We start from the raw sequence: 113,292 nt of genomic DNA, 5'->3' as shown, positions 1-113,292 counted from the left end.
GCTCGCTGATCGCGGCTACTTCCATGTTGCCGGCCCGTGCCGCCGACGAGGCATCGGCAAGCGCTAGCGCAAGCGTGGCAGCTGCCAGTGCGGATGCTTCCACCGCAGCTCCGGCTGCCGCGCCTGCGGCATCGGTTGCTGCGGCGCCGGCAGCGGCCGCTCCGGCCGCCAGCGCTCCGGCTGCCGCCGCGCCTGCGGCGCCGGTGCCGAACAAGGGCGATACTGCCTGGCTGCTGGTATCGACCGCGTTCGTGATCCTGATGACTTTGCCGGGCCTGGGCCTGTTCTACGGCGGCCTGGTGCGCAGCAAGAACATGCTGTCGGTGCTGATGCAATGCTTCACGGTGTTCTCGCTGATCATCGTACTGTGGATACTTTACGGTTACAGCATTGCGTTCACCGAGGGCAATGCCTTCTTCGGCGGATTCAGCCGCCTGTTCTTGCACGGCATGACGCCGGATTCGGTTGCCGCCACTTTCAGCAAAGGCGTGGTAGTGCCTGAGTTTGCCTACGTGGTGTTCCAGGGGGCGTTTGCCGCGATCACCTGTGCGCTGATCATCGGCGCCTTCGCCGAGCGCGCAAAGTTCTCCGCGATCCTGGTGTTCACGGTCCTGTGGTTCACGTTCGCTTACCTGCCGATGGCGCACATGGTCTGGTTCTGGCCTGGTCCTGATGGCTTTACCGACGCCGCTGCTGCGGAAAAACTGACCGCTACCGGCGGCTGGCTGTTCCAGAAGGGCGCGCTCGATTTCGCCGGCGGCACCGTGGTGCATATCAATGCCGCTATCGCGGGCCTGGTTGGTTCGTACGTGATCGGCAAGCGCGTCGGCTTCGGCAAGGAAGCATTCAAGCCGCATAGCCTGACCCTGACCATGGTCGGCGCTTCGCTGCTGTGGTTCGGCTGGTTCGGTTTCAACGCCGGCTCCGCGCTGGAAGCCAACGGCAGCGCCGCACTGGCTTTCATCAATACCTTGCTGGCGACTGCCGCTGCGGTGTTGAGCTGGAGCGCCGGTGAATGGATCGGCAAGGGCAAGCCGTCGATGCTGGGCGGCGCTTCGGGTGCGGTCGCCGGCCTGGTGGCGATTACGCCTGCCGCCGGTTTCGTCGGCCCGATGGGCGCTCTGATCATGGGCTTGCTGGCTGGCTTCATCTGCCTGTGGGGTGTCACCGGCCTGAAACGCCTGCTTGGTGCGGACGATGCGCTGGACGTGTTCGGCGTGCATGGCGTCGGCGGTATCCTGGGCGCATTGCTGACCGGCGTGTTTGCGGCGCCTAGCCTGGGCGGCGTCGGCATCTATGACTATGTCACCAATGCAGTGCTGCCAGACTATTCGATCACTGGCCAGCTGTGGATCCAGTTTGAAGGCGTGCTGACGACCCTGGTCTGGTCGGGCGTGGTGTCGCTGGTCGCATTCAAGCTGGTCGACATCGTCATGGGCTTGCGCGTGACCGAAGAAGAAGAACGCGAAGGCCTGGACATCTCCAGCCATGGCGAATCTGCTTATCACGACTGAGTCCTGCCTGATTGCGCCGGATAGCTGCAGCATTGGCTATCCGGTGCGATGTTCGATGCAATCCCGGGCTCGTCCTGGGATTTTGTTTTTTTGACGTAGCCGTTTCAGGAGATTCCAGCTTGGACCCGACCATCACCCCGCAACGCCTGACCGCATGCACGGTTGAAGACGTCAAGGCGAACCAGTTCGATCAGGTGGTGGGGCCGCTCACCGATATCCTGATGGCGTGCGTGGAGCAGGGCGCCAGCATCGGATTCCTGGATACGCCGAATACCGAAGATGCTTTTTCATTCTGGTACGGCGTCAGCGGCTCGCTGGTGAGCGGCGGCCGGCGCTTGCTGGTGGCGCGCTTTGCCGGCCAGATCGTCGGCACCGTGCAGCTGGTGCTAGCGGCGCCGGCCAACGGCCGCCACCGCGCCGAGATTTCCAAGCTGCTGGTGCATCCCGACGTGCGGCGCAAAGGCGTGGCGCGCGTGCTGATGCAAAAGACAGAGACGATTGCGCGCGCCGATGGTCGCTCGCTGCTGTTCCTGGAGACACGCACCGGCGACGCGGCGGAATCCCTGTATAGCTCGCTCGGATTTGAACTGGCCGGCATCGTTCCCGCCTATGCCCGCTCGACCACCGGCAAGCTGAGCGACAGCAGCTTCATGTATAAACGGATCTGATCCTGAGGGGTTAGCGGCAATTACGCTCGAATCCGATAACAATGTGACACGATTTACAAGGCGCCTGACGGCGCTTTTTTGTTTTTCCGGGACTTTAAAAATTCGCGACCGGCCCGATGTAAACTTGGCTCATAGACGCACCTGCCGGAGCGTCGCCGTGGATGGCATCCCGGCGGTAGACCGGCGAAATAATGCATTTCCCGTTAGAATCTGCGTCTCTTGCCTGTCATGGGAGTCCTGAAAGACATTCCTGTCATGGGCAGTTGCGCAAGTTCGCTGCATAGTTCCCAAAAGAAAGTTTTATATGGTTCCGCACCTTGTCACCGCCCTGAACGGCCCTTTGCTCGATCTGGAAAAGAAAATCCTCGCAGCCACCCCGGCTATCGAGCGCTGGTTCCGGATGGAATGGCAAGAGCACACGCCGCCGTTCTATTGCTCGGTCGACCTGCGCAACTCGGGCTACAAGTTGGCCCCGGTGGATACCAACCTGTTCCCGGGCGGATTCAGCAATCTTTCGCCCGAAATGTTGCCGCTGGCGATACAGGCGGCCATGGCAGCCATCGAAAAATATTGTCCGGACGCCAAGAACCTGCTGCTGCTGCCGGAACTGAACACGCGCAATACCTTTTATCTGCAGAACGTGGCGCGGCTGATGCAGATTTTCCGCCAGACCGGCTTGCATGTACGGCTGGGTACGCTCGATGAAAGCGTGAAAGAAGCACAGACGATCGAATTGCCGGACGGCAGCACCATTACGCTGGAGCCGATGGAGCGCTCCGCCAACGGCCGCCGGCTGGGTTTGAAGAATTTCGACCCGTGCACCATTTTGCTGAATAACGACCTGTCTTCCGGTACGCCGTCGATACTGGAGAACCTGAACGAACAGAATGTGCTGCCGCCGCTGCACGCCGGCTGGACCGTGCGCCGCAAGAGCAACCATTTCATGGCCTACGACGAAGTGGTGAAGAAGTTTTCGAAGCTGGTGGATGTCGATCCGTGGATGCTGAATCCGTTCTTCGCCAAGGTCGACCAGGTCGATTTCGACGCGGCGGACGGCGACGACAAGCTGGCGGCCGCCGTCAGCTCGCTGCTGGCCAAGATCCGCAAGAAATACAAGGAATACGGCATCACGGAAAAACCGTTCGTGATCGTCAAGGCCGACGCCGGCACCGACGGCATGGGCGTGATGAGCGTGACCGACGTCAGCCAGATCAAGGAGCTGAGCCGCAAGCAGCGCGAGAAGCTGTCGCTGGGCAAGGCCGGCGGCGAAATCCACGACCTGATCATCCAGGAAGGCGTGCATACTTTCGAGCATATCAATGATGCGGTGGCGGAACCGGTGGTGTACATGATCGACCGTTACGTGGTCGGCGGCTTTTACCGCGTGCATGCCGAACGCGGCATCAATGAAAACCTGAATGCGCCGGGCGCCCATTTCGTGCCGCTGGCGTTCGCCCAGCAGCATGCGCTGCCGGACATGCTGGCCAAGCCGGGCACTACCGCGCCGAACCGCTTCTATATGTATGGCGTGGTCGCACGTCTCGGTTTGCTGGCGGCTTCGCTTGAAATGGAAAAGACCGATCCCAATCCAGAGGAATACTGATTGTGGGACAGAGCTGCCCGGGTAGGGTTTAAGAGCCACCGCAGCGTGGCGAATTACACGGTCTGTGCGACTCTGTCCCCAACTGATCAGATAAAACGATTGATGTGCAAAGAATACTAATACAGGATAGAAAATGAAAATAGCTTTCCTCGCCGATCCGCTGGATACCTTCAAGACGTACAAGGATTCGACTTACGCCATGATGGTCGAAGCCGTCAAGCGCGGCCACACCATCTATGCGTTCGAGCAAAAGGACATGGCGCTGGAAAGCGGGGTTGTCACCGCCAACGTGGTGCGCGTCAGCCTGACCGGCGACGACAAGGACTGGTACCGGGCCAGCGCGCCCGCCGCCATGTTCCTGTCGGAATTCGATGCGATCCTGTTGCGCAAGGACCCGCCTTTCGACATGGAGTACATCTACACCACCTACCTGCTGGAATTGGCGGAAACACAAGGCGCCCGGGTATTCAACAAACCGCAGGCGATCCGCGACCACAATGAAAAGCTGGCGATTGCCCAATTCTCCAAATACACCTCGCCGACCCTGGTGACGCGCGATGCGGCACGCTTGCGCGCCTTCCACGCAGAACACCAGGATGTGATCCTGAAGCCGCTCGACGGCATGGGCGGCACCGGTATTTTCCGGGTGCGGCAAGACGGCCTGAACCTGGGCTCGATCATCGAAACCCTGACCGACAACGGCCATCGCACCATCATGATCCAGCGCTTCATCCCGGAAATTGTCGCCGGCGACAAGCGCGTGCTGGTAATTGGCGGTAAAGTCGTGCCCTATTCGCTGGCGCGGATTCCGCAAGGCAGCGAGGTGCGCGGCAACCTGGCGGCCGGCGGCGTCGGCGTGGCGCAGCCGCTGACGGCGCGCGACCGTGAAATCGGCGAAGCACTTGGGCCGGTGTTATCACAGCGCGGCCTGTTACTGGTAGGATTAGATGTGATTGGCGATTATCTGACTGAAGTCAACGTCACCAGCCCGACTTGCTTCCAGGAAATCAAGCAGCAGGCCGGTTTTGATGTCGCCGAGATGTTTATCGACGCGCTGGAAGCGGCGCTGTAACTTATTTTGTTGTTCTGGTTGTTGACAGCCAAAGCTGTGGACCAGGATGGTCGTTGCTGTAAAACCGTTGTAAACCGGGACGAATCCGTAAGCCGGATTTGAAATTGAAACTATGATTGGCATTCTCCTTTTAACCCACGCCCCCCTGGGCCAGGCATTCATCGCGGCTGCCTCTCATGTGTTTCGCCAGACGCCGGAGCGGCTTGAAGCGATCGACGTGGTCGCCGACCAGAATCCCGTCGAAGTGCAAAAACTGGCCAAGCAGGCCGCTGCACGCCTGGACGATGGTTCGGGGGTGCTGGTGATTACCGACGTCATGGGCGGTACGCCATCCAATTGCACGCTGCCGTTTTGCACCGGCAACCAGACCCAGGTGATTGCCGGCATCAGCTTGCCGATGCTGCTGCGCGCCTTGACCTATCGCAACGACACGCTGGACGTGGTGACCGAAATGGCGCTGGCCGGCGGCCAGGGCGGGGCGGTCAGGGTCGATAACCGGGTGCGGGTGGCGCACTGATTTGCCAGGGCCGGGTCTTTCAATAAATCCAATATTAGATAAAAGACAAATGATTCAACAAGAAATCGAAATCATCAACAAACTCGGCTTGCACGCTCGCGCGTCAGCCAAATTTACGCAACTGGCAAGCAAATTCAAAAGTGAAGTCTGGATGACCCGCAACAAGCGCCGCGTCAACGCCAAGTCGATCATGGGCGTGATGATGCTGGCGGCCGGCAAGGGCAGCACGATATTGCTGGAAGCCGACGGCGAGGATGAGAAGACCTGCTTTGATGCCTTATACCAGCTGATTCAAGACAAGTTCGGCGAGGGGGAATGATCCTGATTTGTGAACGGACGCGCCGAGACGCGTGTCCGGGCACTGCCCAATTATTTTCTTTGCAATTTAAACGTTTTATCTAGTCAGTTGAGGACAGGGCCGCACCGGGAGCGCAATTCGCCGCAAGGTTGATCCAGGCGTCTCCCGGGTCCTGCTCCACAATGTATAAAATTGGGCGACCAGATGGCATCTTTCACCTTACACGGCATCCCGGTTTCACGCGGCATCGCGATCGGCCGCGCCCATCTGCTGGCGCCGGCGGCGATGGACGTCAAACATTACCTGATCGGCGAAACCGAGGTCGAAGCCGAAGTCCAGCGCTTGCAGAACGCCGTCACCAGGGTGCGTACCGAGCTGCAGACCATACGCGCCGACCTGCCGAAAGAATCGCCGCCCGAGCTGGGCGCCTTTGTCGACGTCCACCTGCTGATCCTGTCGGACCCGATGCTGGCCGAGATGTCGCTCGATATCATCCGCAACCGCCAATACAACGCCGAGTGGGCGCTGGTAACCCAGATCGACGAATTGTCGGCGCAGTTCGATGAAATCGAAGACACCTACCTGCGCGAGCGCAAGATGGATGTGCTGCAGGTGGGCGAACGCCTGCTGAAAGTGCTGACCGGCACCTCCACCCGGTTGCCGGAAGTCGACAGCGACGGCGCTTCGTTCGCCAATATCGTGGTGGTCGCCTATGACATTTCCCCGGCCGACATGCTGCAGTTCCGCGACCGCGCGTTCGCTGGTTTCGTCACCGACCTCGGCGGCCAGAATTCGCATACCGCGATCGTCGCGCGCAGCCTGGATATCCCGGCCGCGGTCGGCATGAACAACGCTTCGCGCCTGATCAAGCAGGACGACTGGATCATCATCGACGGCGACGCCGGTGTTGTCATTGTCGACCCGGCAACAGTGATACTCAAACAATACCGCGAACGGCAGGTGCACCTGCTGCGTTCGCGCAGGAAACTCGGCAAGATCAAGAAGACCCGCGCGGTGACCCTGGACGGCACGGAAATCAGCCTGCTGGCCAACATTGAACTGCCCAGCGATTGCGCGGCGGCGATGGATGCCGGCGCCAGCGGGGTCGGCCTGTTCCGTTCGGAATTCCTGTTCATGGGCCGCATCGGCCCCCAGCACGAGCTGCCGACCGAGGATGAGCAGTTCGAATCCTACCGGCAGGCAGTAACGGCGATGAAGGGCCGGCCGGTGACGATCCGCACGCTGGACGTCGGCGCCGACAAGCCCATCAACACCGAAGAACAGACCGCGCTCAACCCGGCATTGGGCCTGCGCGCGATCCGCTACTGCCTGGCCGAGCCGCAGCTGTTCCTGACGCAGCTGCGGGCAATCTTGCGCGCTTCGGCCTTTGGCAAGGTCAAGCTGCTGATCCCGATGCTGGCGCATGCTTTCGAGATCGACCAGACCCTGGCCATGATCGCGCAAGCCAAGCAGCAGCTGCGCGATGAAGGCGTCGCCTTCGACGAGGCGATCCAGACCGGCGCCATGATCGAAATCCCGGCAGCTGCGCTGGCCTTGCCGATGTTCATCAAGCGCATGGATTTCCTGTCGATCGGCACCAATGACCTGATCCAGTACACGCTGGCGATCGACCGCGTCGACCACGAAGTAGCGCATTTGTATAATCCGCTGCACCCGGCGGTCCTGTTCCTGCTGTCGACCGTGATCGCGCTGGGGCGCAAGGCCGGCATCCCGGTGTCGGTCTGCGGCGAAATGGCGGGCGACGTCAAGTTCACCCGATTGCTGCTGGGCATGGGTTTGCTGGAATTTTCCATGCATCCGGCGCAGCTGCTGGCGGTGAAGCAGGAAGTACTGAACAGCGACCTGGACGAACTGACGCTGCAAACCCGGAAAATCCTGCGCAACACCGAGCCGAGCGCGATTGCGGCGGCAGTCAACCAGATGCGCATGACCGCATAATAATTACCTGTTCCATGCGTTCAGGTTTGACGCCAGGCCCCGACTTGGTTATTCTTAAGCTTATCGCGCCGATTTGAATGGTTTCACCACCTCAGCTTGCGGGCGCGCGGCATCACCCGGTCCAAGGACCAGGCGATGCCAAATAAATACGGCTAAAGCGAGCTTGACGTACAAGCCCAGAATTTAGCCCGATTAGCGAAAGCTCTCGGGCTTTTTTTATTTCCATACAACTCTCATGCCTACCGTACCAGCCATGTCCCAAGGAATAGTAGCCCCGCAGTCCATGCATTTCGCGACGCCGCTGCAGTTGCAAAGCGGCGCGCTGCTGGCGGATTACACGCTGGTGTATGAAACCTACGGCAGCCTCAACGCCGACAAGTCGAATGCGGTGCTGGTCTGCCACGCCCTGAACGCCTCGCATCACGTCGCCGGCGTGTACCAGGACGATGAAAAGAATGTCGGCTGGTGGGACAACATGGTGGGGCCGGGCAAGGCGCTCGACACCAGCAAGTTCTTCGTCATCGGCGTCAACAACCTGGGTTCCTGTTTCGGTTCGACCGGTCCGATGCACATCAATGCCGCCACCGGCAAGCCATACGGCGCGGAATTCCCGGTGGTGACCGTGGAAGACTGGGTGCAAGCGCAAGCACGCCTGGCCGATGCGCTTGGCATCAGGCAGTTCGCCGCCGTCATGGGCGGTTCGCTGGGCGGCATGCAGGCGCTGGCCTGGAGCCTGGCTTATCCAACCCGCCTGCGGCATTGCGTGGTGATTGCGTCGACCCCCAAGCTGTCGGCGCAGAACATTGCTTTCAACGACGTCGCGCGCCAGGCTATCCTGACCGATCCCGGTTTCCATGGCGGCGATTATTACGCCCATGGCGTGGTGCCCAAGAACGGTTTGCGGGTGGCGCGCATGGTGGGCCACATCACCTATCTGTCGGATGACGACATGGCCGAGAAATTCGGCCGCGACCTGCGTTCCGGCGCCTACCAGTTCGGCTTCGGCATCGATTTTGAAATCGAATCCTATCTGCGCTACCAGGGCGACAAATTCTCCGAATACTTTGACGCCAACACCTATCTGCTGATCACCAAGGCCCTCGATTATTTCGATCCGGCCAAGGAATACGGCGGCGACCTGACCCTCGCCTTGAGCAAGACCCAGGCGCAGTTCCTGCTGGTCTCGTTCATGACCGACTGGCGTTTTTCGCCGGAACGCAGCCGTGAAATAGTGCAGGCCCTGGTCAACAACAAGCGCCGCGTCAGCTACGCCGAGATCGACGCTCCGCACGGCCACGATGCATTTTTGCTGGACGATCCGCGTTACATGAGCGTGGTGGGCGAATATTACAACCGGATCTGGCAGGAGCTGGAACAGCCGGCGGCGCCGAGCGCAGTGACTGAAGCAGCAGGAGCAGTACATGAATTTTGATCAATTGAGCAGCTTGCGGCCCGACCTGGCCTTTATCGCGCACTGGGTGCGCGGCGAGTCGCAGGTGCTGGACCTGGGGTGCGGCGACGGCGTCATGCTCGATTACCTGCAGTCCGACAAGCAATGCGCGGGTTATGGCGTCGAAATCGACGACGCCAAGATTCCGGTCTGCGTGGCGCGCGGCGTTTCGGTGATCCAGCAAGACATGGAAGCCGGATTGACGCTGTTCGCCGACAACGCCTTCGACACGGTGCTGTGCCTGTCGGCGCTGCAGATGATGAAAAATGTTGAAGGAGTATTACGCGACATCGCCCGCGTCGGCCGCGAAGCAATCGTCTCCTTCCCCAACTTTGCCTACTGGCCGCACCGGGTAGCGCTGTTGCGCGGGCGTATGCCGGTGTCCAAGTCCTTGCCTTACGAATGGTATGACACGCCCAACCTGCGCTGCGCCACCATCAAGGATTTTGAAGAGCTGGCCAATGAAGTCGGCCTGGAAGTGCTCGAATGCGTCGCCCTGCACGATGGCCGGCCGATCTCGGTGCTGCCAAACTGGCGTGGTAGTCTTGCGGTATTCCGATTTCGTAAGAAATAACCTAAAAAATAAAGGATATGCCGCCGGGCTGCTGCTGAAGCCGCAGCCTGGCGGTTTATCCTGAACTCCCGCCGCCGCGGGCGCATCCATGACATCAGATTCAAATCCCTGGCATCACTATCTCAACCGGCGCATGCTGATCTGCGCCTTCCTCGGCTTCAGTTCTGGCCTGCCGCTGTTCATCCTGCTCAGTTTGCTGCAAGCCTGGCTGAGTAAATCCGGCCTTGATGTGAAAGCGCTCGGCCTGTTCGCGCTGGTGATGTTTCCCTACACCTGGAAATTCCTGTGGTCGCCGCTGATGGACCGCTTTCATTTCGGCAAGCTGGGCCGCCGGCGCAGCTGGATGATGCTGACCCAGGCCAGCCTGTTCGTCGCCATCGGCAGCATGGGCATGCTTGATCCGCACGCCCAGGTGGCGGCGATTGCCTTCATGGCGTCGCTGGTGGCGTTCCTGTCGGCCAGCCAGGATATCGTGATCGACGCCTACCGGCGCGAGATCCTGCCCGACAGCGAGCAGGGCCTGGGTGCGGCGATCAACGTCAACGCCTACAAGGTAGCGGGCATGGTGCCGGGCGCCTTGTCGCTGTTCCTGGCCGACCACATGAGCTGGCAAGCGGTATTCTGGATCACGGCAGGGTTCATGCTGCCGGGCCTGGTCTGTACCCTGATGATCAAGGAACCGGCGGTATACGGCGCGCCGCCCAAGAACCTGCGGCAGGCTGTGGTATTGCCGTTCCAGGAATTCATCGCCCGCGACGGCTGGCGCAGCGCGTTGTGGGTGCTGGCTTTCATCTTCCTGTACAAGCTCGGCGACAGCATGGCGACCGCGCTTGCTACCAGGTTTTATATCGATCTCGGTTTTTCGCTGACCCAGATCGGCGTCATTTCCAAGACCACCAGCTTGTGGGCCAGCCTGGTCGGCGGCCTGGTCGGCGGCATCTGGATGGTGCAGATCGGGATTAACCGCGCCTTGTGGATCTTCGGCGTGGTGCAGGCTGTGACCATCCTCGGTTTTGCCTGGCTGGCCCAGGCCGGCCCGGATCCGCTGGTGCTGGCCATCGTGATCGGCGGCGAGGCGTTCGGCGTCGGCCTCGGCACCGCCGCTTTCGTGGCCTATATCGCGCGCACCACCGATCCGCGCTACACGGCGACCCAATACGCCCTGTTTACCAGCCTTGCTGCGGTGCCGCGCACCTTTATCAATTCCTCGGTCGGTTATATTGTTGCTGAAACCGGCTGGTTCCATTTTTTCATTTTATGTTTTGTGCTGGCGCTGCCGGGGATGTTGATTTTATTCAAGGTCGCACCGTGGAATGAAAAAACAGAAAACCCTGTTGCATCTTAGAAAAAGGTTTAGAATCAAATCGTGTAATCCTCTTCTGGGCCGCATCGAAAAACGAAGCTGGCTGACCAAGGAACTGTGCGTATCTGAAGAGGTCGAATTCGGTAGAAATAATCTTCAATTTGTTTTCGCAACATCGTTGATGCGGGGGTGATATGGATATCTACAGCAGCTTTGCGAGTCGGTTCGACAAAACCAGAGAAGAAGAATTTTCCTTAGAAGAATATCTTGCGCTTTGTAAGACTGACCCCAGCTGTTATGCAACAGCCGGGGAACGCATGCTGATGGCGATAGGCGAACCGCATCAGGTCGATACGCGGCACGACCCTTCCTTGTCGCGGATCTTTGCCAACAAGGTGCTCAAGGTCTATCCGGCGTTCAAGGAATTCTACGGCGCTGAAGAAGTGATCGAACAAGTGGTCGCTTATTTCCGGCACGCGGCGCAAGGCCTGGAAGAACGCAAGCAGATCCTCTATCTGCTCGGTCCGGTGGGCGGCGGCAAATCGTCGATCGCCGAACGCCTCAAACAATTGATGGAGCATGTGCCGTTCTATTCCCTCAAGGGATCGCCGGTCAACGAGTCGCCGCTGGGCCTGTTCGATTACGAAGAGGACGGCGCCATCCTGGAAGAACAGTACGGCATCCCGCGCCGCTATCTCAAATCGATACTGAGCCCGTGGGCGGTCAAGCGGCTGCATGAGTTCAACGGCGACATCCGCAAGTTCCGCGTGGTCAAACGCTATCCGTCGATCCTGCGGCAAGTCGCGATTTCCAAGACAGAGCCGGGCGATGAAAACAACCAGGACATTTCCACCCTGGTCGGCAAGGTCGATATCCGCAAGCTGGAGCAATATTCGCAAGACGATGCCGACGCCTACAGCTACTCCGGCGGGCTGTGCCTGTCGAACCAGGGTTTGCTGGAGTTCGTCGAAATGTTCAAGGCGCCGATCAAGGTGCTGCATCCTTTGCTGACTGCAACCCAGGAAGGCAATTTCAAGGGCACCGAAGGTTTCGGCGCGATCCCGTTCGACGGCATCATCCTGGCCCACTCCAACGAGTCGGAATGGAAGGCGTTCCGCAACAACAAGAACAACGAAGCCTTGCTGGATCGCATCTACATCGTCAAGGTGCCGTATTGCCTGCGGGTGTCGGAAGAAATCAAGATCTACGAAAAGCTGATCCGCACTTCATCGCTGGGCAAGGCGATCTGCGCGCCGGGCACGCTGAAAATGATGGCGCAGTTTTCCATCCTGACGCGGCTGGGCGAGCCGGAGAACTCCAGCATCTTCTCGAAAATGCAGGTGTATGACGGCGAGAACCTGAAGGACAGCGATCCGAAAGCCAAGTCGTTCCAGGAATACCGCGATTATGCCGGTGTCGACGAGGGCATGACCGGGGTCTCGACCCGCTTCGCTTTCAAGATACTGTCGCGCGTATTCAATTTCGATTCGACCGAAGTGGCCGCCAATCCGGTGCACCTGATGTATGTGCTGGAACAGCAGATCGAACGCGAGCAGTTCCCGCAAGAGGTCGAGCAGAAATACCTGTCGTACGTGAAAGATACGCTGGCGACGCGTTATGCCGAGTTCATCGGCAAGGAAATCCAGACCGCCTACCTGGAATCGTATTCCGAATACGGCCAGAACGTCTTCGACCGCTACGTTACCTATGCCGATTTCTGGATACAGGACCAGGAATTCCGCGACCATGACACCGGCGAAAGCTTTGACCGCGCGGCCTTGAACGGCGAGCTGGAAAAAATCGAAAAACCTGCCGGCATCAGCAATCCCAAGGATTTCCGTAACGAAATCGTTAATTTCGTGTTGCGCGCACGGGTCTCGAACGCCGGCAAGAATCCGCTCTGGACCAGTTACGAAAAACTGCGCGTGGTGATCGAGAAGAAAATGTTCTCGAATACCGAAGACTTGTTACCGGTCATTTCATTCAACGCCAAAGGTTCGAACGAAGAATTGCGCAAGCATGAAGATTTCGTCAATCGCATGGTCAGCAAGGGTTACACGCCGAAACAGGTGCGCTTGCTGTGCGAATGGTATCTGCGCGTGCGCAAATCGTCGTAAGGTGGGAATTGGGCACGCATTGGATAAATGCAGCGACTCACCCTAGGAGAGCCGACCGTGTTGCATCAGATAATCGACCGTAGACTGTCTGGCAAGAACAAAAGCATTGCCAACCGGGAGCGTTTCTTGCGGCGCTTCCGGGCGGCCATCCATCGCTCGGTGACGGAAGCCGTGCGCGACCGCGGCATCAAGGAAATCGAGAACGCCAAGAGCATCAGCATCCCGCGCAAGGGCATCAGCGAACCGGTATTCGGCCACGGCCCCGGCGGCAAGCGCGAGATGGTCCATCCCGGCAACCAGGATTACCTGCAAGGCGACCGCATTGCCCGCCCGGAAGGCGGCCAGGGCGGTGGCGGCAGCTCGGCCAGCGACCACGGCGAAGGCGAAGACGAGTTCGTGTTCCAGCTCTCGCGCGAAGAATTCATGCAGTATTTCTTTGAAGACCTGGAGTTGCCGCGCCTGATCAAGACCAACCTGCTGGCGGTGCCGAGCTGGAAAAACATGCGCGCCGGCTATTCGACAGACGGCACGCCCAACAACATCGACATCGTGCGTTCCCTGCGCAGCTCGCTGGGACGCCGGATTGCGCTTGGTTCGCCGCTGGTGGTCAAGCTGCGCGAGCTGGAATTGCTGATGGAGACGCTCAAGGCCGATCCGCAAGACCGGCGTGATGAAATCAAGCGCCTGGAGGACGATATCCATCACCTGAAGGGGCGCATCTGGCGCATTCCGTTCATCGATCCTTTCGACCTGCGCTACGTCAACCGGGTCAAGGTGCCGCAGCCGTCAAGCCGGGCCGTGATGTTTTGCGTGATGGACGTATCGGGCTCGATGGATGAGCAGCGCAAAGACTTGTCGAAGCGTTTCTTTATCCTGCTTTACCTGTTCCTGACCCGTAACTATGAACATATCGAAGTGGTTTTCATCCGCCATCACACGCGCGCCGACGAGGTCGATGAAGAAACCTTCTTTCATTCCCAGGAAAGCGGCGGCACGGTAGTATCGAGCGCGCTGGAGCTGATGAAGCAGATCATCGACGACCGTTATCCGCCGGGCGACTGGAATATCTACGGCGCGCAAGCCTCCGACGGCGATAACTGGAATGACGATTCGCCCAAATGCCGGCAGCTGCTGGAACTTGAAATACTGCCGCGCTCGCGCTATTTCGCCTACATCCAGGTTACCGTCGAAGAACAGAACCTATGGACAGAATATCAGCAGATCGCTGCGGTCAATCCCCAGTTTGCCATGAAAAAAGTGCAGGCTGCCAGCGAGATCTATCCGGTGTTCCGCGAACTGTTTGAAAAGCAGGTGCAGTCATGAACGACCGTCTGATCCGCCAGCCCTTGCCTTGTCCGTCCGACTGGACTTTCGACCTGATCGAGCTGTACAACGATGAGATTGCCCGCGTCGCGGCCAATTACAAGCTGGATATCTATCCCATCCAGCTCGAAATCATCACCGCCGAACAGATGATGGATGCCTATGCTTCCGCCGGCATGCCGGTGAATTACCGGCACTGGTCGTTCGGCAAGCATTTCCTGATGACCGAACGCGACTACAAGCGCGGACAGATGGGGCTGGCCTACGAAATCGTCATCAATTCGAATCCCTGCATCGCCTACCTGATGGAAGAAAACACCATGACCATGCAGGCGCTGGTGGTGGCGCATGCGGCGTATGGGCATAATTCTTTCTTCAAGGGCAACTACCTGTTCCAGCTGTGGACCGACGCCCACGCCATCATCGATTACCTGGTTTATGCCAAGGCCTACATTGCCGAATGCGAAGAACGCTACGGTTTTTCCAAGGTCGAGGAACTGCTCGATTCCTGCCATGCCTTGATGCATTACGGTGTCGACCGCTACAAGCGGCCGCAGAAACTGTCGCTGGAAAAAGAGCGGGCGCAACGGCGCGAGCGGGCCGAATACATGCAATCGCAGGTCAATGAATTGTGGCGCACCTTGCCGGAGAAAAAATCGGAAGCGGCCGAGCAGGTGGAAGGGCGCTTCCCGCCCGAGACGCAAGAGAACCTGCTGTATTTCGCCGAAAAGAATTCCCCGCTGCTGGAATCATGGGAACGCGAAGTGATCCGCATCGTGCGCAAGATCGCACAGTATTTCTATCCGCAGCGCCAGACCCAGGTCATGAATGAAGGCTGGGCCACGTTCTGGCATTACACCATCCTCAACACGCTGTACGACGAGGGCAAGCTGACCGACGGCTTCATGATGGAGTTCCTGCATTCGCACAGCAATGTGGTGTACCAGCCGCCGGTGACCAAATCGTATTACAGCGGCATGAATCCGTATGCGCTGGGCTTCGGCATGATGAGCGACATCCGCCGCATCTGCGAAAAGCCCACCGACGAAGACCGGCAATGGTTTCCCGAACTGGCGGGAACGCCTTGGCTGGACACCTTGCATTACGCGATGCGCAATTTCAAGGATGAGAGTTTTGTCGCCCAGTACCTGTCGCCGAAGCTGATACGCGACATGCGCCTGTTCGCGGTACTGGACGACGAGAACCGCAGCGAACTGGAAGTCTCGGCGATCCATAACGACGCCGGTTACCAGTATGTGCGGCAAGCCCTGTCACGGCAGTACGACATCAACCACCGCGAACCGAACATCCAGGTCTGGTCGGTCAACACACGCGGCGACCGCAGCCTGACGCTGCGCCATTTCCGCAGCGACGGCCGGCCGCTGGCGGACGGCACCGACGAAATCCTGCGGCATATGGCGCGCCTGTGGCAGTTTGATGTGTACCTGGAGAGCGTCGACGACAGCGGCAATGTCTTGCAACGCTATGAATGCGTCAGCGAAAACAAGTATGCGCTGCGGCCATGAAACACGATTGGCAACGACGCTGATGCAAGCAGCCAGCCCGGTCAAACCGGGCTGTTTTTTTACTGGCTGGCCGCAGTCCGGCTATGCACCAGCTTGCCGGCGGCATAGGTCGCGGCAATCGCCCGGTCGTCGCCCAGCAAGGCCAGCGCAAACAGCAGTTCTTCCAGGCTCTCGGTACGTTCGCTGCGGCGCGCCAGCAGCGGCGTGGCTTGCGGATCGAGCACGATGAAATCGGCTTCGGCGCCGGCCGCGAAATTGCCGATCGTGCCTTCCAGCTGCATGCTGCGCGCGCCGCCCAGCGTCGCCAGGTAGAACATCCGCATTGCCGGCAGGTAGGTGGTCGCCATGCGCGCCACCTTGTAGGCTTCGTTCATGGTTTGCAGCATGGAGAAACTGGTGCCGCCGCCGACGTCGGTCGCCAGCGACAACGGCACGGCCGCCGCATCGGCGCCTTTGAAATCGAACAGGCCGCTGCCGAGGAACAGGTTGGAAGTCGGACAGATCGCGATAGCCGATTGCGTCTCCGCCATGCGCTGGCGATCATGGTTATCGAGCCAGACGCAATGGCCGTACATGGAGCGCGGACGCAGCATGCCGTATTTGTCGTAAACATCCATGTAGCTGCGCGATTCGGGGAACAGCGACTTAACCCAGGCAACTTCATCGATATTTTCCGCAGCGTGGGTTTGCAGGTAGACGTCCGGATGCGCCTGCGCCAGCTCGCCAGCCAGTTGCAGCTGGGCGTTGCTGGAGGTCGGCGCAAAACGCGGCGTGATTGCATACAGCTGGCGGCCGCGCTTGTGCCATTTCTTCAGCAGCTCTTCACTGTCGCGGATGCCGCCTTCGGCGGTGTCTTGCAGGAACTCAGGACAATTCCTGTCCATCAGCACCTTGCCGGTCACCATGCGCAGGTTGCGTGCTTCGCTGGCGCTGAAGAAGGCATCCACCGAAACCGGATTGACGGTGCAGTACACCATCGCGGTGGTGGTGCCGCAGCGCAGCAACTCATCGATGAAGAAGGTGGCGACATCCTTGGCGTGGGCCGGATCGCTGAACTTGCGCTCGGTCGGGAACGTATATTTTTCCAGCCACGGCAGCAAACCCGGCGCCGGCGACGCGATCATGTCGGTTTGCGGGTAGTGCAGGTGGGTATCGATGAAGCCGGGCATGATGATCTTGCCGCGGTAGTCCTGGATCTTCAGTTCGCCTTTCAGCTCAGCCCGCAATTGCGCCGACAGCTGCTGGTAATCGCCGGCCGCCACCACCTTGCCGTCGGCCACCAGCAGCAAGCCGTCTTCATGCCATGCATAAGCGTCGGCATGGTGCGCCGGATCGGCATGGAAATGGAGAACGCCGGCGCGGTATGCCTGCAAGGAGGATTGGTCGATATTGCTGAAGCTGATGACTGCCATGAAACTATCCTTGAATGAAAGCGCGTGCAAGCGCTGCTATGAATAACTGATGCGAACTATATCGGGCTGACCAGCTGCGAGTGCAACTGCGGCGCCGCGGTCTGCTGTTGCCTGGCGATCTGTTCCCAGACCTGCAGCAGCTGCGCGGTGACCGAGGCGGCGATGACCGCCGGCTCCTTGCCGACAATGCCCGGGATGCCGATCGGACAGACCATGTCGGCCAGCCGTTCAAGAGCAATGCCGCGCTCGTGCAGACGATGTTCGAACTGCATGCGTTTGCTTTTCGAACCGATCAGGCCGAACCAGGCCACGCCGTCGCGCTGCAAGATCTGCGCCGACAAGCGCTGGTCCAGCGCATGGTTGTGCGTCATGACCAGGAAGCTGGAGCCGGCCGGGGCGCCATCCACGATGGCTTCCGGCGTATCGGTTGCTTCCACGCGGACATTGGCCGGCAATTCGTCCGGGAACATTTCTTCCCGCTCGTCGATCCAGACTACCCGGCACGGCAGGTCGCCCAGCGCCCTGACGATGGCCGCGCCGACATGGCCGGCGCCGAACAGGAACAGCAGCGGCCGGGTCGCCAGGCAGGCATCGAGCAGCCAGCGCTTGCCGTTATCGTCGCGCAAGACCAGGCAGGCGCCGAGGGCGTTGACGGATGGCGTCGACAAAGAGGGCAGGGTCGGCAACCGTCCCGGTCCGTGCAGGCGTTCGCCGTCGCCGTCGCACAAAGCCGGCGGCGCGGCGTCGTCCAGCGCCACCAGGCGCCAGCTGTCCTCTGCTTCGCGCAGGCGGCGCTGCAGGAAACTGAAATAGTCGGCCGCGGCCGGGGTCACCCGTTCAAACGCCAGGTGTACCACGCCGCCGCAGCATTGGCCCAGCGATGGCCCGAGAGAAAAACGCTGCAAGCGGCGCTCGCGGCTCAGCGACAAGCCTTCGTCCAGCATCTCGCGGGCAATCCTGACCGCCTGCAATTCGAGATGGCCGCCGCCTATGGTGTCGAACTGCCCGACTGCGGTCACCACCATCTTTGCGCCCGGCTCGCGCGGACCGGAACCTTCGACCTGGGCCACGGTGACCAGGATCGCCGTGGTGGTTTGCGCGGGTTGCGTAATCAGCGTGGTGAGTGCGTCCAGCCAGTTGCTCATGATGTGCCTCCCGGTCAGGCAGCGCGCGCCATGGCGCGCACCGCGTCGACCGACTTCAGGATCGCTTCGCTGGTCGCCGGTGCGTTCAGCGGCGGATTGAAGCGCTTGCCGCCGACGCTGGCGATCGCATCGCGGATCGCGAAAAAGACAGAGAACGGCAGCAGCAAAGGCGGTTCGCCGACGGCTTTGGAGCGATGGATGCTGTCTTCGACGTTGCGGTTCTTGAACAGCTTGACGCGGAAATCCTGGGGACAGTCGGAAACGCCCGGGATCTTGTAAGTCGACGGTGCGTGCGTCATCAGCTTGCCGTCCTTGTTCCACCACAGTTCTTCGGTGGTGAGCCAGCCCATGCCCTGGATGAAAGCGCCTTCAACCTGGCCGATGTCCAGCGCCGGATTGAGCGACTGGCCGGCATCGTACAAGGCGTCGGCGCGCAGCAGCTTCCATTCGCCGGTGAAGGTGTCGACCACCACTTCCGACACCGAGGCGCCGTAAGCGAAGTAGGAGAACGGGCGGCCGGTCATGGTTTTCGGATCCCAGTGCAAGCCTGGCGTGGCGTAGAAACCATCCGACCACAACTGGACCCGCGACAGATACGCTTTCTGCGCCAGGTCGCCGAAAGCCATGCTGTGTTCGCCGAGATGGACTGCGCCGGCGGCGAACACCACCGCCTTGGCGTCGCCGCCATGCAATTTGGCGAAGAACTCCGCCAGGCGCCGGCGAATCGTATGGGCGGCATCCTGCGCGGCCTTGCCGTTCAGGTCGGCACCGGTGGACGCCGCAGTGGCCGACGTGTTGGCGACCTTGCTGGTGTCGGTGGCGCTGACGCGCACCAGTTCCAGCGGGATCCCGAGTTCATGCGCCACGACCTGCGCCACCTTGGTATTGATGCCCTGGCCCATTTCGGTGCCGCCGTGATTGACCAGCACCGAGCCGTCGGTGTACACGTGGACCAGCGCGCCGGCCTGGTTGAAGTGGGTGACGTTGAAGGCGATGCCGAATTTGACCGGGGTCAGCGCCAAGCCTTTTTTCAGCACCGGGCTGCCGGCGTTGAAGGTTTCGATGGCGGCGCGCCGTTGCCGGTATTCGCTGCTGGCTTCGAGTTCGGCCACCAGTTCATGGATCACGTTGTCGACGATTTTCTGGCCGTACTGGGTGACGTTGCGGCCTTCTTCATCGTTGCGGCCGTAGAAATTCAGTTTGCGGATATCGAGCGGATCGCGGCCCAGGTTGCGGGCGATTTCATCGACGATGTATTCGATCGCAATCGCGCCCTGCGGGCCGCCAAAACCGCGGAAGGCGGTGTTCGACTGGGTATTGGTCTTGCCGCAGCTCGCTTTGATGTCGACATCGGACAGGTAGTAGGTATTGTCGAAATGGCAGACCGCGCGGGTAGCCACCGGCGCCGACAGGTCGGCCGAGAAGCCGGCGCGGCTCACCATGTCGACTTTTGCGGCGACAATCCGGCCGGCGTCGTCGTAACCCACTTCGTAATCGTAATAGAAGCAATGGCGCTTGCCGGTCACCATCATGTCGTCGTCGCGGTCGGCGCGCAGCTTGACCGGACGTTTCAGCTTGGCCGCGGCGATCGACGCCACTGCCGCCCACAAGGCGGATTGCGATTCCTTGCCGCCGAAACCGCCGCCCATGCGCCGGCATTCCACCACGATGTTATGCGAATGCACGCCCAGCGCATGCGCCACCACGTGTTGCATCTCGGTGGGGTGCTGGGTCGAGCACAGCACCAGCATGCCGTTCTGTTCTTTCGGGATGGCGTAGGAAATCTGGCCTTCCAGGTAAAACTGTTCCTGGCCGCCGACATACAGCTGGCCGCTGACGCGGTGCGCCGCGGTTTCGAAAGCTTGCTGCGCATTGCCGCGCGCCAGGTGCATAGGCGGCAATACATAGGATTTCGCCGCATGCGCCGCTTGCGGCGTCAGGATGGCCGGCAGCTCTTCATAATCGATGACCACCTTGCGCACCGCGCGGCGCGCATTGTCGTGGCTGTCCGCGACCACCGCGAAGATCGGCTGCCCCACGTATTCGACCAGGTCCTTGGCCAGGATCGGATCATCGTGGAGGATCGGACCGCAGTCGTTGGTGCCGGGGATGTCGGCCTCGGTGAAGACTGCCACCACGCCAGGCGCGCTGCGCACCGCGTCGAAGTTGATCGAACGGATCCGGGCATGGGCCTTTTGCGACATGCCGAGCGCGGCGTGCAAAGTGCCTTGCGCTTCCGGGATATCGTCGGTATAGGTAGCTTCGCCCAGCACATGCAATATCGCCGATTCGTGCGGATGCGACTGGCCGACTTCGGCCCAGGCCGAACTGTTGCCTTGCGGCGTTGGTTTCATAAAAACTTCAGTTTGCTTATTCATGATGTCGACTCAGGCACACACAAAAGGATTCACCTGATCGCTGCGCAACGGCGCATCGATGCGGGTTTCCAGCCAGAAGCGGCGCAACAGGTTTTGCGACGTCTTCATCCGGTATTCGCTGGAGGCGCGCATGTCGGACAACGGTTTGTAGTCGTCCGTCATCAGCGCTACCGCGTTTTCCAGCACGCTTTCGCCCCACACCTGGCCGCGCAGGGCGGCCTCGGTCAGCGTGGCGCGCTTCGGCGTTGCCGCCATGCCGCCGTAGGCAATCCGGATATCGCTGATCGTGTCGCCGGCCAGCGTGATCGAAAACGCTGCGCAGACGGCTGAGATATCCTGGTCGAAGCGTTTGGCCAGCTTGTAGGTGCGGAAGCGCTGCCCGGCATGCGGCAGCGGGATGCGCACGGCTTCGACGAATTCATCGGCCTGCATGTCTTTCTTCATGTAGTCGAGGTACAGCGCTTCCAGCGGCATCGCGCGCTGCCCGGCCGGACCGCGCAGCACCACTTGCGCACCGAGTGCGATCAGCCATGGCGGCGAGTCGCCGATAGGCGAGCCGTTGGCGACGTTGCCGCCCAGGGTGCCGGCGTTGCGGATCGGCAGCGAGGCGAAACGCTGCCACATTTCCGACAGTTCGGGATAGTGCTTGCAGATCTCGGCATAGGCGTCATTCAACGTTACGCCGGCGCCGATTTCCAGTTGTCCGTCGCGGCTGGCGACAGCGTTCAGTTCGCTCACCTGGCCGAGGTAGATGATGTCGCCCAGGTCGCGCATCTGCTTGGTCACCCACAAGCCGACGTCGGTCGATCCGGCCAGTATCCGCGCGCCGGGATTGGCGGCGCGTACCGCCACCAGCTGCACCAGGGTGCGCGGCGCGTAGAAAGCCTGGCCGTCGTGGCGGTAGACGAACATGTCGTCGCGTTGCAAGGGCTGCAGCGCCTGTTGCAGGGCCTGGCGGTCGAACCCGACTGCCGGCAATTCACCCATCCGGTGCGCAGCGTCGATGATAGGGCGGTAGCCGGTGCAGCGGCACAGGTTGCCGGACAGCGCGATGTCTATATCCTTGCGTTGCAGCGGCTGGCAGGCACTTGCGCCCGCGGCGCTGCAGGCAGGCGCCTGGCTGCCGTCGTTTTTCAGGTACAAGTCCCACAGCGACATCACAAAACCGGGCGTGCAGAAACCGCATTGCGAGCCGTGGCATTCGACCATGGCTTGCTGCACCGGATGCAAGGCGCCGTTGTCCTGTTTCAGGTCTTCGACGGTATACAAGGCTTTGCCGTCCAGCGTCGGCAAGAACTGGATGCAGGAATTGACCGATTTGAGCGTGACGCCGTCGGCAGTCTGTTCACCGATGACGACAGTGCAGGCGCCGCAATCGCCTTCGGCGCAGCCTTCCTTGCTGCCGGTGCAGTGCAGGTCTTCCCGCAGGTGCTGCAAGATGGTGCGGGTGGGCGCGGCCTGGTCTACCGCGTGGATTTCTCCACGGTAGTAGAAACGGATGACGCTATCGGCCGTGGAATGAGGGGCTGGCGTAGGCAAGGCAATCTCCAATCTGGTTTAGCTGCTGCTGCAAAAACCATGCCTTTGGACCGTATTGCCGCTATCGCCTGGGTGCGGGTTAGGTAGGACTAGGCTGGCTTTGCAACGGCCTATTAATTATGAGCCCAGATTAGCATTTGCGCCGCTGCGCCATATAGCGAAACGGCTGATGTCAGGTATCTGGAAAATGGAATAGGGAATGAATAAGTAATTCATGGAAGCAAATACTGGTGTCACAAACAGGGTATTGGCATTTTGTGGTGCATTTGATAATTTCCGGAATTTTCGAGAATGAGGAAATCGTCGGCGGCCGCAAATCCGGGGCTATCAATGCGGCGGCGGGAGCGGTTATCATCTCGCTGGAATAATTGATATTTATCCCGGAGCATACTTGTGACCCCATTCTGTAACACATTACTTTGCCGGAACCCCGCGCCAAGCGGGGCCGCGCGGCAGCCAGAAAACCAAAAACAACAATAATCAAGGAGACACACGTAATGCAATTGCTAGAAAATTTCTTCAAGCTCAAGGAAAACGGTACTGATGTCCGCACCGAGCTGATCGCCGGGTTGACCACTTTCCTGACGATGGCCTACATCATCTTCGTCAACCCCGCCATCCTGGGCGACGCCGGCATGCCGAAAGGCGCCGTTTTCGTTGCCACCTGCGTGGCCGCCGCCATCGGCACCCTGATCATGGCGCTCTATGCCAACTACCCGATTGCACTGGCGCCCGGCATGGGCCTCAACGCCTACTTTGCCTACGCCGTGGTGAAGGGCATGGGCGTGTCGTGGGAAGTGGCGCTCGGCGCGGTCTTCATTTCCGGTTGCCTGTTCATCATTGTCAGCCTGGTCGGCATCCGCGGCATGATCGTCAATGGCATCCCGCCCACGATACGGATTGCGATTACTTCCGGCATCGGCCTGTTCCTCGGTTTCATCGCGCTCAAGAGCTCGGGCCTGGTGGTTGCCAATTCGGCAACTTTCGTGCAGATCGGCGACCTGCACCAGATCCCGGTGATCCTGTCGATTGTCGGTTTCCTGCTGATCGTGGTGCTGGACCACCTGAAGGTCAAGGGCGCGATCCTGATCGGCATCCTGGCCGTGACCGTGCTGAGCTTCCTGGTGGGCGGCAATACCTTCACCGGCGTGGTTGCGATGCCGCCGTCGATCGAGCCGACCCTGTTCAAGCTCGACATCATGGGTGCCTTGTCGATGGGCATCCTCAACATCGTGCTGGTGTTTTTCCTGGTCGAGATGTTCGACGCCACCGGCACCATGATGGGCGTGGCGAACCGCGCCGGCCTGCTGGTCAACGGCAAGATGGCGCGTCTTAACAAGGCTTTGCTGGCGGACAGCACGGCAATTGTAGCCGGCACCCTGCTGGGCACCTCCAGCACCACCGCTTATGTCGAAAGCGCCGCCGGGGTCCAGGCCGGCGGCCGGACCGGCCTGACTTCGCTGGCGGTCGGCATCCTGTTCCTGGCTTGCCTGTTCATTTCGCCGCTGGCCGGCGCGGTGCCGGCCTATGCCACCGCGCCGGCATTGTTTTATGTCGCCGGCCTGATGCTGCGCGAACTGGTGCACCTGGATTGGGAAGACAGCACTGAAAGCGTGCCTGCCGTGATCACGGTGCTGATGATCCCGTTCACCTATTCGATCGCCAACGGGATTGCCTTCGGCTTCATCTCGTACGCCGCGCTGAAACTGTTCACCGGCCGCGCCAGGCAGGTGCCGGTGATGGTGTGGGTGATTGCCGCGATCTTCCTGTTCAAGTTCATCCACCTGGGCGGCGACTGACGACGGGGTTGCTTACCGGTTGAAATAATGGCCGAAAAAAAGGGAGCGTTTCAAAACGCTCCCTTTTTTATAAGTGCGATTTACAAATTCGGCGCCAGCCAGCGTTCGACATCGTCTTTGCTGACATCGCGCCGCGCCGCCATGTCGCTGACCTGGTCGTCGCCGATCTTGCCGACCACGAAATACTTCGATTCAGGATGGGCAAAATAAAAGCCCGATACCGCGGCGCCAGGGAACATGGCGAACGATTCGGTGACCTGCATGCCGATCTCGTCGCACTGCAAGAGCTGGAACATGTCGGCCTTGACCGTGTGTTCCGGGCAGGCGGGATAACCGGGAGCAGGGCGGATGCCGCTGTAGCTTTCCTTGATCAGGGCTTCGTTGGACAGGCTTTCGTCAGGCACGTAACCCCACAGGTCCTTGCGCACCCGTTCGTGCATGTATTCGGCAAAGGCTTCCGCCAGGCGGTCGGCCAGCGATTTCAGCATGATCGAGGAATAATCGTCGTGGGCATCCTCGAAGCGTTTTTCGTATTTCTCGATGCCGATGCCGCTGGTGACGGCGAACAGGCCGATATAGTCGGCAATCCCGGACGACTTCGGCGCAATGAAGTCGGACAGGCACTGGTTGGGCCGGGGCACGCCGTCGATCACCGGCTTCACGGTTTGCTGGCGCAAGCCGTAGTAAGTGAATGCGACTTTCTCTCGCGTTTCATCGGTATAGATTTCAATATCGTCGTCGTTCACCGTATTGGCCGGCATCAGCGCGATGACGCCGTTGGCGGTCAGCCAGCGGCCGTCGATCAGCTTCTTCAGCAGCGCCTGGCCTTCTTCGAACACCTTGCTGGCGGCTTCGCCCACCACTTCATCCTTGAGGATGGCCGGATACGGGCCGGCCAGGTCCCAGGTCTGGAAGAACGGGCCCCAGTCGATGTAGCGCGCCAGCGTGCCGAGATCGACGTTCTTGAATACGCGGCGGCCGATGAATTTCGGCTTGACCGGCGCAAACCGGAGCCGCGCGCGATTCTCGCGAGCCGCCGCCAGGGTCAGCAAAGGCACCGCCTTCTTGTTGGCGTGCTGTTCGCGTATGCGTTCGTAATCGACCGCGATTTCATCGATATACTGGTCGCGCTGCTCCGGCGTGAGCAGCGACTGCGCCACCGAAACCGAGCGCGATGCATCAGGCACGTAGACCACCGGTCCTTCGTAGTTCGGCGCGATCTTCACCGCGGTATGGGCGCGGCTGGTGGTGGCGCCGCCGATCAGCAGAGGCATCTTGACGCTGCGGAAATACGGATCGCGCTGCATTTCCTTGGCGACGTGCGCCATTTCTTCCAGCGACGGCGTGATCAGGCCGCTCAGGCCGATGATGTCGGCGTTCTCGGCTTTCGCCATGGCCAGGATTTCCGAACACGGCACCATCACGCCCATGTTCACCACTTCAAAGTTGTTGCATTGCAGGACCACGGACACGATGTTCTTGCCGATGTCGTGCACGTCGCCCTTGACCGTGGCGATCACGATCTTGCCCTTGGGCTTGGCGGCGATGCCGGTCAGTTCTTCATGCAGGCGTTTTTCTTCCTCGATGTAGGGAATCAGGTGAGCCACCGCCTGTTTCATCACGCGCGCCGACTTGACCACCTGCGGCAGGAACATCTTGCCCTGGCCGAACAGGTCGCCGACGATATTCATGCCGTCCATCAGCGGGCCTTCGATCACATGGATAGGCCGGCCGCCGTTGCCCAGCAATTCCTGGCGCGCTTCTTCCGTGTCTTCGACGATCCACTGCGTGATGCCTTGCACCAGCGCATGCGCCAGCCGCTGCTGCACGGTGCCGCTGCGCCATTCCAGCGTTGCTTCTTCCTTCTTGTCGCCGGCCTTCAGGGTCGAGGCGATCTCGATCATGCGCTCGGTCGCATCGTCCCGGCGGTTCAGCACCACGTCCTCGACCCGCTCGCGCAATTCGGCCGGCAGGTTGTCGTAGACGCCCATCATGCCGGCGTTGACGATGCCCATGGTCATGCCGGCCTTGATCGCGTGATACAGGAACACGGTATGGATCGCTTCGCGCGCCGGATCGTTGCCGCGGAAGCTGAAGCTGACGTTGGAGACGCCGCCGCTGATCTTGGCGTGCGGCAGGTTCTCGCGTATCCAGCGGGTGGCGTTGATGAAATCGACGGCGTAGTTGTTGTGTTCTTCGATACCGGTCGCGATGGCGAAAATGTTCGGGTCGAAAATGATGTCTTCCGGCGGGAAACCGATCTGGTCCACCAGCAATCTGTAAGCGCGCTCGCAGATTTCGATCTTGCGCTCGAAGGTGTCGGCCTGGCCTTTTTCATCGAAGGCCATGACGATCACGGCGGCGCCGTAGCGGCGGCACAGCTTGGCCTGGCGCAGGAATTCCGGCTCGCCTTCCTTCATCGAGATCGAGTTGACGATCGCCTTGCCTTGCACGCATTTCAGGCCGGCTTCGATCACCGTCCATTTGGACGAATCGATCATGATCGGCACCCGCGCGATGTCCGGCTCGGAGGCGATCAGGTTGAGGAAGCGCTGCATCGCCGCCATGGAATCGAGCATCGCCTCATCCATGTTGATATCGATGACTTGCGCGCCGTTCTCGACCTGCTGGCGCGCTACCGCCAGCGCTTCATCGTACTGTTCGTTGAGGATCAGGCGCGCGAACGCCTTGGAGCCGGTGACGTTGGTGCGTTCGCCGACGTTGACGAACAGCGAATCGTCGTCGATGGTGAACGGCTCCAGTCCTGACAAGCGCATTTCATGCGTGGTCTCCGGCACGGCGCGCGGCGGGATCTTGGCGACGGTGTCGGCAATCGCCTTGATATGCGGCGGCGTAGTGCCGCAGCAACCCCCGGCGATGTTGACGAAACCGCTTTCGGCGAAATCCTTGAGCAGCGACGAGGTGACGTCCGGGGTTTCATCGAAGCCGGTGTCGCTCATCGGGTTGGGCAAGCCGGCGTTCGGATAAATGCAGACGAAGGTATCGGCGATTTTCGACAGCTCTTCAGCGTAAGGCCGCATCAAGGCCGCGCCCAGCGCGCAGTTGAGGCCGACCGTCAGCGGCTTGGCGTGGCGGATCGAATTCCAGAACGCCGGCACGGTTTGTCCCGACAGGATGCGGCCGGAAGCGTCGGTGACGGTGCCGGAAATCATGATCGGCAGGCGCAGGCCGGATTCTTCAAAGAAGGTGTCGATGGCGAACAGCGCTGCCTTGCAGTTGAGCGTGTCGAAAATGGTTTCGACCAGCAGCACGTCGGCGCCGCCCTCGACCAGGCCGCGCGTCTGTTCCAGGTAGGCGGCGACCAGCTGGTCGAAAGTGACGTTGCGCGCGGCTGGATCGTTGACGTCGGGCGAAATCGACGCTGTCTTTGGCGTCGGCCCCAGTGCGCCGGCGACGAAGCGCGGCTTGTCCGGCGTCGAGTACTTGTCGCAGGCGGCGCGCGCCAGCTTGGCCGAAACCACGTTCATCTCATAGGCCAGCTGCGCCATATGGTAATCGTCCTGGGCCACCGTGGTGGCGCCGAAGGTGTTGGTCTCGATCAGGTCGGCGCCGGCCGCCAGGTACTGCTCATGGACTTCGCTGATGATGTGCGGCTGGGTCAGCGACAGCAGTTCGTTATTGCCTTTGACGAACAGCTCGCGGCCGGGGCCGGTAAAGTCGATGAAACGGCCCTTGGGACCGCCGCGATAATCTTCTTCCGTCAGCTTGTACTGCTGGATCATGGTGCCCATCGCGCCATCCAGGATCAGGATGCGCTGCGCAAGCAGCTGGCGCAGGCGGGTTTCGGTGGATACGGTCGAAGCTGCAGCGGTTGGTGTCATTAACGTACTCTGGTCAGTGGGGACGCAAAAAACCCGGTCGCCGATAGCGCCGGGTTTTTTGCAACGGCAATGCCAGAAATTATACGTTAAATCAAGGGCTTGCGTACGCTCCTTGGCTGCTACGCCGCTTGCTGGCTGACCTGCGGCGAGACTGTCTGCTGCGGTTCGTTGAGCTTCAGGGTGAGGCACTTCGCTGCGCCGCCGGCCTTGAGGAACTCGGTCAATGCTGTCTGATGCACAACAAAACCGTGCGCCTGCAACTGCGTCACCAGGGTGTCGGATGCCTGGTTCAGGAAGATGTGGCGGCCGGAATTGACGGTATTGCAAGCAAAATGCAAGGCGTCTTCGCTGCCGACGATGATCCGCTTGTCGGCAGGAACGCGCGCCGCAATGTGCGCTTGCGAGGCAGCGTCGAAGGCTTCCGGGAAATACATGACATAGCCGCCGGCCAACGGGCAGAAGCAGGTATCGAGGTGATAGAAGCGGGCATCGACCAGCTTCAACGGCTGCACTTCGATCTCCAGCAGCTCGGACAGCCTGGTTGCGCAGGCGACGTCGGAACGGTGGCCATGGCCGAACCACAGCAGGTTTTCGCTGCGGTCCATCAAGGCGTCGCCGGCGCCTTCGAAAGGCAGTTCCGGCGGCAGGGTCAGGACCTCGAAGCCATGGGCGGTAAACGCCGCCTCGAAATACACTTCCTCGGCTTGCCGCTCGACGTGGCGGAAACGCGACAGCACCACCTTGTTGCCCAGCACCACGCCGGCATTGGCGGTAAACACCAGGTCAGGCACACCCGGCATGGCCGGCATCATCTTGATCTTCGCTACCTGTCCGATGGCTTCCACCAGCGCCAGCCATTGCTGCATGGCGAGACTCCGGTTGCCATGCGCGATATTGCCAGCCATCCACGGATTAATGACGTAGGACACTTCAAAGTGGTCCGGAGCACACATGAGGAATGTGTCGTCCACGGTATGGTCCAGCAGGTAGTTGGTCATGCGTAGCTCCTTTCGGTCAGGTGAGCGGGGGGTGTGAGTAAAGATGAAAACGTGTGCTTGATCGCTTCCAGCGCAGCGTCGATATCGTTGGCGGTAATGATCAGCGGCGGCGCAAAGCGCACCACCGTGTCGTGCGTGTCTTTCGACAGGATCCCTTGCTGCATCAGGCGTTCGCAGAATTCGCGCGCGGAAATGAAGCCGGGGTCGAGATCCATGCCGATCAGCAAGCCTTTGCCGCGGACCTGGCGGATGGCCGGGTGCTGTATCGCCCGCAGCCCGGTGAGCAAGCGCTCACCCATGCGCTGCGCGTTGTCTGCCAGCTTTTCTTCGCGCAACAGGCGCAAGGCGGCATGGCCGACCGCGGCCGACAGCGGGTTGCCGCCGAAGGTGCTGCCATGGTCGCCGGGCGTAAATACCGCCATCAGGTCTTCCCTGGCCAGGAAGGCCGAGACCGGCAGCAAGCCGCCGCCCAGCGCCTTGCCGAGGATCAGGCCGTCCGGCTTGATGCCGTCGTGGTCGCTGGCCAGCAGGCGGCCGGTGCGGCCCAGCCCGGTCTGCACTTCGTCGCAGATCAGGAGCACATTGTGGCGGTCGCAGATTTCGCGGCACTTCGCCAGGTAGCCTTCGGGCGGCACGATGATGCCGGCTTCGCCCTGGATCGGCTCCACCAGGAAAGCGGCGGTGCGCGGTGTGATGGCGGCTTCCAGCGCCGCGGCGTCGCCGAACGGCACCGTGGCGAAGCCGCCGGAAAACGGGCCGAAGCCGTCGCGGTACTGGGCTTCCGACGAGAAACCGACGATGGTCGTGGTGCGGCCGGCGAAATTGCCGCGGCAGACGATGATTTCAGCTGTCTGGTCGGCGATGCCTTTTACCTTGTGGCCCCATTTGCGGGCTGCCTTGATCGCTGTTTCCACCGCTTCCGCGCCGCTGTTCATCGGCAGCGCCTTGGGCATGCCGGTCATTTCGCACAGCAATTGCAGGAAAGGCCCCAGCTGGTCGCTGTAAAACGCCCGCGAGACCACCGCCAGCTGGCCGGCCTGCTTGCTCAATGCCGCCACCAGGGTCGGGTGGCTGTGGCCGAAACTGACTGCGGAATAGGCCGACATCATGTCCATGTAACGCTTGCCGTCCTGGTCCCACAGCCAGATGCCTTTGCCGCTGCTGAGCACTACCGGCAGCGGTTCATAGTTGTGGGCGCAGTATCGGTCTTCGAGAGTTATTGCATGGTTCTTCATGGTCGGCTCCTGGTGAGGCCACTTCTAAAAACCTAGCGCATGGACCGGCGCAAACGCCAATCGCATCTGGTCCCGGCTGGCGGGCGCCGGCTGCGGTGCTTAGAGGTAGCTGCAAAATGCTGTTTTATAGGTGTGCTGTATCTGGTTACATGATAATCACAAGCACTGGAAATATTTGTGCATAATTGCTCATGAATTCACTGTAATGTGCACGAATCATGCATAAAAGGAGATTGGGATGGAAAAACTCGACCGCTACGACCGTATTTTGCTGCGAACCCTGCAGGTCAACGGCCGCGCATCGAATGTGGAGCTGTCGGAGCAAGTCAACCTGTCGCCGCCGCAGTGCTACCGGCGCGTGCAGCGGCTGGAGAAAGACGGCATCATCCGCGGTTATGCGGCGCAGGTGGAGCCGGCCGCGATCGGACTCGGAGTGGTGGCCTTCGTCAACCTGAACATCGCGCGCGAACAGTTCAAGCAGGTGCGCAAGCTGGAAAAGGCGATCCGGCTGTTCCCGGAAATCCTGGAGTGCTACACGATCTCGGGTGATTTCGATTATTTGCTGAAGGTGGCGGCCAGCGACCTGAAATCGCTGTCGGCGTTCCTGACCGATCGCCTGATGCAAGTGCCGGGAGTGGCGGGGGTGCGGTCCATGGTTTGCCTGGAGGAGATCAAGCCGTCCAGTCCGTTGCCGCTGGCAGATTAAGCGGAGCTAGATTCTCAGCAATCGTTTAGTCAGCAGCGATCTCATGTCCTTGCGGGTATCGCAGACGATGTGGATAAAGACGGTCTGCTGGCGGATTTCATAAATGATCCGATTCATGCCAGAGATGACCTGCCGGTATTGCGTGAGATTCAGGCTTTGAATTTCTTCGGGTACTTTCCCTTTGAGGGGAAAATCCTCAAGGCCATGCACGGTTTCTTTCAGTTTGCGGTAACTGGCCTGCCACGTTTCCTGGCCAAAATTCTTTGTGATGTAGGTTTTCAGTTCCTGCAAATCCAGCTTTGCCGAATTAAGGAAAACGACTTGAAAACTCATTGCGCGTCTTCTTTGTCCAGTTCCGCAAATACGTCAGCCACGGAATGAAGCTGCCCTTGTTCAATTTCGCGGTTGCCTAGCGCCAGAATTTTCAGCAAGGACAAGGTTTCTTCGTGTTCCTCATATGACCGCACGTCCATCACGACAAGTTTGGCTTCGCCGTTCTGGGTAATAAGCATGGGCTCGCGGCTCTCGGTGATGTCCTTGACGATCTCGGCCGCATGGCTCTTGAGGTAGCTGATTGGTTTGACTTGAGTCGAGAATTTCATTACCTGTCTCCTTCCGCTGGAAGCTGCCGTTACGACTGATGGACTGATTATAGTCTGAATTTGGTCTTATTTGTATCTAGAAGCAAAGCGGGAAATTTAAATTTTCAGGCATTTGTGCTGTTCCAGCACAAATAATGTGCCGCCAGCCTGCTGTTCTCCGCTAGGTCGCTGGCTTAACCTGTGTACTCCAGATCACCACCAGGAGTTCACATGACTGCCTCGACTGCAAAACCAAGCGGCAACCCGACCATCCGCGCCATCGTTGGCGCAGCTCCCAGCACCAGCCTGGATCCGCAATCGACGGCTTTGCTGGTGATCGATATCCAGAACGAATATTTCGCCGGAAAACTGCCGATCCCTGACGGGCTGGCGGTGGTGCGCAACGCCAATCGCCTGATTGCCTTCGCCGACAAGCATGGCATGCCGGTATTCCATATCCAGCAATGGGGTTCCGCCGAGCGGCCGCTGTTTACGCAAAACACCGTCATGGCGGAAATCCATCCGGAGGTGCAACGCGCTGCGCATCATTCAATTATTCACAAGACTTTCCCGAGCTCTTTTGCCGGCACCGACCTGCAGCAGCAATTGCAGGCGCGCGGTGTCAAGAAACTGATCATCAGCGGCCTGATGACCAACAATTGCGTGGCGGCCTCCGCTTTCGACGGCGGCGCCCACGGCTATCAAGTCATCATCGCCAGCGACGCCAGCGCCACCCGCGACATCGAAAGCTGGGACGGCAGCGTGGTCAGCCACAAGGACTTGCACAAGGCGGTGCTGACCGGGTTGTCCGATGCCGTCGCAGAAATCCGTACCACCAGCGAAATCCTCGAACTGGCCATCTGAGTTTTTTAACCAAACATGGAGCTGACATCATGCCTATCCTTACCGTACTGCTATCCACCACGCCCGACACCGTCGTTTCCGCCAAGGTCGCCAGCACGCTGTCGCGCCTGACCGCGGCAATCCTGCACAAGAAACCGGAGCTGACTTCGATCGCCATTTCGCACGTCGATCCGGCCCACTGGTTTGTCGGCGGCCCGTCCCTGGCGGCGCAGCGAAAAACCAGTTTTTTCCTCGATATCCGGATTACCGACGAGACCAATACCGCCGACGAGAAGGCGGCGTATATCGACGCCGTCTTCAAGGAAATCGGCGCATTGCTGGGCGAGCTGCATCACGAAAGTTATGTCCATGTCCACGACGTACGTGCCGCGGCTTACGGTTTTGGCGGACTGACGCAGCAGCATCGCGCCGTGGCGGCGCGTTTAGCCTGATGCCGGCAAAGCAGCGGCGCGGGGTTCTTCGATGACCAGGTCCGATTGCGCATAGGCGATGCAGGGCAGGATGTAACCGTCCTTCTTTTCATCGCTGCTCAGGCCCGGCCATTCGATCTGGTAGCGTATTTGTCCGCTCAGCAGACGGCACATGCAGGTGCGGCATGTGCCGTTCCTGCATGAACTCGGCAAATTGATGGCGGAGCGGCGCGCGGCTTCCAGCAAAGGGACGGCCTCCGGCGTGGTGAAGGTCCACCCCTTCGGTTCGATGCGGACAGTGAATTCAGTGTGGAAAATCATCGTATGATGGCGCTCATCTTGTAAAATCGACGGCCCGGCAGCAATCTCGGTTTCCGTTGTGAAGCGGGGCGTGTTTGCCATTTTCCATCATAAAAAGAATGCCTATGAATCTTCATCTGTCGCTCGTACCCGTGGTTTCCCTGCTCGCCGGCGTCCTGATCCTGGTCATGCCGAAACTCTTGAACTATATCGTCGCTTTCTACCTGATCGCCATCGGCCTGATTGGCTTGTTCGGCGGCGGCCATTTTCACCTGCATTTATAAGCAGGCCCATTACTCCCAGCGCGGGCTGCGATACCAGTCAGCGGCAAAATCGACAAACGCCCTGACCTTGGGCGACAGGTGCCGGTTTTGCGGATAGATTGCATACAGGTCGCGCGGTTTCAGCGTGTACCCGGGCAAGACCTGCAGCAGGTCGCCGCGCCGCAAGTCTTCATGCACGATGAACGAACTGGTGGCGGCAATGCCCAGGCCGGCCAAGGCTGCCGAGCGTAATGCAATGCCGGTGTTGGCTTGCAGGTTGCCGCGCACGCTGACTGCATGTTCGCTGCCGTCGGCGGCCTGGAACAGGAATTCATTCGGCTTTTGCGCCAGCGTGTAAGTCAGGCAATTGTGCTGCGCCAGGTCGGCCGGCTGCTGCGGCACGCCTTGCCGTTTCAGGTAATCCGGCGCCGCCGCCAGCAGGATTCCGCAGGTCGCCAGGCGCTTGGCGACCAAGGTCGAGTCGGGCAGGGCGCGCGTCAGGCGCAGCGCAACGTCGAACCCTTCTTCGATGACGTCGACCAGGCGGTCGTTGCAGACCAGGTCAACCTTGAGCTGCGGGTTGGCGAGGATGAACTGCGGCAGCCATTGCGCCAGTTCCAGGGTGCCGAACGCCATCGGCGCGTTGATCCGCAAGGTGCCGGCCGGGCGCGCCTGGTGCGCCGACACCGCTTGCGCGGCGTCATCCAGCTGGTCGAGTATCTGGCGGCTGCGCTCATAATATTCCTGGCCGGCCTCGGTCAGGGCGAAGCGGCGCGTGGTGCGGTTCAGCAGCTGCGCGCCCAGCTCCAGCTCCAGCTGGCGCACCTGGCGCGAGACGATAGTGTGCGACTGGTTGAGTTCTGCCGCCGCAGCAGTGAAGCTGCCGGTTTCGACTACGCGCCGGAATGCACGCATCGCTGCCAGTTGATCCATGCCGCTCCGCCCGGAATAAAACCACAACGCTATCAGAATCGGGCCATGCCTGCCAGGTCAACAGGTCCTAATCCACTTTGAGCTTGCCGCTGGCGATGGCGCTGCCGGTCTCGCGCAGCTTCAGCAGCAGCGGCCGCTGGCGCAGGATTTCGCATTCCGAATAAGCGGCGTCCAGGCCCAGCGCGGTCAGCGCCACCGCGCCTTCTTTCAGGCCGAAGTCAAAACGCGAGGCGGTCGAACCGTTCGCCAGCAGGCCCACCGCCAGGACAATCGCGGTATCGGCATGGACTTCGACATTGTCGAGCACCCGTCCCGGCGCCTGCATGCATTGGTTGACGCCGCTGCCGATCGCCTTGGCGCGCGATTGCGGCGTCAGCGCCTTGAAGATGCCGGGATTGCTGCCGGCGGCGGCGGCCCAGATGACATCGACGCCGTCGCCCAGCATGGTTTTGGTCAGCGCCTCGGCGCGCGGCGGATCGTTGAAAGGCTGCGCGCCTTCCACCCACAGCGGTTCATGCACCGAAATTGCCGGCTTGGCGGCCCGCGCACCGTTGGCGAAAGCCGCGCTGTTCTTTTGGCGCAATGCGGTATTGCTGGCGCCGATCAGCCCGATCTTGCCGCTGCTTGACGCCAGTGCCGCTTGCATGCCGGCCAGGTAGCTGGCTTCGGATTCCCGGAAAGTGATGCAAGTGATGTTGCTGGCGGCATTATCGATGCAATGTTCCAGGATCAGGAAGCGGGTTTGCGGCGCCTGGCGCGCGACCTTGTCCAGTATTTCCTTGAATTCAATGCCCATCACCACCACAATCCCGGCGCCTTGCTGGACCGCATTGTCCAGCTGCTGCTGGCGGCCGGCGCGGGTCGGCTGGCTTTCCAGGGTGCTGGCTTGCAGCCGGTACAGCTTGGCGGCGTTGTTGACGCCGCTGGTTCCTTGCTGCAGCAGCACGTCGTCATTGTTGGGCACCGGCCGCACATAGATGATCTTGGGCAGTTCGGCGGCGCCGGTGATAACGCTGACGCTGGCCAGCAGCAGCGCCAATGGCAGCAATAGCAGCCACCAGCGGGTGCGCGGGTATTCTGGCCTGGGAATAGGGAAAGGTGCGGGGGAGCGTGCGTCGGCACGCGGCGTTTGACTGATCGGCGGCATTGTCTCTTCCTCTTTGTCAGGCGCCGGATCTGGTGCCGGCGCTCATTTTCCGTACATATTGCTGGCAAAGCGGCCGCGGGCCATTTGAGGCAGGCTATACAAGGTATAGCGCCGAACTGATATCGCCACCATATTTAACTTTTGCTTACGGCTGCTGCGTGATAACGTTACCGGGCGACAGGCAGGATCTGTCATTAGCGGCTTATCTCACTTGGTTCAGGAATATGTGTCAGTTACTTGGAATGAACTGCAATGTGCCGACCGACATTGTGTTCAGTTTTACCGGGTTCGCCACCCGCGGCGGCCAGACCGGCCATCATAGCGACGGCTGGGGCATCGCCTTCTTCGAAGGCAGCGGCGTGCGCCATTTTGTCGATTACCAGGCAGCAATTGCATCGCCGGTAGCGGAGCTGATCCGGCGCTGCCCGATCAAGTCGAAAAATGTCATCGCCCATATCCGCAAAGCTACCCAGGGCCAGGTCGCCTTGCAAAACTGCCATCCGTTTGTGCGCGAGCTATGGGGCCGCTACTGGGTGTTTGCCCACAACGGCGATCTCAAGGAATTTGCGCCGCAGCTGGACGGGCCATACCGGCCGGTCGGCAATACCGACAGCGAACTGGCTTTCTGCTACCTGCTGCAGCAGCTGCGGCGCCGTTTCGGCGATACGCCGCCGGCGCAGGCCGAGCTGACGCGCGCTGTGCATGAACTGACGCGTGAGATAGCCACCCACGGTACTTTCAACGTGATGTTGTCGGATGGCTCGGCCCTGTACACGCATTGCTCCACCAATCTGTATTACATCGTGCGCCAGTTTCCGTTTGCCGAAGCCCATCTGTCGGACGAAGACGTCAGCGTCGACTTCTCGCAAGTGACGACGCCGCAAGACCGGGTAGCGGTGATCGTCACCGAACCGCTCACCACCAACGAAGTGTGGACCAAGTTCGGCGAAGGCGAGCTGATCGTGTTTGTCGACGGCCAGCCGGTCCAGGCCTAAGTCAGGTGTAGTCGATCGTCAGCGGCGCGTGGTCCGAGAAGCGCTCGTCCTTGTAGATGGCGACGGCATGCGCATTGGCGGCGATGCCGGGAGTGGAGATGTGGTAATCGATGCGCCAGCCGACGTTCTTGGCCCAGGCTTGGCCGCGGTTGCTCCACCAGGTGTATTGTTCGTCGCGCTGGTCGACCTGGCGAAACACGTCGACCAGGCCCACTTGTTCAAACAGGTGGGTGAGCCAGGCGCGTTCTTCCGGCAGGAAGCCGGAATTTTTCTTGTTGCCCTTCCAGTTCTTCAGGTCGCGTTCCTGGTGCGCGATATTCCAGTCGCCGCAGATGACGACTTCGCGGCCGCTTTCCCTGAGTTGCTGCAGGTGCGGCAGGAAGGCTTCCATGAAGCGGAACTTGGCGATCTGCCGTTCTTCGCTGGAGGAGCCGGACGGGCAGTACAGCGAAATCACCGTCAGGTCGCCAAAATCGCACTCCACATAACGCCCTTCGGCGTCGAATTCAGGATTGCCGAAGCCTATCCGCACAGCGTTGGGCTTGCGCTTGCTATACAGGCCGACGCCCGAATAACCCTTCTTTTCAGCGTAGTGGAAGTGGCCGACGTAGCCTTCCGGCGCCAGGAATTCCGGCGTCATGTCGGCGGCTTGCGCCTTCAGTTCCTGGACACAGATGAAATCGGCTGACTGCTTGGCCATCCATTCAAAAAAGCCTTTTCTGGCCGCTGAGCGGATGCCGTTGAGATTGGCGGAAATGATTCTTGGCATGTTTGGTCGATAAAAAAGAGTATAAGGAGATGCCTAAGGATAACCGAAGGCCCGTTGTCGTGCGCGAGGCAGGTTGCAGGTTAAAAACGGTCTGCGGGCAGGCATGGTGTTTGCACTTACTGCTGTGGAAGGGATGAACTCCATTTAAAATGGCGGTCTGGTGTCGCTAATGTGCTGTAAACAGCGACAAAATTTGTCAGCCTCAACCGTCTGGAGTGCATTTTGAACAATTTACGTCAACAATTTATAGAATTTGCGGTCAAGGCTGGAGTACTGAAATTCGGCGAGTTCGTGACCAAGGCAGGGCGCACCTCACCGTATTTCTTCAATGCGGGCATGTTCAACGAGGGCGCCGCGCTGGGGCAGCTGGCGCAGTTTTATGCGCGTACCCTGATTGATTCGGGTTTGCAATTTGACATGTTGTTCGGGCCAGCCTATAAAGGCATCACGCTGGCGTCGGCGACCGCGGTGGCGCTGGCGGCGCAAGGACGCAATGTGCAGTTTGCCTATAACCGCAAGGAAGCCAAGGATCACGGCGAGGGCGGCAATATCGTCGGCGGGCCGTTGAAGGGGCGCGTGCTGATCATCGACGACGTGATTTCGGCCGGCACTTCGGTGCGCGAATCGGTAGAGATGATCCGCGCGGCCGGCGCCACGCCATGTGCGGTGGTGATTGCGCTGGACCGGATGGAGAAATCCGGCAAGGACGATGCGCTGTCGGCCAACTCGGCAGTAGAAGAAGTAACGCAAGCGTATGGCATGCCGGTGATTTCGATCGGCAACCTGAACGACTTGCTGGAATATATTTCCGGCGCTGGCGCCGACGCTGAACTGAACCGCTACCAGGCAGCAGTGGCGGCTTACCGCGAGCGTTACGGCGTAGCATGACGGCAGGCCCGTCGTCTGCGCCGGATGGCAAATCAATGTGTAGCTGTCGTGGATGATGGGAATGAATCGGATTGCTCTAACTTTTTTGCGGAGTTTGTTTTTCAGTGCGGCTGGGCTGCTGCCGTTGCTTGTGCACGGCCAGATTTATACCTGCAAGGATGCGGCCGGCCACACCATCACCGGCGACCATCCGATGCCGGAATGCTCCAACAGCAAGGTGCTGGAGCTGAGCAAGGCCGGCGTGGTCAAACGCGAAATCCCGGCGCCGCTGACGGCCGAGCAAAAGCGCCAGCAGCAGGCGCTGGACGACAAGCGCCGCGTCGAGCAGGCGGCGGAAGAACAGCGGCGCCAGCAGGACCGCGCGCTGCTGTCGCGTTATCGCAGCGAAGCCGACATCGAAGCTTCGCGCCGCTATTACCTGTCGCTGTCGCAAGACCTGATCAAACGCGACCAGGTAGCCATCGACGATGCGCAGAACCAGCTGAAAGCCGCCAATACCGAAGCTGAATTTTACAAGCACCGGAAAACCTTGCCGGCCTCGCTGCGCAGCAAGATCGACGACGCCAACCGCGACATCGCCTACAACCAGAAAAGCATGGCGGACCACCAGGCTGAGCTAGGCCGCATCAACGGCAAGTTCGACGAAACGCTGAAACACTACAGGGAATTGATTGGTGCGATGCCGGAGGCGCAGGTGTCTCGCTAGGCAGGAAGGAAGATGGTCAAGCCATAGCGGCTGGCGATAGCGCCAGCCGCTATTTTTTTTAAGCAGTCAGTTTCTGCTTCAGCAGCTCGGTCAGTTGCGCAGGATTGGCCTTGCCCTTGGTGGCTTTCATGGCTTGGCCGATCAGGGCATTGAACGCTTTTTCCTTGCCGGCGCGGAATTCCTCGACCGATTTGGCGTTGGCCGCCAAAACTTCATCGATGATTTTTTCCAGCGCGCCGCTATCGGAAATCTGCTTCAGTCCCTTGCTTTCGATAATCTCGTCGGCCAGGTTCTCCTGCGCGGACCGGGCGTCCCACATGGCGCCGAACACTTCCTTGGCGATCTTGTTGGAGATCGTGCCGTCGGCGATGCGCTGCAGCAGCACTGCCAGCTGGACCGCACTGACAGGCGCATCGGCAACCTCGACGTTTTCACGGTTCAGCGCCGAAGACAGGTCGCCCATCAGCCAGTTGGCGGCGGGTTTGGCTTGCTCCTTGCCGGCTTTCACGGTAACCGCTTCGAAGTAGCCGGCCATCGCTTTCGACTGGGTCAGCACTGCGGCGTCGTATTCCGACAGGCCGAAATCGCGCACGAAACGCTCGCGCATCGCGCCCGGCAGTTCCGGCATGGTGGCCCGCACGCGCTCAACCCATTCCGCGCCGATCACCAGCGGCGGCAGGTCGGGATCCGGGAAATAGCGGTAATCCTGGGAATCTTCCTTGCTGCGCATCGAGCGCGTTTCCTTCTTGTCAGGATCGTAGAGGCGGGTTTCCTGCACCACCTTGCCGCCGTCTTCGATCACTTCGATCTGGCGCCGCACTTCGTAGTTGATGGCCTCTTCCAGGAAGCGGAAGGAGTTCAGGTTCTTGATTTCGCTGCGGGTGCCGTAGGTAGCCTGGCCGACCGGGCGCACCGAGACGTTGGCGTCGCAGCGGAACGATCCTTCCTGCATGTTGCCGTCGCAAATCCCCAGCCACATCACCAGCGAGTGCAACGCCTTGGCATAGGCCACCGCTTCGGCGGCGCTGCGCATGTCCGGTTCGGTGACGATTTCCAGCAGCGGGGTGCCGGCGCGGTTGAGGTCGATGCCGCTCATGCCCTGGTAATCTTCATGCAGCGATTTGCCGGCGTCTTCTTCCAGGTGGGCGCGCGTCAGCTGCACGGTCCTGAGTTCGCTTTTGCCGTCTTTTTCCAGCACGAAGGAAACCTTGCCGCCCTGGACCACCGGAATTTCAAACTGACTGATCTGGTAGCCCTTCGGCAGGTCGGGATAGAAGTAGTTTTTGCGCGCAAAGATCGACTGCGGCGCAATCGTCGCGTTCACCGCCAGGCCGAACTGGATCGCACGCTCCACCGCGCCGCGGTTGAGCACTGGCAGCACGCCGGGCAGCGCGAGGTCGACCGGGCTGGCCTGGGTGTTGGGAGCGGCGCCGAACTGGGTCGACGAGCCGCTGAAGATTTTTGATTTGGTCGAGAGTTGCGTATGCGTTTCCAGACCGATCACGACTTCCCACTGCATAATGATTTCCTTATTTATCTTGGTAACTACACTCGCCGGTTTTCAAATCCACCGACAGTTCCGTAAAATTCGCTCTTGAGCCGCACAGCGCCGGGCAGCTTGGTATCACGTGCAACCTGTCGCCGTCGCGCTGCAGGCGGATGCTGCAATTCATGCCGTGATCGTAAAAATCATAGCCGCGCTGGCGGCGTGCGGCGGCCGCATCTTTCAAGGTGATGCGCCAGTTGTCCTTGCCGCCATCCTGCCGGACTTCGGCTTGCGGGTCATCGCCCGTGTCGATGCTGCATTCGAAACCGTGGGTCGGCCGGTACAGCGCCGACTCCCAGCGCAATGCTTCGATGCGGTCGCCGTCCAGCTTGAATTCGCCGGTGTCGCCGTAGATCACTTTTTCACCATCCGTTTCGCGCGTCAGGTTGCAGCCGAATTTGGTCTGCAATTGCTGCGCCTGGATTGCCGGCGTCAACAGCGTGGCGCCAAAGGCGAACAAAGCCAATGCCGCCAGCCTGGCGCGGCGATTCCGGGAAAAAAGCAAGATCGATGACATCACGAGGCGATCGCTCTTTACTCGGGGCTGCGCACATGCCAGTCGGTCACGCGCTGGTACTGGTGCGCGACGTTGAGCAGCCTGGCTTCCTCGTAATAATTGCCGATGATCTGCAGGCCGACCGGGCGCCGCGCATTTTTCTCGCCCTGGCCGAAACCGCAAGGTATCGACATGCCGGGCAGGCCGGCCAGGCTGGTCGACAGCGTGTAGATGTCGGCCAGGTAGTTGGCGACCGGATCGTCCGCCTTGGCGCCCAGGTCCCAGGCCACGGTCGGCGAGACCGGCCCCATGATGACGTCGCACTGGCGGTTCGGGCCGGTCAGCGCGTTCTGGAAATCCTGGGCGATCAGGCGGCGGATCTTTTGCGCCTGCAGGTAGTAGGCGTCGTAATAGCCATGCGACAGCACATAGGCGCCGACCAGGATGCGGCGCTTCACTTCTTCGCCGAAACCTTCCGCGCGCGACTTCTTGTACATGTCGGCCAGGTCCTTGTAATCGGCGGCGCGGTGGCCGTAGCGGACGCCGTCGAAGCGGCTCAGGTTGGACGATGCTTCGGCCGGTGCGATCACGTAGTAGACCGGGATCGACAGCTCGGTTTTCGGCAGCGATATGTCGACCAGCGTGGCGCCCAGCTTTTCATATTCCTGCAGCGCCGCGCGCACCGCCTGTTCGACATCGGCCGACAGGCCGCTGCTGAAATATTCGCGCGGAATGCCGATGCGCAGGCCCTTCAGGTCTTGGTCGAGGCCGGCGCTGAAGTCTTCCTTCTTGCGTTCCAGGCTGGTCGAATCGCGCGCATCGAAACCGGTCATGGCGTTCAGCAGCAAGGCGCAGTCTTCCGCGGTTTGCGCTATCGGGCCAGCCTGGTCCAGCGACGAGGCGAAGGCGATCATGCCGAAGCGCGAGACGCTGCCGTAAGTCGGCTTGATGCCGGTGACGCCGCACAGCGAGGCTGGCTGGCGGATCGAGCCGCCGGTGTCGGTGGCGGTCGCGGCAGGCGTCAGGCGCGCCGCAACGGCCGCTGCCGAACCGCCCGATGAACCGCCAGGAATCGCGGTCTTGTCCCAAGGATTCTTGACCGGGCCGAAGTGCGAATTTTCATTGGACGACCCCATGGCGAATTCATCGCAGTTCAGTTTGCCCAGGGTCACCATGCCGGCGTTGTTGAAATGTTCTACCACGGTGGCGTCGAACGGGCTGATGTAGTTTTCCAGCATTTTCGAACCGGCGGTGGCGCGCCAGCCGCGCGTCACGAAAATATCCTTGTGGGCGATCGGCACGCCGGTCAGCGGCGTGCTGTCGTTTTGCGCCAGGCGCGAGTCGGCGGCGCGCGCCTGTTGCAGCGTCAGCTCCTGGTCGACGTGCAGGAACGCATTCAGGTCGCTGTGCTGGATCCTGGCCAGGTACAGCTGCGCCAGTTCCTCGGCCGAGATCTTCTTTTCGTGTAGCAGCACCGACAGTTGCTTGAGTGTTTTGGTATGCATGAGTACTTTTAAATATGAGCTTTGCGGGATATCCAAGGCTTGCACATGGCGCAAGCTTCGATTTATTCGATGACCTTCGGCACCAGGTACAGGCCGTCTTCGGTTGCCGGCGCCACTTTCTGGTAATCCTCGCGATGATTCGATTCGGTCACCACGTCGTCGCGCAAGCGCAGCGACAAATCCTGCTGCAGCGCTGCAATCGGGTGGCTCAGCGGCTCGATGCCGGTGGTGTCTACCGCGCGCATCTGCTCGACCAGCGAGAAAATGCCGTTCAGTTTGTCGAGTGTGGAAGCGGCCTGGTCTTCGGTGAGTTCGAGGCGTGCCAGGTTGGCAATGCGCTTAACGTCGGAAAGGGCTAATGACATGATTTTCGTTTTTCGAGCGCGCACTTAGGCGCATATGATTAAAATGGAAATACTTTGCTTGCCGATAACTTCTCAGATTTTTGTAAATAGCAAGCATTTTGAGCGCTATACGCCCTAATTTGAGTCAAATTATAAGGTAGAATGTTGCGTCCATGCGGCAGGTAATCGATCTTTACCATGCGCCGGATACTAGACACCCCCCTAAAAAACGTTTGAGCGCATCATTGTTGCGCATTGGAACAATTCATGTTTGGATTTTTACGCAGTTACTTTTCGAATGACCTGGCGATTGACCTGGGTACCGCGAATACGCTGATTTATGTACGCGACCAAGGTATTGTCCTCGATGAGCCGTCGGTTGTCGCAATTCGCCAGCAGGGCGGGCCTAACGGCAAGAAAACAATCCAGGCCGTCGGGCGGGAAGCAAAACAGATGCTGGGCAAGGTTCCCGGCAATATCGAAGCGATCCGGCCGATGAAAGACGGCGTGATCGCCGACTTCACCGTCACCGAGCAGATGCTCAAGCAGTTCATCCGCATGGTGCATGACACCAAGCTGTTCAAACCATCGCCGCGCATCATCATCTGCGTGCCTTGCGGCTCGACCCAGGTTGAGCGCCGCGCGATCCGCGAATCGGCGCTGGGCGCCGGCGCATCCCAGGTATTCCTGATCGAAGAGCCGATGGCGGCGGCAATCGGCGCCGGCCTGCCGGTATCGGACGCCACCGGTTCGATGGTGGTCGACATCGGCGGCGGCACTACCGAAGTCGGCATCATTTCGCTGGGCGGCATGGTCTACAAGGGCTCGGTCCGCGTCGGCGGCGACAAGTTTGACGAAGCCATCGTCAATTACATCCGCCGCAACTACGGCATGCTGATCGGCGAACAGACCGCCGAAGCGATCAAGAAGGAAATCGGCTCCGCCTTCCCGGGTTCGGAAGTGCGCGAAATGGAAGTCAAGGGACGCAACCTGTCGGAAGGCATCCCGCGCTCGTTCACCATCTCCAGCAATGAAATCCTGGAAGCCCTGACCGACCCGCTCAACAACATCGTTTCCGCCGTCAAGAACGCGCTGGAACAGACCCCGCCGGAACTGGGCGCGGACATCGCCGAGAAGGGCATGATGCTGACCGGCGGCGGCGCCTTGCTGCGCGACCTGGACCGCCTGCTGATGGAAGAAACAGGTTTGCCGGTAATCGTGGCCGAAGACCCGCTGACCTGCGTGGTGCGCGGCTCCGGCATGGCGCTGGAGCGGATGGACAAGCTGGGCTCGATCTTTTCCTACGAGTAAACCAGATTGATGCGACGCTTGCCCAGCCTCTCCAGCGTGCTCTTGAGGTCGGGCAGCGGCAACCGGGTCGGTGCATTGATGCATGCGACCCGCTTTCGTATCTACGGCATGAACATGCGCATGAACGTGTTTGTACCGCCAGCCATTGACCAAACCGAACCCGTCCATTACTGATGGAATACAGTCCACCACCCCTCTTCAAGCAAGGCGCTTCGGCCCGCGCCAAGGCGGTGATATGCACGCTGCTGGCGCTGGCCCTGCTGATTGCCGATTCGCGTATCCACGCCTTGCTGTTGCTGCGCCAGGCGGTCGGCACCGCGCTTTATCCTTTGCAGATGGTGGCCCTGATGCCGCGTGACGCGGCCAACAGGGTGGTCGATTATTTTTCTTCGCTGTCGACGGTGGAAAAAGAAAACCAGACCTTGCGCAACCAGCAAGGCGAACGCGCCCAGCAATTGCAGCAGGCGCAGCAGCTGGCCGCTGAAAATGCCCAGCTGCGCAAACTGCTCGGGGTCGAACAGCGGCTGTCCGTGAAATCGGTGATGAGCGAAATCCTGTACGACGCGCGCGACCAGTTTGCCCGCAAGGTGATCATGGACCGCGGCTCCCAGCATGGCGTCGCCACCGGCCAGCCGGTGATCGACGACGCCGGCATCGTCGGCCAGGTGACGCGCGTATTCCCGTTTACCTCCGAAGTGACGCTGCTGACCGACAAGGACCAGGCGATCCCGGTGCAGGTGCTGCGCAACGGCTTGCGCAGCGTGGCTTACGGGCGCGGCCAGTCGGGCTACCTGGACTTGCGTTTCATGTCTTCCAACGCCGATATCCAGAAGGGCGACCTGCTGGTGACTTCCGGCATCGACGGCGTTTATCCGGCCGGCCTGTCGGTAGCCAAGGTGGTGCAGGTCGAAACCAAGTCGGCTGACGCCTTTGCGCATATCGTCTGCGAACCGGTGGCCGGCATCGACCGCCATACCCAGCTGCTGATCCTGCTGGTTGATCCCAATCCCGTAGCGCGCCCGGATGATGAAGCTGCGATCCCCAATAGCAAGGCCGACATATTGAGCAAGCGCCGGCTGACCGAAAGCACGCGCGACAAGACCAGGGAAGCGGCGAAAGAAAGCAATGCCGAAGCCGCGCGTAAAAATCCGCAAGGAGCCGGCGTCCGATGATGCGTCCACATTACATCCTGTTGCCGGCCAATCCGCTGTTCATTGCGATGACGCTGCTGCTGGCATTCCTGCTTAACCTGCTGCCCTGGGGCCAGTGGCCCGGCGTGCCGGATTTCGTGGCGCTGGTGCTGGTGTTCTGGAGCATCCACCAGCCGCGCAAGATCGGCATCGGCATCGCCTTTTGCATGGGCTTGCTGATGGATGTGCACGAAGCTACCTTGCTCGGCCAGAATGCGCTGGCGTACACGCTGCTGTCTTACTTTGCCATCATGATCCATCGCCGCGTGCTGTGGTTCTCGGTCAGCGTGCAGGCGCTGCACGTCCTGCCTCTGATGCTGCTGACGCAGCTGATACAGCTGGTGATACGGATGTCCGTCAGCGGCAAGTTTCCGGGCTGGCTGTATTTTGCCGAGAGTTTCGTCTGCGTGGCGCTGTGGCCTGTCGTGGTGTGGCTGCTGCTGGCGCCGCAACGGCGTGCGGTCGACCGCGACGATAACCGTCCAATCTAGCCGCATTCATGACTGAATTCAAAAACACCGAACACGAACTGCGCAAGTTCCGCCTGCGGATTACCGCGGCCGTGGCTTTTGTGCTGATCTGCTTCGGCTTGCTCGGCGCGCGTTTTATCTGGCTGCAGGTGGTGCGCCACGATGCCTACGCGGCGCAAGCCGAGGACAACCGGATTTCGCTGGTGCCGGTGGTGCCCAACCGCGGCCTGATCATGGACCGCAACGGCGTCATCCTGGCGCGCAACTATTCCGCTTACACGCTGGAAATTACCCGCTCCAAGATCCGCGGCGACCTGGAAGGCGTGATCGACGAGCTGGCGCAGGTAGTCAGCATCACGCCGAAAGACCGGCGCCGTTTCAAGAAGCTGCTGGAAGATTCCAAGAGTTTCGCCAGCCTGCCGATCCGCACCCGCCTGACCGACGAAGAAGTGGCGCGTTTCACCGCGCAGCGCTACCGCTTCCCGGGGATCGACGTGCAGGCGCGCCTGTTCCGCCAGTATCCGCTGGGCGAAGTGGCGGCGCACGTGATCGGCTACATCGGCCGCATCAACCAGAAAGACGCCGACCGCATCGACGACAGCGAGGACGCCGCCAACTACAAAGGGACCAGCTACATCGGCAAGGATGGCCTGGAAAAGAGCTACGAACAGCAGCTGCACGGCAACACCGGCTACGAAGAAATCGAAATCGCCGCCAGCGGCCGCGCCGTGCGCAGCATGTCGCATGTCTCAGCGACACCCGGCAACAACCTGATCCTGTCGATCGACATCGAATTGCAGAAGGTGGTGGAGGAAGCATTCGGCGACCGCCGCGGCGCGCTGGTGGCGATCGAACCGTCCACCGGCGACGTGCTGGCATATGTCTCGCAGCCATCGTTCGATCCCAACCTGTTTGTCGAAGGCATCGACCAGCAAAGCTGGGACGAGCTGAACAACTCGCCCGACCATCCCCTGATCAACCGCCCCATGAGCGGCAGCTATGCTCCGGGCTCGACCTACAAGCCGTTCATGGCGCTGGCGGCGCTGGAGCTGGGCAAGCGCACGCCGGCTTTCGCGATCAACGATATCGGCTATTTCATGCTGGGCGGCCACCGTTTCCGCGACGACAAGGTGGGCGGCCACGGCCGGGTCGACATGTACAAATCGATCGTGGTTTCCTGCGACACCTATTACTACATGCTGGCCAACGACCTCGGTCCTGACACCATCCACGATTTCATGAAACCCTTCGGTTTCGGCCAGCTGACCGGCATCGACCTGGAACATGAACAGCGCGGCATCCTGCCGTCGACCGACTGGAAGCGCAAATACTACAAACGCGTGGCGGCGCAGAAATGGGTAGGCGGCGACACCATTTCGCTTGGCATCGGCCAGGGTTTCAATGCTTTCACGCCGTTGCAGATGGCGCACGCGGTGGCGACCCTGGTCAACGACGGCGTGGTGATGAAGCCGCACCTGGTCAAGATCATCGAAGATGGCGTCACGCGCCAGCACACCCAGACGGTGCCGAAGGAAAGCTACCGTATCCCGCTGAAGCAGGAAAACATCGATTTCATCAAGCGCGCCATGGTCGGCGTCACGCATGAAGGCACCGGCGCCAAGGTGTTTGCCGGCGCCGGCTACGAGTCGGGCGGCAAGACCGGTACGGCGCAGGTGGTCGGCATCAAGCAAGGTGAAAAATACGATGCCAAGAAACTCAATGCGCGCATGCACGATCACGCCTGGTACACCGCGTTCGCCCCGGCCGACAAGCCGCGAATCGCGATTGCGGTGATTGTCGAGAACGGCGGCTTCGGCGCGGCGGCGGCGGCGCCGATAGTACGCAAGGCGCTGGATTATTATTTGCTGGGCAAGCGCCCCGGCGATGGCAACAAGGCCGCGGTGCTGGAAGAAGAACCGGCGCCGGTCGACGAAGACACGAAGCCGGCGGACGGCACCGACAACAGCTACAAGCCGGGCGAAGAAACGCCAGGCAACAGGGAATAAGCGGGAATGAGCGAGAGCAAGCGATGAGCCTGAGCGACAAACACCACTGGCTGCGCAGCATCAAATCCCATATAGCGGTATTTGACGGCGCGCTGTCGCTGATCATTTTCCTGATACTGGCGGTCGGCATTGTCACCTTGTATTCGGCCGGCATCGATTTCCCGGGCCGGGTCGAGGACCAGCTGCGCAATATCCTGGTCGCGTTTGTCATCATGTGGGTCGCCGCCAACGTGCCGCCGCAGACCCTGATGCGGTTTGCCGTGCCGATTTATACGATAGGGGTGGCGCTGCTGATTGCAGTGGCGGTGTTCGGCATCGTCAAGAAAGGTTCGCGCCGCTGGATCAATGTCGGCGTGGTGATCCAGCCCTCCGAGATCATGAAAATCGCCATGCCGCTGATGCTGGCCTGGTATTTCCAGAAGCGCGAGGGCATGATCAGCTGGCGCGATTACCTGGTGGCGGCGGTGATGCTGGCGCTGCCGGTCGGCCTGATCATTCGCCAGCCGGACCTGGGCACCGGCACCCTGGTGCTGGCAGCGGGCTTCTACGTGATCTTCCTGGCGGGCTTGTCATGGCGCGTGCTGATCGGCCTGGCGGTCGCCGCCGGCGCCAGCCTGCCGGTGCTGTGGTCGGTGCTGCACGATTACCAGCGGCAGCGGGTGATGATGCTGATCGATCCTACTTCGGATCCGCTCGGCAAAGGTTTCCATATCATCCAGTCAACCATCGCGGTCGGATCCGGCGGCGTGTTTGGCAAGGGCTGGCTGAAAGGCACGCAAGCGCACCTGGAATTCATCCCGGAACGCACCACGGACTTCATTTTTGCGGTATTTTCTGAAGAATTCGGCCTGATCGGCAACTGCGTCCTGCTGTTCCTCTATATTTTGCTGATCGGGCGCGGCATGATGATCGCCGCCAATGCGCCAACCATGTTTACACGCTTGCTGGCCGGTTCCATCACCTTGATTTTCTTTACTTATGCATTCGTTAACATGGGCATGGTCAGCGGCATTTTGCCGGTGGTCGGGGTACCGTTGCCATTCATGAGCTACGGCGGCACCGCGCTGGTCACGCTGGGGCTGGGCGCCGGCATACTGATGAGCATCCAGCGCCATCGCAAGCTGATACAGACTTGAGCACGTTGAACTTGTGCGGCCGGAACCGGGTCCATTGATGCAATTATCTGTTTTGAATCGCCATCATCAGGAGAGTGCATGCTAAGGCGCCGCCACAACGTTGCTACATATTCCAGCGCCTTGCTGCTGTCGCTGATCCTGGCCGGCTGCGGCACCTCGCCGAAAACCTCTTCAATCCCGGCCGCCCCGGCCAAATCGGGCGCAGGCGGCATCGCCGGCCGCAACGTGCCGGCGCTGCCGCCTGCCGGCTCCGGCCGCGGCGGCTACTACAAGGATGACGGCCCGGGCGATTCCGCCCCTGAGGGGCTGCTGGACACCCCGGACGCAGTTCCCGTGGTTGAACCCTACTCGCGTACCGGCAACAAGCCTTATGTCGTATTTGGCAAGACCTACACGCCGCTGACCGACGACCAGCCGTTCAAGCAACGCGGCATCGGCAGCTGGTACGGCAAGAAATTCCATAAGCAAAAGACATCCTCCGGCGAGCTGTACGACATGTACAAGATGACCGCCGCCCATCCGACCTTGCCGATTCCTTCCTATGCGCGGGTAACCAACCTGAAGACCGGCGCCCAGGTGATCGTGCGGGTCAACGACCGCGGTCCGTTCCACTCTAGCCGCATCATCGACCTGTCCTACACCGCGGCGCTGAAACTCGGTTACCTGAGCAGCGGCAGCAGCCAGCTGGAGGTGGAGCGCCTGCTGCCGGCCGACATCATCGCGCTGAACAGGCAGCGCGGCAGCACGCCGGCGCCGCAGGCCGCGGCATTGCCGGCGCCGGCTGCCGAGCCGCCCAGGGATAACACGGCGCCTGCCGTAGTCACAACCGAATCGGTCGACATGCCAGTGCTGACCGCGCAACCGCTGCTGATCAGCCAGACGTCGCCAACGCCGGCAGCGCCTCCCGCAGCCAGCAGTAGCTCGCTGGCGGCAGGTTTCTACCTGCAGTTCGGCGCCTATGCACAGCAAGCCAATGCGGACGGTGCGCGTTCCCGCCTGATGCAGGAGCTGTCGGGCGTGGTGACATCGCTCGACAGCGTTGCGGTGAACGGCATGTATCGTTTATATGCCGGACCGTATTCCAGCCGTGCTGACGCCGACAGCATCTTGCAGCAGATCCGGCAACGTTCCGGCGCTACGGCGATTGTCGTGCAGCGTTAGCAGATTTGCTACCTTCTCCCTTGTTCTTCCTTGCCATCGTTGCATGGCAACGCACCTCTTGCGGTTCGGCTCTCTGAGCCTGGATCGGCCCTGACCGTGGCGCCGGGCCCGGTTTGCGGTAACCGAATGGTCACACAAATTTCATACGCCTGACATATTTGACCGCAATACTTCCGCCATTCAAAAGCGTAACGGCGGTACATATCATGGTTGAAATCAAAGGTTTGTCAAAGACGTTCCGTGGCGGTTTCCGCGCCCTCGACAATGTCAGCCTGCGCTTCGCGCAGGGCGAAATGGTAGCCTTGATCGGTGCATCCGGTTCTGGAAAATCGACTCTTTTGCGCCATATTTCCGGATTGATGGCTGCAGATAACAGCGGCGGCACAATCTCCATCGACGGCCAGTCAGTCCAGAAGGACGGCATGGTCGACCGCAATATCCGCGCGGTGCGCGCCAACGTCGGTTTCGTTTTCCAGCAATTCAATCTGGTGGGCCGGCTGCCGGTGCTGACCAATGTCCTGACCGGCGGCCTGTCGCGCATGCCGCTCTGGCGCAGCTGCTTCAAATTGTTTACCGCCGAAGAAAAAGCATTGGGCCTGGAAGCGCTGGCGCGGGTCGGCATTTCCGACCATGCGTACAAACGCGCTTCCGCACTCTCGGGCGGCCAGCAGCAACGTGCCGCGATTGCCCGCACCATCGTGCAGAAGGCGCGCGTGGTGCTGGCCGACGAACCGATCGCCTCGCTCGATCCGGAGTCGGCGCGGCGTGTGATGCAGACGCTGGCCGACGTCAACCAGCGCGACGGCAGCACGGTCCTGGTGTCGCTGCACCAGGTCGATGTCGCCTTGCGCTTTTGCCCGCGCACGGTGGCTTTGCATAAAGGCCGCGTCGTATACGACGGCCCTTCCAGCGCCCTGACCGAGCCGATGCTGCGCGAACTGTATGGCAGCGAAGCGGAAGACATCCTGGGCGGCTCCAACACCTTGACCCGGCCCGCTGTAGCCGTACCAACGCCTTTCGACAGCGTACCGGCGCTGGCGGTGGCAGCCTGAAATACATCTCGTCATTGAATATCACCTCTTTCCACTCAGGAGTTCCACATCATGTTTGCAAAATTATTTTCCGGCGCCGCAATCACCATGGCGATGCTGGCAGCGTCGGCTGCGCACGCCGATGACGTCAAGGTGCTGAACTTCGGCATCATTTCAACCGAATCGTCGAAAAACCTGAAGCAGGACTGGCAGCCGGTGCTCGATGAACTGAGCAAGCGTACCGGCATCAAGGTCAACGGTTTCTTTGCTTCCGACTACGCCGGCATCATTGAAGGCATGCGCTTCGGCAAGGTGCAGATGGGCTGGTTTGGCAACAAGTCGGCGATGGAAGCGGTCGACCGCGCGAGCGGCGAAGTGTTCGCGCACGTGGTCAATCCGGACGGCAGCGCCGGCTACTACAGCCTGGTGGGCGTGCAGAAGGACAGCCCGAACAAGAGCATCGAAGACATCTTGAAAAACGCCAAGAGCCTGACCTTCGGCATCGGCGATCCGAATTCGACCTCGGGTTTCCTGGTGCCGAGCTACTACATTTTTGCAAAGAACAATGTCGATTCGAAGACAGCGTTCAAAGTGATCCGTACTTCCAATCATGAAGCCAACATCCTGGCGGTCGCCAACAAGCAGATCGACGCCGCCGTGTTTGCTTCCGACACCATGGCTCGCATCGAAGAGCGCCAGCCGGCCGTTGCCAAGGAAGTCCGGATCGTCTGGAAATCGCCACTGATCGCCGCCGATCCGCTGGTATGGCGCAAAGACTTGCCGGCCGACCTCAAGGCCAAGATCAAGGAATTTTTCGTTACCTACGGCAAGACCGGTCCTAACGCCGCACAGGAAAAAGCGCAGCTGGCCAAGCTGGAATACAGCGGCTTTGAAGAATCCAGCGATGCGCAGCTGAATCCGATCCGCCAGCTCGAACTGTTCAAGCAAAAGGGCAAGCTGGAAGCGGACGCCAACCTCAGCGCCGACGACAAGAAAGCCAAGCTGGACGATATCAACCGCAAATTGTCCGACCTGGCCAAATCCTAAGCAATGACAAGTCCTGCATCCCTGAAAATGGAAACCGCGTTTCCCGCGCCGCCCAAGCAATCGATAGGCCGCACCCTGTTCTGGGGCGTGCTGCTGGCAGTCCTGATCGCTTCCTGGCGCGGGGCCGACATGCGGCCGCTGGAACTGCTGCGCGACGGCGGCAACATGGGCACTTACGCCGCCAGTTTTTTCCCGCCCGATTTCCATGACTGGCGCACCTACCTGCAGGAATTGATCGTGACCATACAGATCGCGGTCTGGGGTACGGCACTGGCAGTGGTGTGCGCAGTGCCCTGCGGTTTGCTGGCCTCGTCCAATATCGCGCCGGCCTGGGTCAACCAGCCGGTGCGGCGTCTGATGGATGCGGCGCGCGCCATCAATGAAATGGTGTTTGCGATGCTGTTCGTGGTGGCGGTCGGGCTGGGGCCGTTTGCCGGCGTGCTGGCCTTGTTTGTGGCAACCACAGGCACCTTGTCCAAGCTGTTTTCGGAAGCGGTCGAAGCCATCGATCCGCAGCCGGTCGAGGGAATACGCGCCACCGGCGCCAACGCCCTGGAAGAGATTGTCTACGGCGTGCTGCCGCAAGTGATGCCGTTGTGGATTTCCTACGTGCTGTATCGCTTCGAAGCCAATGTCCGTTCGGCAACGGTAGTCGGCATGGTCGGCGCCGGCGGCATCGGCGTGATTTTATGGGAAGTGATCCGCAGCTTCGAATATGGCCAGACTTGCGCCGTGCTGATCATGATCGTGCTGGCGGTGAGCATGATCGACCTGGTTTCGTCGCGTTTGCGCAAATTGTTTATTTAAATATTCCGTTTCAGTTTTCATATCACTAACCGGCGCGCCGCTTGCGATTTACCGCAAGGCGGCTGCGCCGTTTTTCTATGCGCGGAATTTTCGGTATAGTCTTTACTCTCTCGAATAATTTCGATACGGAGTAAAGAGCAATGACTTCCGCCGTTTCCGACCATCCCTTGCCGCACGTGACAGTGCGCCAGGCCACGCCTGGCGACGCCGAGGTCCTGGTGGCGCTGCTGGCCGAGATGGATGATGAGCCCGCCCGCGCCGTGCTGGACGCTGAAGGCGCACGCCAGATCATGGCCAGGATGGCGGCCTATCCATACTTCCGGGCGTTCCTGGTGTTTGCCGACGGGGTAGCGGTCGGCACTTTCAGCCTGCTGGTTTTCTGCAGCCTGACCCATGAAGGCAGCGAACAGGCCGTGATGGACGCCGTCGTCATCAGCCGCGCTTGCCGCGGCCAGGGTATCGGCAGCGTGATGCTGGACCATGCGGTGCGCATCGCCGGCGAGGCCGGCTGCTACAAGATTGCGCTGTCGTCCAACCTGAAGCGCATGGACGCGCATCGCTTCTATGAACATTTCGGCTTCACGCAGCACGGAATCAGTTTGGCGGTCCCGCTTCCCCAATCAGTAAACGGATGAACTTCTGCATGATGTGCTGCTAGCGACGGGAGAAATGATTATGCTAAATCCAGAAAACCTGCAAGAAACCAACGATTTCATCATTGCCATCGCGGCCGATGGCGCGCGGGTGGAAGTGGCGCTGCACGGCGCCCACGTCTGTTCCTGGCGCGGGCCGGACGGCGTCGAGCGTTTGTTCATGAGTCCGCTGAATTCATGGCGCAGCGATGCGGCTATCCGCGGCGGCATCCCGGTGATTTTCCCGCAGTTCGCCAGCGAAGGACCGTTGCCGAAGCATGGCTTTGCCCGCCTTAGCACGTGGGCCTTGCTGGAGTCTTCGCGGCAGCTGGACGGCAGCGGGCTGGTCCGTCTCGGGCTGGCCGATTCAGAGCAGACCAGACAGGTCTTTCCGCATGCCTTTACGCTCGAGCTGCGCATCACATTTTCCGGCCAGAGCCTGAATACCGAGCTGGTGGTGACAAATACCGGCAAGCAGCCTTTCGCATTCACCTGCGCCTTGCATACCTATCTGAATGTACATGTCGCGGAGGCTGCCCTGTACGGGTTGCAAGGCTATCGCTATCGCGACTCGGTCGACAACCGCCGCATCAAGATTGCGGAGGAGGAGATCCTGCATATCGCCGAGGAGGTTGACCGGGTGTATTTTGCGGTCGACAAGCCGATTACCCTGGGCGGCCGCAAGCAAAGCATGATTGCGACCCAGGCCGGGTTTGCCGATGCGGTGGTGTGGAATCCCTGGGAAAACGGCTGCGCAAAAATTGCCGACCTGAAGCTGGATTCTTACCGGCATTTTGTCTGCATCGAAGCCGCCACAGTTGAGCATCCGGTCCTGCTGGCGCCGGACACGAGCTGGAGCGGCGCCCAAAACCTGGAATGCGTGCTGGTCGCCTAGTCGAATTTGCCGCCCTGCATCGGGAAGGCTTTCAGGAACTCGGCCGCCGGCAAGCGTTTGCCGCCCGGTTTCTGCAATTCGGTGATGCGCAATGCTCCGCTGCCGCACGCCACGATCACGCCATCTTGCGGATCGGCGCTGATGATCGTTCCCGCAGCATGCTTGCCGTCGCCGGCCAGCACTTGCGCTTGCCACAGCTTCAGGGTGACGCCTGCGAACACGGCGCAGGCGGCCGGGAACGGGTTGAGTGCGCGTATCTTGCGCTCCAGGATTTCGGCCGGCAGCGAGAAATCGAGGACGGCTTCTTCCTTGCTGATCTTGGCGGCGTAGGTTACGCCTTGCTCCGGCTGCGGTGTTGCCGGCAGGGCGTCCTGCTCCAGGCGGCGCAGCGCTTCGACAATCATGTCGCCGCCGAGTTTTGCCATCTTGTCATGCAGTGTGCCGGTGGTATCGCTGGCGCCGATCGCCATTTTCTCGACCAGCAGCATCGCTCCGGTATCCAGCCCCTGGTCCATCTGCATGATGGTGATGCCGGTCTCGCTGTCGCCGGCCTCGATCGCCCGGTGGATAGGCGCCGCGCCGCGCCAGCGCGGCAGCAGCGAACCGTGGATGTTGAGGCAGCCGCGCGGCGGTATGTCCAGCACGCTGAGCGGCAGGATCAGGCCGTAGGCAGCCACCACCATGATGTCGTGCGGCGTGTTGCGCAACAGCGCATGCGCTTCCCTGGCGACGTCGGGGTACTTGCCGTCCAGCCGCAGCGATACCGGCTGCGCCACCGGTATCTGGTGCTCCAGCGCGAATCGCTTGACCGGCGATGCATGCAGCTGCATGCCGCGGCCGGCCGGGCGGTCGGGCTGGGTCAGCACCAGCGGGATCTGATGACCGGCGTCGTGCAAGGCCTTGAGCGCCACGGCGGCGAATTCGGGAGTTCCGGCGAAGATGATTTTCATGAGGAGGATGGTACAGGAGCTCAAAATAGTTGCGGGACAAGATGCAGGAACCGGGTTCCTTGCAATTTGTCCCGCAATATATAAAAAAATGCTTATCTTGTAGCGTATTGCTTGTCGCGTTTCTGTTCGCGCTCTTCCTTGAGCATCTTGGCCTTGATCCGGTTGCGTTTCAGCGGCGACAGGTATTCGACGAAAACCTTGCCCTTCAGGTGATCCATTTCATGCTGGATGCACACCGCCAATAGCCCGTCGGCATCGACTTCAAACGGATTGCCGTCGGCATCCAGGGCGCGCACCTTGACCCGCGCCGGACGTTCGACGCCGTCGTAGACGCCGGGCACCGACAGGCAGCCTTCGTCGTAAACCTGTTTTTCTTCGCTGGCCCAGAGGATTTCCGGATTGATGAAAACCCGCAGGTCGGTGCCGGTATCGGAAGTGTCGATCACCACCAGCTGTTCATGGACGTCGACTTGCGAAGCGGCCAGCCCGACGCCGGGCGCTTCGTACATGGTTTCGGCCATGTCGGCGATCAATTTTTTGAGCCGTGTGTCAAAAACTGTCACTGGCTTGGCAATTTTGTGCAAACGGACGTCAGGATAACGCAGGATATTTAATAAGGACATACAAGATTGCGTGACAATTTAGGCGGTTTGGAAGGGGTTTTCTCTTGCTAGTTCAATCGATTATGGGCAAAATTTGATTCACTATGGCAAGTTTTTTGCTTTGCCGATCAAAGCCGTGGCGACGAAACGAGGGTGTAGGCGCCAATTTAACGCAGTATCCACCGGAAACAATATGAAAAAGTTTAGCACAGCTGCACTCCTTCTTGCTTTAAGTGCCGGATTTGGCGGCATGGCCCATGCCCAAGCGGTCAAGACCATGCGTTGTGAATTCTTGCCCAATGCCCCGGATCAGCACGTTGTAGTGCGTGGCGATACGCTGTGGGGAATCTCCGGGCAGTTCCTGCAACATCCATGGTGCTGGCCGCAGGTGTGGGGCCTGAACCAGGACCAGATCCGCAATCCGCACTGGATTTATCCAGGCCAGATCGTTTATTTCGACCGCGTCAACGGCCGCCTGCGCCTCGGCAAGTCGGCAGGCGAGCCCGGTGTCGTGAAATTGTCGCCGCAAACGCGCGTGCAAGGCATTGGCCGCGATGCGATCAACGCTATTTCCACCGACGCCATCGGGCCGTTCTTGTCGCAGCCGCTGATCGTTGAAGACGACGCGCTGGACAGTTCGCCGCATATCGTGGCGGTCCAGGACGGCCACCTGAACCTCGGCAAGGGCGACAAGGCTTATGTCCGCGGCGACCTGGCGGACGCCAGCGCGTTCCAGGTATTCCGTCCAGGCAATCCGCTCAAGGATCCAGAGACCGGCAAGGTGATCGCTAATGAAGCGCTGTACCTCGGCACCTTGAAGCTGGAGCGCAGAGGCAAGACTCCTGACGAAGCGGCTACATTCAGCGTGGTCGACACCAAGGAAGAAATGCAGGTCGGCGACCGCATCATTCCGCGTCCGGTCGAACCGATCCTGAATTATGTGCCGCATGCGCCTGCCGGCGAAGTCAACGCCCGCGTGGTCTCGGTCTACGGCGGCGTGGCGGCTGCAGCGCAGAACCAGATCCTCAGCATCAACCGCGGCAAGGCTGACAATATCGATATCGGCACCGTGCTGCAGCTGTACCGTTTCGGCAAGACCATCAAGGATCCTGCCGATCACAACAACAAGGTCAAGCTGCCGGACGAACAATACGGTACCCTGTTCATTTTCCGTGTCTTCAACCATATTTCCTATGGCCTGATCATGGAAGTCCAGAATACGGTCGACATCGGCGATATTGCCAGGTCGCCGGAATAAAGGTGTTTGCTGCTGTTGGCCACGATAAACAACGATACTCTTGATGACGATGGCGGCGGTGTAAGCGGCCGCCCGCCAGCCGCTTACACCGCAACCGACGCCGATGAGCTGGCAGCCTGGTTGCGCCTCGAGCAGACTGCCGGCGTCGGCGCGGAAACCGCGCGCCGGCTGCTGGCGGCCTTCGGCCTTCCGGCCAATATCTTTTCCTCTTCCTTTTCTGCCTTGCACAAGGTGGTGCCCGAGCGCATTGCCTATGCTTTGCTGGCGGCGCCGTCGGATGCTGTCCAGGCGCTGACAGAGCGCACCCGGGAATGGCTGCAGCAGCCTGGCAACCGGCTGCTCACGCTGGCTGACAGCAGCTACCCGCAAGCCTTGCTGGATATTTCCGATCCGCCGCTGATGCTGTACGTGAAGGGGCGCACCGAACTGCTGGAGCGGCCGGCCATGGCTGTGGTTGGCAGCCGCAACGCCACGGTCCAGGGCGTCGCCAATGCCGACCGGTTTGCTGAAATCCTCAGCCAGCGCGGCCTCACCATCATCTCCGGCATGGCTCTGGGAATAGACGCCGCCGCCCACCAGGGCGCTTTGCGCGGCGCTGCCGGCAGGCCCGAGGGCGGCAGTACGGTGGCAGTGATCGGCACCGGCGCCGACATCGTCTACCCGGCTCGCAATCGCGGCCTGGCGCACCAGATTGCCGAGGCCGGCTGCATTGTCAGCGAGTATCCGCTGGGCATGCCCGGCGTCGCCGCCAACTTCCCGCGCCGCAACCGCATCATTTCCGGCTTGGCACGCGGCGTGCTAGTAGTCGAAGCAGCGGCGCAATCCGGTTCGTTGATCACTGCCAGGATGGCGGCCGAGCAGGGACGAGACGTATTTGCGATCCCCGGTTCGATCCATTCACCGCTGTCGAAAGGCTGCCACCAGCTGATCAAGCAGGGCGCCAAGCTGGTGGAGTCGGCCCAGGATATCCTGGAGGAACTGGGCAGCTTGCAGGCGGCCGCGGCGATCCCCGCAGAACCGGCAGTCGCGCCTGACGCTGCGCCGGCTGACAGCGGCGGCCAGGAACTGCTTGCGATACTCGGGCATGATCCGGTCGGTTTTGACGAGCTGGCGGCGCGCAGCGGCAGCGATGCGGCTAGCTTGAGCGGACAGCTGCTGGAACTGGAACTGGCAGGTTTGGTAGAGGTTTTACCCGGCGCAATTTACCGCCGCGTCGGCTGATGCCGGCAAGGCAAAAGAATGATGCTATTTTGCCATTTCGGGCAGTCTGGCATAAATCTGCGATACTAGTATACGTATACCGTTGGCTGAAACGGCTTTATTGCCCGGTGTTTTTAGGCTTACCCTTGTACTTTGCTTGTCTTACCCTTACCTTAGCGATACAGTAGAACCATGTTTGAAGTCCTTGTTTATCTGTATGAAACTTATTATCGGCCCGACGCCTGCCCTGAACCGGAGGCCTTGGTCAAGAAGCTGTCGGCGATCGGCTTTGAAGAAGAAGAGATAGCCAAGGCGCTCGGCTGGCTGACGGACCTGGCGGAAACCAACCATGAGTTCGCCGACAAATACCCGCAGCAAACCGCTTTTTCTTTTGGCATCCGCATCTACGCCCAGCAAGAGATCGACGTGCTGGGCATTCCTGCGATTGGCTTCATCCAGTTCCTGGAGTCGGCCAAGATGCTCAACCCGGTGCAACGCGAGATTGTCATTGAGCGCGCGTTGACCGTCAGCGAGACTCCGGTCCCGCTCGACAAACTCAAGGTGATCGTATTGATGGTGCTATGGAGCCAAGGCAAGGAGCCGGACGGCCTGATGTTCGACGAGCTGTTTCTCGACGAAGACGACGATCCTGAGCCGCGCCAGCTGCATTAAACGCGACTTTCACCTGCTGCATGCTGGCTAGATTTCGGTCTTGCTGCTTGCGACTTTTCCAACAACCCGCTTATCATTGGCCGCATTATGCGGCGCCGGCCGTGAAACCTGCCGCGAATTACTGCTACGAGTTTGCTGCGGGAGTTTACTGATATATTACGGGTGATTTCCTGTTGGCAACTAAATTTCCGGACTGCCGCGGCGAGCCAAAGCAAAAACATGCGCTGAAATGATGCGCGCAACTTTCGAGACAACACTATGAGCAAGACCCTCATCATTGCTGAGAAACCTTCTGTCGCGAACGACATCGCGAAGACGCTCGGCGGCTTCACCAAGCACGATGAGTACTTTGAATCCGACGAATACGTCCTGTCCTCGGCGGTCGGCCACCTGCTGGAAATCGCCGTTCCCGAAGAATACGACGTCAAGCGCGGCAAATGGACTTTCACCCACTTGCCGATGATCCCGCCGCATTTTGCGCTGAACCCGATCGCCAAGACCGAGTCGCGCCTCAAGGTGCTCAACAAGCTGATCAAGCGCAAGGATGTCACCTCCCTGATCAACGCCTGCGACGCCGGGCGCGAAGGCGAGCTGATTTTCCGCCTGATCGCGCAATATACGAAAGCCAAGCAGCCGGTCAAGCGGCTCTGGCTGCAATCGATGACGCCGGGCGCGATACGCGACGGCTTCACCCACCTGCGCGAAGACAAGGACATGCTGCCGCTGGCCGACGCTGCCCGCTGTCGCAGCGAAGCGGACTGGCTGATCGGCATCAACGGCACGCGCGCAATGACCGCCTTCAATTCGAAAGAAGGCGGTTTCTATTTGACCACCGTGGGCCGGGTGCAGACGCCGACCCTGTCGATCGTGGTCGAGCGCGAAGAGAAGATCAAGAAGTTCGTGCCGCGCGATTTCTGGGAAGTGCGCGCCGAGTTTGTCTGCGCCGCCGGCATCTACGAGGGTCGCTGGCTCGATACCGCGCACAAGAAGGATGAAACTGATCCGGAAAAACGCGCCGAGCGCCTGTGGAGCAAGGCTGCCGCCGAATCCATCGTGGCTGCCTGCCGCGGCAAGCTGGGCACGGTGCGCGAAGAGTCGAAGCCGACCACCTCGATGGCGCCGGCGCTGTTCGACCTGACCAGCCTGCAGCGCGAAGCCAACTCGCGTTTCGGTTTTTCCGCCAAAAACACCCTGGGCCTGGCCCAGGCGCTGTACGAAAAGCACAAGGTGCTGACTTACCCGCGTACCGATTCGCGCCACCTGCCGGAAGATTACCTGAGCACCGTCAAGCAGACGCTGGAGACGGTATCGGAGAACAACAACTACCAGCAGTTCGCCGCGCAGATCCTGAACAAGGGCTGGGTCAAGCCGAACAAGCGCATCTTCGACAACACCAAGATCAGCGATCACTTTGCGATCATCCCGACCACGCAGGCGCCGAAGAACCTGTCGGAGCCGGAACAAAAGCTGTACGACCTGGTGACACGCCGTTTCATGGCCGTATTTTTCCCTGCCGCGGAGTTCCAGGTCACCACCCGTTTTACCGAAGTTTCCGGCCATCAGTTCAAGACTGAAGGCAAGGTCATGACGAATCCGGGCTGGCTGGCGATCTATGGCAAGGAAGCCGCGGATGAAAAGGATCCGGAAAACAGCGGCACGCTGGTTGCGGTAGCCAAGGATGAGAAGGTCAAGACCGACAAGATCACCGCCAACGGCCTGGTCACCAAACCGCCGGCGCGCTATACCGAAGCGACCTTGCTGTCGGCGATGGAAGGCGCGGGAAAACTGCTGGACGACGGCGACCTGCGCGAAGCGATGGCCGGCAAAGGCCTCGGTACGCCGGCGACGCGAGCCGCGATCATCGAAGGTTTGCTGAACGAAAAATACCTGCTGCGCGAAGGCCGGGAAATGATGCCGACCGCCAAGGCGTTCCAGCTGATGACCTTGCTGCACGGCCTCGGCGTCGACGAACTGACTGAGCCTGAGCTGACCGGCGAGTGGGAATACAAGCTGTCGCAGATCGAACGCGGCACCATCAGCCGTGAAGAATTCATGCGCGAGATCGCGCAGCTGACCCAGATCATCGTCAAGCGCGCCAAGGAATACGATAACGACACCATCCCCGGCGACTATGCGACCTTGCTGGCGCCGTGCCCGAACTGCGGCAGCGTGGTCAAGGAAAACTATCGCCGTTTCGCCTGCACCAAATGCGAATTCTCGATGAGCAAGACGCCGGGCAGCCGCCAGTTCGAAATCCCTGAAGTCGAAGAATTGCTGACCAAGCGCACCATCGGCCCGCTGCAAGGATTCCGTTCGAAGATGGGCCGTCCGTTTGCCGCGATCCTGAAGATCAGCCGCGACGAAGAGATCAAGAACTACAAGCTGGAATTCGACTTCGGCCAGAACGACGGCGAAGGCGAAGACGGCGAGGGTGTCGATTTCACCGGCCAGACCGCGCTGGGGCCTTGCCCGAAATGCGGCAACGGCGTCTACGAGATGGGCCTGGCTTACGTCTGCGAAAAATCGGTAGCGAAACCGAAGGCTTGCGATTTCCGCAGCGGCCGCATCATCCTGCAGCAGGAAATCCTGCCGGAGCAAATGGTCAAGCTGCTGAACGACGGCAAGACCGACTTGCTGCCAGGCTTCATTTCGCAGCGTACGCGCCGTCCGTTCAAGGCTTTCCTGGTCAAGGGCAAGGACGGCAAGGTCAGTTTCGAGTTTGAAGAACGCAAGGCCAAGGCGCCGCCGAAGGGCAAGGCGAAAGCCGCGGCTGTCGAAGGCGAAGAGGGCGAAGTGGCAGCGGTAGCGAAGAAGCCGGCTGTCAAGAAACCGGCGGCGAAAAAGGCCGCCCCAAAACGGGTGGTCGCCAAGCGCAAAGCTGCATAAAGCTTTGCCGGCACCTGAAGAAGCCGCTCGTTGAGCGGCTTTTTTATTGCTGCGGACAGGGCGCCGGGCACTGGCTCGGTGATTTTGCCGTGCCACCGCCGGCCATGCTTCGGCTACACTTGCTTGTCGCTTTTGCTCACCGGATATTGCCATGCCCCTGGATCATCCTACCGTCGCCCGCGCCGTGGTGCGCCAACTGGAAGCTTCGCGCATCCGCGAAGTGGCCAACGTCGGCATGGGCCGCAGCGATGTCCTGCCGTTCTGGTTCGGCGAGCCCGACCAGGTAACCCCGAGCTTCATCCGCGATGCGGCCAAGGCCGGACTGGATGACGGCGATACCTTCTATACCCATAACTATGGCATCCCGCCTTTACGGGCGGCGATCGCGGCTTATTTGTCCGCTTTGCACCAGCCCATCGGCGCCGACCGGATCGCCGTCACTTCGTCCGGTGTATCGGCGCTGATGGTGCTGTCGCAGCTGATCATCAATCCCGGCGACCGCGTGGTGGCGGTGACGCCGCTGTGGCCGAATGTCGCCGAGATTCCGAAGATCCTCGGCGCCGAGGTGACGCGGGTGGCGCTGCAGTTCGGCCATACCTGGGAGCTCGATCTGCAGCGGCTGCTGGACGCCTTGACGCCGGATACCCGCGCGGTCCTGCTGAACTCGCCCAACAATCCGACCGGCTGGGTCATGCCGCGTGAACAGCAGGAGATCGTCCTGGCGCACTGCCGCCGGCACGGCATCTGGATCGTGGCCGACGATGTCTATGAGCGGCTGGTATACACCGACCAGCCCGATGCACCGCAATGCGCACCATCCTTCCTGGATATCGCCGCTGCCGACGACCGCCTGATTTCCTCCAACAGCTTTTCCAAATCCTGGCTGATGACCGGCTGGCGGCTGGGATGGCTGGCAGCGCCGCCGGCCTTGATGACGGACATCGGCAAGCTGATCGAGTACAACACTTCCTGCGCACCCGGCTTCGTGCAGCGCGCCGGCGTAGTCGCCATCGAGCGCGGCGATGAAATCATCGGCGCCACGGTGGCCCGTTATCGCGCGGCGCGCGATTTCCTGTACCAGCGCCTGAACGCTTTGCCGGGAATTACGGCGCCGCGGCCCAAGGGTGCGATGTATCTGTTTTTCCGTGTCGACGGCGTCAGCGACAGCCTGGCGCTGTGCAAGCAGCTGGTGCGCGAGGCCGGCCTTGGCCTGGCGCCCGGCAATGCCTTCGGTCCCGAAGGCGAAGGTTATGTGCGCTGGTGTTTTGCCAGTTCGCTCGAGCGCCTGGAAGATGGCGTGCAGCGGCTGGAACGCTTTCTTTCCTCCTGATCCGGCATCCGTCCCAGCACCGGGATTCCCTGGCTAGCCGCCGCCCGGACAGTTCATTGCGGTTTTGGCAAGCAATGCAACGGTCTTGAGTTTTGGCTGGATCTGGTGCTATCATCGAAACGCGCAAACGTTTGCGCGTTCCAAATGATGGCACGACAAACATGCCGCTCAACAACAAATTTCAGGAGACTTTCGATGAATACCCGTATCCGCCTCAAGCTGATTGCCGCCACCGTGCTGGTTTGCGCACTGCCGTCCCTGCCAGCCATGGCGCAGACCGCCGCCAAACCGAAGGTTGCGCTGGTGATGAAATCGCTCGCCAATGAATTTTTCCTGACCATGGAAAACGGCGCCAAGGAACACCAGAAGGCGCATGCCGCCCAGTATGACTTGCTTGCCAACGGCATCAAGGACGAACAAGACACTTCCAACCAGATCAAGATCGTCGAACAGATGATCGTTTCCAAGGTCAACGGCCTGGTGATCGCGCCGGCCGACTCCAAGGCGCTGGTGCCTGTCATCAAGAAAGCCATCGACGCCGGCATCATCGTGGTCAATATCGACAACAAGCTGGATGACGCCGCTCTCAAGGAAAAAGGCATCACCGTGCCGTTCGTCGGCCCGGATAACCGCAAGGGCGCCAAGCTGGTCGGCGACTACCTGGCCAAGCAGATCAAGAGCGGCGACAAGGTCGGCATCATCGAAGGCGTGTCGACCACCATCAATGCGCAGCAGCGCACCCTGGGCTTCCAGGATGCAATGAGCGCGGTCGGCGCCAAGGTCGTCGGCGTGCAATCGGGCCAGTGGGAAATGGCGCCGGGCAACCAGATCGCTGCCGCCATGCTGAATGCGCATCCTGACATCAAGGCATTGTTGGCCGGTAACGACAACATGGCCCTGGGTGCAGTCGCCGCGGTCAAGGCCGCAGGCAAGACCGGCAAGGTGCTGGTGGTCGGCTACGACAACATCAACGCCATCAAGCCGATGCTGAAAGACGGCCGGGTCCTGGCGACAGCCGACCAGTTCGCTTCGCAGCAAGCGGTGTTCGGCATCGAGACGGTGTTGAAAGCGATTACCGACAAGAAAGCCCAGAACACGCTCGGCGGCACCGTCGAGACCAAGGTCGCGCTGGTGACGAAAGACAGCAAATAATCCAATTAATTGCGCAACCGCGCGGGGCAAGGTAGAAAGTACCTTGCCTTGCTCCGCCAAGCATAACTACAGCTGTCACTGCTGGAGTACAGAATGTCCAATGAATCCATGGCGGCGGCGCGCTCCGACGGGCGCGCCGCTGCATCCGCAGTTCCCATGTTGAGTTTGAGCGGCATCGGCAAGACCTATGTCGAGCCGGTCTTGAGCGATGTCTCGATCAGCATCAGCCCGGGCCAGATCCTGGCCCTGACCGGTGAAAACGGCGCCGGCAAAAGCACGCTGTCGAAAATCGTCTGTGGCCTGGTCGATCCCACCACGGGCAGCATGCTGCTCGACGGCCAGCGTTACCAGCCAGGTTCGCGCAAGGAAGCCGAACATCTCGGCATCCGCATGGTGATGCAGGAACTGAACCTGATCCCGACTCTGAGCATTGCTGAAAACCTGTATTTCAACCAGCTGCCGCATCGCTTCGGCTGGATCGACAAGGCCAGGCTGGCAGAGGATACGCGGATCCAGATGGCGGCGGTAGGATTGACCGACCTCGACCCCTGGACGCCGGTCGGCGAACTGGGCGTGGGCCACCAGCAAATGGTGGAAATCGCGCGCAACCTGATCGGCAGCTGCCGCTTGCTGGTGCTCGACGAGCCGACCGCCATGCTGACCAGCCGCGAAGTCGAACTGCTGTTTACGCAGATTGCCCGGCTGCAGTCGGAAGGCGTTGCCATCATCTATATTTCGCATCGGCTGGAAGAGCTGAAGCAGGTGGCCGACCGCATTGCCGTATTGCGCGACGGCCAGCTGGTGTGCGACGACGCCATCGGCGGCTACAGCACCGATGCGCTGGTGCAGCTGATGGTCGGCCGCGCCGCCGAAGCCGAGCTGGATCTTGGCCACCGCACCATCGGGGCGCCGTTGCTGCGCGTGCGCAATATCGGACGCGGCAAGGCGGTTGCGCCGACTTCATTCGATTTGCGCGCCGGCGAGATCCTCGGCGTTGCAGGTCTGATCGGCTCCGGCCGCACCGAATTGCTGCGCCTTGTTTTCGGCGCCGACCGGGCCGACCAGGGCGAGGTGTTCATCGGCGATCAAGCGCAGCCAGCAAAAATTTCTTCGCCGAAAGACGCCATCGCCGCCGGCATCGCCATGATCACCGAAGACCGCAAGAGCCAGGGTTTGCTGCTGCCGCAATCGATCGGCTTGAACACGACGCTGGCCAAGCTCTCGGCGGTCAGCAGATTCGGCGTGCTTGACCAGCAAGCTGAAGCCGGGGTCGCCGGCGATTACATCAAGCGCCTGCGGATCCGCTCGCGCAACGGCATGCAGGCGGCAGGAGAACTGTCCGGCGGCAACCAGCAGAAGGTGGTGATTGCGCGCTGGCTGTACCGCGATTGCCCGATCATGCTGTTCGACGAACCGACCCGCGGCATCGACATCGGCGCCAAGTTCGATATCTACAAGCTGCTGGCCGAACTGTCGCGCCAAGGCAAGGGACTGCTGATCGTATCGAGCGACCTGCGCGAACTGATGCTGATCTGCGACCGCATCGCAGTGATGAGCGCCGGCAAGCTGGTCGACACGTTCGAGCGCGGCCAGTGGAGCCAGGAGACGATCCTGGCGGCGGCCTTCAGCGGCTACATGAACGGCAACGGCAACGCTCCTGCAGACACTGCAGCCGTGCAAGCTGCCTGAAGTCCTTAACCTATCCGAAAATCATGACAACACTTTCTTTTACCCGAAGCATGTCCGGCCTGAAGAATTACCTGGGCCTGATCGGCGCGCTGCTGGCCATGTGCGTGCTGTTCTCCATCCTGAGCGAAAATTTCCTGACCGCCGCGACCTTCACTACCTTGTCCAACGATATCCCGACGCTGGTGGTGATGGCGGTCGGCATGACGTTTGTGCTGATCATCGGCGGCATCGACCTGTCGGTGGGTTCGGTCATGGCGCTGGCGGCTTCGGTGCTGTCGATGGCGATGGTGCGCTGGGGCTGGCCCCTGTTCGCGGCCGCCACGCTGGGCGTGCTGGTGGCCAGCTTGTGCGGCATGCTGACCGGCCTGATTTCGGTCGGCTGGCGCATTCCTTCGTTTATCGTCTCGCTGGGTGTGCTGGAAATGGCGCGCGGCCTGGCTTACCAGGTCACCAACTCGCGTACCGAATATATCGGCAGCGCGGTGGACGGCATCAGTTCGCCTATCCTGTTCGGCATGTCGCCGGCTTTCCTGTCTGCCATCCTGATCGTCGTCATCGGCCACCTGGTATTGACCAAGACCGTGCTGGGACGCCACTGGATCGGCATCGGCACTAATGAAGAAGCGGTGCGCCTGTCCGGCATCAATCCGCGGCCCAGCAAGGTGCTGGTGTTCGCCCTGATGGGTTTGCTGGCCGGCGTCGGCGCCTTGTTCCAGGTATCGCGGCTGGAGGCGGCCGACCCGAATGGCGGCGTCGGCATGGAGCTGCAAGTGATTGCGGCGGTGGTGATCGGCGGCACCAGCCTGATGGGCGGGCGCGGCTCGGTGATCAGCACCTTCATCGGCGTGCTGATCATCTCGGTGCTGGAAGCGGGCCTGGCGCAGGTCGGCGTCAGTGAACCGATGAAACGCATCATTACCGGCCTGGTGATTGTCGCTGCCGTGGTGCTCGATACTTACCGCCGCCGCGGCGAACGTTCCACGCATTAAACTACCGCCCGCAACCAGGCATTGAGTAAATAACATGGCAACCATCAAGGATGTAGCGCGCACGGCCGGGGTTTCATACACCACGGTTTCGCACGTCCTGAACCAGACCCGGCCGGTCAGCGCCGACGCCCGGGCGCGAGTGCTGGCGGCGGTGGAGTCGATGGCTTATGTGCCGAGCGCGCTGGCGCGTTCCTTGAAAAGCAAGGCTACCGGCAGTATCGGCCTGATCATCCCGAACAACACCAATCCGTATTTTTCGGAAGTGGCGCGCGGCATCGAAGACAGTTGTTATGCCGCCGGCTACAGCGTCATCCTGTGCAACTCCGACGACGATCCGGCCAAGCAGCGCGATTACCTGAACGTATTGCTGACCAAGCGCTGCGATGGCCTGATCGTGGCTACGCTGGCGCAGACCGACGGCGAACTGCTGCGCAAGATGAAGGTGCCGACGGTGCTGCTGGACCGTGCGCCGAAGGACATGGCGATCGACCTGGTGGCGGTCGACAACGCCGCCGGCGGCGTGCTGGCGGCCCGGCACCTGCTTAGCCTGGGTCGGCGCCGCATCGCCTGCATCGGCGGCCCGCAGGACATCGCCATTTCGCGCGAGCGGATCGGCGGCCTGCGCCAGACTTTGCTGGCTGCCGGCGTCGAATTGCCGGAGGCGCTGCTGGCCTATGCCGATTTCACCAGCGCCGGCGGCTACCTGGCGGCGCGCAGCCTGCTGGCGCGCTTTGCATCCCTGCCTTCGCAAGCGCCGGACGCGATTTTTTGCTGTAATGACCTGATGGCGATCGGCGCGCTGCGTGCCGCGGCTGAGCTCGGCATCGCGGTGCCGCAAGTGCTGGCGGTGGTGGGCTTCGACGATATCGACCTGGCCCAGTTTGTCCATCCGACCCTGACCAGCGTCGCCCAGAATACCCGCAGGCTGGGCCAGCTCACGGCTGAATGCCTGCTGCAGCGGATCGCAACGCCCGACCGCCCTTTGCAACGGTTGTCGATTGCGCCCGAATTGCATGTCCGCGGTTCGACCGTGGCGTCGTGACGGCTTGAATTTCAGTTTCCTTTTTTAGTAATCCTTATTTAAAGAACGCACATGATCGTCATCATCGGCAGTATCAACATGGACCTGGTGCTTAACGTGCCGCGCATGCCGCATCCCGGTGAAACCCTTTCCGGCGGGCGCTTCCAGACCATCTCGGGCGGCAAGGGCGCGAACCAGGCAGTCGCTTGCGCGCGCCTCAGCGCCGACGACGTCAAAGTGGCGATGGTGGCTTGCCTCGGCGACGATGCGTTCGGGACGGAACTGCGCGCCGCCTTGCGCAACGACGGCATCGACGACAGCCATGTCAGCACGATCAGCGGCGAAGCATCGGGCGTGGCTTCGATCCTGGTCGACGCCAGCGGCCAGAACAGCATCGTGCTGGCGGCCGGCGCCAACGACGCCTTGAGCCCGGCCCATATCGATGCCGCGCGCGGCTTGATCGAACAGGCGCGCATCGTCGTCCTGCAGCTGGAAACGCCGCTGGCAGCCGTACGCCACGCAATCGGGCTGGCGCATCAGCTGGGCAAGATCGTGGTGCTCAATCCGGCGCCGGCGCCGGCGCAAGCCTTGCCAGCCGATTTGCTGGCGCAGGTGGAATACCTGATCCCGAATGAAATCGAGGCGGCCATGCTGGCCGGCCTGAATGCCGCCAGCCTGGATAACGACGCCGCCATCGAAGCCGCAGTCGCAAAGTTGCGCGCCGATGGCAGCAGCAATGTGCTGGTCACCTTGGGCGAGAAAGGCGTTTATGCTGCGCTGTCGTCAGGCTCGGTCCATTTTGCGGCGCAGCCGACCAAGGCGGTGGACACCACCGCTGCCGGCGATACCTTCATTGGCGGTTTTGTCGCCGCGCTGGCGGAAGGCCGCAGCGAAGCCGACGCTATCGCCTTCGGCCAATGCGCAGCGGCCTTGAGCGTGGCCCGCGTCGGCGCGCAAACCTCGATTCCTTATCGCCGCGAACTGGAGGCTTGAGATGAAGAAGAGTCCATTGCTGAATATCGCGTTGTCGCAACTGATCGCATCGCTCGGCCATGGCGAAAGCGTGGTGATCGGCGACGCCGGCCTGCCGGTGCCGCCTGGCGTGCCGCTGATCGACCTGGCGCTGACGCGCGGTGTGCCCGGTTTCATGGTTACGCTGGAAACCGTGTTGACTGAAATGCAGGTCGAACACCATGTGCTGGCCGATGAACTGCCATTGCACAGCCCGCAGCTGGCGCAGCAGATCGAGGCGCTCGGCCTGCCCGACAAGCGGACTTTGTCGCACGCCGATTTCAAACGCATGACGCACAGCGCAAAGGCGGTCATCCGCACTGGCGAGTTCACGCCGTATGCCAATATCATCCTGGTTGCAGGCGTGGTTTTTTGACAATATTTGTACCGCATGGCTGACAAGCCGGCGTCGGCAGGTACAATAAAGCCATGAATATCTCATTGCCCGAACTGGAACAAGCCATCAATTACTGGCGTCTGCAACGGCCTGCGGTAGGAGAAGAATGCGCATTGTCCCCCGAGGTCAATGCGCTCGCCGATGTATATGCCCTGATGATCATCAACCACAGCAGCAGCGTGGCGCTGGCCTCCATGGACAGCGTGGCGCAGCAGCTGATCGGCGCCTGGCGCCAGCACATGCTGGATATCAGCGCCGCCGCCAGGTCAGTGGGTTAAGTGGCGGGCCTGCCGTTTGGGCGCAGCTGCCGCGTCCGGTTTGGCCATGGGCGGCAAGTCCGCCGGCCTGGCCGGCTTGCCTGCGTAGTCCGTGCTGAGCACGGCGTTGACCGCACTCTCGCTCATCCCTTGTAATCGCAACCATTGACCGACTAGGCCTGCCAGCCTGTCCAGCGCAATCCTGTGGGTGGCGTCGGTCTTGCCGTAGAGCCAGTCGGAAAACGCCATGAAGTTGGCGAACGGCGAATCGCCCAGCAGGATCGGCAGCGTATGGGCGAAGCGGCCTGAATTGGCGACCAGGTCCCAGTAGCGCGAAAACCGCTGCAGGCGCTGCATGGTGGGAAAGTCGATCTTGCTGGTGGCGAGGATGGTGTAGGGCGGATGCGGGTCGAAGACCAGGCCGTAAGGCTCGGTGTGGCGGATGATCGGCGTGCCGCGCAGGCGCTTGAGGATGCCGAACTGGATTTCGTGCGGCTGCAGCGCCACCAGGCGGTCGAAGCCGCTGGCGAAACTGGCGACATCTTCGCCCGGCAGGCCGGCGATCAGGTCGACATGCAGGTGGGCCTGCGATTGCTGCATCAGCCAGCGGATGTTTTCCGCTGCCTTTTCGTTGTTTTGCCTGCGGCTCACCAGCGCCTGCACTTCGGGATTGAAGCTCTGGATGCCGATTTCAAATTGCAAGGCGCCGGGCGGGAATTGCGCAATCGATTCCTTCAATGCATCCGGCAGATGATCCGGCACCAGCTCGAAATGGGCAAACACAGGATCGTCCGGATTGGCCGCCAGCTTGTCGAGGAAGAACTGCAAGATCTTCAGGCTGGTCTTGACGTTCAGGTTGAAGGTGCGGTCGACGAACTTGAACAGCCGTGCGCCGCGCGCATGCAGCGACTCCATCTCGGCCAGGAATGCATCGAGCGCAAACGGCCAGGCTGTCTTGTCCAGCGCCGACAGGCAGAATTCGCATTTGAACGGACAGCCGCGCGAAGCTTCCACGTACAAGGTGCGATGGGCGATGTCATGGTCGCTGTACAAGCTGTACGGCAGCACGATATCGGCCATCGGCGGCTGTACTCCGGCATGGACTTTCATCAGCGGCTTCGGACCGTGCAGGATCTGCCGGCACAGTTGCGGCAAGGTGACGTCGCCCCAGCCTGTCACCAGGTAATCGGCGAGCTGGACGATCTGCTGTTCGGCCGATTCGTAGGACACTTCCGGTCCGCCCAAGACAATCACCATGTCCGGCGCGACCCGCTTCAGCATCGCCACCACCTTGGTGGTTTCCTCGATATTCCAGATATACACGCCGAAGCCGACGATGGTGACGCCTGTCTCGGCCTTGTGCGCCAGCAGCTTCTCGACGATGTCGGCGGTCTTGGCGCCGATGACGAATTCGTGCAGCTGCGTGGCTTCGCGCAGATCACTCATGTTGGCCTGCAGATAGCGCAGCCCGAGCGAGGCGTGGGAATAACGCGCATTGAGCGTGGACAGCAGGATGGTCATAGGTGGCTAGCGAAAAGATTGGCGGCAGAAACTGCGGGATGCTGCATTTTACGCCTGCCGACCTGGATGTCCCCCTAAGCTTTTAGGGGAATTGCCAAATTGACACAGTCAAGCTTGTTCACGAATATTGAAATAAATCGTCGCGGGCGGAGAAACACTGTTTTGCAACTAATTTCCAGTTGCAATTTTCAGGGAAGGGCAGGATAATCAAATGACTAAAGCCGATAAATTGCGCAGCCGGGCTGCATCCGTTCCAGCAGACTTTACATGGCATGAGCTGGTTAGCCTGCTCAGCACATACGGGTTTATCGAGTTTTCAGACAAGGGCGGGTCTTATCGCTGTTTTAGAACCGCTGCGGGCCTTAAGATTTTTGTGCATAAGCCCCATCCAGGCAATATCGTGAAAAGATATTTATTGTTAAAGGTCAACGGCAAGCTGAAAGAGTACGGTTTGACGAACGCCAGCGAGGAATGCAATGAGCGACAAAATACTCAGCTATAAAAATTATTCGGGCTCGATCGAGGTCAGCATCGAGGATGGCTGCCTGCATGGCGAGATATTGTTTATCAATGATCTTGTCAGCTACGAAGCGGAAAATGTCAGGGAGCTGCAAGCTGCATTTGCAGAAGCGGTGGATTCTTATCTGGACAAATGCCGGCGCGAGGGCCTGGAACCGGACAAGCCCTGCAGCGGCACGTTTAACGTCCGCCTCACGCCTGAACTGCATCGTAACGCCAGTGTGGCGGCGGCAGGGAAGGGGCAGTCCCTGAACGACTTCGTGAAAGACTGCGTCAGCGATGGCGTATCGGCGGCGATCAACAAGGATCCCGGTTCTACGCCGGACCGCAGTCACCTGCGCCCGGTGCCTGCCAAGGCCCGGCGCAACGCCGGATAAGGCAAATTCTTAACGCTGGTTCAGAGCTTTGGTTACCAGCAGCACGGGGATCAAGCCTACGGCTACAATCGTCAATGCCGGCAGCGCCGCTTCGCCGAGCCGCTCGTCGCGCGCCAGGTTGTGCGCGATTACCGCCAGCGTATCTGTATTGAATGGCCGCAGCAGCAGGGTGGCAGGCAACTCCTTGACCACATCCACGAACACCATCAGGAACGCAGTCGCCATCGAGCGCCACAGCAGCGGAGCGTGCAGGACGCGGGCGATGCGCCAGCCGCTGCTGCCAAGAGTGCGGGCTGCTTCGTCAAGGGTGGCTGGGATGCGCGCATAGCCGGCCTCTATCGATTGCACGGCAACCGCGCTGAAGCGCACCAGGTAGGCATACAGGATGCCGAACGAAGTCGCCGTCACCAGGATCCCGACCTGGTTTTGCGGCGACAGCGCTTGCAGCCAGGCCAGCGGCAGCAAGATGCCGACCGCGATCACCGAGCCGGGCACGGCATACCCCATCGCTGCCATGCGAGTGAGCAGGCGCAACAGCCATAGCTTGAACGGGGGCAGGCCGCGGCTGCGCTGCACATAGCTGAGCGCGAGCGCCACTGCTACCGCCAGCACCGCTGCGATGGCGCCGAAGCGGAAACTGTTCCAGGCCCAGCCGGCGTAACGCAGCAGGTCGACGCCGCTGGTCAGGTAGGGATCGCTTTCCTGGTGGAGGAATTCGCGCCACATCAAACGCAGCAAGATCAGCACCGGCAACACGAACCCGAGCGCAATCGGCAAACCGCATACCAGCCACGCCAGCAAACCTCGCCAGCCAGACAAGGGAGCAAGCCGGGTTTCGGGTGCACCGCCGCGTTGCCCTCGTACGCTGGAAAAGCGCATGCGCTGCTGGCCCTTGCGCTCGACCCACAGCAACAGCGCGACGATAGCCAGCAATACCGAGGCCAGTTGCGCCGCCGCCATCTGACTGTCCATGACCAGCCATGCTTTATAGATGCCAGTGGTAAAAGTGCTCAAGCCAAAATAGGCGCCGACGCCATAGTCGGCCAGGGTTTCCATCAGCGCCAGCGCGGCGCCGGCCATCAGCGCCGGCCGCGCCAGCGGCAGCGCCACGTGCCGGATGCGCGCGGCCAGGGGCATGCCCAGCAAGCGCGCGGCTTCCATGAGATGGACTCCGCGTTCGTTCAAGGCGCTGCGCGCCAGCAGGTAGGTATAGGGATAGAGCGTAAAGATGAACAGGAAGATCGCGCCCGGCAGGCTGCGTATTTCCGGCAGGCGCAGGCCGGGGATAAGCTGGCGCAAGCTGCTCTGCAGCACGCCACTGTACTGGAGGAAGTCAGTGTAGGCGTAGGCCGACACATAGGCAGGCATCGCCATCGGCAGCAGCAGCGCCCACTGGAAAAAACGGCGGCCGCGGAATTCGAACAGGCTGACCGCGACTGCCGTGGCGGCGCCGACCACGACTACGCCGGCAGTTACCGCCAGCGCCAGCCAGGCCGAGGTGGCCAGGTAAGCCGGCAATACTGTCTGCATCTGTTGCGACAGCAGGGCGATCGCCTGCGCATCCAGCCGAAGCCAGGCGCCGCCGATGCCGAGCAGGGGGAGTGCGATCAACAGTGCGATGAGAGCGATCAGTGGCATGTATATGGAAGCAGGAAATTACGGGATGCAAACGGGAGTACGGTAAACTACGGCTTTCCGCTGCTGGCTTTGCACTGCAAGCGCGGCTTCATCCCGAGCAACCGAATTGTAACCAGCCTCACTTATCCGTTTCCCATGTTTCTCACCCTCGATCAAGTCAGTGTCAGTTATCCAGGCGCGCCGGCACCGGCGGTGCAAGCCGTGTCGCTGCAGCTCGCCGCCGGCCAGCTCGGCGTGCTGATCGGCCCTTCGGGCAGCGGCAAGACCAGCTTGCTGCGCGCGATCGCCGGCCTGGAGCAGGCGCAGGGCGGGAGAATTTCCCTGGGGCAGGTGCTGCTGGATGGGCCCGAGACCAGGATTGCCGCCGAGCGGCGCCGTATCGGCATGGTGTTCCAGGATTTTGCCTTGTTCCCGCATCTGGACATTGCCGCGAATATCGGCTTTGGCTTGCATGACGCGTCGCGCCAGCAGCGCTTGCGGCGGGTCGATGAGATGCTGGCCCTGGTGGGACTGGAAGGTTCGCAGGAAAAATATCCGCATCAACTGTCGGGCGGCCAGCAGCAGCGGGTGGCGCTGGCGCGCGCCTTGGCGCCGGAGCCGCGCCTGCTGTTGCTGGACGAGCCGTTTTCCAGCCTCGACATCGAATTGCGCGAGCGCCTGGCGCAAGACGTGCGCCAGATCCTGAAGCAGGCCGGCATCACGGCGCTGATGGTGACGCACGACCAGCTGGAAGCATTCGCGATAGGTGACGTGGTAGGCGTGATGCAGCATGGCCACCTGGAGCAATGGGCGGCGCCCTATGATCTGTACCATCGCCCGGCGACGCGCTTTGTCGCCGATTTCATCGGCCATGGCGTATTGCTGCCAGGCCGCCTGGTCCAGCACGATGGACGGCCGGCGGTAGCGACTGCCTTGGGCGACTTGCAGGACGTCAGCGCCGCAGCCCTGCAGCATATCCAGGCGCACGGGCCTGCTCCGTTCGACGTGTTGCTGCGCGCGGACGATATCGTGCATGACGACGCTTCGCCGTTCAAGGCGCGCATAAAGCGCAAGTCTTTCCGCGGCGCTGAATTCCTGTACACGCTGCAGCTGGCGAGCGGCCAGGAGCTGCTGGCATTGGTGCCGTCGCATCACGACCATGCCGTCGACGAATGGATTGGCATCAAACTGGATGTGAGCCACGTGGTGACCTTCCCTTTATCAATTGCATGACTTTTCGGATAAATAATCATCATGGCGCAATATATTGTGGTCGGCCTGGAGTTTGGCGTGGTGCTGATGGTAGGGCTGGCGATTTACATGATCAGGAAAAAATAGATCGTGCACCGGCATGAAAAGGGCTGGCGCATCGCGCGCCAGCCCTTGCTCCAATCCTGGCCTCCTATTATTTGTAGTTGGCGCGGTCCAGCAATTGCTGGACTTTCTGCTGGTTGCGGCCCACTGCGGAAACGTCGATCACTTCCGCCTTGTACGGACCGAGCGCATCCGGCGCCGGATTGCCGCTCTTCACGCCTTTGACTGCCGGCGATTCGTTATTACCTTCGGCGAAATAGCGCTGCGCGTCGTCGCTGGACAAATACTCCAGGAACTTGACCGCAGCCTCGCGATGCGGCGCGTTCTTGGCGACGCCGGCGCCGGCGATGTTGACATGGGCGCCGGTGGTTTTCTGGTTAGGCCAGATCACCGCCACTTTTTTCATGACTTCGATATCTTCCGGCTTGCTCGATTTCATCAGCCGCGCCACGTAGTAGGAATTCGAAATCGCCACGCCGCATTCGCCGGAGGCGACCGCCTTGATCTGGTCGGTGTCGCCACCCACCGGCGAGCGTGCCTGGTTGGCGACATAACCCTTGAGCAGCGCTTCCGTCCCGGCTTCGCCATGGTGCTCCAGCAAGGAGCCGAACAGCGACACATTGTAGGGATGCGAACCGGAGCGGGTGCACAGCTTGCCCTTGTTCTTCGGATCGGCCAGCGCTTCGTAGGTCTCGACGTCTTGCGGCTGGACGTTTTGCCTGTTGTAGACGATCACGCGGGCGCGAGTCGAAAAACCGAACCACTGCGATCCTTTGCCATTGTCCTTGCCGCGCAGGTTGGCCGGGATGCGTTCGTCGAGGATGGCCGATTTCACCGGCTGGAACAAGCCGTCTTGTTCCGCCCGCCACAGGCGCGCCGCATCCACCAGCAAGATCACGTCGGCCGGACTGGCCGCGCCTTCGCTCTTCAGGCGCGCAACGGTGCCGGCGTCGTCGCCGTCGACGCGGTTGATCTTGATGCCGGTAGCCTTGGTGAAATTGCCATACAGCGCTTCGTCGGTTTGATAGTGGCGCGCCGAATACAGGTTCAGCACCTGCTCTTGAGCGATAACGGTAGCTGAACTGGCGGCCAGCACGGCGCTGGCGATGAGAGAGCGCAACAACATGGAGACTCCTGTTTTGGTGATCGAATGATAATTCATTGCCTGTAACAAATAGTTACATTTGGGGCTTGGCTAATATATCACAAATGAGAATCGTTACTGTTTATGATGGTTTGATGACATATCGGCTGTGGCCGCTGCCGTCCGCCGCTATCGGTTAATATGATTGCTCTTCCCTACACAAGACGGGCGCCAAATGAGCAATGCAACCACTTCCAAAGCACGAATCCGTACTAAAACCAAAGCCGAGTCCGTCACCCCGCGGGTGGCGCTGGTATTGCAGGGCGGGGGTGCGCTGGGGGCATATCAGGCCGGGGTTTATCATGCGATGCATGAAAACGGGCTGACGCCGGACTGGGTGGTGGGAACTTCGATCGGCGCCATCAATGCCGCGATCATCGCCGGCAATGAGCGCGATATGCGCTTATCGCGGCTCAAGGAATTCTGGGAGCAGGTCGGCCATGGCGACCTGATGGACCTGGGCAAGGTCACCGACAGCGCGCGCCAGTTCAACACCTGGTGGACCACCACCGACGTCACTGCGCGCGGCGTGCCGGGATTTTTCTCGCCGCGTTCGCCGAATCCTTTCGTGCTGGGCTGGCCGGTGCCGGCCGAGAAAGCCAGCTTTTACGACACCACCCCGCTGGCGGAAACGCTGTCGCGCCTGGTCGATTTCAAGCACCTGAACAATCCGGGCGGCATGCGCCTGACCGTCAGCGCGATGAAGGTCGCTTGCGGCAGCCTGGTCAACTTCGATTCGCAGGAAAGGACCATCGGCGTCGAGCACATCATGGCCAGCGGCGCCCTGCCGCCCGGCTTTGCGCCGGTGCGGATAGACGGCGACCTGTACTGGGACGGCGGCCTGTATTCGAATACGCCGCTGGAAGTGGTGCTGGACGACGAATCCAAGACTGACATCGATGGCAACACCTTGTGCGTCATGGTGGATCTGTGGAGCGCCAACGGTCCCGAGCCGGTGACCCTGGACCAGATCACGAACCGCCAGAAAGACGTGACCTTTGCCTCCCGTTCGGAGCGCCACATCGAAAACTACTTGCGCATGTATCAACTGCGGCGCGCCGCGCAAGCGCTGTACGACAAGCTGCCGCCTGAGCTGCGCAGCAAATCGGACCTCAAGGAATTCAAGGGCCTGCATGACAACAGCACGATCCATATCGTGCGCCTGCGCTATAGCGGCCATGACTGGAACATGCCGTCCAAGGACATCAATTTTTCGCGCGGCTCAATCGAATGGCGTTGGGAACAAGGCTACTCCGACGCCATGCAGGCCGCCGAGCGTGTCAAAGCCAATGGCGACACTTTCGGCGATTCCGACGCCGGCCTGGTGGTGCACGAACTGGTCATGCCGCCGGTGAGCTGATGACGGCTGCTTCCGTGCTGCGCCGGCTGACGCTGGCGCTGCTGCTGGCGGGCGCGGCATCCCAGGCCAGCGCCACCACGGGGCTGGACAGCCAGCAATGCGCGCTGCTCAAGCAACACGTATTGCGACCTGGGGCGCCGGTTGACTGCCCGCAGCTGCAAGTGGTCCGTTTCTCTTATCTCGACTTTGACCAGGTGCGCCACGACGACGGCGAGATCATGGTCATGGCAGCGGTTGCGCCCCAAGTAAAAGCGCTGTTCGACGAGCTGCTCAAGCGCCGCTTCCCGCTTGCGCAGGCCCGCCTGATGGAGCATTATCAAGGCAACGACGACGCCTCGATGGCGGACAACAACACTTCTGCCTTCAATGACAGGCCGATTACCGGCGGCGGAGCGGTGTCCTTGCATGCCTACGGTTTGGCGATCGATATCAATCCTTTGCAAAACCCGTATGTGCGGCGCGATGCGCAAGGCCGGCTGGCCTACAGTCCGCCGGCCGGGCAAGCTTTCGGCGAACGCATCGCCGGCCGGGCGGGGAGCAGCGAGCAAGTTGTGGAACTATTTGCGCAGCATGGTTTTCTGACCTGGGGCGGGGATTGGAAAAAGCCCATCGATTACCAGCATTTCCAGGTCAGCCGCAAGCTGGCGGAACGGCTGGCGAAACTGCCGGCGCCGCAGGCGCGCCAGCTGTTTGAAAGCACGGTGGTTGCCTACCGTGCTTGCCGTACCGGCCATGGCGGCAAACCGAAAGACAGGAAGGTTTGCGCTGCCGTGGCGAGCTAGCAGCCGATCATCCTAAGTCCGACAGGCTGCTAGGGACTGTTAAATTTGGCAGGAGGCAGATTCACATTTTGCTCATAGAATGTGCAATATTGCCATATTGATAGCAAGAGTTGATTTGTCCACACAGGAGAAGGCCATGTTTTCGTTTCATGAACAGTTTGCCGCAGCAACCAAAGCGCATTTCGAAGCCCAGTTGGCATTGCTCAATACCCTGACTACAAAAACCTTTGAGGGCGTTGAAAAAGTCATCGAACTCAACATCAACGCGACCAAGGCTTCGCTGGAAGAATCCGGCGGCGCCGCCAAGCAGCTGCTGAGTGCCAAGGATCCGCAGGAATTCCTCAACATCTCTGCGGCCCAGGCCAAGCCTGGCGCCGAAAAGGCTGCAGCCTACGGCCGTCACCTGGCTAGCATTGCTTCCGGCACCCAGGCCGAATACACGCGTGCCGCAGAAGCGCAATTGGCGGAAACCAGCCGCCGCATCAATGCCTTGATTGAAGAAGTCAGCAAGAACGCGCCGGCCGGTTCCGAAAATGCGATCGCGATCCTGAAATCAGTGATCAGCAACGCCAATGCCGGTTATGAGCAGCTGACCAAGAATGCCAAGCAGGCGGTGGAAACGCTGGAAGCCAACCTGAACAACGCCGGCGCGCAGCTGACCAAGGCGGCGACGCCGCGCAGCAAGAAGTAAGTCCTCGCTTGCCGATCCAGGAAAAAGGCCGCTGATGCGGCCTTTTTTCATATTGGCAGGTCGCGGTCCCAGGCCGGCACTTCGCCGAACTGCTGCGCCAGGAAATCAACAAAGGTGCGCACTTTGGCCGAGAGGTGCTGGCGGCTCGGATACACCGCGTGGACCGCCAGGGCGTCGCCGTGGTAATCGGTGAGGATCGGCTGCAGGCGGCCGTCGCGGATGGCGTCGCCGATGATGAACGTCGGCTCGCGGATGATGCCCATGCCGGCTACCGCCGCCGCCATCAGCAGATCGCCGTTATTGCAATGCAGGCCGCCGCCGACGCGCACCGTATGGACCTTGCCGTCGCGCTGCAGGCGCCATTCATTGCCTGGCTGCATATAGGCGTAGGTCAGGCAGGCATGCCGGGCCAGGTCGTCAGGATGCTGCGGCACGCCGTGCTGCGCCAGATAAGCCGGGGCAGCGCAGGTCAGCACATGCGCCTTGGCCAGCTTGCGCATCACCAGGCTGGAGTTTTGCAGGCGGCCGATGCGGATCGCCAGGTCGAAACCTTCTTCGACCAGGTCGACAATGCGGTCGGACAAGGTCACATCCAGTTCCACATTCGGATACCGCTGGGCATACAGCGGCAGCAGCCGGCCCAGGTGGTTGACGGAGAAAGATACCGGCGCGTTGACGCGCAACACGCCGCTCGGGTTGGCGGCATGCATGCCGGCCGCCAGCGTGGCTTGCTCAAGATCGGCCAGCACCTGCTTGCAGCGCTCCAGGTAAGCGCTGCCGGTATCGGTCAGACTGAGGCGGCGCGTGCTGCGGTTCAGCAGGCGCGCGCCCAGGTATTGCTCGAGGTCGGCGATGTGCCGCGTCACCGAGGGATTGGACAGGTTCAGGATCCGCGCCGCGCCCGACAAGCTGCCGGTTTCAGTCACTTTGACAAATACTTTCATCGCCTCGAACAGATTCATCGCAGTGCCTTATTATTTTGGAATTCGGAAATGTTATTTCAATAAAACATGATTTTTCTTTTGATTGCAAGAATATATAGTCGAATACGATCCATCAATTCCCTTGGCTTTTAACCATTTCTTGTGAAAGTAATACCATGAACAATCCAAGCGCCTATGCCGCCACCCTGCTCAGGCTGACCCTGGGCATCGCGCTGCTGGCCCATGCTTACCTGAAAGTGTTTGTCTTCACTTTGCCGGGCGCCGCCGCTTTCTTCGCCAGCCAGGGTTTCCCGGCATGGTCGGTATATCCTGTGGTGGCGGTCGAAGTGCTGACCGGGATCGCCATGGCGCTCGGCCTACAGGCGCGGATTGCCGCGGTGATTTCGCTGCCGGTGCTGTTGGGCGCATTATCGGTACACGCCGGCAACGGCTGGGTGTTCACCAGCCCTAACGGCGGCTGGGAATATCCGGCTTTCATGGTGGCGGCCGCCATTTCGGTAGCCTTGCTGGGCAACGGCGCATTTGCGCTGGGCGGCAGCCAGGCGGGTAAATAAATTTTTTTGGAAGAGATCAAGATGAGCACCATTGCCACCCGCATGCCGGCGATTTTCTTCGGCCACGGCAGCCCGATGAATGCACTTGAAGACAACCGCTACACCGCTGCATGGGCCGAGCTTGGCGCCCGCGCCGCCAAGCTGCGGCCGAAGGCGATCCTGTCGGTGTCGGCGCACTGGTACACGCGCGGCACCGGCGTCACGGCAATGGCGCAGCCGAAGACCATCCACGATTTCGGCGGTTTTCCGCAAGCGCTGTTTGACGTGCGTTATCCGGCGCCGGGCGATCCGCAGCTGGCGGCGCAGGTGCGCGACCTGCTGGCGCCGGTGGCGGTTGCCATGGACCACTCATGGGGGCTCGACCACGGCACCTGGTCGGTGCTGGCCAAGGCTTTTCCCAAGGCCGACGTGCCGGTGATACAGCTGAGCATCGACGCTACCCAGCCGGCGCAGTTCCACTTCGACCTGGGCCGCAAGCTTGCCGTCTTGCGCGAACAAGGCGTGCTGATTATCGGCAGCGGCGACGTGGTGCACAACCTGCGCCTGATGAACCGCAGCCAGGCTGCGCCGGTGCATGGCTGGGCCCAGCGCTTCAACGACCATATCCGGGAAAGCCTGGTGAACGGCGACATGCAGGCGCTGATCGACTATGCCGACCAGGGCCAGGATGCGCAACTGTCAGTGCCGACGCCGGAGCACTACCTGCCATTGCTGTACATCGCCGGCGCCAAGCAGGACGACGAGAAGATGACGATTGCCGTGGATGGCATCGACATCGGCTCCATCAGCATGCTGACCGCCGTGGCCGGCGCTGCCTGAGGCGGAGCCCTGGCAGGATTATTCCTTGCCCTTCACCGGCTTGGGATAATCCTTCATCACGTCGATCGGCTGGGCGTAGGCTGAATCCCATGTCTGTTGATGCAGGTCGGCGATGCGTTTTGCCATCTTTTCATTGCGTAGCACGATTTCCAGGTTGCGCGACAGGTCCAGGTAACCGCCGCTCCAGTTGCTGGTGCCGATCCACGCTACCTGGCCGTCTATCGCCATGGTTTTGCTATGGATGACCCGGGCGAATGGAATGAAGCCGCTGCTGGCTGGCGGCAGCGTGACAATCCTGATTTCCATGCCGGGCAGCAGCGCCAGGCTTTTCAGGTAGGCGATCGCCGGCTTTTCGGTATTCCAGTTCGACACCATCAGCTTCACCTTGACGCCGCGCGCCAGCGCAGCGCGGATCGCATTGTCGATGACCGCGTAATAAGGCCGGGTGTGATTCGGCCCGTAGCTCAGCGGCGCATAGTCGAGCAACTGTATCCTGACTTCGGATTTGGCCGCCGCCAGCAGTTTCGGCAATTCTGTTTCGGAGTCGCCGACACCGGGTGGATTGAAAGCGTTCGGACTGGCGACCAGGAACGTCGCTTGCTGGTCGTTGGCGCTCGCCACGGCCTGGTTCAGCCTGGGCACTTCTTTTCCTTGCGCGATCAGCTCCTGCGCATGCCAGTCGTGCTCGAAGATTTTCTGCAGCTGGCCGACCACTACGGCATCGGTAATGCGCAAGCCGGTTTCATGGATGTGCGCGAACGAGCGCCAGTCGAAATTCTGGCTGCCGACATAGGCGCTGCTGCCATCGACCACCATGTATTTGGCGTGGATGATGCCGTTGCCGGTCAGCCTGGAATAATCGAGATAGCGGAATTCCAGGTTGGGAATCTGCTTGAGCCGTTCGATGGTCGGCATGTCGGAGGCGAACTTGCCTTTTTCCTCCATCAGGAAACGGATCTTGACGCCGCGCGCGCCAGCCGCGGCAAGCCGCGCGATCACCTGCTCGAACGCGGCGCCAGGCTGGCTGGCGACATAGAATTGACCGAGCACGATCTGTTGTTTGGCGCCATCGAACATCTCGCTCCACACCTGCAGCGGCTCCCGCAAATCCGGCGTGGCCAGCGTGGTTTCAACCGGCGCGGTATGCACCAGTTCGTAGCCGGGGATGCCGAATTCGGCATGGGCGTTGCCGGCGCAGCCGAGCAGCATGGCAATCGTTGCGGTCAATTTACGCATGGGCGGTTCCGAAAAATTTTCTGATGAATCAATGCACACGCACAATGCGGCCGTCCGCTTGCGCACTGCCGGCCGGATGGCCGTCGTGTTCGCTGGCGATCAGGTAGTGGCTCAGCGCATCGAGGTCGTTGATGCCGGTATCGACCCGGTCGGCGCCCTGCGTCAGCAGGCTGAAGCCGTCGCCGCCCTGGGAAATGAAACTGTTGACGCTAAGCCGGTACTGTCCCTGCGGCTGCAAGGCGACGCCGTTCAGTTTGACGCTGCCGGGCACAACCCGCTGTCCGAGCGGCCGCCCGGCGTCCCAGCGATAGCTCAGGCCGCGCGAGACTTGCAGCATGATGCGCCCGCCCGGGCGATCCTGCTCCAGCCAGCTCTGCTGCTCCAGTAGGGCCAGCAGCTGGCTGCCGGTAAGCGACAGCAGAATCAGCGTATTGCCGTAGGGCGTGGTCGCGGCGACCTGGGCGTAGTTGCTGCCGCCGGCGCCGCTGTCCAGGCTTTCGCGGATGCTCTTGTGGTTGGTCATGGCGATCTGTGCGCCGAATTTGCGCGTCGCCGCCAGCTGCGAATCTGCGACCACGTCGCCCAGGGGCGATTCGCCGGCGTCGTTGATCTTGTTGTCGATGCGCGCCACCGCAATCCGTGCAATCGGCTGCGCCAGCACCAGGTCGCTGCGCGCTTTCAGCGTTTGCAGGAAAACCGATAGTGCCGGATCGGGCGCAAAGCGCTGCTGGTCCATCAGCACGTTCCGGGCTTCAATGGCAGTGACCTTGCCTTGCAGGTCGGCGATGCGCGGATCGATGGTGAGCTTGATCCGCGTCAGCATGTGGCCGAAGGATTCTCCTTGCGTCACCGTGCGGCCGTCGACCTGGCAAGTATAGCCGTTGTGGCTATGGGCGCTGATGACCAGCCGGATCGCCGGGTCAAGGTGCTTGACGATATCGACGATAGGCCCGCGCAAATGGCTGCATGCCGACATGTCGAACGGTTCCGGCGTTTCGCCGCCTTGATGGATCAGGACCACGATGGCGCTCACGCCTTGTGCCTTGATCTCAGGGACCCAGCGGTTGATGGCGTCAGCCTCGTCGATGAACGCAACGTTGGCTATGCCGTCGGCAGACACCATTTTTTCCGTGCCGCGCACTACGGCGCCGATGAATGCGATCTTGACGCCGCGCACCTGTTCAATCCGGTAGGGCGCCAGCAGCGGGCGATTAGTGGCCTTGTCGATGACATTGGCCGCCAGATAGGAAAATCCGGCGCCTGGAAAATGGTCGTCGAACTGGCATGCCTTGTCTGGCCGGTTCGACTTGCAGCCGCCATGCTGGTAGCGCAGCAGTTCGGCGCTGCCCTGGTCGAATTCATGGTTGCCCACCGAGCTGACGCGCAGGCCGAGCTGGTTGAGCGCGCTGATGGTCGGTTCGTCAGCCCAGATCGAGGACAGGGCTGGGCTGGCGCCGATCAGGTCGCCGGCGCCGACCAGCAGCAGCTGCGGGTCCTCGGCGCGCCATGCGCTGAGCGCGCCGCCGATGGTGTCCAGGCCGCCGACCTTGAACTTGTGCGGCGCCGCTTCGGCCGTGCTGGCGTAGCTCCTGGTTTCTGCTTCCAGGTGGCCGTGCAGGTCATTGATGGCGACCAGGTTGATTTCCAGCGGTGCATTTTGCGCCGCCGGCTGCAGGCCGCTGCATGCCGCCAGGAAAACGGCTGCCGTGCAGCACGACAGGATGGTTTGGACCACCGGTTTTGCACCCATATGTTTCAAGCAGTCCTCGATTCCATCCAGGTCAGGCGAGATGCAATTTTCCGGCTTCAGCCAGTGCCGCCGCTTTGCTCTCGTGGCCGGCAACGCGGCCGACGCAGGCGCGCAGCATCAATACTTTCAAATGATCGTTGATGCGCTCGATCCGTTCCTGGAACATATTAAAGAAAAACATGCCGACTACCGCAATGCCGATACCCAGCGCCGTCGCGTACAAGGCGGTGCCTATGCCTTGCGACACCTGGCCTGGATCGGATACGCCGGATACCGCCAGCGCCTTGAAAGTATCGATGATACCCAAAATCGTGCCGAGCAGTCCAAGCAGGGGAGCGGCGGTGACGATGGTGTCGAGGATCCACAGCCGGTGCTGCACTTCGCCGCGGTTGGCGATGTAGACCGACTCGCTGAAATCTTCCAGGTCTTTTTCGCTGGTCAGCTGGTGTTTTTCAGCCAGGATGTCGGACACCAGCGTCAGCGGCAGGCTCGCGCGCGACGTCAATGCGCTTGGCAGTTCTTCTACATGCTGCACGGCGTGGGTCATGGCTTTTTCCAGGCCGATCGCCTGGCGCAGCGTGTAGTTGAAAAACAGCCCGCGTTCGACAATCACGAATATCGCCAAGGCAGCACAGGCGTACATCAGGTAGAAAGCGAGCTCGTGGAATAATTGCATGTTCATGTTGACCTCTCTGCGCACGAATGCACTTTTGTTGCAGCGGCGGGCCTGGTTCAAAGGCCGCCGCCATGGTTTGCTACAAATCGATTAAAAATCCGCAACCAGCGTCACGCTGAAAGTGCGTGGGGCGCTGACGTAGAACGACGGCGCCGACGCCGGAGCATTCGGACCGATCGCAACGGCATTGGTGGTGAACTGGCTGCCGCTGCCGGAACTCAGGTTCAGGTACTGCTTGTCAAAGATATTGCTGAGGTTGAAACGCACGGTCGGTTTTTTCAGCCATGTCGACGATGGAAAGGTATAGCCGGCGCCGGCGTTGAATACCGTATAGCCGCCCAGGCTGTCGTCGTTGACCAGCGTGGTGTAGCGTTTGCCGGTGTACTTCGCCTGTCCGAACAGGTACCAGCTGTCCTGCGCGTATTGCAGGCTCATGCCGCTCAGCCAGTTCGGAGTGTCGGGGAATTCCTTGCCGCCGGTGGGCAGCGCGAAATTGGCGGCAAACGGCATGTCGCTCTTCATCTTGCTCTTGATGTAGGACAGCGATCCGTACATGCTCAGGTTCTTGGTGAGCGAATAACCCGATTCCAGTTCGAAACCCTTGGAGGTGGAATCGCCGACGTTGAAGTCAGTGCGGTTGCCGGTATCAGGGTTGTAGGACGTGGCTATGCGGTTTTTATAATCGACATAAAACACCGAGCTGGAGAATGTCCATTTGTCGCTTGCGTAACGGTAGCCGAGGTCATAGTTCCATGACGTTTCCTTGTCTACCAGCGGGTTGCGCACAGTGCCGCCGGTATAGACGCCGTTGACGATCTTGCCGCCCGAGATCAGGCCGAAATAGGAGAAGTTGCCTGGCGCCTTGAAGTTCTTGGCCGCATTGAAGAATACCGATTGCACCTGGTCGAGCTGGTATCGGATGCCGACGCTGGGCAGCAGGTCGGAATACGATTTTTGCAAGGTGTAGAAGCCGGGCGCGCTCTGGCTGGGGTTGTTGGTGAAATCGCGGTCAATGCTTGAGTAGCGGGCGCCGAGCTGCAGGTTCAGCTTGTCTTGCAGCAGGCTGATATTGTCTTGCAAAAATGCCGATTTTCCGGTGCTGACGGTGAGCGTGTCACGGTATTGCACGAAAGAGCCGTCCTGGTTGCGCAGCCAGACGGAAGAATTGTTTTGCCAGACGTCGGCCGAGTTGCCGTTGTTGTCGATAGGCGCAAACGGACCGGTTTGCTGGTGCCGTGCACGCTCGTACCAGTAGCCGACCATCAGCTTGTGATTGTCGATCTGCTGGTTGTACTTGACTGTGACGCCTGGACGATAGGTGCGGGTGCGGCTGCCTTCGTAGACGAACACGGTGTCCTTGGTGTCGCCGTCGCCATTGGCGTCGCGCACGCCGCCGCCCAGCAGGGTGCCGGAATTGCCTTCGCTGATGGTTTGCAGCTGGTTGGCGCCGGTGCCGAAGCCGTACCACATGTACGGGTTGACATCGATGCTGGATTGCGGCGCCAGCTGGAAGTGGGCGTTCATGGTGCCCAGCCAGTTCTTGAACGGATTCAGGTTGTAGCCGTAGTAAAGGTCCTTGTTGCCGGTATTGATGCCGGCGTTCGGACCGTAGGTTGAATCGTTTTGCGCGCCGGCGCCGCCTGGCTGGTGTATCGGCGCGACGGTGCCGAAATCCAGGTTGCGTCCGTACTGGGCGATCTGAGCCTTGGTCAGCGAACGGTAGTTGTTGTTCAGGGCCGAGTTGTACATGAAGCCGGTATCGACGAAGCTGCCGCCGCCCAGATCCAGCTTGCTGTTGAAGTCGACGTGTTCCTTGTCGGCGCGCCCGGTGCCTTTGAACTTGTCGGCTTGCGCTTTCGAATAGGAGATGAAGAATTTGAAACGATCGTTGAACAGCTTGCCGGAATCGAAGCGCACATAGCCTTTGCGCAAGTTGTTCGAGCCGAATGTATATTCGGTGCGGAAGCGTTGCTGGTCTTCCGGCGTGCACATGGTCATGCCGATGTTGCCGCCGGATGCGCCGACGTGCGGCGCTTCGGTATCGGTCGAGCCTTGCGTGACGAAGATGTCGCACAGGTTTTCGGCATCGGTATATTCCTGGGGATAGACGGCAAAGCTGCCGGAATCGTTGACCGGCGCGCCGTTGATGGTGAAGCCGAGCTGGTCGCTGTTGAAGCCGCGCACGCGGACGTTGCCGCCGAACAGGCCGGTGCCGTCCTGGTCATAGGAGTTCACGCCTGGCAGCAGATTGATCATCTGGTAAGGATTGCTGGTGGTGCTCTGTTTTTCCATATAGTCGCGATTGACCGAGCTGCGCGCTTTCGCCGATTCTTCCTGCTGGATCAGGCCGGTGCTCTGGCCGCCGTTATCGCCCTGTACCGTGACCTTGCCGACGTCAGACGTTTCGGCAGCGTAGGCCAGCGGACTGGCGGCGATGAACAAGCCGGATATCAGCAGTGACAGCCGGGTGACTTTGAATTGCATGGCATTACTCCCTGTATGTGTTTTTGGTATGTGTAAACTGGATGTTCAAGCTGCCGCTCGTTGTTGCTCGCTGTTGTTCTATCCCGCTCCCGGGACAAACTCCAGCTCCGCGCTGAACCGGTGTGTCGCTTCCCCGGCCCAGCTGGTTTCGGGAAACGCAGGAAAAGCGGCGCGGTTGATGGTCTTGCGGGCGGCTTCGTCGAGCAGCATGGAGTTCGACGATTCTTCAATGCCTTGTTCCACCAGGCTGCCATCGCGGTTCAGCACGAACCACACTTTCACCTTGCCTTGCGGCCGCTGCTGGCTTGCTTCGCGGCCGGTCGGATAACGCTTGATGCTGTTCAGGTGCGCACGCACCTTGGAGACATAACTAGCTTCAATGCTGGCGTTGTTCGGCTTGGCCACGGGTGGCGCCGGTTCCGGCGCCGGCGGCGTCACCGGCGCTGGAGCAGCCGGCGCGGCGACTGCCTTGGGCGGCGCCGCCACTTCTGCGCTGGGACTGTTGCTGACCGGCGCCTGGCTGACGGCCTGCGGCGATGCCGGCTGCCGGACTGGTTGCGCTACCGGGACTGGCTTGGCCACTTGCGGCGGCGTCGGGACCTGCGGCGGTGGCGTGATCACGGGCGGCGCCGGCGGCTCCGGTTCGGTCAAGGCGATCTGCACCAGGGACTCGTCAGGATGCGGCTCGATCTTCGCCACTTTCTGGATGCCGGCAAAGACCAGGATCGCCAGCATGAGCATGGCTGGCAGCGTCGCCAGCGCATCGCGAAAGCGAAACAGGAACGGCATGGTCATCATTGCCTGCATCACGGTTTGCGAGTCGCAATGGAGATCGACTCGAAGCCGTTGTGCTTCAGCGTGTCCATCACTTCCACCAGCCGCTGCACTTCGACGCCGCGGTCGCTGTTGACGATGACGTTGAGCTTTTCACCGTTCTTGCGGGCCAGGTTAAGGCGCGCCGGCAGCTCGCCGATCTTGGTGTCGACGCCGTCGACCTGCAGCGCGTCGTTGAGGCCGATCGTGATGACCGCCTTGTTTTGCGGCTTCAGGTCCTGTGAGCTGCTGGCCGTCGGCAGATGTGTTTTCAAGCCGAGCGCGGGAATCACGTTGAGACTGATCAGCACAAAAAACACCAGCAGGAACATCATCACGTCGATCATGGGAATGATTTCGACGCGGGCTTTCCGCTTTTTTGGTTCGTCCCAACTACGCATTGCTATACCCCGATGGAAGATGTGCGGCGATAGCGCGAAGTCGCTAACCGCTATAATTTCTATAACTGTCGGCAGAATAGCGAGGAATTATTTCGGCAGTATTACAATCGGCGGCGATGTGGCCGCAGCACCACGTGCGGTTAGCGCCTTGGCAAGGGAAGGAAGGACAGCAGCATCTTGATCGCATAGACCACGATCAGCGAGCCGGTCAGGTCGCCGATCGACATCACGATCAGGCCCGACCAGAAATGGTAGGAGACGCCGCGCAAGACGAACCACAACAGCTGCAGCAGCGGATTGGCCAGGCCGTACAGCAGGATGCAGGCCAGCAGGCGGGTGGTGGTCAGGTTGCTCAGCGAAGGCTGCAGGCGCATTTCCTGCAAGGTGAAGCGATAGGCAAGGTAAGGCGCCAGCGCCGAGATGATGCTGTAGCCGACGGTGGTGACCGGATCGCCGGGGAACAGGGCGTAGATGCTGGACGTCAGCAATGAAGCGATGAAGATGCCGAACACGCCCGCTTCGGCAAACAGCAGGGTGCAGATAAGCCGTATTCCTGCGGGCAGGTAAATCCAGGCAATCCCCTGGGCGAACTCGATGTGCTTGAACAGCCAGTCGTTGGCCATGTACACCAGCATGTAGACGACCGCCGTACTGCCGATTGTCAGCAGGTTGAGACGCAATCTGGCGGCAGGGGATGGGGGAGTGGACATGACGCGCGTATCTTACCGAAGTATCCGCGCAGGCGCAGGAAGATACTTGCGACGCGACTGAAATGACGCGTATGATCGATATGAATTTAACAGCGTTGGCAAACAGTTTAGGCGACAGCAGCTTACAATATGGCCATGGAAAAAAATAACCGACCGGCAGATATCTACGTGCGCTTCTTGCAGCTGGCGAATGCCTTGCGCGGCTTGCCTTCGCTGCCTTCGCTGGATCCCCTGGAAGATCGCATCCTGGCCTTCGTTGCGCGCGCCGGGCAAGCCAGGGAACGCTTGTCGGTACGCGACATGATGGCGCAAAGCGAACTCGGTTCGCCGGCCATGCTGCACGCGCGGCTGAAATCGATGCGGGAAAAGGGCTGGATCGTCCTCAGCGACACCGACGATACGCGCCGCAAGCAGGTAGAGCTGAGCCAGGCGGCCTGGCTGCATTTCGACAAGCTGTCGAAATGCCTGCTGCAGGCGACGCGGGATGCCAGCAAATAGCTGCTTCACCGGCCCCCGGGGCAGTCGCCCTCATCAAGAATACGCCTGCAGGCGTATTTTTTTTGCCTATCTGATGTAACAAGAGCGTCATGTTCTCTTTTTATGATTTTGTCTATTCAGTAGCATGCCCCTTGATCTTGATGAGTTATGTGGATGACCTGGCAGCTTTCCTGCAGGCGCTGACTGAGGCCGCGTATGTCAAGAAGCAGGCCGAGTCCGGTAAAAAAATAAGGATTTTTTCGCCGAAGCCGGCAGGGCTGTTTCATCGCAGCCAAGAGAGTGAAATTCAGCCAAGACTTACGGCATTCACGCAAACTGGCTGCAGAAGCTGAGCCATACTACGATCTTCGTCAATCATATGGGTTAGAGTGCTATGAAAGATGCTATTATTGGTGCTATTAATAATGCTTTTAAAAGTATTTCCATGGCACACCTAATTCTTGCTGAAACAACCGCCAGCGTTTCCGAGCTGAAAAAAGACCCTATGGGGACTGTTGCTGCGGGTGAAGGATTTCCTGTGGCGATATTAAACCGGAACCAGCCGGCTTTTTATTGCGTCCCGGCAAAAGCCTATGAAGCGCTGATGAACAAGCTGGAAGACATGGAGCTGAATGCCGTTGCAGAAGCCCGCAAAGGGCAAGCTATTGTCAGGGTCAGGCTGGATGAGCTTTGAACTGGCTTTCCTTGAAGAAGCATTGAAGGAATGGCGCAAGCTGGATCAAGACATGCGCGAGCAGTTCAAAAAGAAACTGGCGGAACGATTGCTTGTTCCCCATGTTCCGTCCGCGCAGTTATCCGGCTCCAGGAGCCGATATAAAATCAAGCTGCGCCAGGCCGGCTACCGGCTAGTCTACGAAGTGCGCGACCAGGAGTTGGTCGTACTGGTCGTCGCCGTAGGCAAACGCGAGCGTAACGCGGTGTACAAAGCCGCGGAAAAACGATAGGCCGGCGACCTCCTTGAGCCAGCTCAGTTTTTACCCAGCATGCTCAAGGCGACTGCCTCAGCCACGCGAATGCCGTCAATCGCCGCCGACATGATGCCGCCGGCATAACCGGCGCCTTCGCCGGCCGGAAACAATCCCGTCGTATTCAGGCTTTGCAGGCTGTCGTCGTGGCGCTTGATGCGCACCGGCGACGAGGTGCGGGTCTCGACGCCGGTCAGCACCGCGTCGGCCATGGCGAAGCCGCGGATTTGCTTGTCGAATACCGGCAACGCTTCGCGGATAGCTGCAATCGCATAATCCGGCAAGGCAGTGCTGAGGTCGCTCAGGTGGACGCCGGGTTTGTAGGATGGGATCACCGAGCCGAGCGCGGTCGACGGCCGGCCGGCGAGGAAGTCGCCGACCAGCTGGCCGGGCGCATCGTAGGTGCCGCCGCCCAGCTCGAAGGCGCGCGATTCCCATTGGCGCTGGAAGCCGATTCCGGCCAGCGGGTGGCCGGGATAATCGGCCGGCGTGATGCCGACCACGATGCCGCTGTTGGCGTTGCGTTCGTTGCGCGAGTACTGGCTCATGCCGTTGGTCACCACCCGTCCCGGTTCCGAGGTCGCCGCCACCACGGTGCCGCCCGGGCACATGCAGAAACTGTAGACCGCGCGCCCGCGGGCTTGCGCCGATTCACAGTGATGGACCAGCTTGTAGTCGGCGGCGCCAAGGATCGGATGGCCGGCGCTGGGGCCGAAGCGGCATTTGTCGATCAGGGATTGCGGATGTTCGATGCGGAAGCCGAGCGAGAACGGCTTGGCTTCGATATACACGCCGCGGTCGTACAGCATCTGGAAGGTATCGCGGGCGCTGTGGCCGATCGCCAGCACCACGTGGTCGGTGACGATGGTTTCGCCGCTGGCCAGCACGACGGCTTGCACTTGTCCCTGGCCATTGTCCGACTTGATGGCGATGTCTTCCACCTTTTGCTGGAAACGGAATTCGCCGCCCAGCGCCTCGATGGTGGCGCGCATCTGCTCCACCATCTTTACCAGCCGGAAAGTGCCGATGTGCGGCTTGCTGACGTACATGATTTCATCCGGCGCATCGGCCTTGACGAATTCGGTCAGCACCTTGCGGCCATAGTGTTTGGGGTCCTTGATCTGGGTCCACAGCTTGCCGTCGGAAAACGTGCCGGCGCCGCCTTCGCCGAACTGGACGTTGGATTCCGGCTGCAGCTCGCGCTTGCGCCACAGTCCCCAGGTATCCTTGGTGCGCTCGCGCACCGCCTTGCCGCGCTCCAGGATAATCGGATTGAACCCCATCTGCGCCAGGATCAGGCCGGCAAACAGGCCGCAAGGCCCGGTGCCGATCACTACCGGCCGCGATTTCAGCCGGCCCGGCGCCTGCGCTACAAAGCGGTAATTGGTGTCGGGCGTCGGCGCCACGGTGCGATCGCCGGCCAGGCGCTTGAGGACCGCGCCTTCATCCTTGAGCTCGACATCCACGCTGTACGTCAGGATCACCGCGGATTTTTTGCGGGCGTCGTAGCTGCGGCGGAAAATTGTGTAACCGAGCATTTCTTCAGCGGCGATTCCCAGCCGTCCCAGGATAGCCGCGTGCAAGGCGTCGTCAGGGTGGTCCAGGGGGAGTTGTACTTCATTCAATCGCAACATGGGTATTCCGGGAAGTCAGGTGGAGACAGGCCGCCTTGGCGTTCTACGCCGGCGGCGGCTGCCCCGCAATTATTTTTATAAAACGACAATGCCGTACGGCAGGCCGCCATTTTACCTTAGGGAGGGCGCAATGGCAGCCGGCAAGCCATCCGGGCGCTTGCCCGGCCTGTATCTTTTGGAAACACAAAATAACAAGCCGCTACATGGTTATCGCCTATATTTTAATCGTCGTCCGATGGTTTTAAACGAATGGAGGAGGTATCCGATGAAGATCAAATCGATTGTGTGCATCAGCATGCTGGCGCTGGGCGCCGGCCTGATGACGCCGCTGGCGCAGGTCCAGGCCGCAACCTATGTCGGAGTCCAGATCGGACAGCCGCCGCCGCCGCGCTATGAAGTAGTGCCGCCATCGCGTGCCGGTTATGTCTGGGCGCCGGGATACTGGCGCTGGAACGGCCGCCGCCATGTGTGGGTAGGCGGCAGCTGGATGAGAGCGCGGCCGGGCTACCGTTACGTCCCGCCACGCTGGGAAAGAGGCCCGCGCGGCGACTGGCGGATGCGGCCGTACCGCTGGGATCGTTAAGCAATATGTAAAGGGCGCCTTGCGGCGCCCTTTTTTATTGGCGCGGGGGAATGCTGCGCCGTTGCCGTTTCAATAGGAAACGCGCCGGATCGAGTGCTGCCGCCAGGTCGGCCTCGATCGGCAGCGGTTCCCCATTCAGCTGCGATGCCAGCAATTCTGCCGCCAGCGGCGCCCATATCAGGCCGCGCGAGGCGTAACCCAGCAGGCTGTACAAGCCGGGAAAGCGGGGCAGGTCTTTCAGTTTTGCTTCGCGCACGGTGCTTGCCCCGTTTTTATCCGGCAAGGCGCCGACCAGCGGCAGGCGGTCGCTGGCCACGCAACGAAAGCCGACGCGTCCGGCCAGCGGCGGCTGCCCAGGCCGCCAGCCAGGCAGCAGCTTGGCCAGGCGCGCCAGGTTGTCGTCCTGGCTGTCCTGGCGCAGCGCCGTTTCGCCATCCTCGTCATAAGATGCTCCTATGCTGCAGGTCCCGGCATAATCCGGGGTCAGGTAGGCTTCACCGCATAGCACCGGCTTGATGGCAGGAACCTGTCCGGCGCCGAGGTAGGTAATCTGGCCGCGGATGGCGCTCAAGGGCAAATCTCCGGCCTGCGCAAACTGCAAGGCGTCGCAGGCGTTTGCCAAGACCACTACCGGCGCACCGGCTATTTTTGCACCGTGCCGGTCGCGCACGGTCCAGCCGTCCTGGCTGCGTTCGAGGATGGCGGCATGCTGTCCGAAGTGGGTTTGCAGCTGCTTGCCGCAGCTATCCAGCATGGCCTGGCAAAGGCTGCGTGGCTGCACCCAGCCGGCGGCCGGGAAAAACCAGGCGCCGCTGCTGACCTGGCAGCCGGCAAGGCGGCTGGCGGCAGCCTGATCCAGCCACTGCGCATAATCGGCAGGATAGCGCCAGTAATCCGCCAATTGCTGCTGGTTCTCGGCATGCGCGGCATCGCGGGCGATCTGCAGGACGCCGCAGGCTGCGCCGTCGAATGTATTGCCGATGCCGCCCAGCTGGCGCCACGCCTGCAAGGCGAACAGATAAGCGCTGCGGCTGAGGCGCGAGCCGGGATTGTCGTCGCGCGAGAGCAGCGGCATGAAAATGCCGGCGCTATTGCCTGAAGCTTGTTGCGCCGGCGCCGTGTTGCTCTCGATCAGGTCGACGCTCCAGCCGCGCTGCGCCAGGCGCTGGCAAGCCGCGCTGCCGGCCAGGCCGGCGCCGATGACAATTGCGCGGCGGTCGGCATGGGCCGGCGCTGGCGCGGAACGTGCGGTGAAGCGCGGCGCAAAACGGGCGCGCAGGGCGGGCATTTCAAGTCCGCTGCCGTTTTCAAACACGAATCCGGCTTGCTCCAGCTGCTTGCGGGCCGCAGGTTCGGCGCCCGGAATGTCCAGGCTGGCATGTTCGGCAGCCAGCCGGCCCAGCGTGTTCAACGCGGACAGAGGCCACTGCCGCCAGCTGCGTCCGTGCAATCGGAAAGCATCCACCCTCGCCGTCACCTGGCGCAGGCAGGCGGCGCCGTCGCCGATCATCAGCGTCAGGACCAGTTGTCCATGCTGCAGGAAAATGCGATGGAATCCCGGTACCGCCGGCGGCCATTCAGCGCACAGTTCGGTGTGCAAGGCCTGCCATTCAGGAAATTTTGCTGCGGCTTGCTGTAACTGACCGGGCGCAGCAAGTTGCGGCAGCAGCGCCAGGTAATGCAATTGCCGCGGACGCTGCGGATCGTTGCGCCAGGCCTGCCAGGTGGCGAAAAAATGTTCACCGCTGCCGAATTCGCTGTCCAGCAGCACGAAGCTTTCCCGCTCGCGCCAGTGAAGCGAATGGCCTGCCAGCGGAGTGACCGGGGCCGTCATGGCGTTGCGCTAGTAAACCCGGCTTACCGTATAACCGCGTTGCCGCAGTATCGCCAGCACGCTGTTCTTGCCGACCAGGTGCAGCATGCCGATGCCGATGAATGCATGCGGCGTCGCGTTCGCCAGCCTGGTTATGCCGTCGGCCAGGCCGGGGTTGCGTTCGTCCAGCAAAGCGCGCTGCACGAATTTGCCGGTGAAGGTGTCGTCGCTGGTCAGTTCCGCCAGCATGGCGGCCATGCCGTCGACATCGCCGTCGCGCCAGCGTGTGATCAATTGCATCGAACGCTGCGCCTTGGCCGGATCCTGGATTTCGTCGACGCTGTCTTGCAGGAACTGGACCTGCTCGGCCGGCGTCAGCTTGCCCAATAGGGACAGCTGCTGTTCGGCGGTTTCCAGCTCGACCAGGCGTTTTTCCTGTTTTTTTGCATAAGCGGCCAGGGTGACGTCGACGCCGTATTGCGGCAGGTAACCCTGGTGGGTGTATTCGCTGATGCCGAGCATGGTCGCCAGCAGCCATGGTTTCATGCTGGCCACCTGGTCCAGCGTCAGGCCGTATTTTTCCAGCAGCGGGCTGAGCTGCTGCAGCAGCCGCGGCGGCAGTTCCTGGGCCAGCGATTTGCCGTTGGCGTAGATGCCGTATTTGGTCATCAGGCCGGCCAGCCCATGGGCATTGCCGGGGTCGATTTCCAGCGCGATGGCCGACGACTGTTGCAACGCTTGCAAGACTACGTCGTCGAAAGGATAAAAATCGGCGCGGCCGACGTGGATGGTGCCGAATACATAAGCGCTGTGGCCGGCGCGCTGTATCTTGAACAAGGCGCCGCCCTGGCGGACGGAGGCCGCCGCTGCCGCCGCATCCGTGGCGTCGGCCTGGGCGGACAACGCCAGCAGGCTTAGCGGCAACCAGCACAATGTCACTATAATCTTACGAAGCACACCTTCTCCTTGATAAAACGAATGCACGGCACAATGGCAAAGAATACTACAGCGCTCTGGCTGTTTGACCTGGACAATACCCTGCACAACGCCTCGCATGCCATTTTCCCCGCGATCCACGACAACATGAACGCCTTCATGGCGCGCACCCTGGGCAGCGGCGGCGTCGACGCCGATGCCGCCACCGTCAACGCCGCCCGGGAGACATACTGGCGGCGCTACGGCGCGACCTTGCTCGGCCTGGTCAAACACCATCAGGTGCGGCCCGAGGATTTCCTGCGCGAAGCGCACCGCTTTGACGACCTGCTGGGCATGATCCGCGCCGAGCGCGGCCTGATCAGCCTGCTCAAGCGCCTGCCGGGGCGCAAGATCCTGCTGACCAACGCGCCGCTGCGCTATTCGGGCGACGTCTTGCGCCACTTGCGCTTGCAGCGCCATTTCGGCAAGCACATTTCGATCGAATCCATGCACGTGCACCGGCAGCTGCGGCCGAAACCGTCGCGCCACCTGCTGCGCCAGCTGCTGGCGCGGGAAAAGGTCGCGGCGCGCCGCTGCGTCCTGGTGGAAGACACGGTCGGCACGCTGAAAGCCGCCAAATGGGTCGGCATGCGCACGGCCTGGGTCACCCAATACCTGGCGGACCAGTCAAATGTGATAAAGCGCCCCAAATACGTCGATGTCAAAGTAAAATCGGTGCGACAGCTGGCCAGGAATCTGCACCGCTTGCGTTGAAGCGGTTGGCCCTGTGCCGGGCAGGGAGCAGGCACAGTTTTCCTTTACCCCATCACTACTAAAATAAAAAACATGGCAACTACCAAACCCGGCGAGCGCAAACTCCAGATCCTCCAGACCCTGGCTACCATGCTGGAACAGCCGAAAGGCGAAAAGATCACCACCGCCGCGCTGGCGGCCAGGATAGACGTATCGGAGGCGGCGCTGTACCGGCACTTCGCCAGCAAGGCGCAGATGTTCGAGGGCCTGATCGACTTCATCGAGACCAGCGTGTTCGGCCTGGTCAACCAGATTACCGAGCAGCAGGAAAAAGGTTTGCACCAGGCGCAGGCGATTGCCCTGATGCTGCTCAATTTCGCCGAGCGCAATCCAGGCATGACCCGGGTCATGATCGGCGATGCGCTGGTCAACGAGGACGAACGCCTGCAGCTGCGCATGAACCAGTTTGTCGACCGCATCGAGCTGGCGCTGAAACAGGCGCTGCGGATCGCTGCTTCTCAAGGGGAAGCGAACGAAGCGGAAGCCGCCTTGCGCGCCAATATCCTGACCAGCTTCGTGCTGGGCCGCTGGCAGCGTTTCGCCAAAAGCCGTTTCCAGCACAAGCCCGGAGAGGATGCCGCACAGCAGATCGCGCTGATGCTAGTGTAGTGCTTCGCAAATAATGAAACTTCATAAACGGCGTCTAGCCGACCGCGTCTTTTCGCGCCATGCGTCGTTGCAAATCCTCGCGATAGTCTCACTATCGCTCCGGTTTGCGCGGGGCGGCCATCCGCCTAGCCTGACACGAAAATACACCATTTCTGAAGCTCCATTACTTACGAAGCACTACACGATTTAAATTCTTTGCTAACATCTCTCGGCAGAACAATATCAGCGTGCCGGGAGACGTCGGCGCCAAAACTACAATGGAGCAGTTCAGATGAAAAAAGCATGGTTGGGGACTTCCGTTTCCGCAGCATTGGCAATCACCCTGGCCGCCGGCAGCAGCAGTGCATACGCCCAGATAAAGGTCGGCGTGAGCGTTTCCGCGACCGGTCCGGCGGCCTCGTTGGGTATCCCGGAAAAGAATACTTTCGCCCTGTTACCGAAGGAAATCGCCGGCCAGAAGGTGCAATACATCGTGCTCGATGACGCCACCGACAGCACCACGGCCGTCAAGAATGCGCGCAAGCTGGTCAGCGAAGAAAAGGTCGACCTGCTGATCGGCTCGACCGCGGTTCCCGGTTCGCTGGCGATGAGCGATGTGGCCGCGGAATCGGGCACGCCGATGATTTCGATGGCGGCTTCGGCTTCCCTGGTCGAGCCGGTCGACGCCAAGCGCCGCTGGATTTTCAAGACACCGCAAAACGATTCGCACATGGCGACCGCGATCATCGCCCACATGGCCGATGCGGGCGTCAAAAGCGTGGCCTTCATCGGTTTCTCCGATGCCTACGGCGAGGGCTGGTACCGCGAATTCTCCAAGCTGGCCGAACTGCGCAAGATCAAGATTGTGGCCAATGAGCGTTTCGCCCGCAACGACACTTCGGTCACCGGGCAAGTGCTGAAGATGGTCAGCGCCAATCCCGACGCGATCCTGATCGCCGGCGCCGGCACGCCTGCCGCCTTGCCGCAAAAGACATTGAAGGAGCGCGGCTACAAAGGCAGGATCTACCAGACCCATGGCGTCGCCAACAACGATTTCCTGCGCGTCTGCGGCAAGGATTGCGAAGGCACTTTCCTGCCGGCCGGGCCGTTGCTGGTGGCCGAGCAGCTGCCGGACAGCAATCCTGTCAAGAAGTCGGCGATGGCTTACCGTACCGCTTACGAGAAAGCCTACGGCGCCGGCAGCATTTCGACCTTCGGCGGCCACGCCTGGGATGCCGGCATGCTGCTGGGCGCAGCCACGCCGCAAGCCTTGAAAAAAGGCCAGCCGGGAAGCAGGGAATTCCGCGCCGCGCTGCGCGACGCGATCGAAGCCATCAAGAACCTGCCGGTATCGCAAGGCATCGTCAACATGAGCGCGACCGACCACGTCGGCTTCGACCAGCGTTCGCGCGTGATGGTTGAAATCGTTAACGGCAAGTGGAAACTGATAGGCGCTGCGCAGTAAGATGGATTTCTCAATTGCCGCCATCCTGGCCCAGGATGGCATCACCAGCGGCGCCGTATATGCGCTGCTGGCATTGGCGCTGGTGCTGGTGTTTTCGGTCACGCGCGTCATCTTTATCCCGCAGGGTGAATTCGTCGCCTTCGGCGCCTTGACGCTGGCGGCTATCCAGTCTGACAAATTTCCGCTGTCTGCAACCTTGCTGGTGGCGCTCGGCGTCTTGAGTTTTATCCAGGAAGCAGCGACTGTAGCGTTGGGCCGCGGCGGCGAAACCCGCAAGGCCTGGAAAATCGGCATGGCCTTGCTGAAGTTCGTGCTGCTGCCGCTGGCCATCTTTGCCGTCGCCCGCTGGTATGGCCATGCTACGCTGGCGATGCCGTTGCAGGTGTTGCTGACCCTGCTGATCGTAGTGCCGATGGGGCCGATGATCTACCGGCTGGCTTTCCAGCCGCTGGCCGAAGCCAGCACGCTGGTCTTGCTGATCGTATCGGTGGCGGTGCATTACGCCTTGATCGGCATCGGCCTGCTGATGTTCGGCGCCGAAGGTTCGCGCACCACGCCGTTCTCCGACGCCCGTTTCGACATCGGCGGCCTGACCGTTTCCGGCCAGAGCTGCGTGATCATCGTGGTGTCGCTGCTGCTGATCGCCGCACTCTACATCTATTTTGAACGCACCTTGTCCGGCAAGGCTTTGCGCGCCACCGCGGTCAACCGGCTCGGGGCGCGCCTGGTCGGCATCGGCACCGGCCAGGCCGGACGCCTGGCGTTCACGCTGGCAGCGGCGCTGGGCGCCTTGTGCGGCATCCTGATCGCGCCGTTGACTACCGTGTATTACGACAGCGGCTTCCTGATCGGCTTGAAGGGGTTTGTCGGCGCCATCATCGGCGGCCTCGGCAGTTATCCGATTGCCGCTGCCGGCGCTTTGCTGGTAGGTTTGCTGGAATCGTATTCCTCGTTCTGGGCCAGCGCCTTCAAGGAAGTGATCGTGTTTACGCTGATCATCCCGGTGCTGCTGTGGCGTTCGCTGACCAGCAAGCAGGTCGACGAGGGTGACCAGTGATGCCTAAATTTTTCCCTGGCAAATTGCCTTTGTTCGGTTTCCTGGCGCTCCTGCTTTTGCTGCCCGTCTTGCCGACGCCGGAATTCTGGGTCACCCTGGCCAACTATATCGGCTTGTATGCGTTGGTCGCGCTGGGACTGGTGCTGCTGACCGGGGTGGGCGGCCTGACTTCTTTCGGCCAGGCTGCTTTTGTCGGGCTGGGCGCTTATTCCACTGCTTACCTGAGCACCCAGTTCGGCCTGTCGCCCTGGATCGGCTTGCTGGCCGGCTTGGGCGTGACGACGCTGGCGGCGCTGGCGATCGGCGCCATCACCATGCGCCTGTCGGGGCACTACTTGCCGCTCGGCACCATCGCCTGGGCGCTGTCGCTGTATTTTTTGTTCGGCAACCTGGAATTCCTCGGCAAGTACGACGGCTTGAACGGCATCCCTGCGGTCAACCTGTTCGGCATCGAGCTCGATAGCGGCCGCAAGATGTTTTACCTGATCTGGGCGATCCTGCTGGTGGCGCTGGCCGGTTTGCAAAACCTGCTGAACTCGCGCTCGGGCCGCGCAATCCGCGCGCTCAACGGCGGCGCCGTGATGGCCGAAGCGATGGGCGTCAATACGGCCTGGATCAAAGTGCTGGTGTTTGTGCTGGCAGCTCTGCTGGCCAGCGTTTCCGGCTGGCTGTATGCGCATCTGCAGCGTTCGGTAAGCCCGACCCCGTTCGGCCTCAACGCCGGCATCGAATACCTGTTCATGGCGGTGGTCGGCGGCGCCGGTTACGTGTGGGGCGCGATTCTCGGATCGGCATTGCTGACCTTGCTGAAGGACCAGCTGCAATCGATATTGCCGAAGCTGCTGGGCGCTAACGGCAATTTCGAAACCATTGTGTTCGGTATCCTGATGCTGCTGTTGCTGCAGCGTGCGCGCGACGGCTTGTGGCCGTATTTGCGCAAATGGATGCCAGGCAAGCCGGCGGCGCAGGCGCCGTCGTTTGCGGCGGCGTTAGCCACCCGCAGCAGGCATGCGGATGCCGAGGTGGTGCTGGAGATAGAACAGGCGCGCAAGGAATTCGGCGGCCTGGTGGCGGTCAACGACATGAGCTTCAGCGTCAGGGCCGGACAGATCGTGGGCTTGATCGGCCCCAACGGCGCCGGCAAATCGACCATGTTCAACCTGGTTACCGGAGCGTTGCCCCTGACCAGCGGTTCGGTCAGATTCCGCGCGCGGGACGGCTTGCAGCAGATATCGGGCCTGGCGTCGCGCCAGATCGTCGCCCGCGGCATCGCCCGCACCTTCCAGCACGTGCGGTTGATGGCAGGCATGACGGTGCTTGAGAATGTCGCCATCGGCGCGCACCTGCGTGCGCGCCGCAACGACATCGGCGGCATCGTGCGCGGCCTGTTGCGGCTTGAGCGCGGCGAAGAACAGAGCTTGCTGTTCGAGGCGAAAAAACAGCTGGAACGTGTCGGCCTCGGACACTTGCTGTATGCAGAGGCCGGCAGCCTGGCGCTGGGCCAGCAGCGGATCCTGGAGATTGCGCGTGCGCTGTGCTGCGATCCGACCTTGCTGCTGCTGGATGAGCCGGCTGCAGGCTTGCGCTACCAGGAAAAGCAGGCGCTGGCGGATTTGCTGCGCAAGCTGAAGACAGAAGGAATGAGCATTTTGCTGGTAGAGCACGATATGGATTTTGTCATGAACCTGACCGACCAGCTGGTAGTGATGGAATTCGGCAGCAAGATTGCGCAGGGTTTGCCGGCCGAGATACAGCAAGACCCGGCGGTGCTGGAAGCTTACCTGGGAGGCATCGATGAGTAATCCCGCCGGCTCCCCGGTGCTCGAAGTGAGCGACCTGCATGTCGCTTACGGCAAGGTTGAAGCCTTGCATGGCGCCAGCCTGCGGGTCGGCGCCGGCCAGATCGTGACCGTGATCGGTCCCAACGGCGCCGGTAAATCGACCATGCTGAATGCGATCGCCGGCGCCATGCCGAACAACGGCAGCATGCGCGGCAAGGTTAGCCTGCTGGGCCAGGATCTCGACGGCGTGGCGATCGAAATACGGGTTGCGCGCGGCATGTGCCTGGTGCCGGAAACACGTGAGCTGTTCGCCAGCATGACGGTGCAAGACAACCTGCTGCTGGGCAGCTACCGCCGCTACAAGGCCGGCGAGCGCGCGTACGCCGACCAGATGGCGGTGGTGTACGATCTGTTTCCGCGCCTGCAGGAACGGCGCAGGCAGCAGGCCGGCAGCCTGTCCGGCGGCGAGCGGCAAATGCTGGCGCTGGGGCGGGCCCTGATGGCGAAGCCGCAACTGCTGATGCTGGACGAACCCAGCCTCGGCCTGGCGCCGCTGATCGTGAAAGAGATTTTCCACATCATCGTGCGCCTGAAACAGACTGGCGTGGCCATCTTGCTGGTCGAGCAAAACGCCCGCGCTGCCTTGCAGGCAGCCGACCATGCGTATGTGCTGGAAACCGGCGACATGGTGCTGCAAGGGCCGGCTGCCGAGCTGGCGCACGATCCGAAGGTGATAGACACCTATCTCGGGCTGGCGAAGAAAACAAACTGACCCGGGATTCGGGCGGCGTTCTGCAGGCCGTTTGCTTCTGTGATAAATTCTCGGTTCGCTCAAGGCATCGAGCGAAACGTTCTCAGGGCGGGGTGCGATTCCCCACCGGCGGTAATTGCGTGCAATGCGCATAGCCCGCGAGCGCTTGTTGCGGTATCCGCGGCAAGGTCAGCAGACCCGGTGCGATCCCGGGGCCGACGGTATAGTCCGGATAAAGAGAGAACAGGTTGCGCGGCGTTTACCGGAATTGATCAGTGTCTTGCTGCATGGGCGGCGGCTATGCCGTTGCCGATGGCGGCCGGTGCTGATGGGTCCGGTATGTGTTCGTGCTTCCTTTCGATCCAACACGCCCTGTTTTATTTATTTAAACAGGAGTAGTCAAATGCAGCAGCAACACAATCCCGCAGTCGATATCAAATCAAAAACCGCCGGCGCCGCAGGCGGCGAACGCATCGCGTTCATCCAGGCTGGCTGGCATCGCGACATCGTGGACCAATGCCGGATCGCTTTTATCGCCGAAATCGCCAAGGCCGGCTACGGCGAGCAAGACATCGATTTCTTCGAAGTCGCCGGCGCTTTCGAAATTCCCCTGCATGCCAAACTGCTGGCCAACAGCGGCCGTTATGCCGCCGTGGTGGCGACCGGCCTGGTGGTGGACGGCGGCATCTACCGCCATGAATTCGTGGCGCAGGCGGTCATCAGCGGCCTGATGCAAGTGCAGCTGGAAACCGCGGTGCCGGTGTTGTCGGCAGTATTGACGCCGCATCACTTCCACGCCGGCGAAGAACATCATCAATACTTCTTCGAGCATTTCCTGGTGAAGGGCGCGGAAGCGGCCCGTGCCTGTGCCGACACCATCCAGAAGCTGCGGCTCCTGAAAGCCGTTCAGCCGGCCGCGCGCGCCGCCTGATTGCGCTAGCCGCCATCGCCCGCAGCGGACTGCGGACGATGGCGTTTTTTTCCTGGCGAACGCTCTAGACGTTATCTTCGACCTGCGGCACGGCCGATCCCTTGGCCAGCGTGATGCGGGTGCGTTTCAGCAATGGCTGCTGCGGCGCGCTGTTGCCGGCGGCGAGCGGTTTCACCTTGTTGAATACGACGACGATGCTGTCGCTGGTCACGGTGGCCGATGCGTAACCCTGGGCATCGTGGTCGACGTAGGCGAAGTCGGGATTGAAACCTTTCAGCAGGCTGTCGAAAGTCTGCGGGGTTTGCGTCAGCGCGCCGAGCAAGGGATTGACCGTCGCCGCGCCGGACTTGATGTAGTTGTAAAACGACTGGCTGCTGATGCCGGCCGCCAGGAAATCCACCAGCACCGGAGCGCTGGCCGGATCGGCGGGATTGGCGCGCACCACGCCGCACTGGAAGGCATGCAGGTCGCCGGTGATCGCCACCACGTTCTTGATGTTCTGGGTATTCAGGTAAGACAGCAGTTCCGCCTTGTGGCTCGGATAGCCGTCCCATGAATCGCAATTGATCACATACAGCTGGTTGTAGGGCGCGGGAATCCCCAGCGCCGGCGGCGACAGGTCGGCCCACATGCGGTTCAGCATGATTTCGTTGCCCCACACTTTCCAGGTCGCATCCGAATTCTTCAGGGTGTCTTTCCACCACTGCGTCTGCGTGACGCCGAGTATCGACGGCGGCCGTCCCAGCCTGGCGGTTTCCTGCGCTTCCATTTGCAGCAGGGTCGATTGCGGCACGAAGTAGCGCGCGCCTATCGAATCGTCGCCGTTGACCGGATCGTGTCCGGCCTGCTGCGCTACCGACTGTTCGCTGACGATGTGGTCGTCGCGATACAGGCGTTCGTCGGTCATGACCAGGTGCACCAGCTGGCCGAAGCGGAAATCGCGATAGATGCGGATGTTCTGGTAGCTGCTGTTGTTGAGGTCGAACGACAGGTCGCCGAAATCGATAGGCGTGTATTCGGCCCAGGCCTGGGTGGCGCTGCGCCGGCGTGCCGTTTCCTGCTTGTTCTGGTTGGTGTAGACCTGGTGATCCTGCCAGCAGTCGTCAGAGAATTCATGGTCGTCCCAGATCGCGATCACCGGGAATTTATGATGGATGCTCTGCAGGCGCGCATCGGTCTTGTAGGTGCGGTACAGGGTGCGGTAATCGCTGACCGTATTGGCGTACACGCCGCCGCCCGGGTGGGGCAGGCCGTTTGGCAAGGTAATCGGCTTGTGCGCCGGTTCGGCGCCGCCGGTCTGGAATGAAGCGCCGACGGTCTCATAGATGTAGTCGCCGACATGCACGACGAAATCCAGGTCTTCCTGCGCCAGCAGGGACATGGCTTGCCAATGGTTGACCGACCAGTCCTGGCAGGTAAACCAGGCGAAGCGCACCTGGCTGTTGCTGGCGCTGGCGAGCGGAGCGGTTTTGGTCTGGGCCACCGGGCTGACGTCGCTGCCGGCGGTAAAACGGTAGTAATAAACGGTATTCGGCTTGAGCTGCGTTACCTTGGCGCGTACCGTGAAGTCGTAGTCGGGGGTGGCGCTCAGGTCGGCTTGCGCCGCCAGGGAGGAAAAATCCGGCGTGGCGGAGACTTCCAGCCGCACTGCAATCGCAGCCGCGGCGCCGTTGTTGCGCACTACGCGCGCCCAGAACACTGCGCTGCTGTCTTTCGGGTCGCCGGAAGCAATCCCCTGAGGAAAAGCGAACTCCCCTGTGCCGCCATCGCTGCTGCTGTTGCTGCCGCCGCATGCGCTCAGCAACCCTGTGCTTGCCGCAACCACTGTGAAAAATGCCGAGCCTTTCAGAAACTGTCTGCGCTTCATCTCTTTTTCTCTCGCTTAGAGTTGGTCAATCGCCATCGCGACAGGGCACGACAGCAGACCGTAATCTAAGGTACGGGCGGCCGTTGGGGAAAGAGAAATATGAGGATGCGAAGAAAGCTACTAATTGCCGGAAGCTGCTTGCATCCGGCTCAAGAATGATCCTGTTTGCCGCATACCGGACAGCCGGCATCGCGGGCGACGCCGATGCGGGTCCATTCCATGCTGCGCGCGTCCAGCATCAGCAGCGAGCCCGATAGCGAGGTGCCGATGGCGGCGATCAGCTTGAGCGCTTCGGCCGCCTGCATGCTGCCGATGATGCCGACCAGCGGCGCGAATACGCCCATGGTGGAGCAGGCGACTTCTTCAAATTCCCGGTCCGGCGGGAACAGGCAGGCATAGCAGGGCGAGCCGGGATCGCGCGCGTCGAATACGCTGACCTGGCCGTCGAACTGGATCGCCGCGCCGGAAACCAGCGGCACCCGGTGCGCGACGCAGGCGCGGTTGATGGCTTGCCGGGTGGCGAAGTTGTCGCTGCAGTCGATGACCACATCGGCATCGCCGATCAGCTGGCCGAGACGCGCCTGGTCGGCACGTTCCGCCAGCGCCACGACCTGGATATCGGGATTGATTTGCGTCATCGCGGTTTTGCCGGAGATGACCTTGGCCTGGCCGACGCGCTCGCTGGTGTGCAGGATTTGCCGCTGCAGGTTGGTCAGGTCGACGCTGTCGTTATCCACCAGCGTGATGCGGCCGACCCCGGCCGACGCCAGGTACATGGCCACCGGCGAGCCGAGGCCGCCGGCGCCGATGATCAGGGCGTGCGCCGCCAGGAATTTCTCCTGGCCGGCTATGTCGATGTCATCCAGCAGGATGTGGCGCGAATAGCGGAGTAATTGCTGGTCGTTCATGGAAAGCTGCCAAATAGGTAAAACTGCGGAATTTGCCGGAATTTGCCGTATCTCGGCCAAAAAAAAGGCCGCATCGCTGCGGCCTTAGTGTAGCGTGAAAAACGATTATTTTTTCTCGTCCTTCGGTTCATCCTTCTTGATGATGGCGCCGTCGGCCGGAGCCGGCTTGTCGTCTTTGGATGGCTTGGCGTCCTTCTCGGCTTCCGAGCGGTTTTCCGGTTTCACCTTGGACACTTGCACCGGCAGGCCCTTCAGCTGGTTCAGCGCTTGCGCCAGCTGGAAATCGTCCTTGCTGCCGAACTCCAGCGGCTTGCGTTTCTTTTCGGCTGCGGCGATGTTCTGCGCTTCTTCCAGTTCGTCGACCTTGGGCGCCTTGACTTCCGGACCCTTGTCGGTATCGTTGCTCAAGTGCTTGGTCAGGTCGGCCTCGCGCAGGCGCAGGCCGTTCAGGCCGTCGCCGTCGGCATATTCATCCACCATCACATCCGGTACGATGCCCTTGGCCTGGATCGAGCGGCCGTTCGGCGTGTAGTAGCGGGCGGTGGTCAGCTTGACCGCGGTGTTGCGGTCCGGCGGCAGGGCGATCACCGATTGCACCGAACCCTTGCCGAAGGTTTGCGTGCCCATGATGGTGGCGCGCTTGTAGTCTTGCAAGGCGCCGGCCACGATTTCCGAGGCGGAAGCGGAACCGGTATTGACCAGCACCACCATCGGCACCTTCTTCAGCGCTTCCGGCAGGCGCGCCAGCGGATCATTGCCCGGATTGGCGTAATACTCGCGCTTGGCGTAGAACGAAGCCTTGGAGCTCGGCAGCTGGCCGTTGGTGGTGACCACCACCGCATCCTTGGGCAGGAAGGCGGCGGACACGCCGATCGCGCCTGGCAATACGCCGCCCGGATCGTTGCGCAAATCCAATACCAGGCCCTTCAGGTTCGGTTCCTGGGCATAGATGGCGGCGATTTTCTTGGCCATGTCATCCACCGTCGGTTCCTGGAACTGGGTCACGCGCAGCCAGGCATAACCCGGTTCGACGACTTTGCCTTTCACGCTTTGCACACGGATTTCCTGGCGCGTGATGTTGAAGATCAACGGCTTGTCTTCTTCCTTGCGCGAGATGGTCAGGCTGATCTTGGTGTTAGGCTCGCCGCGCATGCGCTTGACCGCCTGCTCCAGGGTCAGGCCCTTGACCGGGGTGGCGTCGAGGCGGGTGATCAGGTCGCCCGCCTTGATCCCGGCGCGGTAGGCTGGGGAATCCTCGATCGGCGACACCACCTTGATGTAGCCGTCTTCCATGCCGACTTCGATGCCGAGGCCGACAAACTTGCCTTGGGTGCTCTCGCGCAGTTCCTTGTAAGCCTTCTTGTCCAGGTAGGCGGAATGCGGGTCGAGCGAGGCTACCATGCCGGAAATGGCTTCGGTCAGCAGTTTCTTGTCGTCGGCCGGTTCCACGTAATCGGACTTGATCAGGCCGAAAATATCGGCCAGCTGCCGCAATTCCTCCAGCGGCAATGGCGCCGCGGCGCTTTTCTGCGCAATGGCGTCGAACTGGATGGAGGCGCCTATCCCTGCAATGACGCCTAAACTGATCAGACCGATATTCTTGAGTTTACTGCCCATGTTTCACCTAGTAGTTACCCATCCGAGTGGGTCAAACGCACGGCCCTGATGCCGAATCTCAAAGTATAAACCCGATTGTTCATTGCCGCCGCTGTTGCCGGCGCTGGCAATGACGTCGCCGGCTTTCACGGCATCTCCGGGACGCTTCAATAATGCCTGATTATTACCGTAAATCGTCATGTACTGGTTGCCGTGGTCGACAATGATCAGATTGCCGAAGCCGCGCAGCCAGTCGGAAAACACCACCCGGCCGGCAGCCACCGCCTTCACTTCGCTGCCTTCCGGGGTGCGGATGAACAAGCCTTTCCAGCTCGGGCCGTCGCCGCGCTTGCTGCCGAAGCGCGCCATGACGTCGCCGCGCACCGGCAGCCGGAGCTGGCCGCGCAGGGATTCGAAGGGCTTGCCGTAGGCGTTGTCGGCTTCCGGCGTCAGTTCATTGCGCGCCAGCGGCGCCGGGGCGGGCGTCGGCGTTGCGGCTACTGCCGGCGGCGGCTGGTCATCGTCGATTGCGTCCGGATTGGGGACTTTCGGTCCCGCCGGGGCAGGCCCGGCAGCCGGCGGTTTCCCAGCCTGGGCCGCGCGCTGCTGTTCCAGCAGGCGCTGGCGTTCGCGTTCGCGCGCAGCCTGGGCTTGGGCCTTGGCTTGCGCCTGGGCCAGTTGCTGCTGGCGCAATTTCTCGCGGGCTGCGGCCTCGACTTTCTTTTGCGCTTCGATCAGTTCCGCCAGCTTGTCGACCAGGCCCGACAGGCGCTGGTCGTCGCGCTGGATGTTGCCGGCTTCCTTGCGCTGGCTCGCCAGTTTGCTGGAGAGCTGGGTCAGCAAGGTAGCGCGCTTGGACTTTTCCTTTTCCAGCAGGTTTTTCTGGTCGCGCTGTTCCTGGGCGATTTCGTCGAGGTCGTCCTTGGCGTCCTGGGCTTCGGTCTGGTTGGCTTCCACTGCGGCAAGGTTGGCGCGCAGCGATTCCAGCAGCCGCGCTTGCGCCTGCGAAACATACCCCATGTACTGCAGGTCGCGGTTGATGCGGTTCGGGTTGTCGCCGGACAGCAGCAGCTTGATGCGGTCTTCGTTGCCGGCGACGTACTGCTGGCGCAGCAGGTTGGCCAGCTGGGCCTGCTGCGAAGCCACGGTCTTGCTCAGCTCGTCATGCTGTTTCGCCAGCTTGGCCAGTTTGGCTTCGGTCTGCTTTTGTTCTGCGCTCAGATCGCGCAAAGAGCGGGTGGCCTTGGAAACCGCGGCTTCGGAATCGGCCAGGGCGTCGCTGGCGTTGTCTTTCTCGGTCTCGGTCTGGCTGATGTCGCGCTTGAGGTTGTCCAGCTTTTGCCGCAGGTCGGCGCGCTGCGCTTCTGCCGCCTGTTTTTGCTTGCTGCGCTCGGTGATCTTGGCGGCGGCGCCGGCGTCCGCGGGCAGGGCTGCCGCCAGCGTCGCCGCCAGCAGCAGCGCCAGCGGCCACGCCGCCGGCGGACGGCCGATGGCGCGACTGAGCTTGCTGCTGCCGAAGAGCTTGTCCAGCGAGATATTTATTTCGCTTTCCCCTGGCTGGCGACGGCGTTCATCGCCGCTGCTATCGCCGCCTGGTCGCCAAGGTAATAACTCTTGATCGGCTTCAGGTCGGCGTCCAGTTCATAGACCAGCGGCTGGCCGTTGGGGATGTTGAGGCCGACGATATCCTGGTCGCTGATGCCGTCCAGCATCTTGATCAGGGCGCGCAAGCTGTTGCCGTGGGCTGAAATGATGATGCGCTTGCCGCTGCGGATGGATGGCGCGATTTCGTCGTTCCAGAATGGCAATACGCGCGCCACCGTGTCTTTCAGGCATTCGGTCAGCGGGATCTCTTCGCGCTTCAGGCCGGCGTAGCGCGGGTCGTTGTAGGAAGTGCGCGGATCGTCCGCTTCCAGCGGCATCGGCGGCGTGTCATAGCTGCGGCGCCACACCATGACTTGCTCATCGCCGTATTTGGCAGCGGTTTCCGCCTTGTTCAAGCCTTGCAAGGCGCCATAGTGGCGTTCGTTCAGGCGCCAGTGGTGCCGGACCGGCAGCCACATCAGGTCCATCTCGTCGAGCGTGCCCCACAGGGTGCGGATCGCGCGTTTCAATACCGAGGTGTAGGCCAGGTCGAAAGTGAAACCGGCTTCGCGCAGCAGCTGGCCGGCCTGCCTGGCTTCCGCCACGCCTTTTTCGGTAAGGTCGACGTCGACCCAGCCGGTGAAACGGTTGGCCAGGTTCCAGGTGGATTCGCCGTGGCGCATCAATACGATCTTGTACATAGTGGTAAGTTTGCTAACTAAGAGTAAGAAATCTATTGTCCGCCATTGGAATTCAGCCAAGGACTCCGCATTTACATGGTGGCAGGGTAAATGGGGCGCAAAGGTTTTTTCGCGGGACCCGATACGAATTGAATGGCGCCTCAGCTTCTATTTTATAATGGCGGGATTAACTAATACCATTGGATCAACGTGAAATTCTTGATTGATAACATTTTTCTGTTCGCAGTAGCAGTTTTATCGGGTGGCGCACTGTTGCTGCCCTTGTTGCAAAAACGCGGTAACCGGGTATCGACCTTGCAGGCTACCCAGCTGATCAACCAGGGCAAGACACTGGTGCTGGACGTGCGCGACAGCGCGGCTTTTGCCGCCGCCCACCTGATCGACGCCAAGAATATTCCCTTGACGGACTTGCCGCAGCGCATGGTTGAACTGGAGAAGTTTAAAGCAAAGAACGTGCTGGTGGTATGCCAGACTGGCAACCAGGCGACCAAAGCCGTCGCCCTGCTGGGCCAGGCCGGGTTTGCCCAGGCCTATAACCTGGAAGGCGGGATCGCTGCCTGGCAGACCCAGGGTCTGCCTACCGTCAAATAACGCAGCCGGGATCCCCTGGATCCGGCTCAGCCAGCACAAGGAACAACCATGACCGCCCATGTACTAATGTATAGCACCGCCGTGTGCCCGTATTGCATTCGCGCCGAACAGCTGCTGAAGGCAAAAGGCGTGGAAAGTATCGAGAAGATCCGGATTGACCTCGATCCGGCGCAGCGCGACACGATGATGCAAAAGACTGGCCGCCGCACCGTGCCGCAAATTTATATCGGCGCGACCCATGTCGGCGGTTTTGACGACTTGCATGCGCTTGATCGCGATGGCAAGCTGGAGCCCCTGCTGCAAAGCGCCTGATTTTCGGCAACTAATTTTCGTCAATTAGTCCTGCGATTCAGGTATTGTTGCGGATTGTACTGATAGCTGGCCGGATGGCTTGTCTGCCGTCCGGCTAATTTAAATGTTAACTGAAAGAGTGTCATGGCTGAAGAGAACCAACAAGTTGAACAACCGGTGTTCCAGATTCAACGCGTTTACCTGAAAGATTTGTCGCTTGAACAACCGAATTCGCCGGCCATTTTCCTCGAACAGGAAGCACCGCAGATCGAAGTAGCGGTGGATGTCGGCGCCGAAGCGCTGGCCGAAGGCATTTTCGAGTCGACTGTCACGGTTACCGTCACCGCCAAGGTGAAAGACAAGGTAGCGTTCCTGGTCGAGGGCAAGCAAGCCGGCATTTTCGAATTGCGCAACATTCCTACCGAACAGCTGGATCCGTTGCTTGGCATAGGCTGCCCGAACATCGTCTACCCTTATCTGCGCGCCAACCTGGCAGACGCCATCACGCGCGCCGGTTTCCCGCCTATCCACCTGGCTGAAATCAATTTCGAAGTGTTCTATCAACAACGCCTGCAAGCGCTGGCCGAGCAACAGCAAAAGGGCAGCGGCGACAGCATCGCGGTTGACGGCACGTCGGCGATCAACTGATTTTGCACGGCAAGCGGGGCAGGGCCGCATAGTTTCATCCTGCCTGGCGCCAGACGGCGGCAGGCAGGATGTCGCTGGCCTGCCCTGGAAGTATTCTCGCAACTGGAGAGCAACAGATGAATTTTGCACGCATAGCCGGTTCCATCGCTTTGTCGTCGGCCAGCTTGCTCGGCGTTGCCGGTTCTGCCCACGCGCTCGATTTCAAGGCGGTCGGCGCGGCGCCGGTGGTGCTGTACGATGCGCCTTCCGAAAAAGGCCGGCGGGTAGCGGTTGCGCCGCGCGGCATGCCGGTCGAAGTGGTGCTGACGTACGGCGAATGGACCAAAGTGCGCGATGCCAGCGGCGATTTGTCGTGGCTGCAGTCGAAAGGCCTGGTCGCCAAGCGCAACCTGCAGGTCAGTGTTGCCAACGCCAAGATCCGGGCCAATCCTGACGATGCCGCGGCTGTGGTGTTTACCGCCGACAAAGGCGTGTTGCTGGAACTGGTCGATCCGGTAGCGTCCGGCTGGGCCAAGGTGCGTCATCGCGACGGCCAGGCCGGTTATGTGAAGGCGACCGAGGTATGGGGCGATTGACCTTTGCCTCGCCCATTTTGGTTTTACATGTTTGATGGCCGCCCGTGTCTTCTGAACCCATCCCATCCATGAACATCACCATACTCGGCGCCGGCGCATGGGGCACCGCGCTGGCCATCGCATTGGCGCAGCGCCATGACGTGCTGTTGTGGGGACGTAATCCGGCCGCCATGGCCGCCGCCGCCGCGCAGCGCGAAAATACCGTTTACCTGCCCGGTTTCGGCTTGCCCGACACGCTGGCTCTCAGCGCCGATTTTTCGCAGGCGCTGGCGCACGTAACCACCGCTGCACAGGCGAAGCAGAGCGAAGCATTGCTGATCGTCGCTTCTTCCGTCGCCGGTTTGCGCGAACTGGCGCAGCAGCTGCAAGCTTTTCCCATTCCCAATATCGTCTGGCTATGCAAGGGCTTTGAAGAAAGCACGCGCCTGCTGCCGCACCAGATCGTGCGCCAGGTGCTGGGCGATGCAGTTCCGGCTGCGGCGCTGTCCGGGCCGTCTTTTGCGCAAGAAGTTGCGCGCGGGCTGCCTTGCGCCTTGTCGGTCGCCAGCGCCCACGCCGGGTTGTGCGAGCAGGTGGTGGCGGCGGTCCATGGCGACAATATCCGCGTCTATTCGACCGACGACGTGGTCGGTGTCGAAGTCGGCGGCGCGGTAAAGAATATCCTGGCGATCGCCACCGGCGTGGCGGACGGCCTCGGGCTTGGCTTGAATGCGCGGGCCGCCTTGATCACCCGCGGCCTGGCGGAAATTACGCGGCTCGGCATCGCCCTCGGCGGCCGCAGCGAGACCTTCATGGGCTTGTCCGGGGTCGGCGACCTGATACTGACCTGCACCGGCGACCTGTCGCGCAACCGCCGGGTCGGGCTGGGCTTGGCGCAAGGCAAGCCGCTGGCTACCATCGTCACCGAACTCGGCCATGTCGCCGAGGGTGTGCGATGCGCCGCGGCAGTGCGCGCCCTGGCCCGGGAATGCGGGGTCGACATGCCGATCACCAATGCGGTGGCCGGCGTTTTATTCGACGGCGATTCGCTGCAGTCCGTGATGGAACTGCTGTTGTCGCGCAATCCGCGCGAAGAGGCGGCGTAACTCGCGGCCGCCGGTTTTTTTGCGGATCGGGCACGGCGATGCAATGTCGCAGTGTGCGTTTGAAGTAGTATCATTTCTTTGTGTCGAATCAATGACAAAACCTGGATAGATACAC

Annotated in this window: 109 protein-coding genes and 1 riboswitch (1 of these 110 only partly in view); of the genes, 70 read left to right on the top strand and 39 right to left on the bottom strand. The window is 60.8% G+C overall.

From position 1 onward, the window contains the following. From V8G57_RS10665 to V8G57_RS10605, 13 genes are all read left to right on the top strand, one after another. Nucleotides 1-1,514, top strand: partial view of an ammonium transporter gene (locus tag V8G57_RS10665; protein WP_425458266.1) — the 3' portion only. It extends 34 nt beyond the left edge of the window; only the last 1,514 of its 1,548 coding nucleotides appear in the window; its start codon lies off the left edge, out of view; it ends in the stop codon at nt 1,512-1,514. A 119-nt stretch (nt 1,515-1,633) separates the two neighbouring features. Beyond that, on the top strand, nt 1,634-2,182 hold the full coding sequence (locus V8G57_RS10660; protein ID WP_254784987.1) for a GNAT family N-acetyltransferase: 549 nt from the start codon (nt 1,634-1,636) through the stop codon (nt 2,180-2,182). Nucleotides 2,183-2,486: 304 nt separating this feature from the next. Next, nucleotides 2,487-3,785: a glutamate--cysteine ligase gene (gene gshA, locus V8G57_RS10655; protein WP_092395477.1), complete on the top strand. Its 1,299-nt coding sequence runs from the start codon at nt 2,487-2,489 to the stop codon at nt 3,783-3,785. A gap of 133 nt (nt 3,786-3,918) precedes the next feature. Next, entirely contained in the window at nt 3,919-4,857 is a 939-nt protein-coding gene (gshB, locus tag V8G57_RS10650) for a glutathione synthase (protein ID WP_092395475.1), read from the top strand. A 112-nt stretch (nt 4,858-4,969) separates the two neighbouring features. Then, the gene (locus V8G57_RS10645) at nt 4,970-5,374 is read left to right on the top strand and encodes a PTS sugar transporter subunit IIA (protein WP_092395473.1); all 405 of its coding nucleotides are present in this window, start codon (nt 4,970-4,972) and stop codon (nt 5,372-5,374) included. Nucleotides 5,375-5,423: 49 nt separating this feature from the next. After that, nucleotides 5,424-5,693, top strand: a complete 270-nt coding sequence (locus V8G57_RS10640; RefSeq protein WP_092395471.1) for an HPr family phosphocarrier protein — start codon at nt 5,424-5,426, stop codon at nt 5,691-5,693. Between the two features lie 183 nt (nt 5,694-5,876). Continuing rightward, on the top strand, nt 5,877-7,631 hold the full coding sequence (ptsP, locus tag V8G57_RS10635) for a phosphoenolpyruvate--protein phosphotransferase (RefSeq protein ID WP_092395683.1): 1,755 nt from the start codon (nt 5,877-5,879) through the stop codon (nt 7,629-7,631). A gap of 253 nt (nt 7,632-7,884) precedes the next feature. Continuing rightward, the gene (gene metX / locus V8G57_RS10630; RefSeq protein ID WP_092395469.1) at nt 7,885-9,063 is read left to right on the top strand and encodes a homoserine O-succinyltransferase MetX; all 1,179 of its coding nucleotides are present in this window, start codon (nt 7,885-7,887) and stop codon (nt 9,061-9,063) included. Continuing rightward, nucleotides 9,053-9,655, top strand: a complete 603-nt coding sequence (gene metW / locus V8G57_RS10625; RefSeq protein ID WP_092395467.1) for a methionine biosynthesis protein MetW — start codon at nt 9,053-9,055, stop codon at nt 9,653-9,655. Before metX ends, metW begins: the two co-directional genes overlap by 11 nt. Before the next feature lie 88 nt (nt 9,656-9,743). Beyond that, entirely contained in the window at nt 9,744-11,000 is a 1,257-nt protein-coding gene (locus V8G57_RS10620; RefSeq protein ID WP_092395465.1) for an AmpG family muropeptide MFS transporter, read from the top strand. 152 nt (nt 11,001-11,152) lie between these two features. After that, entirely contained in the window at nt 11,153-13,075 is a 1,923-nt protein-coding gene (locus V8G57_RS10615; protein WP_092395463.1) for a PrkA family serine protein kinase, read from the top strand. A gap of 57 nt (nt 13,076-13,132) precedes the next feature. Further along, nucleotides 13,133-14,398, top strand: a complete 1,266-nt coding sequence (locus V8G57_RS10610; RefSeq protein ID WP_092395461.1) for a YeaH/YhbH family protein — start codon at nt 13,133-13,135, stop codon at nt 14,396-14,398. Next, the gene (locus V8G57_RS10605; protein ID WP_092395459.1) at nt 14,395-15,924 is read left to right on the top strand and encodes a SpoVR family protein; all 1,530 of its coding nucleotides are present in this window, start codon (nt 14,395-14,397) and stop codon (nt 15,922-15,924) included. Before V8G57_RS10610 ends, V8G57_RS10605 begins: the two co-directional genes overlap by 4 nt. 59 nt (nt 15,925-15,983) lie before the next feature. Here the strand turns inward: V8G57_RS10605 and guaD are convergent, their stop codons facing one another. The 4 genes from guaD to xdhA are packed head-to-tail and all read right to left on the bottom strand — an operon-like array spanning nt 15,984 to nt 22,398. Continuing rightward, nucleotides 15,984-17,336: a guanine deaminase gene (gene guaD / locus V8G57_RS10600; RefSeq protein WP_342829351.1), complete on the bottom strand. Its 1,353-nt coding sequence runs from the start codon at nt 17,334-17,336 to the stop codon at nt 15,984-15,986. A 56-nt stretch (nt 17,337-17,392) separates the two neighbouring features. Next, nucleotides 17,393-18,481, bottom strand: coding sequence for a xanthine dehydrogenase accessory protein XdhC (gene xdhC / locus V8G57_RS10595; protein ID WP_342829350.1), 1,089 nt, complete (start codon nt 18,479-18,481; stop codon nt 17,393-17,395). Between the two features lie 14 nt (nt 18,482-18,495). After that, a complete protein-coding gene (xdhB, locus tag V8G57_RS10590; protein WP_342829349.1) occupies nt 18,496-20,859 on the bottom strand; it encodes a xanthine dehydrogenase molybdopterin binding subunit in 2,364 nt (787 codons plus the stop codon). Nucleotides 20,860-20,868: 9 nt separating this feature from the next. Then, nucleotides 20,869-22,398 carry a xanthine dehydrogenase small subunit gene (xdhA, locus tag V8G57_RS10585; RefSeq protein WP_342829348.1) on the bottom strand — a complete coding sequence of 510 codons (1,530 nt, stop codon included), beginning with the start codon at nt 22,396-22,398 and terminating at the stop codon, nt 20,869-20,871. A 230-nt stretch (nt 22,399-22,628) separates the two neighbouring features. On the opposite strand from xdhA, the gene V8G57_RS10580 reads away from it, so the two are divergent. Further along, a complete protein-coding gene (locus V8G57_RS10580; protein WP_342829346.1) occupies nt 22,629-22,766 on the top strand; it encodes a hypothetical protein in 138 nt (45 codons plus the stop codon). 129 nt (nt 22,767-22,895) lie between these two features. Next, nucleotides 22,896-24,197 (top strand): NCS2 family permease, encoded by a 1,302-nt coding sequence (locus V8G57_RS10575; RefSeq protein ID WP_342829345.1) that lies wholly within the window; start codon nt 22,896-22,898, stop codon nt 24,195-24,197. An 80-nt stretch (nt 24,198-24,277) separates the two neighbouring features. Here V8G57_RS10575 and metH read toward each other — a convergent pair whose 3' ends face one another. The 3 genes from metH to rocD all read right to left on the bottom strand — a co-directional run bounded on the left by metH (nt 24,278) and on the right by rocD (nt 30,272). Then, nucleotides 24,278-28,039: a methionine synthase gene (metH, locus tag V8G57_RS10570; protein ID WP_342829344.1), complete on the bottom strand. Its 3,762-nt coding sequence runs from the start codon at nt 28,037-28,039 to the stop codon at nt 24,278-24,280. 119 nt (nt 28,040-28,158) lie between these two features. Next, entirely contained in the window at nt 28,159-29,037 is an 879-nt protein-coding gene (locus V8G57_RS10565; RefSeq protein WP_342829343.1) for a dimethylarginine dimethylaminohydrolase family protein, read from the bottom strand. Continuing rightward, nucleotides 29,034-30,272 carry an ornithine--oxo-acid transaminase gene (gene rocD / locus V8G57_RS10560; RefSeq protein ID WP_342829342.1) on the bottom strand — a complete coding sequence of 413 codons (1,239 nt, stop codon included), beginning with the start codon at nt 30,270-30,272 and terminating at the stop codon, nt 29,034-29,036. The genes V8G57_RS10565 and rocD overlap by 4 nt, the downstream gene beginning before the upstream one ends. A gap of 238 nt (nt 30,273-30,510) precedes the next feature. Between rocD and V8G57_RS10555 the strand changes: the two genes are divergently transcribed. After that, nucleotides 30,511-30,978 carry an Lrp/AsnC family transcriptional regulator gene (locus V8G57_RS10555; protein WP_342829341.1) on the top strand — a complete coding sequence of 156 codons (468 nt, stop codon included), beginning with the start codon at nt 30,511-30,513 and terminating at the stop codon, nt 30,976-30,978. A 6-nt stretch (nt 30,979-30,984) separates the two neighbouring features. Here the strand turns inward: V8G57_RS10555 and V8G57_RS10550 are convergent, their stop codons facing one another. Together V8G57_RS10550 and V8G57_RS10545 are read right to left on the bottom strand one after the other, a co-directional pair. Beyond that, entirely contained in the window at nt 30,985-31,311 is a 327-nt protein-coding gene (locus V8G57_RS10550; RefSeq protein WP_092395441.1) for a type II toxin-antitoxin system RelE/ParE family toxin, read from the bottom strand. After that, complete coding sequence (locus V8G57_RS10545) at nt 31,308-31,580, bottom strand: type II toxin-antitoxin system Phd/YefM family antitoxin (protein ID WP_092395439.1); 273 nt, start codon at nt 31,578-31,580, stop codon at nt 31,308-31,310. Before V8G57_RS10545 ends, V8G57_RS10550 begins: the two co-directional genes overlap by 4 nt. Before the next feature lie 210 nt (nt 31,581-31,790). Here V8G57_RS10545 and V8G57_RS10540 point away from each other — a divergent pair, with 210 nt between their 5' ends. Together V8G57_RS10540 and V8G57_RS10535 are read left to right on the top strand one after the other, a co-directional pair. Then, nucleotides 31,791-32,423, top strand: coding sequence for a cysteine hydrolase family protein (locus V8G57_RS10540; protein WP_342829340.1), 633 nt, complete (start codon nt 31,791-31,793; stop codon nt 32,421-32,423). Between the two features lie 29 nt (nt 32,424-32,452). Beyond that, nucleotides 32,453-32,854, top strand: a complete 402-nt coding sequence (locus tag V8G57_RS10535) for a tautomerase family protein (protein WP_014008107.1) — start codon at nt 32,453-32,455, stop codon at nt 32,852-32,854. On the opposite strand, the gene V8G57_RS10530 is transcribed toward V8G57_RS10535, so the two are convergent. Further along, nucleotides 32,846-33,235 carry a 2Fe-2S iron-sulfur cluster-binding protein gene (locus V8G57_RS10530; protein WP_342829339.1) on the bottom strand — a complete coding sequence of 130 codons (390 nt, stop codon included), beginning with the start codon at nt 33,233-33,235 and terminating at the stop codon, nt 32,846-32,848. The two genes, V8G57_RS10535 and V8G57_RS10530, sit on opposite strands and share 9 nt — an antisense overlap. Before the next feature lie 23 nt (nt 33,236-33,258). Here V8G57_RS10530 and V8G57_RS10525 point away from each other — a divergent pair, with 23 nt between their 5' ends. Further along, nucleotides 33,259-33,417: a DUF3096 domain-containing protein gene (locus V8G57_RS10525; RefSeq protein WP_092395435.1), complete on the top strand. Its 159-nt coding sequence runs from the start codon at nt 33,259-33,261 to the stop codon at nt 33,415-33,417. A 9-nt stretch (nt 33,418-33,426) separates the two neighbouring features. Here the strand turns inward: V8G57_RS10525 and V8G57_RS10520 are convergent, their stop codons facing one another. Next, nucleotides 33,427-34,329 (bottom strand): LysR family transcriptional regulator, encoded by a 903-nt coding sequence (locus V8G57_RS10520; RefSeq protein ID WP_342829338.1) that lies wholly within the window; start codon nt 34,327-34,329, stop codon nt 33,427-33,429. A 67-nt stretch (nt 34,330-34,396) separates the two neighbouring features. Further along, the gene (locus V8G57_RS10515) at nt 34,397-35,476 is read right to left on the bottom strand and encodes a BMP family ABC transporter substrate-binding protein (protein WP_342829337.1); all 1,080 of its coding nucleotides are present in this window, start codon (nt 35,474-35,476) and stop codon (nt 34,397-34,399) included. Nucleotides 35,477-35,700: 224 nt separating this feature from the next. Between V8G57_RS10515 and V8G57_RS10510 the strand changes: the two genes are divergently transcribed. Then, nucleotides 35,701-36,471 carry a class II glutamine amidotransferase gene (locus V8G57_RS10510; RefSeq protein WP_342829336.1) on the top strand — a complete coding sequence of 257 codons (771 nt, stop codon included), beginning with the start codon at nt 35,701-35,703 and terminating at the stop codon, nt 36,469-36,471. Nucleotide 36,472: 1 nt separating this feature from the next. On the opposite strand, the gene V8G57_RS10505 is transcribed toward V8G57_RS10510, so the two are convergent. Then, nucleotides 36,473-37,240: an exodeoxyribonuclease III gene (locus V8G57_RS10505; protein ID WP_092395427.1), complete on the bottom strand. Its 768-nt coding sequence runs from the start codon at nt 37,238-37,240 to the stop codon at nt 36,473-36,475. 222 nt (nt 37,241-37,462) lie between these two features. Between V8G57_RS10505 and pyrE the strand changes: the two genes are divergently transcribed. Both pyrE and V8G57_RS10495 read left to right on the top strand, forming a co-directional pair. Continuing rightward, nucleotides 37,463-38,128 (top strand): orotate phosphoribosyltransferase, encoded by a 666-nt coding sequence (gene pyrE / locus V8G57_RS10500; protein ID WP_092395425.1) that lies wholly within the window; start codon nt 37,463-37,465, stop codon nt 38,126-38,128. Between the two features lie 52 nt (nt 38,129-38,180). Then, complete coding sequence (locus V8G57_RS10495) at nt 38,181-38,834, top strand: DUF4124 domain-containing protein (protein ID WP_342829335.1); 654 nt, start codon at nt 38,181-38,183, stop codon at nt 38,832-38,834. A gap of 58 nt (nt 38,835-38,892) precedes the next feature. On the opposite strand, the gene gatB is transcribed toward V8G57_RS10495, so the two are convergent. The 4 genes from gatB to gatC form a co-directional block, all read right to left on the bottom strand. Then, nucleotides 38,893-40,353: an Asp-tRNA(Asn)/Glu-tRNA(Gln) amidotransferase subunit GatB gene (gatB, locus tag V8G57_RS10490; protein WP_342829334.1), complete on the bottom strand. Its 1,461-nt coding sequence runs from the start codon at nt 40,351-40,353 to the stop codon at nt 38,893-38,895. A 10-nt stretch (nt 40,354-40,363) separates the two neighbouring features. Further along, a complete protein-coding gene (locus V8G57_RS10485; protein WP_092395419.1) occupies nt 40,364-40,897 on the bottom strand; it encodes a hypothetical protein in 534 nt (177 codons plus the stop codon). 17 nt (nt 40,898-40,914) lie between these two features. Next, nucleotides 40,915-42,381: an Asp-tRNA(Asn)/Glu-tRNA(Gln) amidotransferase subunit GatA gene (gene gatA, locus V8G57_RS10480; protein ID WP_342829333.1), complete on the bottom strand. Its 1,467-nt coding sequence runs from the start codon at nt 42,379-42,381 to the stop codon at nt 40,915-40,917. Between the two features lie 62 nt (nt 42,382-42,443). Then, entirely contained in the window at nt 42,444-42,746 is a 303-nt protein-coding gene (gene gatC, locus V8G57_RS10475; RefSeq protein ID WP_061541870.1) for an Asp-tRNA(Asn)/Glu-tRNA(Gln) amidotransferase subunit GatC, read from the bottom strand. A 246-nt stretch (nt 42,747-42,992) separates the two neighbouring features. Between gatC and V8G57_RS10470 the strand changes: the two genes are divergently transcribed. From V8G57_RS10470 to V8G57_RS10420, 11 genes are all read left to right on the top strand, one after another. After that, nucleotides 42,993-44,036, top strand: a complete 1,044-nt coding sequence (locus V8G57_RS10470; protein ID WP_041742639.1) for a rod shape-determining protein — start codon at nt 42,993-42,995, stop codon at nt 44,034-44,036. 173 nt (nt 44,037-44,209) lie between these two features. Continuing rightward, nucleotides 44,210-45,208 carry a rod shape-determining protein MreC gene (gene mreC / locus V8G57_RS10465; protein WP_092395415.1) on the top strand — a complete coding sequence of 333 codons (999 nt, stop codon included), beginning with the start codon at nt 44,210-44,212 and terminating at the stop codon, nt 45,206-45,208. After that, nucleotides 45,205-45,717, top strand: a complete 513-nt coding sequence (gene mreD / locus V8G57_RS10460) for a rod shape-determining protein MreD (RefSeq protein WP_014008092.1) — start codon at nt 45,205-45,207, stop codon at nt 45,715-45,717. The genes mreC and mreD overlap by 4 nt, the downstream gene beginning before the upstream one ends. Before the next feature lie 8 nt (nt 45,718-45,725). Then, a complete protein-coding gene (gene mrdA, locus V8G57_RS10455) occupies nt 45,726-47,702 on the top strand; it encodes a penicillin-binding protein 2 (RefSeq protein ID WP_092395413.1) in 1,977 nt (658 codons plus the stop codon). A 23-nt stretch (nt 47,703-47,725) separates the two neighbouring features. Continuing rightward, the gene (rodA, locus tag V8G57_RS10450; RefSeq protein ID WP_092395411.1) at nt 47,726-48,838 is read left to right on the top strand and encodes a rod shape-determining protein RodA; all 1,113 of its coding nucleotides are present in this window, start codon (nt 47,726-47,728) and stop codon (nt 48,836-48,838) included. Nucleotides 48,839-48,916: 78 nt separating this feature from the next. Next, nucleotides 48,917-49,999 carry a septal ring lytic transglycosylase RlpA family protein gene (locus tag V8G57_RS10445; protein ID WP_092395409.1) on the top strand — a complete coding sequence of 361 codons (1,083 nt, stop codon included), beginning with the start codon at nt 48,917-48,919 and terminating at the stop codon, nt 49,997-49,999. Nucleotides 50,000-50,205: 206 nt separating this feature from the next. Beyond that, nucleotides 50,206-51,051: a phosphonate ABC transporter ATP-binding protein gene (gene phnC, locus V8G57_RS10440; protein WP_092395407.1), complete on the top strand. Its 846-nt coding sequence runs from the start codon at nt 50,206-50,208 to the stop codon at nt 51,049-51,051. A gap of 51 nt (nt 51,052-51,102) precedes the next feature. After that, nucleotides 51,103-52,077, top strand: a complete 975-nt coding sequence (gene phnD, locus V8G57_RS10435) for a phosphonate ABC transporter substrate-binding protein (RefSeq protein WP_092395405.1) — start codon at nt 51,103-51,105, stop codon at nt 52,075-52,077. Nucleotides 52,078-52,104: 27 nt separating this feature from the next. Further along, nucleotides 52,105-52,884 carry a phosphonate ABC transporter, permease protein PhnE gene (gene phnE / locus V8G57_RS10430; protein ID WP_371326566.1) on the top strand — a complete coding sequence of 260 codons (780 nt, stop codon included), beginning with the start codon at nt 52,105-52,107 and terminating at the stop codon, nt 52,882-52,884. 140 nt (nt 52,885-53,024) lie between these two features. Then, nucleotides 53,025-53,519 carry a GNAT family N-acetyltransferase gene (locus V8G57_RS10425; protein WP_092395401.1) on the top strand — a complete coding sequence of 165 codons (495 nt, stop codon included), beginning with the start codon at nt 53,025-53,027 and terminating at the stop codon, nt 53,517-53,519. A gap of 40 nt (nt 53,520-53,559) precedes the next feature. Further along, a complete protein-coding gene (locus tag V8G57_RS10420) occupies nt 53,560-54,411 on the top strand; it encodes a D-hexose-6-phosphate mutarotase (RefSeq protein WP_342829328.1) in 852 nt (283 codons plus the stop codon). On the opposite strand, the gene fmt is transcribed toward V8G57_RS10420, so the two are convergent. After that, on the bottom strand, nt 54,408-55,361 hold the full coding sequence (gene fmt / locus V8G57_RS10415; protein WP_342829326.1) for a methionyl-tRNA formyltransferase: 954 nt from the start codon (nt 55,359-55,361) through the stop codon (nt 54,408-54,410). The two genes, V8G57_RS10420 and fmt, sit on opposite strands and share 4 nt — an antisense overlap. Before the next feature lie 92 nt (nt 55,362-55,453). Beyond that, on the bottom strand, nt 55,454-55,984 hold the full coding sequence (gene def / locus V8G57_RS10410; RefSeq protein WP_144738301.1) for a peptide deformylase: 531 nt from the start codon (nt 55,982-55,984) through the stop codon (nt 55,454-55,456). Between the two features lie 172 nt (nt 55,985-56,156). Between def and V8G57_RS10405 the strand changes: the two genes are divergently transcribed. The 12 genes from V8G57_RS10405 to V8G57_RS10350 all read left to right on the top strand — a co-directional run bounded on the left by V8G57_RS10405 (nt 56,157) and on the right by V8G57_RS10350 (nt 69,846). After that, a complete protein-coding gene (locus V8G57_RS10405) occupies nt 56,157-57,221 on the top strand; it encodes a LysM peptidoglycan-binding domain-containing protein (RefSeq protein ID WP_342829325.1) in 1,065 nt (354 codons plus the stop codon). A 15-nt stretch (nt 57,222-57,236) separates the two neighbouring features. Then, nucleotides 57,237-58,442: a DNA-processing protein DprA gene (dprA, locus tag V8G57_RS10400; RefSeq protein ID WP_342829469.1), complete on the top strand. Its 1,206-nt coding sequence runs from the start codon at nt 57,237-57,239 to the stop codon at nt 58,440-58,442. A 171-nt stretch (nt 58,443-58,613) separates the two neighbouring features. Further along, nucleotides 58,614-59,093 carry a Smg family protein gene (locus V8G57_RS10395; RefSeq protein WP_014008079.1) on the top strand — a complete coding sequence of 160 codons (480 nt, stop codon included), beginning with the start codon at nt 58,614-58,616 and terminating at the stop codon, nt 59,091-59,093. A gap of 258 nt (nt 59,094-59,351) precedes the next feature. Continuing rightward, complete coding sequence (locus V8G57_RS10390) at nt 59,352-61,979, top strand: DNA topoisomerase III (protein ID WP_342829324.1); 2,628 nt, start codon at nt 59,352-59,354, stop codon at nt 61,977-61,979. A 151-nt stretch (nt 61,980-62,130) separates the two neighbouring features. Further along, nucleotides 62,131-63,309, top strand: a complete 1,179-nt coding sequence (locus V8G57_RS10385) for a pyridoxal phosphate-dependent aminotransferase (protein WP_342829323.1) — start codon at nt 62,131-62,133, stop codon at nt 63,307-63,309. Between the two features lie 195 nt (nt 63,310-63,504). After that, nucleotides 63,505-64,461, top strand: coding sequence for a sugar ABC transporter substrate-binding protein (locus tag V8G57_RS10380; RefSeq protein WP_092395381.1), 957 nt, complete (start codon nt 63,505-63,507; stop codon nt 64,459-64,461). A 93-nt stretch (nt 64,462-64,554) separates the two neighbouring features. Beyond that, complete coding sequence (locus V8G57_RS10375; protein ID WP_342829322.1) at nt 64,555-66,150, top strand: sugar ABC transporter ATP-binding protein; 1,596 nt, start codon at nt 64,555-64,557, stop codon at nt 66,148-66,150. Nucleotides 66,151-66,173: 23 nt separating this feature from the next. Then, nucleotides 66,174-67,139, top strand: a complete 966-nt coding sequence (locus V8G57_RS10370; protein ID WP_342829321.1) for an ABC transporter permease — start codon at nt 66,174-66,176, stop codon at nt 67,137-67,139. A gap of 34 nt (nt 67,140-67,173) precedes the next feature. After that, nucleotides 67,174-68,181, top strand: a complete 1,008-nt coding sequence (locus V8G57_RS10365; protein WP_342829320.1) for a LacI family DNA-binding transcriptional regulator — start codon at nt 67,174-67,176, stop codon at nt 68,179-68,181. Nucleotides 68,182-68,232: 51 nt separating this feature from the next. Further along, complete coding sequence (gene rbsK, locus V8G57_RS10360; RefSeq protein ID WP_342829319.1) at nt 68,233-69,153, top strand: ribokinase; 921 nt, start codon at nt 68,233-68,235, stop codon at nt 69,151-69,153. A 1-nt stretch (nt 69,154) separates the two neighbouring features. Continuing rightward, a complete protein-coding gene (rbsD, locus tag V8G57_RS10355) occupies nt 69,155-69,547 on the top strand; it encodes a D-ribose pyranase (protein ID WP_092395369.1) in 393 nt (130 codons plus the stop codon). Nucleotides 69,548-69,600: 53 nt separating this feature from the next. Continuing rightward, nucleotides 69,601-69,846, top strand: a complete 246-nt coding sequence (locus V8G57_RS10350) for a DUF3717 domain-containing protein (RefSeq protein WP_092395366.1) — start codon at nt 69,601-69,603, stop codon at nt 69,844-69,846. Here the strand turns inward: V8G57_RS10350 and V8G57_RS10345 are convergent. Beyond that, the gene (locus V8G57_RS10345; RefSeq protein ID WP_342829318.1) at nt 69,835-71,346 is read right to left on the bottom strand and encodes a B12-binding domain-containing radical SAM protein; all 1,512 of its coding nucleotides are present in this window, start codon (nt 71,344-71,346) and stop codon (nt 69,835-69,837) included. The two genes, V8G57_RS10350 and V8G57_RS10345, sit on opposite strands and share 12 nt — an antisense overlap. Before the next feature lie 211 nt (nt 71,347-71,557). Here V8G57_RS10345 and V8G57_RS10340 point away from each other — a divergent pair, with 211 nt between their 5' ends. Both V8G57_RS10340 and V8G57_RS10335 read left to right on the top strand, forming a co-directional pair. Continuing rightward, complete coding sequence (locus V8G57_RS10340) at nt 71,558-71,848, top strand: type II toxin-antitoxin system HicA family toxin (protein WP_342829317.1); 291 nt, start codon at nt 71,558-71,560, stop codon at nt 71,846-71,848. Continuing rightward, nucleotides 71,823-72,242 carry a type II toxin-antitoxin system HicB family antitoxin gene (locus tag V8G57_RS10335; protein ID WP_342829316.1) on the top strand — a complete coding sequence of 140 codons (420 nt, stop codon included), beginning with the start codon at nt 71,823-71,825 and terminating at the stop codon, nt 72,240-72,242. The genes V8G57_RS10340 and V8G57_RS10335 overlap by 26 nt, the downstream gene beginning before the upstream one ends. 9 nt (nt 72,243-72,251) lie before the next feature. On the opposite strand, the gene V8G57_RS10330 is transcribed toward V8G57_RS10335, so the two are convergent. Beyond that, nucleotides 72,252-73,880, bottom strand: coding sequence for an ABC transporter permease (locus tag V8G57_RS10330; protein ID WP_342829315.1), 1,629 nt, complete (start codon nt 73,878-73,880; stop codon nt 72,252-72,254). 135 nt (nt 73,881-74,015) lie between these two features. Here V8G57_RS10330 and V8G57_RS10325 point away from each other — a divergent pair, with 135 nt between their 5' ends. Beyond that, nucleotides 74,016-75,092 carry an ABC transporter ATP-binding protein gene (locus V8G57_RS10325; protein WP_342829314.1) on the top strand — a complete coding sequence of 359 codons (1,077 nt, stop codon included), beginning with the start codon at nt 74,016-74,018 and terminating at the stop codon, nt 75,090-75,092. On the opposite strand, the gene V8G57_RS10320 is transcribed toward V8G57_RS10325, so the two are convergent. Then, on the bottom strand, nt 75,081-75,251 hold the full coding sequence (locus V8G57_RS10320) for a hypothetical protein (RefSeq protein WP_342829312.1): 171 nt from the start codon (nt 75,249-75,251) through the stop codon (nt 75,081-75,083). The genes V8G57_RS10325 and V8G57_RS10320 overlap by 12 nt on opposite strands. 13 nt (nt 75,252-75,264) lie before the next feature. Beyond that, a complete protein-coding gene (locus V8G57_RS10315) occupies nt 75,265-76,299 on the bottom strand; it encodes a Fe(3+) ABC transporter substrate-binding protein (RefSeq protein ID WP_342829311.1) in 1,035 nt (344 codons plus the stop codon). A 193-nt stretch (nt 76,300-76,492) separates the two neighbouring features. Here V8G57_RS10315 and V8G57_RS10310 point away from each other — a divergent pair, with 193 nt between their 5' ends. The 3 genes from V8G57_RS10310 (at nt 76,493) to phaP (ending at nt 79,150) form a co-directional block, all read left to right on the top strand. After that, nucleotides 76,493-77,677 (top strand): patatin-like phospholipase family protein, encoded by a 1,185-nt coding sequence (locus tag V8G57_RS10310; RefSeq protein ID WP_254784982.1) that lies wholly within the window; start codon nt 76,493-76,495, stop codon nt 77,675-77,677. Further along, a complete protein-coding gene (locus tag V8G57_RS10305) occupies nt 77,677-78,459 on the top strand; it encodes a M15 family metallopeptidase (protein WP_342829308.1) in 783 nt (260 codons plus the stop codon). Before V8G57_RS10310 ends, V8G57_RS10305 begins: the two co-directional genes overlap by 1 nt. 136 nt (nt 78,460-78,595) lie before the next feature. Beyond that, the gene (phaP, locus tag V8G57_RS10300; protein ID WP_342829307.1) at nt 78,596-79,150 is read left to right on the top strand and encodes a TIGR01841 family phasin; all 555 of its coding nucleotides are present in this window, start codon (nt 78,596-78,598) and stop codon (nt 79,148-79,150) included. A gap of 47 nt (nt 79,151-79,197) precedes the next feature. Here phaP and V8G57_RS10295 read toward each other — a convergent pair whose 3' ends face one another. Continuing rightward, the gene (locus V8G57_RS10295; protein ID WP_092395343.1) at nt 79,198-80,112 is read right to left on the bottom strand and encodes a LysR family transcriptional regulator; all 915 of its coding nucleotides are present in this window, start codon (nt 80,110-80,112) and stop codon (nt 79,198-79,200) included. Nucleotides 80,113-80,249: 137 nt separating this feature from the next. On the opposite strand from V8G57_RS10295, the gene V8G57_RS10290 reads away from it, so the two are divergent. Together V8G57_RS10290 and ygiD are read left to right on the top strand one after the other, a co-directional pair. Next, nucleotides 80,250-80,648, top strand: coding sequence for a DoxX family protein (locus tag V8G57_RS10290; protein ID WP_092395340.1), 399 nt, complete (start codon nt 80,250-80,252; stop codon nt 80,646-80,648). A gap of 21 nt (nt 80,649-80,669) precedes the next feature. Beyond that, the gene (gene ygiD / locus V8G57_RS10285; protein ID WP_342829306.1) at nt 80,670-81,467 is read left to right on the top strand and encodes a 4,5-DOPA-extradiol-dioxygenase; all 798 of its coding nucleotides are present in this window, start codon (nt 80,670-80,672) and stop codon (nt 81,465-81,467) included. A gap of 18 nt (nt 81,468-81,485) precedes the next feature. On the opposite strand, the gene V8G57_RS10280 is transcribed toward ygiD, so the two are convergent. The 7 genes from V8G57_RS10280 to V8G57_RS10250 form a co-directional block, all read right to left on the bottom strand. Continuing rightward, nucleotides 81,486-82,703: a phospholipase D-like domain-containing protein gene (locus V8G57_RS10280; RefSeq protein WP_342829305.1), complete on the bottom strand. Its 1,218-nt coding sequence runs from the start codon at nt 82,701-82,703 to the stop codon at nt 81,486-81,488. A 28-nt stretch (nt 82,704-82,731) separates the two neighbouring features. Beyond that, entirely contained in the window at nt 82,732-84,453 is a 1,722-nt protein-coding gene (locus tag V8G57_RS10275; RefSeq protein ID WP_342829303.1) for a bifunctional metallophosphatase/5'-nucleotidase, read from the bottom strand. A 31-nt stretch (nt 84,454-84,484) separates the two neighbouring features. Next, nucleotides 84,485-85,135 (bottom strand): MotA/TolQ/ExbB proton channel family protein, encoded by a 651-nt coding sequence (locus tag V8G57_RS10270; protein ID WP_092395671.1) that lies wholly within the window; start codon nt 85,133-85,135, stop codon nt 84,485-84,487. 84 nt (nt 85,136-85,219) lie between these two features. Then, entirely contained in the window at nt 85,220-87,613 is a 2,394-nt protein-coding gene (locus V8G57_RS10265) for a TonB-dependent receptor (protein WP_342829301.1), read from the bottom strand. Between the two features lie 78 nt (nt 87,614-87,691). Then, nucleotides 87,692-88,420: a TonB family protein gene (locus V8G57_RS10260; protein ID WP_342829300.1), complete on the bottom strand. Its 729-nt coding sequence runs from the start codon at nt 88,418-88,420 to the stop codon at nt 87,692-87,694. Then, on the bottom strand, nt 88,420-88,827 hold the full coding sequence (locus V8G57_RS10255; RefSeq protein WP_092395328.1) for an ExbD/TolR family protein: 408 nt from the start codon (nt 88,825-88,827) through the stop codon (nt 88,420-88,422). Before V8G57_RS10255 ends, V8G57_RS10260 begins: the two co-directional genes overlap by 1 nt. A 140-nt stretch (nt 88,828-88,967) precedes the next feature. Then, nucleotides 88,968-89,537: a hypothetical protein gene (locus tag V8G57_RS10250; RefSeq protein WP_092395325.1), complete on the bottom strand. Its 570-nt coding sequence runs from the start codon at nt 89,535-89,537 to the stop codon at nt 88,968-88,970. A gap of 135 nt (nt 89,538-89,672) precedes the next feature. On the opposite strand from V8G57_RS10250, the gene V8G57_RS10245 reads away from it, so the two are divergent. The 4 genes from V8G57_RS10245 (at nt 89,673) to V8G57_RS10230 (ending at nt 90,979) form a co-directional block, all read left to right on the top strand. Then, nucleotides 89,673-90,035: a hypothetical protein gene (locus tag V8G57_RS10245; protein WP_061542535.1), complete on the top strand. Its 363-nt coding sequence runs from the start codon at nt 89,673-89,675 to the stop codon at nt 90,033-90,035. Nucleotides 90,036-90,124: 89 nt separating this feature from the next. Then, nucleotides 90,125-90,367 carry a hypothetical protein gene (locus V8G57_RS10240; RefSeq protein ID WP_342829297.1) on the top strand — a complete coding sequence of 81 codons (243 nt, stop codon included), beginning with the start codon at nt 90,125-90,127 and terminating at the stop codon, nt 90,365-90,367. Nucleotides 90,368-90,459: 92 nt separating this feature from the next. Beyond that, complete coding sequence (locus V8G57_RS10235) at nt 90,460-90,708, top strand: type II toxin-antitoxin system Phd/YefM family antitoxin (protein WP_092395667.1); 249 nt, start codon at nt 90,460-90,462, stop codon at nt 90,706-90,708. Beyond that, nucleotides 90,698-90,979 carry a type II toxin-antitoxin system RelE family toxin gene (locus tag V8G57_RS10230; protein ID WP_092395319.1) on the top strand — a complete coding sequence of 94 codons (282 nt, stop codon included), beginning with the start codon at nt 90,698-90,700 and terminating at the stop codon, nt 90,977-90,979. The genes V8G57_RS10235 and V8G57_RS10230 overlap by 11 nt, the downstream gene beginning before the upstream one ends. Before the next feature lie 23 nt (nt 90,980-91,002). Here V8G57_RS10230 and V8G57_RS10225 read toward each other — a convergent pair whose 3' ends face one another. Next, nucleotides 91,003-92,634 carry an NAD(P)/FAD-dependent oxidoreductase gene (locus tag V8G57_RS10225; protein WP_342829296.1) on the bottom strand — a complete coding sequence of 544 codons (1,632 nt, stop codon included), beginning with the start codon at nt 92,632-92,634 and terminating at the stop codon, nt 91,003-91,005. 265 nt (nt 92,635-92,899) lie between these two features. Between V8G57_RS10225 and V8G57_RS10220 the strand changes: the two genes are divergently transcribed. Beyond that, a complete protein-coding gene (locus V8G57_RS10220; protein WP_144738326.1) occupies nt 92,900-93,217 on the top strand; it encodes a YXWGXW repeat-containing protein in 318 nt (105 codons plus the stop codon). 34 nt (nt 93,218-93,251) lie between these two features. Here V8G57_RS10220 and mnmC1 read toward each other — a convergent pair whose 3' ends face one another. Both mnmC1 and V8G57_RS10210 read right to left on the bottom strand, forming a co-directional pair. Next, the gene (gene mnmC1 / locus V8G57_RS10215; RefSeq protein WP_342829294.1) at nt 93,252-95,051 is read right to left on the bottom strand and encodes an FAD-dependent 5-carboxymethylaminomethyl-2-thiouridine(34) oxidoreductase MnmC1; all 1,800 of its coding nucleotides are present in this window, start codon (nt 95,049-95,051) and stop codon (nt 93,252-93,254) included. A 9-nt stretch (nt 95,052-95,060) separates the two neighbouring features. Next, nucleotides 95,061-95,987 carry a TraB/GumN family protein gene (locus V8G57_RS10210; RefSeq protein ID WP_342829293.1) on the bottom strand — a complete coding sequence of 309 codons (927 nt, stop codon included), beginning with the start codon at nt 95,985-95,987 and terminating at the stop codon, nt 95,061-95,063. 33 nt (nt 95,988-96,020) lie between these two features. Between V8G57_RS10210 and V8G57_RS10205 the strand changes: the two genes are divergently transcribed. From V8G57_RS10205 to V8G57_RS10175, 7 genes are all read left to right on the top strand, one after another. After that, entirely contained in the window at nt 96,021-96,719 is a 699-nt protein-coding gene (locus tag V8G57_RS10205) for an HAD-IA family hydrolase (protein WP_342829292.1), read from the top strand. 72 nt (nt 96,720-96,791) lie between these two features. After that, nucleotides 96,792-97,367, top strand: coding sequence for a nucleoid occlusion factor SlmA (gene slmA / locus V8G57_RS10200; protein ID WP_342829291.1), 576 nt, complete (start codon nt 96,792-96,794; stop codon nt 97,365-97,367). Between the two features lie 271 nt (nt 97,368-97,638). Next, entirely contained in the window at nt 97,639-98,811 is a 1,173-nt protein-coding gene (locus V8G57_RS10195; protein ID WP_342829290.1) for an ABC transporter substrate-binding protein, read from the top strand. A 1-nt stretch (nt 98,812) separates the two neighbouring features. Beyond that, on the top strand, nt 98,813-99,868 hold the full coding sequence (locus V8G57_RS10190) for a branched-chain amino acid ABC transporter permease (protein WP_342829289.1): 1,056 nt from the start codon (nt 98,813-98,815) through the stop codon (nt 99,866-99,868). Continuing rightward, the gene (locus V8G57_RS10185; RefSeq protein ID WP_342829288.1) at nt 99,868-101,670 is read left to right on the top strand and encodes a branched-chain amino acid ABC transporter ATP-binding protein/permease; all 1,803 of its coding nucleotides are present in this window, start codon (nt 99,868-99,870) and stop codon (nt 101,668-101,670) included. Before V8G57_RS10190 ends, V8G57_RS10185 begins: the two co-directional genes overlap by 1 nt. Continuing rightward, entirely contained in the window at nt 101,663-102,421 is a 759-nt protein-coding gene (locus V8G57_RS10180; protein ID WP_342829287.1) for an ABC transporter ATP-binding protein, read from the top strand. The genes V8G57_RS10185 and V8G57_RS10180 overlap by 8 nt, the downstream gene beginning before the upstream one ends. Nucleotides 102,422-102,495: 74 nt before the next feature. Beyond that, a riboswitch (FMN riboswitch) is annotated at nt 102,496-102,649 on the top strand. A gap of 154 nt (nt 102,650-102,803) precedes the next feature. Beyond that, the gene (locus tag V8G57_RS10175) at nt 102,804-103,331 is read left to right on the top strand and encodes a 6,7-dimethyl-8-ribityllumazine synthase (protein ID WP_342829285.1); all 528 of its coding nucleotides are present in this window, start codon (nt 102,804-102,806) and stop codon (nt 103,329-103,331) included. Between the two features lie 64 nt (nt 103,332-103,395). Here the strand turns inward: V8G57_RS10175 and V8G57_RS10170 are convergent, their stop codons facing one another. From V8G57_RS10170 to gpmA, 5 genes are all read right to left on the bottom strand, one after another. After that, entirely contained in the window at nt 103,396-105,198 is a 1,803-nt protein-coding gene (locus V8G57_RS10170; protein WP_342829284.1) for an alkaline phosphatase D family protein, read from the bottom strand. A gap of 149 nt (nt 105,199-105,347) precedes the next feature. Next, complete coding sequence (locus V8G57_RS10165; protein WP_342829283.1) at nt 105,348-106,106, bottom strand: HesA/MoeB/ThiF family protein; 759 nt, start codon at nt 106,104-106,106, stop codon at nt 105,348-105,350. 105 nt (nt 106,107-106,211) lie between these two features. Continuing rightward, nucleotides 106,212-107,723: a S41 family peptidase gene (locus V8G57_RS10160; protein WP_092395279.1), complete on the bottom strand. Its 1,512-nt coding sequence runs from the start codon at nt 107,721-107,723 to the stop codon at nt 106,212-106,214. A gap of 3 nt (nt 107,724-107,726) precedes the next feature. Then, nucleotides 107,727-109,166 carry a murein hydrolase activator EnvC family protein gene (locus tag V8G57_RS10155; RefSeq protein ID WP_425458265.1) on the bottom strand — a complete coding sequence of 480 codons (1,440 nt, stop codon included), beginning with the start codon at nt 109,164-109,166 and terminating at the stop codon, nt 107,727-107,729. Between the two features lie 74 nt (nt 109,167-109,240). Beyond that, nucleotides 109,241-109,987, bottom strand: coding sequence for a 2,3-diphosphoglycerate-dependent phosphoglycerate mutase (gpmA, locus tag V8G57_RS10150; RefSeq protein ID WP_092395273.1), 747 nt, complete (start codon nt 109,985-109,987; stop codon nt 109,241-109,243). Nucleotides 109,988-110,176: 189 nt separating this feature from the next. Between gpmA and V8G57_RS10145 the strand changes: the two genes are divergently transcribed. The 5 genes from V8G57_RS10145 (at nt 110,177) to V8G57_RS10125 (ending at nt 113,177) form a co-directional block, all read left to right on the top strand. Next, nucleotides 110,177-110,578: a rhodanese-like domain-containing protein gene (locus V8G57_RS10145; protein ID WP_342829282.1), complete on the top strand. Its 402-nt coding sequence runs from the start codon at nt 110,177-110,179 to the stop codon at nt 110,576-110,578. Between the two features lie 48 nt (nt 110,579-110,626). Further along, a complete protein-coding gene (grxC, locus tag V8G57_RS10140; RefSeq protein ID WP_092395266.1) occupies nt 110,627-110,890 on the top strand; it encodes a glutaredoxin 3 in 264 nt (87 codons plus the stop codon). A gap of 123 nt (nt 110,891-111,013) precedes the next feature. Beyond that, nucleotides 111,014-111,517, top strand: coding sequence for a protein-export chaperone SecB (secB, locus tag V8G57_RS10135; protein WP_092395263.1), 504 nt, complete (start codon nt 111,014-111,016; stop codon nt 111,515-111,517). 116 nt (nt 111,518-111,633) lie between these two features. Then, nucleotides 111,634-112,092 (top strand): SH3 domain-containing protein, encoded by a 459-nt coding sequence (locus V8G57_RS10130; RefSeq protein ID WP_092395260.1) that lies wholly within the window; start codon nt 111,634-111,636, stop codon nt 112,090-112,092. Between the two features lie 68 nt (nt 112,093-112,160). Further along, nucleotides 112,161-113,177, top strand: coding sequence for an NAD(P)H-dependent glycerol-3-phosphate dehydrogenase (locus tag V8G57_RS10125; protein ID WP_092395257.1), 1,017 nt, complete (start codon nt 112,161-112,163; stop codon nt 113,175-113,177). Nucleotides 113,178-113,292 lie beyond the last annotated feature (115 nt).

Source organism: Collimonas rhizosphaerae, assembly GCF_038896935.1.
Taxonomy (GTDB): Bacteria; Pseudomonadota; Gammaproteobacteria; order Burkholderiales; family Burkholderiaceae_D; genus Collimonas; species Collimonas rhizosphaerae.
This window is presented reverse-complemented; position numbering and strand designations above follow the sequence as displayed.

Bases quoted from the DNA above. Each gene is read 5' to 3' on its own strand.
- V8G57_RS10535 (WP_014008107.1), top strand. From the start codon at position 32,453: ATGCCTATCCTTACCGTACTGCTATCCACCACGCCCGACACCGTCGTT.
- mreC (WP_092395415.1), top strand. From the start codon at position 44,210: ATGGAATACAGTCCACCACCCCTCTTCAAGCAAGGCGCTTCGGCCCGC.
- V8G57_RS10265 (WP_342829301.1), bottom strand. From the start codon at position 87,613: ATGCAATTCAAAGTCACCCGGCTGTCACTGCTGATATCCGGCTTGTTC.
- V8G57_RS10125 (WP_092395257.1), top strand. From the start codon at position 112,161: ATGAACATCACCATACTCGGCGCCGGCGCATGGGGCACCGCGCTGGCC.
- mreD (WP_014008092.1), top strand. From the start codon at position 45,205: ATGATGCGTCCACATTACATCCTGTTGCCGGCCAATCCGCTGTTCATT.
- V8G57_RS10470 (WP_041742639.1), top strand. From the start codon at position 42,993: ATGTTTGGATTTTTACGCAGTTACTTTTCGAATGACCTGGCGATTGAC.
- xdhC (WP_342829350.1), bottom strand. From the start codon at position 18,481: ATGAGCAACTGGCTGGACGCACTCACCACGCTGATTACGCAACCCGCG.
- phnD (WP_092395405.1), top strand. From the start codon at position 51,103: ATGTTTGCAAAATTATTTTCCGGCGCCGCAATCACCATGGCGATGCTG.
- ygiD (WP_342829306.1), top strand. From the start codon at position 80,670: ATGAGCACCATTGCCACCCGCATGCCGGCGATTTTCTTCGGCCACGGC.
- rodA (WP_092395411.1), top strand. From the start codon at position 47,726: ATGAGCCTGAGCGACAAACACCACTGGCTGCGCAGCATCAAATCCCAT.
- V8G57_RS10235 (WP_092395667.1), top strand. From the start codon at position 90,460: ATGGCACACCTAATTCTTGCTGAAACAACCGCCAGCGTTTCCGAGCTG.
- V8G57_RS10520 (WP_342829338.1), bottom strand. From the start codon at position 34,329: ATGGATCAACTGGCAGCGATGCGTGCATTCCGGCGCGTAGTCGAAACC.
- phnE (WP_371326566.1), top strand. From the start codon at position 52,105: ATGGAAACCGCGTTTCCCGCGCCGCCCAAGCAATCGATAGGCCGCACC.
- V8G57_RS10530 (WP_342829339.1), bottom strand. From the start codon at position 33,235: ATGGCAAACACGCCCCGCTTCACAACGGAAACCGAGATTGCTGCCGGG.
- V8G57_RS10350 (WP_092395366.1), top strand. From the start codon at position 69,601: ATGAATATCTCATTGCCCGAACTGGAACAAGCCATCAATTACTGGCGT.
- V8G57_RS10190 (WP_342829289.1), top strand. From the start codon at position 98,813: ATGGATTTCTCAATTGCCGCCATCCTGGCCCAGGATGGCATCACCAGC.
- gshB (WP_092395475.1), top strand. From the start codon at position 3,919: ATGAAAATAGCTTTCCTCGCCGATCCGCTGGATACCTTCAAGACGTAC.
- V8G57_RS10160 (WP_092395279.1), bottom strand. From the start codon at position 107,723: ATGGGCAGTAAACTCAAGAATATCGGTCTGATCAGTTTAGGCGTCATT.
- V8G57_RS10310 (WP_254784982.1), top strand. From the start codon at position 76,493: ATGAGCAATGCAACCACTTCCAAAGCACGAATCCGTACTAAAACCAAA.
- V8G57_RS10225 (WP_342829296.1), bottom strand. From the start codon at position 92,634: ATGTTGCGATTGAATGAAGTACAACTCCCCCTGGACCACCCTGACGAC.
- metH (WP_342829344.1), bottom strand. From the start codon at position 28,039: ATGACACCAACCGCTGCAGCTTCGACCGTATCCACCGAAACCCGCCTG.
- rbsD (WP_092395369.1), top strand. From the start codon at position 69,155: ATGAAGAAGAGTCCATTGCTGAATATCGCGTTGTCGCAACTGATCGCA.
- xdhB (WP_342829349.1), bottom strand. From the start codon at position 20,859: ATGAATAAGCAAACTGAAGTTTTTATGAAACCAACGCCGCAAGGCAAC.
- V8G57_RS10550 (WP_092395441.1), bottom strand. From the start codon at position 31,311: ATGAGTTTTCAAGTCGTTTTCCTTAATTCGGCAAAGCTGGATTTGCAG.
- gatB (WP_342829334.1), bottom strand. From the start codon at position 40,353: ATGCAGTGGGAAGTCGTGATCGGTCTGGAAACGCATACGCAACTCTCG.
- V8G57_RS10195 (WP_342829290.1), top strand. From the start codon at position 97,639: ATGAAAAAAGCATGGTTGGGGACTTCCGTTTCCGCAGCATTGGCAATC.
- def (WP_144738301.1), bottom strand. From the start codon at position 55,984: ATGTCCTTATTAAATATCCTGCGTTATCCTGACGTCCGTTTGCACAAA.
- V8G57_RS10130 (WP_092395260.1), top strand. From the start codon at position 111,634: ATGAATTTTGCACGCATAGCCGGTTCCATCGCTTTGTCGTCGGCCAGC.
- V8G57_RS10270 (WP_092395671.1), bottom strand. From the start codon at position 85,135: ATGAACATGCAATTATTCCACGAGCTCGCTTTCTACCTGATGTACGCC.
- ptsP (WP_092395683.1), top strand. From the start codon at position 5,877: ATGGCATCTTTCACCTTACACGGCATCCCGGTTTCACGCGGCATCGCG.
- V8G57_RS10605 (WP_092395459.1), top strand. From the start codon at position 14,395: ATGAACGACCGTCTGATCCGCCAGCCCTTGCCTTGTCCGTCCGACTGG.
- V8G57_RS10565 (WP_342829343.1), bottom strand. From the start codon at position 29,037: ATGACCAACTACCTGCTGGACCATACCGTGGACGACACATTCCTCATG.
- gatC (WP_061541870.1), bottom strand. From the start codon at position 42,746: ATGTCATTAGCCCTTTCCGACGTTAAGCGCATTGCCAACCTGGCACGC.
- V8G57_RS10525 (WP_092395435.1), top strand. From the start codon at position 33,259: ATGAATCTTCATCTGTCGCTCGTACCCGTGGTTTCCCTGCTCGCCGGC.
- fmt (WP_342829326.1), bottom strand. From the start codon at position 55,361: ATGAAAATCATCTTCGCCGGAACTCCCGAATTCGCCGCCGTGGCGCTC.
- V8G57_RS10170 (WP_342829284.1), bottom strand. From the start codon at position 105,198: ATGAAGCGCAGACAGTTTCTGAAAGGCTCGGCATTTTTCACAGTGGTT.
- rbsK (WP_342829319.1), top strand. From the start codon at position 68,233: ATGATCGTCATCATCGGCAGTATCAACATGGACCTGGTGCTTAACGTG.
- V8G57_RS10250 (WP_092395325.1), bottom strand. From the start codon at position 89,537: ATGTCCACTCCCCCATCCCCTGCCGCCAGATTGCGTCTCAACCTGCTG.
- V8G57_RS10545 (WP_092395439.1), bottom strand. From the start codon at position 31,580: ATGAAATTCTCGACTCAAGTCAAACCAATCAGCTACCTCAAGAGCCAT.
- V8G57_RS10445 (WP_092395409.1), top strand. From the start codon at position 48,917: ATGCTAAGGCGCCGCCACAACGTTGCTACATATTCCAGCGCCTTGCTG.
- V8G57_RS10425 (WP_092395401.1), top strand. From the start codon at position 53,025: ATGACTTCCGCCGTTTCCGACCATCCCTTGCCGCACGTGACAGTGCGC.
- V8G57_RS10165 (WP_342829283.1), bottom strand. From the start codon at position 106,106: ATGAACGACCAGCAATTACTCCGCTATTCGCGCCACATCCTGCTGGAT.
- gshA (WP_092395477.1), top strand. From the start codon at position 2,487: ATGGTTCCGCACCTTGTCACCGCCCTGAACGGCCCTTTGCTCGATCTG.
- V8G57_RS10340 (WP_342829317.1), top strand. From the start codon at position 71,558: ATGACTAAAGCCGATAAATTGCGCAGCCGGGCTGCATCCGTTCCAGCA.
- V8G57_RS10280 (WP_342829305.1), bottom strand. From the start codon at position 82,703: ATGCGTAAATTGACCGCAACGATTGCCATGCTGCTCGGCTGCGCCGGC.
- phnC (WP_092395407.1), top strand. From the start codon at position 50,206: ATGGTTGAAATCAAAGGTTTGTCAAAGACGTTCCGTGGCGGTTTCCGC.
- V8G57_RS10620 (WP_092395465.1), top strand. From the start codon at position 9,744: ATGACATCAGATTCAAATCCCTGGCATCACTATCTCAACCGGCGCATG.
- V8G57_RS10335 (WP_342829316.1), top strand. From the start codon at position 71,823: ATGAGCGACAAAATACTCAGCTATAAAAATTATTCGGGCTCGATCGAG.
- guaD (WP_342829351.1), bottom strand. From the start codon at position 17,336: ATGGCAGTCATCAGCTTCAGCAATATCGACCAATCCTCCTTGCAGGCA.
- V8G57_RS10495 (WP_342829335.1), top strand. From the start codon at position 38,181: ATGATGGGAATGAATCGGATTGCTCTAACTTTTTTGCGGAGTTTGTTT.
- V8G57_RS10540 (WP_342829340.1), top strand. From the start codon at position 31,791: ATGACTGCCTCGACTGCAAAACCAAGCGGCAACCCGACCATCCGCGCC.
- V8G57_RS10185 (WP_342829288.1), top strand. From the start codon at position 99,868: ATGCCTAAATTTTTCCCTGGCAAATTGCCTTTGTTCGGTTTCCTGGCG.
- V8G57_RS10575 (WP_342829345.1), top strand. From the start codon at position 22,896: ATGCAATTGCTAGAAAATTTCTTCAAGCTCAAGGAAAACGGTACTGAT.
- metW (WP_092395467.1), top strand. From the start codon at position 9,053: ATGAATTTTGATCAATTGAGCAGCTTGCGGCCCGACCTGGCCTTTATC.
- grxC (WP_092395266.1), top strand. From the start codon at position 110,627: ATGACCGCCCATGTACTAATGTATAGCACCGCCGTGTGCCCGTATTGC.
- V8G57_RS10325 (WP_342829314.1), top strand. From the start codon at position 74,016: ATGTTTCTCACCCTCGATCAAGTCAGTGTCAGTTATCCAGGCGCGCCG.
- mrdA (WP_092395413.1), top strand. From the start codon at position 45,726: ATGACTGAATTCAAAAACACCGAACACGAACTGCGCAAGTTCCGCCTG.
- V8G57_RS10385 (WP_342829323.1), top strand. From the start codon at position 62,131: ATGCCCCTGGATCATCCTACCGTCGCCCGCGCCGTGGTGCGCCAACTG.
- V8G57_RS10290 (WP_092395340.1), top strand. From the start codon at position 80,250: ATGAACAATCCAAGCGCCTATGCCGCCACCCTGCTCAGGCTGACCCTG.
- phaP (WP_342829307.1), top strand. From the start codon at position 78,596: ATGTTTTCGTTTCATGAACAGTTTGCCGCAGCAACCAAAGCGCATTTC.
- V8G57_RS10305 (WP_342829308.1), top strand. From the start codon at position 77,677: ATGACGGCTGCTTCCGTGCTGCGCCGGCTGACGCTGGCGCTGCTGCTG.
- V8G57_RS10380 (WP_092395381.1), top strand. From the start codon at position 63,505: ATGAATACCCGTATCCGCCTCAAGCTGATTGCCGCCACCGTGCTGGTT.
- V8G57_RS10370 (WP_342829321.1), top strand. From the start codon at position 66,174: ATGACAACACTTTCTTTTACCCGAAGCATGTCCGGCCTGAAGAATTAC.
- V8G57_RS10645 (WP_092395473.1), top strand. From the start codon at position 4,970: ATGATTGGCATTCTCCTTTTAACCCACGCCCCCCTGGGCCAGGCATTC.
- mnmC1 (WP_342829294.1), bottom strand. From the start codon at position 95,051: ATGACGGCCCCGGTCACTCCGCTGGCAGGCCATTCGCTTCACTGGCGC.
- V8G57_RS10485 (WP_092395419.1), bottom strand. From the start codon at position 40,897: ATGTCATCGATCTTGCTTTTTTCCCGGAATCGCCGCGCCAGGCTGGCG.
- slmA (WP_342829291.1), top strand. From the start codon at position 96,792: ATGGCAACTACCAAACCCGGCGAGCGCAAACTCCAGATCCTCCAGACC.
- V8G57_RS10220 (WP_144738326.1), top strand. From the start codon at position 92,900: ATGAAGATCAAATCGATTGTGTGCATCAGCATGCTGGCGCTGGGCGCC.
- V8G57_RS10245 (WP_061542535.1), top strand. From the start codon at position 89,673: ATGGAAAAAAATAACCGACCGGCAGATATCTACGTGCGCTTCTTGCAG.
- V8G57_RS10240 (WP_342829297.1), top strand. From the start codon at position 90,125: ATGTTCTCTTTTTATGATTTTGTCTATTCAGTAGCATGCCCCTTGATC.
- V8G57_RS10175 (WP_342829285.1), top strand. From the start codon at position 102,804: ATGCAGCAGCAACACAATCCCGCAGTCGATATCAAATCAAAAACCGCC.
- V8G57_RS10515 (WP_342829337.1), bottom strand. From the start codon at position 35,476: ATGCCGCCGATCAGTCAAACGCCGCGTGCCGACGCACGCTCCCCCGCA.
- V8G57_RS10230 (WP_092395319.1), top strand. From the start codon at position 90,698: ATGAGCTTTGAACTGGCTTTCCTTGAAGAAGCATTGAAGGAATGGCGC.
- V8G57_RS10390 (WP_342829324.1), top strand. From the start codon at position 59,352: ATGAGCAAGACCCTCATCATTGCTGAGAAACCTTCTGTCGCGAACGAC.
- rocD (WP_342829342.1), bottom strand. From the start codon at position 30,272: ATGAAGAACCATGCAATAACTCTCGAAGACCGATACTGCGCCCACAAC.
- V8G57_RS10375 (WP_342829322.1), top strand. From the start codon at position 64,555: ATGTCCAATGAATCCATGGCGGCGGCGCGCTCCGACGGGCGCGCCGCT.
- V8G57_RS10505 (WP_092395427.1), bottom strand. From the start codon at position 37,240: ATGCCAAGAATCATTTCCGCCAATCTCAACGGCATCCGCTCAGCGGCC.
- gatA (WP_342829333.1), bottom strand. From the start codon at position 42,381: ATGCATACCAAAACACTCAAGCAACTGTCGGTGCTGCTACACGAAAAG.
- V8G57_RS10330 (WP_342829315.1), bottom strand. From the start codon at position 73,880: ATGCCACTGATCGCTCTCATCGCACTGTTGATCGCACTCCCCCTGCTC.
- V8G57_RS10275 (WP_342829303.1), bottom strand. From the start codon at position 84,453: ATGGGTGCAAAACCGGTGGTCCAAACCATCCTGTCGTGCTGCACGGCA.
- V8G57_RS10405 (WP_342829325.1), top strand. From the start codon at position 56,157: ATGAAAAAGTTTAGCACAGCTGCACTCCTTCTTGCTTTAAGTGCCGGA.
- metX (WP_092395469.1), top strand. From the start codon at position 7,885: ATGTCCCAAGGAATAGTAGCCCCGCAGTCCATGCATTTCGCGACGCCG.
- V8G57_RS10510 (WP_342829336.1), top strand. From the start codon at position 35,701: ATGTGTCAGTTACTTGGAATGAACTGCAATGTGCCGACCGACATTGTG.
- V8G57_RS10205 (WP_342829292.1), top strand. From the start codon at position 96,021: ATGGCAAAGAATACTACAGCGCTCTGGCTGTTTGACCTGGACAATACC.
- V8G57_RS10615 (WP_092395463.1), top strand. From the start codon at position 11,153: ATGGATATCTACAGCAGCTTTGCGAGTCGGTTCGACAAAACCAGAGAA.
- V8G57_RS10365 (WP_342829320.1), top strand. From the start codon at position 67,174: ATGGCAACCATCAAGGATGTAGCGCGCACGGCCGGGGTTTCATACACC.
- V8G57_RS10420 (WP_342829328.1), top strand. From the start codon at position 53,560: ATGCTAAATCCAGAAAACCTGCAAGAAACCAACGATTTCATCATTGCC.
- V8G57_RS10395 (WP_014008079.1), top strand. From the start codon at position 58,614: ATGTTTGAAGTCCTTGTTTATCTGTATGAAACTTATTATCGGCCCGAC.
- V8G57_RS10180 (WP_342829287.1), top strand. From the start codon at position 101,663: ATGAGTAATCCCGCCGGCTCCCCGGTGCTCGAAGTGAGCGACCTGCAT.
- V8G57_RS10640 (WP_092395471.1), top strand. From the start codon at position 5,424: ATGATTCAACAAGAAATCGAAATCATCAACAAACTCGGCTTGCACGCT.
- V8G57_RS10295 (WP_092395343.1), bottom strand. From the start codon at position 80,112: ATGAATCTGTTCGAGGCGATGAAAGTATTTGTCAAAGTGACTGAAACC.
- gpmA (WP_092395273.1), bottom strand. From the start codon at position 109,987: ATGTACAAGATCGTATTGATGCGCCACGGCGAATCCACCTGGAACCTG.
- V8G57_RS10345 (WP_342829318.1), bottom strand. From the start codon at position 71,346: ATGACCATCCTGCTGTCCACGCTCAATGCGCGTTATTCCCACGCCTCG.
- V8G57_RS10315 (WP_342829311.1), bottom strand. From the start codon at position 76,299: ATGTTGTTGCGCTCTCTCATCGCCAGCGCCGTGCTGGCCGCCAGTTCA.
- secB (WP_092395263.1), top strand. From the start codon at position 111,014: ATGGCTGAAGAGAACCAACAAGTTGAACAACCGGTGTTCCAGATTCAA.
- V8G57_RS10260 (WP_342829300.1), bottom strand. From the start codon at position 88,420: ATGCAGGCAATGATGACCATGCCGTTCCTGTTTCGCTTTCGCGATGCG.
- V8G57_RS10255 (WP_092395328.1), bottom strand. From the start codon at position 88,827: ATGCGTAGTTGGGACGAACCAAAAAAGCGGAAAGCCCGCGTCGAAATC.
- V8G57_RS10555 (WP_342829341.1), top strand. From the start codon at position 30,511: ATGGAAAAACTCGACCGCTACGACCGTATTTTGCTGCGAACCCTGCAG.